At 66.8% G+C, this 115,343-nt stretch carries 93 protein-coding genes, 3 tRNA genes and 5 pseudogenes (2 of these 101 cut by a window edge); 57 read left to right on the top strand and 44 right to left on the bottom strand.

Going from position 1 to position 115,343, the window contains the following annotated elements; genetic code table 11:
* From PGN12_14200 to PGN12_14165, 8 genes are all read left to right on the top strand, one after another.
* Positions 1-222, top strand: the 3' portion of a protein-coding gene (locus tag PGN12_14200; GenBank protein MEH3105038.1) for a ribbon-helix-helix protein, CopG family. It extends 15 nt beyond the left edge of the window; 222 of the gene's 237 nt are visible here — the last part of the coding sequence; its start codon lies beyond the left edge, outside the window; the stop codon is at positions 220-222.
* Positions 213-563 carry a type II toxin-antitoxin system PemK/MazF family toxin gene (locus PGN12_14195; GenBank protein ID MEH3105037.1) on the top strand — a complete coding sequence of 117 codons (351 nt, stop codon included), beginning with the start codon at positions 213-215 and terminating at the stop codon, positions 561-563. The genes PGN12_14200 and PGN12_14195 overlap by 10 nt, the downstream gene beginning before the upstream one ends.
* 22 nt (positions 564-585) lie before the next feature.
* Positions 586-1,494 carry a class I fructose-bisphosphate aldolase gene (locus tag PGN12_14190; protein ID MEH3105036.1) on the top strand — a complete coding sequence of 303 codons (909 nt, stop codon included), beginning with the start codon at positions 586-588 and terminating at the stop codon, positions 1,492-1,494.
* Positions 1,495-1,580: 86 nt separating this feature from the next.
* Positions 1,581-2,261, top strand: a complete 681-nt coding sequence (gene thiE / locus PGN12_14185) for a thiamine phosphate synthase (protein ID MEH3105035.1) — start codon at positions 1,581-1,583, stop codon at positions 2,259-2,261.
* 154 nt (positions 2,262-2,415) lie between these two features.
* Positions 2,416-3,417 carry a L,D-transpeptidase family protein gene (locus PGN12_14180; protein ID MEH3105034.1) on the top strand — a complete coding sequence of 334 codons (1,002 nt, stop codon included), beginning with the start codon at positions 2,416-2,418 and terminating at the stop codon, positions 3,415-3,417.
* A 1-nt stretch (position 3,418) separates the two neighbouring features.
* Positions 3,419-4,006, top strand: coding sequence for a M23 family metallopeptidase (locus PGN12_14175; GenBank protein MEH3105033.1), 588 nt, complete (start codon positions 3,419-3,421; stop codon positions 4,004-4,006).
* Between the two features lie 66 nt (positions 4,007-4,072).
* A complete protein-coding gene (gene efp, locus PGN12_14170) occupies positions 4,073-4,636 on the top strand; it encodes an elongation factor P (GenBank protein ID MEH3105032.1) in 564 nt (187 codons plus the stop codon).
* 141 nt (positions 4,637-4,777) lie between these two features.
* A complete protein-coding gene (locus PGN12_14165) occupies positions 4,778-5,590 on the top strand; it encodes an inositol monophosphatase family protein (GenBank protein MEH3105031.1) in 813 nt (270 codons plus the stop codon).
* 160 nt (positions 5,591-5,750) lie between these two features.
* On the opposite strand, the gene PGN12_14160 is transcribed toward PGN12_14165, so the two are convergent.
* From PGN12_14160 to PGN12_14145, 4 genes are all read right to left on the bottom strand, one after another.
* Entirely contained in the window at positions 5,751-7,097 is a 1,347-nt protein-coding gene (locus tag PGN12_14160) for a HAMP domain-containing sensor histidine kinase (GenBank protein MEH3105030.1), read from the bottom strand.
* A gap of 8 nt (positions 7,098-7,105) precedes the next feature.
* The gene (locus PGN12_14155; protein MEH3105029.1) at positions 7,106-7,828 is read right to left on the bottom strand and encodes a response regulator; all 723 of its coding nucleotides are present in this window, start codon (positions 7,826-7,828) and stop codon (positions 7,106-7,108) included.
* A 41-nt stretch (positions 7,829-7,869) separates the two neighbouring features.
* Positions 7,870-8,370, bottom strand: coding sequence for a ca2+ sensor protein (locus PGN12_14150; protein MEH3105028.1), 501 nt, complete (start codon positions 8,368-8,370; stop codon positions 7,870-7,872).
* 118 nt (positions 8,371-8,488) lie between these two features.
* Positions 8,489-9,127, bottom strand: a complete 639-nt coding sequence (locus tag PGN12_14145; GenBank protein ID MEH3105027.1) for a glutathione S-transferase N-terminal domain-containing protein — start codon at positions 9,125-9,127, stop codon at positions 8,489-8,491.
* A 190-nt stretch (positions 9,128-9,317) separates the two neighbouring features.
* On the opposite strand from PGN12_14145, the gene PGN12_14140 reads away from it, so the two are divergent.
* Positions 9,318-10,145 carry a helix-turn-helix domain-containing protein gene (locus PGN12_14140; GenBank protein ID MEH3105026.1) on the top strand — a complete coding sequence of 276 codons (828 nt, stop codon included), beginning with the start codon at positions 9,318-9,320 and terminating at the stop codon, positions 10,143-10,145.
* Between the two features lie 93 nt (positions 10,146-10,238).
* Here the strand turns inward: PGN12_14140 and PGN12_14135 are convergent, their stop codons facing one another.
* On the bottom strand, positions 10,239-11,474 hold the full coding sequence (locus PGN12_14135) for a TetR family transcriptional regulator (GenBank protein ID MEH3105025.1): 1,236 nt from the start codon (positions 11,472-11,474) through the stop codon (positions 10,239-10,241).
* A 135-nt stretch (positions 11,475-11,609) separates the two neighbouring features.
* On the opposite strand from PGN12_14135, the gene PGN12_14130 reads away from it, so the two are divergent.
* From PGN12_14130 to PGN12_14115, 4 genes are all read left to right on the top strand, one after another.
* Positions 11,610-12,845 carry an acyl-CoA dehydrogenase family protein gene (locus PGN12_14130; protein MEH3105024.1) on the top strand — a complete coding sequence of 412 codons (1,236 nt, stop codon included), beginning with the start codon at positions 11,610-11,612 and terminating at the stop codon, positions 12,843-12,845.
* Positions 12,842-13,861, top strand: a complete 1,020-nt coding sequence (locus tag PGN12_14125) for a phosphotransferase family protein (GenBank protein MEH3105023.1) — start codon at positions 12,842-12,844, stop codon at positions 13,859-13,861. The genes PGN12_14130 and PGN12_14125 overlap by 4 nt, the downstream gene beginning before the upstream one ends.
* Positions 13,858-14,658, top strand: a complete 801-nt coding sequence (locus PGN12_14120) for an SDR family NAD(P)-dependent oxidoreductase (GenBank protein ID MEH3105022.1) — start codon at positions 13,858-13,860, stop codon at positions 14,656-14,658. Before PGN12_14125 ends, PGN12_14120 begins: the two co-directional genes overlap by 4 nt.
* Before the next feature lie 150 nt (positions 14,659-14,808).
* On the top strand, positions 14,809-15,876 hold the full coding sequence (locus tag PGN12_14115; protein MEH3105021.1) for a catalase family protein: 1,068 nt from the start codon (positions 14,809-14,811) through the stop codon (positions 15,874-15,876).
* A gap of 6 nt (positions 15,877-15,882) precedes the next feature.
* Here the strand turns inward: PGN12_14115 and PGN12_14110 are convergent, their stop codons facing one another.
* From PGN12_14110 to PGN12_14095, 4 genes are all read right to left on the bottom strand, one after another.
* Complete coding sequence (locus tag PGN12_14110) at positions 15,883-16,770, bottom strand: acyl-CoA thioesterase II (GenBank protein MEH3105020.1); 888 nt, start codon at positions 16,768-16,770, stop codon at positions 15,883-15,885.
* Entirely contained in the window at positions 16,767-17,894 is a 1,128-nt protein-coding gene (locus PGN12_14105) for an acyl-CoA/acyl-ACP dehydrogenase (protein ID MEH3105019.1), read from the bottom strand. Before PGN12_14105 ends, PGN12_14110 begins: the two co-directional genes overlap by 4 nt.
* 182 nt (positions 17,895-18,076) lie before the next feature.
* On the bottom strand, positions 18,077-19,255 hold the full coding sequence (locus tag PGN12_14100; protein MEH3105018.1) for an acyl-CoA dehydrogenase family protein: 1,179 nt from the start codon (positions 19,253-19,255) through the stop codon (positions 18,077-18,079).
* The gene (locus PGN12_14095; GenBank protein ID MEH3105017.1) at positions 19,252-21,288 is read right to left on the bottom strand and encodes a 3-hydroxyacyl-CoA dehydrogenase NAD-binding domain-containing protein; all 2,037 of its coding nucleotides are present in this window, start codon (positions 21,286-21,288) and stop codon (positions 19,252-19,254) included. The genes PGN12_14100 and PGN12_14095 overlap by 4 nt, the downstream gene beginning before the upstream one ends.
* A gap of 219 nt (positions 21,289-21,507) precedes the next feature.
* Between PGN12_14095 and PGN12_14090 the strand changes: the two genes are divergently transcribed.
* The 4 genes from PGN12_14090 to PGN12_14075 all read left to right on the top strand — a co-directional run bounded on the left by PGN12_14090 (position 21,508) and on the right by PGN12_14075 (position 23,784).
* Positions 21,508-22,242, top strand: coding sequence for a Crp/Fnr family transcriptional regulator (locus PGN12_14090; protein MEH3105016.1), 735 nt, complete (start codon positions 21,508-21,510; stop codon positions 22,240-22,242).
* Positions 22,243-22,294: 52 nt separating this feature from the next.
* The gene (locus tag PGN12_14085) at positions 22,295-23,485 is read left to right on the top strand and encodes an AI-2E family transporter (protein ID MEH3105015.1); all 1,191 of its coding nucleotides are present in this window, start codon (positions 22,295-22,297) and stop codon (positions 23,483-23,485) included.
* A gap of 46 nt (positions 23,486-23,531) precedes the next feature.
* Positions 23,532-23,608 (top strand) — tRNA-Asp (locus tag PGN12_14080).
* Positions 23,609-23,707: 99 nt separating this feature from the next.
* Positions 23,708-23,784: transfer RNA gene (locus tag PGN12_14075), tRNA-Asp, on the top strand.
* 19 nt (positions 23,785-23,803) lie between these two features.
* Here the strand turns inward: PGN12_14075 and PGN12_14070 are convergent.
* From PGN12_14070 to PGN12_14055, 4 genes are all read right to left on the bottom strand, one after another.
* Complete coding sequence (locus PGN12_14070; protein ID MEH3105014.1) at positions 23,804-24,010, bottom strand: DUF2842 domain-containing protein; 207 nt, start codon at positions 24,008-24,010, stop codon at positions 23,804-23,806.
* Complete coding sequence (locus PGN12_14065) at positions 24,007-24,549, bottom strand: 5-formyltetrahydrofolate cyclo-ligase (GenBank protein ID MEH3105013.1); 543 nt, start codon at positions 24,547-24,549, stop codon at positions 24,007-24,009. Before PGN12_14065 ends, PGN12_14070 begins: the two co-directional genes overlap by 4 nt.
* Positions 24,550-24,747: 198 nt before the next feature.
* Positions 24,748-25,053, bottom strand: coding sequence for a cell division protein ZapA (locus tag PGN12_14060; GenBank protein MEH3105012.1), 306 nt, complete (start codon positions 25,051-25,053; stop codon positions 24,748-24,750).
* Positions 25,053-25,241 (bottom strand): hypothetical protein, encoded by a 189-nt coding sequence (locus PGN12_14055; GenBank protein MEH3105011.1) that lies wholly within the window; start codon positions 25,239-25,241, stop codon positions 25,053-25,055. Before PGN12_14055 ends, PGN12_14060 begins: the two co-directional genes overlap by 1 nt.
* Positions 25,242-25,381: 140 nt before the next feature.
* On the opposite strand from PGN12_14055, the gene gap reads away from it, so the two are divergent.
* The 3 genes from gap to PGN12_14040 are packed head-to-tail and all read left to right on the top strand — an operon-like array spanning position 25,382 to position 28,045.
* Positions 25,382-26,383, top strand: a complete 1,002-nt coding sequence (gap, locus tag PGN12_14050) for a type I glyceraldehyde-3-phosphate dehydrogenase (GenBank protein ID MEH3105010.1) — start codon at positions 25,382-25,384, stop codon at positions 26,381-26,383.
* A gap of 16 nt (positions 26,384-26,399) precedes the next feature.
* The gene (locus tag PGN12_14045; protein MEH3105009.1) at positions 26,400-26,858 is read left to right on the top strand and encodes an MOSC domain-containing protein; all 459 of its coding nucleotides are present in this window, start codon (positions 26,400-26,402) and stop codon (positions 26,856-26,858) included.
* Positions 26,855-28,045, top strand: a complete 1,191-nt coding sequence (locus PGN12_14040) for a phosphoglycerate kinase (protein MEH3105008.1) — start codon at positions 26,855-26,857, stop codon at positions 28,043-28,045. Before PGN12_14045 ends, PGN12_14040 begins: the two co-directional genes overlap by 4 nt.
* Positions 28,046-28,116: 71 nt before the next feature.
* On the opposite strand, the gene PGN12_14035 is transcribed toward PGN12_14040, so the two are convergent.
* Complete coding sequence (locus tag PGN12_14035) at positions 28,117-28,779, bottom strand: alpha/beta hydrolase (protein MEH3105007.1); 663 nt, start codon at positions 28,777-28,779, stop codon at positions 28,117-28,119.
* A gap of 204 nt (positions 28,780-28,983) precedes the next feature.
* Here PGN12_14035 and PGN12_14030 point away from each other — a divergent pair, with 204 nt between their 5' ends.
* The 5 genes and pseudogenes from PGN12_14030 to PGN12_14010 all read left to right on the top strand — a co-directional run bounded on the left by PGN12_14030 (position 28,984) and on the right by PGN12_14010 (position 32,000).
* Positions 28,984-29,727, top strand: coding sequence for a TlyA family RNA methyltransferase (locus PGN12_14030; GenBank protein MEH3105006.1), 744 nt, complete (start codon positions 28,984-28,986; stop codon positions 29,725-29,727).
* Between the two features lie 64 nt (positions 29,728-29,791).
* A pseudogene (locus tag PGN12_14025) lies at positions 29,792-30,347 on the top strand (tryptophan-rich sensory protein).
* A gap of 28 nt (positions 30,348-30,375) precedes the next feature.
* Positions 30,376-30,636: an accessory factor UbiK family protein gene (locus PGN12_14020; GenBank protein ID MEH3105005.1), complete on the top strand. Its 261-nt coding sequence runs from the start codon at positions 30,376-30,378 to the stop codon at positions 30,634-30,636.
* A gap of 64 nt (positions 30,637-30,700) precedes the next feature.
* A complete protein-coding gene (locus PGN12_14015) occupies positions 30,701-31,207 on the top strand; it encodes a YbjN domain-containing protein (GenBank protein MEH3105004.1) in 507 nt (168 codons plus the stop codon).
* Between the two features lie 7 nt (positions 31,208-31,214).
* The gene (locus tag PGN12_14010) at positions 31,215-32,000 is read left to right on the top strand and encodes an NAD(P)-binding domain-containing protein (protein ID MEH3105003.1); all 786 of its coding nucleotides are present in this window, start codon (positions 31,215-31,217) and stop codon (positions 31,998-32,000) included.
* A gap of 143 nt (positions 32,001-32,143) precedes the next feature.
* On the opposite strand, the gene PGN12_14005 is transcribed toward PGN12_14010, so the two are convergent.
* Positions 32,144-32,632 carry a helix-turn-helix domain-containing protein gene (locus PGN12_14005; GenBank protein MEH3105002.1) on the bottom strand — a complete coding sequence of 163 codons (489 nt, stop codon included), beginning with the start codon at positions 32,630-32,632 and terminating at the stop codon, positions 32,144-32,146.
* A gap of 87 nt (positions 32,633-32,719) precedes the next feature.
* Between PGN12_14005 and PGN12_14000 the strand changes: the two genes are divergently transcribed.
* Both PGN12_14000 and PGN12_13995 read left to right on the top strand, forming a co-directional pair.
* The gene (locus PGN12_14000; GenBank protein ID MEH3105001.1) at positions 32,720-33,799 is read left to right on the top strand and encodes a branched-chain amino acid aminotransferase; all 1,080 of its coding nucleotides are present in this window, start codon (positions 32,720-32,722) and stop codon (positions 33,797-33,799) included.
* Between the two features lie 36 nt (positions 33,800-33,835).
* Positions 33,836-33,910 (top strand) — tRNA-Gln (locus PGN12_13995).
* A 168-nt stretch (positions 33,911-34,078) separates the two neighbouring features.
* On the opposite strand, the gene PGN12_13990 is transcribed toward PGN12_13995, so the two are convergent.
* A protein-coding gene (locus PGN12_13990) for an IS3 family transposase (GenBank protein ID MEH3105000.1) occupies positions 34,079-35,274 on the bottom strand; the annotation gives its coding sequence in 2 pieces (ribosomal slippage) (positions 34,079-34,941 and positions 34,941-35,274; 1,197 coding nt in all).
* 120 nt (positions 35,275-35,394) lie between these two features.
* Entirely contained in the window at positions 35,395-35,892 is a 498-nt protein-coding gene (locus PGN12_13985; GenBank protein ID MEH3104999.1) for a hypothetical protein, read from the bottom strand.
* Between the two features lie 101 nt (positions 35,893-35,993).
* Between PGN12_13985 and PGN12_13980 the strand changes: the two are divergent.
* Positions 35,994-36,152: pseudogene (locus PGN12_13980) on the top strand (PepSY domain-containing protein).
* A gap of 34 nt (positions 36,153-36,186) precedes the next feature.
* Here PGN12_13980 and PGN12_13975 read toward each other — a convergent pair.
* The gene (locus PGN12_13975; GenBank protein MEH3104998.1) at positions 36,187-37,071 is read right to left on the bottom strand and encodes an AraC family transcriptional regulator; all 885 of its coding nucleotides are present in this window, start codon (positions 37,069-37,071) and stop codon (positions 36,187-36,189) included.
* A 62-nt stretch (positions 37,072-37,133) separates the two neighbouring features.
* Here PGN12_13975 and PGN12_13970 point away from each other — a divergent pair, with 62 nt between their 5' ends.
* Both PGN12_13970 and PGN12_13965 read left to right on the top strand, forming a co-directional pair.
* Positions 37,134-39,314: a TonB-dependent receptor gene (locus PGN12_13970; protein MEH3104997.1), complete on the top strand. Its 2,181-nt coding sequence runs from the start codon at positions 37,134-37,136 to the stop codon at positions 39,312-39,314.
* Positions 39,311-40,153 (top strand): class I SAM-dependent methyltransferase, encoded by an 843-nt coding sequence (locus PGN12_13965; protein ID MEH3104996.1) that lies wholly within the window; start codon positions 39,311-39,313, stop codon positions 40,151-40,153. Before PGN12_13970 ends, PGN12_13965 begins: the two co-directional genes overlap by 4 nt.
* Before the next feature lie 92 nt (positions 40,154-40,245).
* Here the strand turns inward: PGN12_13965 and PGN12_13960 are convergent, their stop codons facing one another.
* From PGN12_13960 to PGN12_13950, 3 genes are read right to left on the bottom strand one after another with little or no spacing between them, the layout of a single operon-like run.
* Positions 40,246-41,295, bottom strand: a complete 1,050-nt coding sequence (locus tag PGN12_13960) for a prolyl oligopeptidase family serine peptidase (protein ID MEH3104995.1) — start codon at positions 41,293-41,295, stop codon at positions 40,246-40,248.
* 13 nt (positions 41,296-41,308) lie between these two features.
* Positions 41,309-41,881, bottom strand: coding sequence for a DUF1826 domain-containing protein (locus PGN12_13955; GenBank protein ID MEH3104994.1), 573 nt, complete (start codon positions 41,879-41,881; stop codon positions 41,309-41,311).
* Entirely contained in the window at positions 41,878-43,113 is a 1,236-nt protein-coding gene (locus tag PGN12_13950) for a GTP-binding protein (protein MEH3104993.1), read from the bottom strand. The genes PGN12_13955 and PGN12_13950 overlap by 4 nt, the downstream gene beginning before the upstream one ends.
* Before the next feature lie 150 nt (positions 43,114-43,263).
* On the opposite strand from PGN12_13950, the gene PGN12_13945 reads away from it, so the two are divergent.
* Positions 43,264-45,507: a TonB-dependent receptor gene (locus PGN12_13945; protein MEH3104992.1), complete on the top strand. Its 2,244-nt coding sequence runs from the start codon at positions 43,264-43,266 to the stop codon at positions 45,505-45,507.
* Between the two features lie 207 nt (positions 45,508-45,714).
* Here the strand turns inward: PGN12_13945 and PGN12_13940 are convergent, their stop codons facing one another.
* Positions 45,715-46,914 (bottom strand): glycoside hydrolase family 27 protein, encoded by a 1,200-nt coding sequence (locus tag PGN12_13940; GenBank protein ID MEH3104991.1) that lies wholly within the window; start codon positions 46,912-46,914, stop codon positions 45,715-45,717.
* 352 nt (positions 46,915-47,266) lie between these two features.
* Between PGN12_13940 and PGN12_13935 the strand changes: the two genes are divergently transcribed.
* Entirely contained in the window at positions 47,267-50,053 is a 2,787-nt protein-coding gene (locus PGN12_13935) for a TonB-dependent receptor (GenBank protein ID MEH3104990.1), read from the top strand.
* A 162-nt stretch (positions 50,054-50,215) separates the two neighbouring features.
* Here the strand turns inward: PGN12_13935 and PGN12_13930 are convergent, their stop codons facing one another.
* Positions 50,216-53,107: a TonB-dependent receptor gene (locus tag PGN12_13930; GenBank protein MEH3104989.1), complete on the bottom strand. Its 2,892-nt coding sequence runs from the start codon at positions 53,105-53,107 to the stop codon at positions 50,216-50,218.
* Between the two features lie 352 nt (positions 53,108-53,459).
* Here PGN12_13930 and PGN12_13925 point away from each other — a divergent pair, with 352 nt between their 5' ends.
* The 4 genes from PGN12_13925 to PGN12_13910 all read left to right on the top strand — a co-directional run bounded on the left by PGN12_13925 (position 53,460) and on the right by PGN12_13910 (position 61,352).
* Positions 53,460-56,087, top strand: a complete 2,628-nt coding sequence (locus PGN12_13925; GenBank protein MEH3104988.1) for a family 78 glycoside hydrolase catalytic domain — start codon at positions 53,460-53,462, stop codon at positions 56,085-56,087.
* Between the two features lie 403 nt (positions 56,088-56,490).
* The gene (locus PGN12_13920; protein MEH3104987.1) at positions 56,491-57,429 is read left to right on the top strand and encodes a ferritin-like domain-containing protein; all 939 of its coding nucleotides are present in this window, start codon (positions 56,491-56,493) and stop codon (positions 57,427-57,429) included.
* A gap of 98 nt (positions 57,430-57,527) precedes the next feature.
* Entirely contained in the window at positions 57,528-58,478 is a 951-nt protein-coding gene (locus PGN12_13915) for a ferritin-like domain-containing protein (protein MEH3104986.1), read from the top strand.
* 87 nt (positions 58,479-58,565) lie between these two features.
* Positions 58,566-61,352 carry a TonB-dependent receptor gene (locus tag PGN12_13910; GenBank protein MEH3104985.1) on the top strand — a complete coding sequence of 929 codons (2,787 nt, stop codon included), beginning with the start codon at positions 58,566-58,568 and terminating at the stop codon, positions 61,350-61,352.
* 89 nt (positions 61,353-61,441) lie between these two features.
* Here the strand turns inward: PGN12_13910 and PGN12_13905 are convergent.
* Both PGN12_13905 and PGN12_13900 read right to left on the bottom strand, forming a co-directional pair.
* Positions 61,442-62,257 (bottom strand): annotated as a pseudogene (locus PGN12_13905) (rhamnose/proton symporter RhaT).
* 14 nt (positions 62,258-62,271) lie between these two features.
* Positions 62,272-62,781, bottom strand: a complete 510-nt coding sequence (locus PGN12_13900; protein ID MEH3104984.1) for an amidohydrolase family protein — start codon at positions 62,779-62,781, stop codon at positions 62,272-62,274.
* 201 nt (positions 62,782-62,982) lie between these two features.
* Between PGN12_13900 and PGN12_13895 the strand changes: the two genes are divergently transcribed.
* A complete protein-coding gene (locus PGN12_13895) occupies positions 62,983-63,255 on the top strand; it encodes a hypothetical protein (GenBank protein ID MEH3104983.1) in 273 nt (90 codons plus the stop codon).
* A 215-nt stretch (positions 63,256-63,470) separates the two neighbouring features.
* Here PGN12_13895 and PGN12_13890 read toward each other — a convergent pair whose 3' ends face one another.
* The 8 genes from PGN12_13890 to PGN12_13855 all read right to left on the bottom strand — a co-directional run bounded on the left by PGN12_13890 (position 63,471) and on the right by PGN12_13855 (position 79,352).
* The gene (locus PGN12_13890) at positions 63,471-64,670 is read right to left on the bottom strand and encodes an NAD(P)/FAD-dependent oxidoreductase (GenBank protein ID MEH3104982.1); all 1,200 of its coding nucleotides are present in this window, start codon (positions 64,668-64,670) and stop codon (positions 63,471-63,473) included.
* 9 nt (positions 64,671-64,679) lie between these two features.
* Positions 64,680-66,290, bottom strand: a complete 1,611-nt coding sequence (locus PGN12_13885; protein ID MEH3104981.1) for an ABC-F family ATP-binding cassette domain-containing protein — start codon at positions 66,288-66,290, stop codon at positions 64,680-64,682.
* 120 nt (positions 66,291-66,410) lie between these two features.
* Complete coding sequence (locus PGN12_13880) at positions 66,411-66,740, bottom strand: hypothetical protein (GenBank protein ID MEH3104980.1); 330 nt, start codon at positions 66,738-66,740, stop codon at positions 66,411-66,413.
* A gap of 289 nt (positions 66,741-67,029) precedes the next feature.
* Complete coding sequence (locus PGN12_13875; protein ID MEH3104979.1) at positions 67,030-70,302, bottom strand: family 43 glycosylhydrolase; 3,273 nt, start codon at positions 70,300-70,302, stop codon at positions 67,030-67,032.
* A 231-nt stretch (positions 70,303-70,533) separates the two neighbouring features.
* Positions 70,534-73,272, bottom strand: a complete 2,739-nt coding sequence (locus tag PGN12_13870; GenBank protein ID MEH3104978.1) for a TonB-dependent receptor — start codon at positions 73,270-73,272, stop codon at positions 70,534-70,536.
* Positions 73,273-73,321: 49 nt separating this feature from the next.
* A complete protein-coding gene (locus PGN12_13865; GenBank protein ID MEH3104977.1) occupies positions 73,322-75,874 on the bottom strand; it encodes a cellulosome protein in 2,553 nt (850 codons plus the stop codon).
* Between the two features lie 32 nt (positions 75,875-75,906).
* Positions 75,907-77,295, bottom strand: coding sequence for an MFS transporter (locus PGN12_13860; protein ID MEH3104976.1), 1,389 nt, complete (start codon positions 77,293-77,295; stop codon positions 75,907-75,909).
* The gene (locus PGN12_13855) at positions 77,292-79,352 is read right to left on the bottom strand and encodes a glycoside hydrolase family 31 protein (GenBank protein MEH3104975.1); all 2,061 of its coding nucleotides are present in this window, start codon (positions 79,350-79,352) and stop codon (positions 77,292-77,294) included. Before PGN12_13855 ends, PGN12_13860 begins: the two co-directional genes overlap by 4 nt.
* Before the next feature lie 69 nt (positions 79,353-79,421).
* On the opposite strand from PGN12_13855, the gene PGN12_13850 reads away from it, so the two are divergent.
* The 5 genes from PGN12_13850 to PGN12_13830 all read left to right on the top strand — a co-directional run bounded on the left by PGN12_13850 (position 79,422) and on the right by PGN12_13830 (position 86,900).
* On the top strand, positions 79,422-80,504 hold the full coding sequence (locus tag PGN12_13850) for a LacI family DNA-binding transcriptional regulator (protein ID MEH3104974.1): 1,083 nt from the start codon (positions 79,422-79,424) through the stop codon (positions 80,502-80,504).
* Between the two features lie 709 nt (positions 80,505-81,213).
* The gene (locus PGN12_13845) at positions 81,214-81,789 is read left to right on the top strand and encodes a sigma-70 family RNA polymerase sigma factor (GenBank protein MEH3104973.1); all 576 of its coding nucleotides are present in this window, start codon (positions 81,214-81,216) and stop codon (positions 81,787-81,789) included.
* Entirely contained in the window at positions 81,789-82,727 is a 939-nt protein-coding gene (locus PGN12_13840; protein MEH3104972.1) for a FecR domain-containing protein, read from the top strand. Before PGN12_13845 ends, PGN12_13840 begins: the two co-directional genes overlap by 1 nt.
* Before the next feature lie 79 nt (positions 82,728-82,806).
* Positions 82,807-85,788: a TonB-dependent receptor gene (locus PGN12_13835; GenBank protein MEH3104971.1), complete on the top strand. Its 2,982-nt coding sequence runs from the start codon at positions 82,807-82,809 to the stop codon at positions 85,786-85,788.
* Positions 85,788-86,900, top strand: a complete 1,113-nt coding sequence (locus PGN12_13830) for an arabinogalactan endo-1,4-beta-galactosidase (protein MEH3104970.1) — start codon at positions 85,788-85,790, stop codon at positions 86,898-86,900. The genes PGN12_13835 and PGN12_13830 overlap by 1 nt, the downstream gene beginning before the upstream one ends.
* Before the next feature lie 259 nt (positions 86,901-87,159).
* Here PGN12_13830 and PGN12_13825 read toward each other — a convergent pair whose 3' ends face one another.
* Entirely contained in the window at positions 87,160-88,056 is an 897-nt protein-coding gene (locus PGN12_13825; protein ID MEH3104969.1) for an AraC family transcriptional regulator, read from the bottom strand.
* A gap of 149 nt (positions 88,057-88,205) precedes the next feature.
* On the opposite strand from PGN12_13825, the gene PGN12_13820 reads away from it, so the two are divergent.
* Entirely contained in the window at positions 88,206-88,931 is a 726-nt protein-coding gene (locus PGN12_13820; protein ID MEH3104968.1) for an SDR family oxidoreductase, read from the top strand.
* A gap of 47 nt (positions 88,932-88,978) precedes the next feature.
* On the opposite strand, the gene PGN12_13815 is transcribed toward PGN12_13820, so the two are convergent.
* Positions 88,979-89,713, bottom strand: coding sequence for an SDR family oxidoreductase (locus PGN12_13815; GenBank protein MEH3104967.1), 735 nt, complete (start codon positions 89,711-89,713; stop codon positions 88,979-88,981).
* A gap of 131 nt (positions 89,714-89,844) precedes the next feature.
* Between PGN12_13815 and PGN12_13810 the strand changes: the two genes are divergently transcribed.
* The gene (locus PGN12_13810) at positions 89,845-90,156 is read left to right on the top strand and encodes a metalloregulator ArsR/SmtB family transcription factor (protein MEH3104966.1); all 312 of its coding nucleotides are present in this window, start codon (positions 89,845-89,847) and stop codon (positions 90,154-90,156) included.
* Here the strand turns inward: PGN12_13810 and PGN12_13805 are convergent, their stop codons facing one another.
* Positions 90,157-91,020 (bottom strand): aldo/keto reductase family oxidoreductase, encoded by an 864-nt coding sequence (locus PGN12_13805; protein MEH3104965.1) that lies wholly within the window; start codon positions 91,018-91,020, stop codon positions 90,157-90,159.
* Positions 91,021-91,111: 91 nt separating this feature from the next.
* On the opposite strand from PGN12_13805, the gene PGN12_13800 reads away from it, so the two are divergent.
* Positions 91,112-92,008 (top strand): LysR family transcriptional regulator, encoded by an 897-nt coding sequence (locus PGN12_13800; GenBank protein MEH3104964.1) that lies wholly within the window; start codon positions 91,112-91,114, stop codon positions 92,006-92,008.
* On the opposite strand, the gene PGN12_13795 is transcribed toward PGN12_13800, so the two are convergent.
* The gene (locus tag PGN12_13795) at positions 92,005-92,835 is read right to left on the bottom strand and encodes an aldo/keto reductase (GenBank protein MEH3104963.1); all 831 of its coding nucleotides are present in this window, start codon (positions 92,833-92,835) and stop codon (positions 92,005-92,007) included. The two genes, PGN12_13800 and PGN12_13795, sit on opposite strands and share 4 nt — an antisense overlap.
* 72 nt (positions 92,836-92,907) lie before the next feature.
* Between PGN12_13795 and PGN12_13790 the strand changes: the two genes are divergently transcribed.
* Genes PGN12_13790 through PGN12_13780 form a run of 3 tightly spaced genes read left to right on the top strand, consistent with a single transcriptional unit; the run spans position 92,908 to position 94,078 of the window.
* Positions 92,908-93,399, top strand: coding sequence for a nucleoside deaminase (locus PGN12_13790; GenBank protein MEH3104962.1), 492 nt, complete (start codon positions 92,908-92,910; stop codon positions 93,397-93,399).
* Positions 93,396-93,896, top strand: coding sequence for a cupin (locus PGN12_13785; GenBank protein ID MEH3104961.1), 501 nt, complete (start codon positions 93,396-93,398; stop codon positions 93,894-93,896). The genes PGN12_13790 and PGN12_13785 overlap by 4 nt, the downstream gene beginning before the upstream one ends.
* A complete protein-coding gene (locus PGN12_13780) occupies positions 93,893-94,078 on the top strand; it encodes a helix-hairpin-helix domain-containing protein (GenBank protein ID MEH3104960.1) in 186 nt (61 codons plus the stop codon). Before PGN12_13785 ends, PGN12_13780 begins: the two co-directional genes overlap by 4 nt.
* Before the next feature lie 1,038 nt (positions 94,079-95,116).
* Here the strand turns inward: PGN12_13780 and PGN12_13775 are convergent.
* Entirely contained in the window at positions 95,117-95,842 is a 726-nt protein-coding gene (locus PGN12_13775) for a FadR/GntR family transcriptional regulator (protein ID MEH3104959.1), read from the bottom strand.
* A gap of 179 nt (positions 95,843-96,021) precedes the next feature.
* Between PGN12_13775 and PGN12_13770 the strand changes: the two genes are divergently transcribed.
* The 7 genes from PGN12_13770 to PGN12_13740 all read left to right on the top strand — a co-directional run bounded on the left by PGN12_13770 (position 96,022) and on the right by PGN12_13740 (position 106,232).
* Positions 96,022-98,790: a TonB-dependent receptor gene (locus PGN12_13770; GenBank protein MEH3104958.1), complete on the top strand. Its 2,769-nt coding sequence runs from the start codon at positions 96,022-96,024 to the stop codon at positions 98,788-98,790.
* 25 nt (positions 98,791-98,815) lie between these two features.
* Positions 98,816-100,510 carry a beta-xylosidase gene (locus tag PGN12_13765; protein ID MEH3104957.1) on the top strand — a complete coding sequence of 565 codons (1,695 nt, stop codon included), beginning with the start codon at positions 98,816-98,818 and terminating at the stop codon, positions 100,508-100,510.
* Positions 100,500-101,768, top strand: coding sequence for an MFS transporter (locus PGN12_13760; protein MEH3104956.1), 1,269 nt, complete (start codon positions 100,500-100,502; stop codon positions 101,766-101,768). The genes PGN12_13765 and PGN12_13760 overlap by 11 nt, the downstream gene beginning before the upstream one ends.
* Positions 101,765-102,943: an L-rhamnonate dehydratase gene (locus PGN12_13755; GenBank protein MEH3104955.1), complete on the top strand. Its 1,179-nt coding sequence runs from the start codon at positions 101,765-101,767 to the stop codon at positions 102,941-102,943. Before PGN12_13760 ends, PGN12_13755 begins: the two co-directional genes overlap by 4 nt.
* Positions 102,940-103,809, top strand: a complete 870-nt coding sequence (locus tag PGN12_13750) for an NAD(P)-dependent oxidoreductase (protein ID MEH3104954.1) — start codon at positions 102,940-102,942, stop codon at positions 103,807-103,809. The genes PGN12_13755 and PGN12_13750 overlap by 4 nt, the downstream gene beginning before the upstream one ends.
* Positions 103,810-103,899: 90 nt before the next feature.
* Positions 103,900-105,207 (top strand): MFS transporter, encoded by a 1,308-nt coding sequence (locus PGN12_13745; GenBank protein ID MEH3104953.1) that lies wholly within the window; start codon positions 103,900-103,902, stop codon positions 105,205-105,207.
* A 104-nt stretch (positions 105,208-105,311) separates the two neighbouring features.
* Positions 105,312-106,232 carry a Gfo/Idh/MocA family oxidoreductase gene (locus PGN12_13740; protein ID MEH3104952.1) on the top strand — a complete coding sequence of 307 codons (921 nt, stop codon included), beginning with the start codon at positions 105,312-105,314 and terminating at the stop codon, positions 106,230-106,232.
* Between the two features lie 424 nt (positions 106,233-106,656).
* Here the strand turns inward: PGN12_13740 and PGN12_13735 are convergent, their stop codons facing one another.
* The 4 genes and pseudogenes from PGN12_13735 to PGN12_13720 form a co-directional block, all read right to left on the bottom strand.
* Positions 106,657-107,880, bottom strand: a complete 1,224-nt coding sequence (locus PGN12_13735) for a DUF418 domain-containing protein (GenBank protein MEH3104951.1) — start codon at positions 107,878-107,880, stop codon at positions 106,657-106,659.
* 214 nt (positions 107,881-108,094) lie between these two features.
* Entirely contained in the window at positions 108,095-108,658 is a 564-nt protein-coding gene (locus PGN12_13730; protein ID MEH3104950.1) for an AraC family transcriptional regulator, read from the bottom strand.
* 171 nt (positions 108,659-108,829) lie between these two features.
* Positions 108,830-109,117, bottom strand: coding sequence for a helix-turn-helix domain-containing protein (locus tag PGN12_13725; GenBank protein ID MEH3104949.1), 288 nt, complete (start codon positions 109,115-109,117; stop codon positions 108,830-108,832).
* A 162-nt stretch (positions 109,118-109,279) separates the two neighbouring features.
* Positions 109,280-109,825 (bottom strand): annotated as a pseudogene (locus tag PGN12_13720) (cytochrome ubiquinol oxidase subunit I).
* A 160-nt stretch (positions 109,826-109,985) separates the two neighbouring features.
* Between PGN12_13720 and PGN12_13715 the strand changes: the two are divergent.
* Together PGN12_13715 and PGN12_13710 are read left to right on the top strand one after the other, a co-directional pair.
* Positions 109,986-111,570, top strand: a pseudogene (locus tag PGN12_13715) (ATP-binding cassette domain-containing protein).
* The gene (locus PGN12_13710) at positions 111,567-113,165 is read left to right on the top strand and encodes an ATP-binding cassette domain-containing protein (GenBank protein ID MEH3104948.1); all 1,599 of its coding nucleotides are present in this window, start codon (positions 111,567-111,569) and stop codon (positions 113,163-113,165) included. Before PGN12_13715 ends, PGN12_13710 begins: the two are co-directional and overlap by 4 nt.
* 459 nt (positions 113,166-113,624) lie before the next feature.
* On the opposite strand, the gene cobA is transcribed toward PGN12_13710, so the two are convergent.
* Both cobA and PGN12_13700 read right to left on the bottom strand, forming a co-directional pair.
* Positions 113,625-114,419 (bottom strand): uroporphyrinogen-III C-methyltransferase, encoded by a 795-nt coding sequence (gene cobA / locus PGN12_13705; GenBank protein MEH3104947.1) that lies wholly within the window; start codon positions 114,417-114,419, stop codon positions 113,625-113,627.
* Positions 114,403-115,343: the 3' portion of a molybdopterin-dependent oxidoreductase gene (locus PGN12_13700; protein MEH3104946.1), read on the bottom strand. It continues 1,657 nt past the right edge of the window; 941 of the gene's 2,598 nt are visible here — the last part of the coding sequence; its start codon lies off the right edge, out of view; its stop codon occupies positions 114,403-114,405. The genes cobA and PGN12_13700 overlap by 17 nt, the downstream gene beginning before the upstream one ends.

Raw genomic sequence — 115,343 nt, 5'->3', positions numbered from 1 at the left:
CTCGATACGGAACTCGAAGAACGGCTCGCCAATGTCGCGCGCACGCAGGGGCGTAGCAAGAGCGATATCGCGCGCGAGGCGGTGCGGCGCTACGTGGAACTGCACGACGAGGCGTTCCGCCGCGAGGCGCGCCGCCAGTCGCAGCGCGCCTCGCGCCGCGACACGCAGGAGGATTACGCCTTCTGGGAGCAGGCCGAGCGTGAGGACGCGGCATGGCGGTGAGTGATGCGCCTGAAATCCGCCACGGCGCGATCGTACTCGTCGATGCACCCGAGGGCGCGAGCGGCGGCCCGCGCGCGTGCGTCGTGGTGCAGGCCGATCTGTTCAACGACAGCCACGCCACCGTCACGCTCTGCCCACTCACCACCGTCGTCGGCGGCGAGGTGCTGTTCCGCGTCACGATCTCGCCACAGGAACATACCGGCCTCACCGTCGAGTGCGAGGTGCAGGTCGATCGCATCACCAGCATCCGCCGTCACCGCATCGTCAAGGTGATCGGCCATGCCTCCGCCACCCGCATGGAGCAGGTCGATCAGGCGCTGCGCCGCTGGCTCGCTTTGTAAGTCAACAGGACAGGAAGAAACCATGACGCCGATCGTGAAGTCGATTCTGGACAAGTACGAAGCCACCAGCCCGGCGGTGAAGGCCAATCTGGCGCGCATCCTGATGCAGGGGAAGCTGGGCGGCACCGGCAAGCTCATCATCCTGCCCGTCGATCAGGGCTTCGAGCATGGCCCGGCGCGCAGCTTCGCGGTCAACCCGCCCGCCTATGACCCGCATTACCATTACCAGCTCGCGATCGACGCCGGGCTATCGGCCTATGCCGCGCCGCTCGGCGCGCTCGAGGCGGGGGCGGATACGTTCGCGGGGCAGATCCCGACGATCCTCAAGGTCAACAGCTCGAACAGCTGGGCGACGCAGATCGCGCAGGCGCAAACCGGCAGCGTCGAGGACGCGCTGCGGCTCGGCTGCGCGGCGATCGGCTTCACCATCTATCCGGGTGCCGACGACATCTTCGCGGCGATGGAGCAGATCCGCGCGCTGCGCGAGGAAGCCGCCGCGGCAGGCCTCGCGACCGTGATCTGGAGCTATCCGCGCGGCGGCAAGCTCAGCAAGGACGGCGAACTGGCGCTCGACGTCGGCGCGTACGCCGCGCACATGGCGGCGCTGCTCGGCGCACACATCATCAAGGTGAAGCTGCCCAGCGCACACATCGAACAGCCCGAGGCGCAGAAGAGCTACGAGGGCACCGACTGGTCGAACCAGGCCGATCGCGTCCGCCACGTCGTCCAGTCGAGCTTCGCGGGCCGCCGGATCGTCGTCTTCTCGGGCGGCGCGGCCAAGGGCACCGACGCGGTCTATCAGGATGCGCGCGACATCCTCGCGGGTGGCGGCAACGGCTCGATCATCGGCCGCAACACCTTCCAGCGCGAGCGCGGCGAGGCGCTGGCGATGCTCGACAAGCTGGTGTCGATCTACAAGGGCGAGGAATAAGGCGACCGAAGCTCCCTCTCCCCTCCGGGGAGAGGGCTCCCGGCTTACCGCTTCCACCACCCCCTCAAACCCGCTACGCGCCCCGCATGACTGAAGACCCGCTCGGCCCGCTCGATCCTGATTTCGGCGCCAACTTCAAGCGCGACGATCGCCGTCCGCCTTGCCAGCTCTACCTGATCTCGCCGCTCGACGTGACCGGCGCCTTCCCAGATCGCCTCAAGAACGCGCTCGACGCCCGCCCGGTCGCGGCGTTCCAGTTCCGCGTCAAGGACGTCGACCAGCATAGCGCCGCGCGCCTCGCCGAGCCGCTCCAGCGGATCTGCGCCGACCGCGAGGTGGCGTTCATCGTCAACGATTCGGTCAGCCTCGCCAAGCGGCTCGGCGCAGACGGCGTGCATCTCGGGCAGGAGGACGGCGACCCGCGTGAGGTGCGCGAGGCGCTCGGCCCGGCGGTGCAGATCGGCGTTACCTGTCACGACAGCCGCCATCTCGCGATGGAGGCTGGCGAGGCGGGCGCGGACTATGTCGCGTTCGGCAGCTTCTATCCGACCACCACCAAGGCCGTAGAGCATCACCCCGAGCCAGTGATCCTGTCGTGGTGGCACGCACTGTTCGAGCTTCCATCGGTCGCGATCGGCGGCATCACGCCCGACAACGCCGCGCCGCTGATCGCCGCCGGTGCCGATTTCATCGCCGCCAGCAATGCGATATGGGGCGGCGACGAGGCGGCGGCGATCCGCGCCTTCGACACGGTGCTGAAGAGATAAACGGCTCTTCGTCATTGCGAGCGTAGCGACGCAATCCAGGGCGTCCTGATCCGGCGCTGGATTGCGTCGTTCCGCTCGCAATGACGTGTTGATGGCGCAGGGACCCCAACACAAACGCCAGCGTTGTTACGGCATCGAAATACGAGAGGTGCCCGTGAAGCGTATCGCCCCCGTCGTCGTCAGCGTCCTTGCCGTGACGCTCACCGCCGCCGCCCCGGCGCAGCAGGGTTCGACCCCGCCGCTCGACCCGGCGGTGCTGCGGATGCAGGTCGTGCTCGACAAGCTCGGCTTCGGCCCCGGCGTGATCGACGGGCGCGGCGGGCAGTCGCTGACCAATGCGCTCAAAGGCTTTCAGGAAAGCCGCGGGCTGCGCGTGACCGGCAAGCCCGATGCCGCGACGCTCGACGCGCTGCGCCGCTTCGGCAATGTCCAGCCGACGATGCAGGTGACGCTCGACGTCGCCGCGATGCGCGGCCCCTATGTGCCGCAGATGCCGGACGATTATGCCGAGAAGGCCAAGCTGCCGGCCATGGCGTACAGCCGCCCGCTCGAAAAGCTCGCCGAGCGTTTCCATACCACGCCCAAGGTGCTGGCCGAGCTGAACCCCGGCGTCACCAAGATCGGCGTCGGCTCGAAGATCACCGTGCCCAACACCTTCCCGACCTCGCGCGCCTATCCGGCCGATGCGACGCCGCAATGGCGCGCGACGCTCGCCTCGCTCAACGTCGAAGCGGCGGTGCCCAAGGCCGCGAAGATCGTCGTCGACAAGTCGGACGGCATCCTGCGCGTGCTCGACGTTAACGGGCATCTGATCGCGCAATATACCGCGACGATCGGCTCGTCGCGCGATCCGTTGCCGCTCGGCAACTGGAAGGTGCTGCACGTCTCGCCCAATCCCGACTGGAAGATGAACCCCAAGATCCTCAAGGGCGTGCCCGACAGCAAGCAGGCGCAGATCATCCCGCCCGGCCCGAACAACCCGGTCGGCGTCGTGTGGATCGACCTGAGCAAGGAGCATTACGGCATCCACGGCACCAGCGAGCCCGAGCAGATCGGCCGCGCGCAGTCGAACGGCTGCGTGCGCCTGACCAATTGGGACGCGGCGCGCGTGGCGTTGATGGTGAAGGGGGGAACCCCGGTGCTGTTCCAGGCCTGACATGACCAAGCTCGGCTGGTCGATCCTCGCGCTCATCCTGCTGCTCGGCGCGGGCTTCGCGTCGATGGTGTCGATCGGTTCGCGCGCGCCGGTCGCCGCGCCGACCCCGGCGCCGGTCGCGGCCATACCCCCCGCGGCGAGCGGCGGGCAGCTGCTGGTGCCGGTGGCCGGCGTGGCGCGCGACGCGCTGGTGGACACCTTCGGGCAGCCGCGCGACGGCGGCGCGCGCCACCACGAGGCGATCGACATCATGGCGCCCCGCGGGACGCCGGTGCTCGCCGCCGCCGACGGCCGCGTCGACAAATTGTTCGACAGCGCGGCGGGCGGTCGCACGATCTACATTCGCTCCACCGATGGCGCGACCATGTATTATTACGCGCATCTCGACGGCTATCGCGACGGGCTGACCGAGGGACAGGTGATCCGCCGCGGCGAGCCGATCGCGACGGTCGGGGCGACCGGCAATGCCGATGCCGCGGCGCCGCACCTGCATTTCTCGGTGTTGCGCACCGCGCCGGCACAGGGCTGGTCGGAGGGGGAAGCGGTGGATCCCTTTCCGCTTCTTGCCGAACCGCGCGCCAACCGCTAAGCCGCCGCGATCGGCGCCCGCGGATCACCGCCGGCGCCGCGGCTCTTTTTACACAGGCGAAGCCCCATGAAGATCAGCGGCGTGGACATCCGTCCCGGCAACATCATCGAGTACGAAGGCGGCATCTGGCGCGCGGTCAAGATCCAGCACACGCAGCCCGGCAAGGGCGGCGCGTACATGCAGGTCGAGCTGAAGAACCTGCGCGACGGCCGCAAGAACAACGTCCGCTTCCGCTCCGCCGAGACGGTCGAGCGCGTCCGCCTCGACACCAAGGATTTCCAATTCCTGTTCGCCGAGGGCGACGGGCTGGTCTTCATGGACAAGGAAACCTACGAGCAGGTGACGCTGCCGCGCGACCTGCTCGGCGACGCCGCCGCCTTCCTGCAGGACGGCATGGACGTCGTCATGGAACTCTATGACGAAGAGCCGATCAGCGTGCAGCTGCCCGACACGATCGAGGCGACGATCGTCGAGGCCGACGCGGTGGTGAAGGGGCAGACCGCCTCGTCGAGCTACAAGCCGGCGATCCTCGACAACGGCGTCCGCGTGATGGTTCCGCCGCACATCGCCAGCGGCGTGCGGATCGTCGTCGACGTGTACGAGCAGACCTACGTTCGCCGCGCGGACTGACCTTTTCCCCCCTCCCTTTCAAGGGAGGGGCCGGGGGTGGGTGGCGTGCTCGCGATACGGCAGCCGCACCCAAGGCGGAAACCGTACCACCCGGACATGACCCACCCCGACCCTCCCTTGAAAGGGAGGGGGAGAATGCAAATGCCATCCCATTCCGGCCTGTTCACCGTCATCGAACGCGCGGCGCGCAAGGCGGCGCCGCGGCTGCGTCGCGACTTCAACGAGGTCCAGCACCTGCAGGTCAGCCGCAAGGGGCCGGCCGATTTCGTCAGCCAGGCCGACCAGCGCTGCGAGCGGACGCTGTACGACGAACTGTCGAAGGCGCGCCCCGATTGGGGTTTCGTCATGGAAGAAGGCGGGACGATCGAGGGCGATCCGAACAAGCCGCGCTTCATCATCGACCCGCTCGACGGCACGTCGAACTTCCTCCACGGCATCCCGCATTTCTGCATCTCGATCGCGGTCGAGGAGCCGATGCCGAATGGCAAGCGCGAGATCACGACCGCGCTCGTCTATCAGCCGCTGACCGACGAGAGCTTCTGGGCCGAAAAGGGCCGCGGCGCGTGGCTACAGGACCAGCGGCTGCGCGTGTCGTCGCGGCGCGAGCCGTCCGAGGCGCTGATCGCGACCGGTATCCCGTTCATGGGGCATGGCGACTTCGTGCAATGGACGCGCATCTTCGGCGCGGTTGCACCGCAGGTCGCGGGCATCCGCCGGCTCGGCGCGGCGGCGCTCGACCTCGCCTGGGTCGCGGCCGGGCGGTTCGACGGCTATTGGGAAAGCGACCTGAAGCTGTGGGACGTCGCGGCGGGGATGCTGCTGGTCAAGGAAGCCGGCGGCTACGTCACCGACTTCCGCGGCGGCGACCGCGCGATCGAGCGCAACGAGTTTCTCGCGGCGAACGACGCGCTGCATAACAAGCTGCACAAGATGGTCGCGCAGGCGCTGCGGTAATCTCTGCTCCCGGACGGGAATAGACACATCTCGAACGAGAGGGGACCATCTCCCGTTCGTGCTGAGCTTGTCGAAGCACGTGCCACGGAGCACGCCCTTCGACAAGCTCAGGGCGAACGGGTGAGGGGCATCTGCCTTCGTCGTGATGACGTCACGAGCATTACCCCCGCGGCAATGTGATCGTCGCCACCAGCCCGCCGCCCTCCCGCGCGGCCAGCACGATCCGTCCCCCGGCTTCCTCGACGATCGCCCGCGCCAGCGCGAGCCCAAGCCCGATCCCGCCGGTATGCCGGTTGCGCGAGCTTTCCAGCCGGAAGAACGGATCGAACACCTGATCCAGCCGCTCGGGCGGGATGCCCGGTCCGCGATCCGCGACCATGATCGACGCCATGCGCGCGTCCGACGCCAGCGACACGTCCGCTGCCCCCGCATATTTCACCGCATTCTCGATCAGGTTGCGCACCGCGCGCCGGATCAGCGATGGCCGCAATCGCATCCGCAGCCGCTCCGCCTCCTCGAACGTCACCGCCTCGCCCAGATCGCGGAAGTCCTCGACCACCGCATCGACCAGCGCCGCCAGATCGACTTCGGTTTCCGGCTCGCTCGGCCGCCCCAGCCGCGCCAGCGACAGGATATCGTCGAGCGTGCGGTTCATCTCCGCGATCGTATCGGCCATCCGCGCACGATCCTGATCGTCCTCGACCGACTCGATCCGCACCCGCAGCGCGGCGAGCGGCGTGCGCAGGTCGTGACCGATCGCGCCGAGCATCCGGTCCTTTTCGTCGAGCATCGCCGTGACGCGCAGCCGCAGCGCGTTGAACGCGGCGATCACCGCACACACGTCCGGCGGGCCGCTCTCTTCCAACGGCTCGGGCTTCGCGGCGGGGGAGTAACCGCGCGCCGCCGCCGCCAGTTCGCGCAGCGGACGCGAGATGCGCCGCGCCACCCATAATACCGGCACCAGCACCACGACGTACAGGATCAACGTCTGTCCGAGCAGCCGCCAGAACAAGCGCAGGTCGTCGCGCGGCAGCCCGCCGGCCAGCGCCATCCAGCGTCCGTCGGTGCGCTTCACCGCGATCACGATCGAATCGCGCGGCCCGTCGTCGCGCGCCGCCCGCGCCGCCATCCGGCGCTCGAAGCGGCTGAGCGGGATACGATATTGCCATGGCTTGGCGATCGCGACATCGACCGCCGCGACGCGCACGCCCATGTCGGCAAGCTGGCTCGTCAACTCACGCGCCACCGCGGGTTGCGCGATCATCGCGCGCGTGATCGGGTCGTCCGGCACCAGCCGGACGCGGCCGCGATCGGCGACCACCGGCCGCCCGGCGGCTTCCTGATCCAGCGCGTCGGCGATGCGATAGGCGGCGGGGCGCGTGATCTGCGCCATCCGCACCGCGCCGCGTTCACGCAGCAGCAGCGCGAGGTTGATCGCCTGCGCCATGAACAGCGCCAGCGCGACCAGCAACGCCATCTGCCCCGCCAGGCTGCGCGGCCAGGGCATCCGCCATGTCACAGCCGCGTCACGTCCGTCGACAGCGCATAGCCGCCGCCCCATACCGTCTTGATGATCTCGGGGTTCTTCGGGTCGGGCTCGATCTTGCGGCGCAGCCGGCTGACCTGGTTGTCGATCGCGCGGTCGAACGCGGCGGCTTCGCGTCCCTGCGTCAGGTCGAGCAGCTGATCGCGCGTCAAAACCTGTCGCGGACGCTGCACCAGCGCCAGAAGAAGGTTGTATTCTCCGGTCGACAGCGGCACCGACACGCCCTCGCGATCGATCAGCGCGCGCTCGCCGGTCTTGAGCACCCAACCCGCGAAGGCGTAGGAGCCGCTCTCCGGCGCATGATGCCGCACCCCGCCGCCACCGGCGGTCCGCCGCAGCACGGTCTTGATCCGCGCCGCCAATTCCCGTGGAGAGAAGGGCTTAACGACATAATCGTCCGCCCCCATCTCCAGCCCGACGATCCGGTCGGTTTCCTCGCTCTTGGCGGTCAGCAGGATCACCGGCGTCTCGCCGGTGGCGCGGACGTGCCGGCATAGCGACAGCCCGTCCTCGCCCGGCATCATGATGTCGAGCACGATCAGGTCGATCGCATAAGCCGCCAGCCGGGTGCGCGCCGCCTCCGCATCGCCTGCCTGGGTGACGCGAAAGCCCTGCTTGGTCAAATAGCTGGCCAATGGCTCGCGGATCGACCGCTCGTCATCGACCAGCAGGAGGTGCGGCATCTCGCCCATGGTCACGGCACCTGACACAATCGTCGTCATGCGAAAAGGGGTCAGCCGATCGGCGCGGCGGCGTCGGCCGGCGGCCGCTGCCCGTCGTGCGGGCGATCATGGCCCAGCCGCCGCGATCGCATCAGCAACATCATCGCCTCGCGCTCATTGGCGTCGATCCGCCCGTCATGGTTGGTGTCGACCCGGTCGAAGCGCTTGAGCGCGCGGGCGCGGAACTCGGCCTGGGTCTGGTCGGCGTCGCGCCGTCCCCCGCGCGCATCGTCACCGCCGCCACGCGGCATCGGTCCGCGCCGCTGCTCGCGCCACGCACGCCGCTCGTCGCGGGTCAGCTTGCCATCGTGGTTGGTGTCCATCGCCGCGAAGCGTCGGTCGGCATCGGCGGTGGCCTCGTCGCGGGTCACCACGCCGTTGCCATCGCCATCGCCTTCGGAGGTCTGCATCGGTGCCGGAGGCGGGGGCGGGGTTTGCGCCTGCACGCTGGCGGCACCCAGCCCGCCCAGCATCGCGGCGCCCAGGATGGCGGCGGTCGTCCAAGTCTTCATCGCAATACCCCTTCGTCCCCATGGGGCATGATCGCCCCGGCCGCTGCCTTGTGCAGCCGGGGCGTCGCGCGAACATGTCGACGGTGGGGCGAAACTGTCGCGACTTGTATCAAGCCGGTTACCTGGGCGCCGCGACGGCCTTGCCGCGTTCATAGGCGCGCACCACCGCCGGCCGCGCCGCGATCGTGGCGTGCCAGCGCGCGAGATTGGGGAAGTTCGCCATATCCTGCCCCTGCGCCGCGGGCAGGATCCATGGATAGCACGCCATGTCAGCGATCGTATATTCGTCGCCGGTCACGAAGTTGCGGCCCTCCAGCCGGCGATCGAGCACGCCGTACAGCCGCGTCGTCTCCTTGACGTAGCGGTCGATCGCATACGGCACCTTCTCGGGCGCGAAGCGCGTGAAATGGTGGTTCTGCCCCAGCATCGGGCCAAGCCCGCCCATCTGCCACATCAGCCATTGCAGCACGTCGACATGCGCGCGCGGATCGCGCCCGCCGAACGATCCGGTCTTGTGCGCCAGATACAGCAGGATCGCGCCGCTCTCGAACACGCTGATCGGGGCGCCGCCATCGCGCGGAGCATGGTCGACGATCGCCGGCATCCTGTTGTTCGGCGCGATCTTCAGGAACTCGGGCCTGAACTGCTCGCCCGCGCCGATATTGACGGGATGGATCGTGTGCTCGAGCCCCGCCTCCTCAAGGAAGATCAATACCTTGTGCCCGTTCGGCGTCGGCCAGTAATGAAGGTCGATCATCGCATACAGCTCCCATGCGTCGCGTGCGTCGATGCATAGCACATCGCGTCGCGGTTCCGTTCCGCTGCTGACATCCACTTTGGCGATGCTTGGAAGCGAGACGTGCTTGCAGCCGGGCAACAAAAGATTATGAGGTCAAACTAACAGGTTGCTGGGGGGCGACGTGACGGGGAAAGAGAATAGGGCGGCGATGGTGGATGTACGCTATGTCCCGCCCGGGGACCGGTTGAAGCGCTACGTCACCGGCTATCACCGCTTCGCGGCCCCCGTCTGCCCCGATCGCGCGATGCACGATGCCTTCTTCCCCAGCGTCGCGACGATCCGCGTCTCGCTGCGCAACAGCCCGTCGTGGTCGCTCAAGATCGCCAGCCGCCTCGTCGATCCGATGCCCGCGATCGCGCTGACCGGACCGACCAGTTATGCCGGCTATCTCACCTGCTATGGTGGTGAATTGGTCGGCGTCGGGCTGCAGCCGCTCGGCTGGGCGCAGATTTTCGGCGGCGACGTCTCGCGCTACGCCAATCGCGTCATCGCGCTCGGCGACATCGATCCGGGCGCGAACATGCTCCGCGAGGCACTGGAAAGCGATCAGCCGTTCGAGGCGGCGTTCGAGGCGTGGCTGGAGGCGCGGCTCGATCGCCGCCCGCCCGCCGACCCGCGCATCGAGATCCTGTGTGAGCTGCTGCGCGATCCCGCCACGACGCGGATCGAGACCGTCGCGGAGGCGCTCGACATGTCGCCGCGCGCGCTGGCGGCGATGACGCGTTTCAACTTCGGCTTCACTCCCAAGTTGCTGCTCCGCCGCACGCGTTTCCTGCGCGCGGTCACGATCGTGCTGACCCAGCCCGAGGCTGGGCCGGCGGCGTTGGAGGCGGCCGGCTATTGGGACCGGTCGCACTTCCTGCGCGACAGTCATCTGTTCCTCGGCTGCTCGGTCCGCGAATTCACCCGCCGCCGCGGCCCGCACAATCAGGTCGCGATCATGGCGCGCATCCAGGCATTCGGCACGCCGGTGTAGCAAGTAGCTCCGTCATTGCGAGCGTAGCGAAGCAATCCAGGGCGTCGCGCGGAACACTGGATTGCTTCGCTACACTCGCAATGACGACTTGGCTCACCCCGCCAGCGCGCGGTCGTCAAACATCCCGAACATCAACGTCGAGGCATAGCAGCGGATCGCGCGCTCGCGCTCCATGCTCCACGCCCATTTTCGCATGTCGAACGCGGCGTTGAGCATCCCCATCAGCGCCTGCGACGCGATCAGGCTGTCGACCGGGCGCACCGTGCCCTCGGCGATCCCGTCCATCATCGTTCCCGCGAAGCGTCGCGCGATCCGCGTCGAACGGTCGATCATCTGCTGCCGCTCGCCCGCCGGCAGCCCGCTCAGCGCGGTGGTGCGCAACAGCGACTCGCGTTCCGAAAACTGCACCGCCACCAGCGTCGCAACCGTGTCGCACAGCCGCTCCCAATGCGTCCCGCCGCGTTCGTCGGCGAGCCGTTGCGTCGCCGCGATCGTACCGAAGCTGCGGCGATAGCAGGCGACGACCAGGTCGTCCTTGGCGTCGAGATGGTGGTAGAAGCTGCCCTTGGTGACGTTCAGCTCCGATGCGATCCGTTGCACCGATGCGCCACGATAGCCCAGTTCGTTGATAAGCCGCGTCGCCGCGAGCAGGAACGCCTCGCGCCCCGGCACCGGATCGTCGTGCGGTAACACCACCGCCACCGGGTCCCATCGCGCACCCTCCACCGCCAGCCCGTCGCGCAGCAAGGCGATCAGCCGGGCCGCGGCGCGCGGATATTGATCGACCTCGTAGCGCGGGAGCCACAGCGGCAGCCAGAAGATGTTTTCGAGCAGGACATGCGCGCGTGCGCCGGCCAGATCGGTCGCCGCGCGCGACAGCCCGTCGCCCCACAAGGCCCGCGTCCGCCGGAACACCTCGCGCCAGCGGTTCATCAGCGTCGCGCGCATCGGCTCGTCCATCGCGCGCAGGTCGGAGAGCACCGCCAGCGCGCGCTCCTCGCCGCGCTCAATTCGCATCAGCCGCTCGACGTTCAGCGTCACCATCCGCGCGACCCGCGCCTGCGGCGTCGCCTCGCGTGCGGCAACGTCGAGCATCGCCATCAGGCTGTCGAGCGTCTGCTCGAAGGCGGCGGCGGCCAGATCCTCCTTGCGCTTGAAATAATAGGTCACGCTGGTCGTGTTCAGCCCGACGCGGCGCGCGACATCGGCGAAGGTCATGCCCTTCGCGCTCTGCTCGTTGATCGCATCGGCGGCGGCGGCGAGGATCGCCTGACGCTTCTCGCGAAAGCGCCGCGTGCTGCCGGTGTCTTCGGTACGGATGTCCCCCATGACGTAGCGTTAGCATGGCTCATTTCGAAGATGCAGTCCTTTTTCGCTCAGAGCGTGGATCGCGTGATCGGCGGCTTTACCGAACATCCGGTATGGCCTACACCTCGCCGCCGACAGCCATGGAGAGGAAGCGCGGTGGATTTCACCCTCAGCGAGCGCGAGACGCATTTCCGCGATCGGGTACGCGAATTCATCGCCCGCGAGATCGCGCCGCGCCGCGCCGAGCACGACCGCCAGCATCACGACGGCGACCCGTGGAAGGTGCTCCCCGTGATCGAAGAGGTGAAGGCGCTGGCGAAGGCTGCCGGGCTGTGGAACTTCTTCATGCCGCCGCATTCCGGCCAGACCCATGTCGACGATACGTTCGTGTTCGAGGGCACGCAGCTGTCGAACCTCGAATATGCTTTGTGCGCCGAGGAAATGGGTCGCATTGACTGGGCGAGCGAATGCTTCAACTGTTCGGCGCCCGACACCGGCAACATGGAGGTGCTCCATCGCTACGGCACGCTGGCGCAGAAGGAAGAATGGCTGCGTCCGCTGATGCACGGTGAGATCCGCTCGGTCTTCCTGATGACCGAACCCGCGGTCGCCTCCTCCGATGCGACGAACATCGAAACGCGCATTGATCGCGACGGCGACCACTATGTCATCAACGGCCGCAAATGGTGGTCGTCGGGGATCGGCGACCCACGCTGCCGGATCGGTATCCTGATGGGCAAGACCGACACTAGCGCGGCGCGGCACCAGCAGCAAAGCATGGTGCTGGTTCCGCTCGATACGCCGGGCGTGCGGATCGAGCGGATGCTGTCGGTCTATGGCTATGACCATGCCCCACACGGGCATGGAGAGGTCAGCTTCACCGACGTGCGCGTGCCGGTCGACAACATCCTGCTCGGCGAGGGCAGGGGGTTCGAGATCGCGCAGGGGCGGCTCGGGCCAGGGCGCATCCACCATTGCATGCGCACGATCGGCGTCGCCGAAAGCGCGATCGAGGCGATGGCGCGCCGGCTCGTCACCCGCACCGCCTTCGGCAAGCGCATCGCCGATCACAGCGTCTGGGAGGAACGGATCGCGCGCGCGCGGATCGACATCGAGATGACGCGACTGTTGTGCCTCAAGGCCGCCGACATGATGGACAAGGCCGGCAACAAGGCCGCGCAGCAGGAGATCGCGATGATCAAGGTGCAGGCGCCCAACATGGCGCTGCGCATTCTTGACGATGCGGTGCAGGCGCATGGCGGCGCGGGCGTGTCGGGCGACTTCGACCTCGCGCACGCCTGGGCGTCGATGCGGACGTTGCGCTTCGCCGACGGCCCCGACGAGGTCCATGCGCGTGCGATCGCCCGGCACGAGTTCGGCAAATACGCATGAGCGACCTCGATACCGCGCGGCTCGGCGACTGGCTGGCGGCGCATGTCCCCGGTTCCGGCGCGATCATCGGGCAGCAGCGGCTCGAGGGCGGGCAGTCCAACCCCACCTATCGCGTCGATACCGAGGCCGGCAGCTACGTCCTGCGCCGCAAGCCGGTCGGCGCGCTGCTGCCGTCGGCGCATCAGGTCGACCGCGAACATCGCGTGATCGCCGCGCTCCACCCGACCGGCTTTCCGGTGCCGCGTCCCTACGGCCTGTGCATGGACGATGCGGTGATCGGCTCGGCCTTCTACGTGATGGCGATGGTCGAGGGGCGGACGATCTGGGACGGCACGATGCCCGATCTCGACCCCGATCAGCGTCGCGCGCATTACGAGGCGATGATCGACACGCTCGCCGATCTCCACAACACCGATCACGTCGCGATCGGCCTTGAGGATTATGGCCGCCCCGGCAATTATTTCGAGCGGCAGGTCGCGCGCTGGACCAAGCAATATCGCGGCGCCGAAACCGAGCCGATGCCGGCGATGGAGCGGCTGATCGACTTCCTGCCGCGCACCGTCCCCGCGCAGGAGCGGACCAGCATCGTCCACGGCGATTACCGCGTCGACAATCTCCGCTTCGCGCCCGGCACCGCGCCGCGCGTCGCGGCGGTGCTCGACTGGGAATTGTCGACGCTCGGCGACCCGGTCGCCGATCTCACCTATTTCCTGATGAGCTGGGTCACCGAACCCGAAGGCCGCTCGGGCGTGCTCGGGCGGACCGGCGCGGCGACCGGCATCCCGGAAATGACCGGGATGCTGGAGCGCTATTGCGCACGCACCCGGCGCAACGCGCCGATCGCGCTCGACTGGTATTTCGCGTTCAACCTCTTCCGCCTCGCCGGCATTGTGCAGGGCATCAAGAAGCGGATCGTCACCGGCACCGCCGCCAACCCGCGCGCGCATGAAACAGCGGCGCGGATGGGCGGGCTGGTCGATGCGGCATGGCAGTTCGCGCAAAGGGCGGGCGCATGAGGCGTTTCGCGGGCAAGTCGATCGTCGTCACCGGCGCGGGCTCGGGGATCGGTCGCGCGGCGGCGTCGCTGTTCGCCGCCGAGGGCGGGCAGGTGGTCGTCGCCGACGTCACCGATCAGGCCGAGGAAACCGCGCAGGCGATCACCGCCGCGGGTGGCGTGGCGAAGCCGATCCGCATGGATGCCGGCGACGAAAGCGATGTCGCGCGCACCGTCGCGTTCGCGGCCGATCGCTTCGGCGGACTCGACGTGATGTTCGCCAATGCCGGCATTGCGGGCGGCATGGCGAACATCTTCGACACCGATGTCGCGCTGTTCGCCGAGGTGTTGCGCGTCAATCTGATCGGCCCATGGCTCGCGGTGAAGCACGCCGCGCCGCTGATCGCCGCGCGCGGTGGCGGGGCGATCGTGCTGACCGCCAGCGTCGCCGGGCTGCGCTCGGGCGCGGGCTCACCGGCCTATTCGGCGTCCAAGGCCGGGGTCATCAACCTCGCCATGACTGCCGCGCAGCAATTGTCCGGCTCGGGCGTCCGCGTGAACGCACTATGCCCCGGGCTCACTGAAACCGGCATGACCCAACCGACCTTCGACTACGCCCGCGACGCCGGCAAGATGGACCGCCTCGGCCGCCTCAATCCGCTGCGCCGGGGCGCGCAGCCCGAGGAACTGGCGCGCGTGGCGCTGTTCCTCGCCAGCGACGATGCGAGCTACGTCAACGGACAGGCGCTCGCAGCGGATGGCGGCCTGTCGTCGAGCCACCCGGTGACGCGACAGGAATACGGCAAGACTGCGGTATAATACTCCGTTCGTGCTGAGCTTGTCGAAGCACGTGCCCGGAACACGCCCTTCGACAAGCTCAGGGCGAACGGGAGAGTATGCTTACTTCATACCGCCGGGAACGCCCACCGCTAACCTGTGTTGACCCTCCACCCACAGGAGAGTCGCCCGATGCCCGCCCCCGTCCGCTACACCCCCGACATCGAGCAGCTTCAGCCCGACGAGACGGCGACGATCGCCCAGCTCAACGAGCAGTTCGACATCGTCCTCGACACCACCGCCGAGGATTACGGCCACGCCGTCCGCGCCGTCCATGCCAAGGCACATGCGATCCTCGAAGGCACGCTGACCATCGATGCCGACCTCCCACCCGAGCTGGCGCAGGGCCTGTTCGCAACCCCCGGCGAGCACAAGGTGCTGATGCGCTTCTCGACCAACCCCGGCGACATCCTCGACGACGCGATCTCGCTCCCGCGCGGCCTCGCGATCAAGATCTTCGACGTCGACGGCGAACGCCTGCCCGGTGCGGAAGGGCGCGCGCAGGACTTCATCATGGTCAACGCCACCGCCTTCCAGGCGAAGACCGCCGAGAAATTCCTCGGCAATCTCAAGCTGCTGGCGCGAACCACCGACAAGGCGGAGGGCGGCAAGAAGGCGCTGTCCGCGGTGCTGCGCGGCGTCAGCAGCGCGCTGGGCGCGGTCGGGATCGAAAGCGCGACGATCAACACGCTGGGCGGCGCGCCCAACGTCGATCCGATCGGCGAGACCTATTACAGCGCCACGCCGTTCCGCTACGGCGACCATATCGCCAAGTTCAGCCTCGCACCAATCGCCCCCGGCCTGACCGAGCGCACCGGCGCGATCATCGACACCGCCGGCGACCGCGACGCGATCCGCCACACCGTCCGCGCCGAGCTACGCGCGATCCCCGGCGAATGGGAGTTCCGCGTCCAGCTCGCCCGCGACCTCGCGCGCCAGCCGGTCGAGGACGCCACCGTCGAATGGGACGAAGTCGAAGCCCCCTTCATCCGCGTCGCCACGATCCGCACCGCCGCGCAGGACAGTTGGGACGACACCCGCGTCGAACAGGTCAACGAAAAGACGCGGTTCAGCGTCTGGACCGGCCTCGCCGCACACCAGCCGCTCGGCAACATCAACCGCGCGCGCCGCGACACCTATCGCCACTCCGCCGACTACCGCCAGCGCGTCAACCGCTGCCCGATCCACGAACCGAGCTGAGGCGGATCAGCGCCGCTCACGCATCCGCGCCAGCCCCTCTTGCGCGACGCTCGCCACCAGCCGCCCATCGGCCGCGAAGATCCGCCCGCGGTTCATTCCGCGGCCGTGCCCTGCCCAAGGACTGTCCATCGTATAGAGCAGCCAGTCGTCGGTGCGCGCGGGCTCGTGCAGCCACAGCGCGTGGTCGAGGCTGGCGGTCTGCATTCCCGGCGTGATCCACGTCACGCCATGCGGCAACATGCATGTCCCCAGCAGCATCATGTCGCTGGCATAAGCGAGCACCGCGCGGTGCATCGCCGGATCGTCGCCGACCGGTGCGACCGCACGGAACCAGTAATGATGCACCGGCGGGGCAGGCGTCGGCTCGGTCCAGTGCCGCGGCGTGACCGGGCGATATTCGATCGCGCGCGGCCGCAGCAATTGCTCGCGTAGCTGCGGCGGAATCCTGTCCGCGACCGCCGCGCGCAGCGTCTGCTCATTCTCCAGCGCCTCCGGCGGCGGCACGTCAGGCATCGCATCCTGATGCGCCAGCCCGTCCTCGGGCCGCTGGAACGAGGCGGCCATGTTGAGGATCGGCGTGCCGCGCTGCATCGCGATCACCCGCCGCGTCGCGAAGCTGCGCCCTTCGAAATCGCGCACCACGCGGTAGATGATCGGATGCTCCTCCGACCCCGCGCGCATGAAATAGGCGTGGAGCGAATGCGCGACCTTGTCGGTCTCGCCCACCGAGCGCTGCGCCGCCTGCAACGCCTGCGCGATCACCTGCCCGCCGAACACGCGCCCGACGCCGCCGGTCGAGCGGCGTCCGCGATACAGATCGGTGTCGATCTCCTCGACGTCGAGCAGATCGACCAGATCGGCGACCAATTCGGCAGGGGAGGGCACGTCGCTCAATAGCCGCGCCCGCGCGCCACGCGATCCGCATGGAAGTTCGTATCGCCGAACATCTCCGCGAGCACCCGTGCGCGCTTCATGAAGAAGCCGATGTCATATTCGTCGGTCATCCCGATTCCGCCGTGCATCTGAATGCCTTCCTGCACCGACAGCGTCGTGGCAAGCCCCGTCATCGCCTTGGCGACCGACACCGCCTGATCCGCTGCGGCATCGCCCGCGTCGAGCAATTGCTGCGCCTTGAGCACTGCCGCGCGCGCGACTTCCATCTCGGCATAGAGATGCGCGGCGCGATGCTGGAGCGCCTGGAAGCTGCCGATCAGCGTGCCGAACTGCTTGCGTTGCTTCAGATAGGCGACCGTCATGTCCATCGCGCCGCCGCCGACCCCGAGCAACTCCGCCGACGCCCCGGTCCGGCCCGCGCGCAACAACCGGTCGAGCGGTCCCCGTCCGGCATCCACCTCGCCGATCACCGCATCCGCGTCGACCGCCACCCCCTCGAACGTCAGCCGTGCCGCGACGCTGCTGTCGGCAAGCCGCTCGGGGGTCGCGGTCAGCCCGGCGGCATCGGCGGGCACCGCGAACAGCGTCACGCCCTCGGCCTCGTCGTCGCTTCCGCCAGTGCGTGCCGCGACGATCAACAGATCGGCGACATGGCCGTGCGTCACGAACTGCTTGGCACCGCTCAGCCGGAAGCCGTTGCCGGCCCGCTCGGCGCGCAACGCGACCCGGTCACGATGCTTGGCCCCCTCGTCGATCGCCAGGGCCGCGACCGTCTCGCCCGACAGGATGCCGGGGAACCAGCGTTCCGCCTGCGCGGTGTTGTGAAGCGCCGCCACCGCCGCGACCGCGGTGGTCAGGAACGGCGACGGCGACAGGTTGCGCCCGATCTCCTCCAGCACCACTCCGGCCTCGACATGCCCGAGCCCGAGCCCGCCGGCGTCTTCGCGGATCAGGATGCCGGTGAACCCCATCTCGGCGAATTGCTTCCACAGCGCACGATCGAACCCGGTCTTGTCGTCGCTGTCGCGCAGTCGCCGCAGATGCGCGACCGGCGCGTTCTCGCTGACGAAATCGCGCGCAGTGTCGCGCAGCATCGTCTGTTCGTCATTCAGGAAAAGCGGCATCGCATCCTCCGATAATGGGCCCGACCGCCCGGCCTCCACCGTCGCCCCTGCGCAGGCAGGGGCCCATGTCTGTTTCGCGTGCCGAGACGCCTGACACATAACCCGCGCTCAACAACGGCCATCGCCACTCATCCACTCGACCGTCATAGGCCGCTGCCTCCGCAGGGGCGACGGCCCGCACGTCAGCCCGGCAACTCCAGTATCCGTTTCGCCACGATGTTGAGCTGGATCTCGCTCGTCCCGCCCTCGATCGAGTTCGCCTTGGTCCGCAGCCACGCCCGCGCCGCGCGTCCGCCGCCCGAGCGCTCGCTCTCCCATTCCACCGCGTCCGACCCGCCCGCCGCCATCGCCAGCTCGTGCCGCGCCTTGTTCAGCTCGGTGCCGTAATATTTCATCATGCTCGGCTGTGCGGGATGTGCGTGCCCGGCCTTCAGCTCGTCGATGAACCGCTCGCTCTGCGCCGCGAACGCCAGCGCACGCACCTCGTACAGCGCGATCTTTGCGCGCAGCAGCGGATCGGCGAGCCGCCCCTCCGCATCCACCCCGACCGTCGCCAGCGCCCCCTCGACCAACGCATCGCCGCCGCCCGACAGCCCCATGCCCGAGATCATCTCGCGCTCGTGCCCGAGCAGATATTTGGCGACGTCCCATCCCTTGTTCAGTTCGCCGACCAGATTGGCCTTGGGCACCTTCACATCATCGAAGAACGTCTCGCAGAACGGTGAATAGCCGCTGATGAGCAGGATCGGCTTTGTCGAGACGCCGGGCGACGCCATGTCGAACAGCACGAAGCTGATTCCGCCCTGCTTGGTCGTCTTGTCGGTGCGCACCAGACAGAAGATCCAGTCGGCCTGATCGGCGTAGCTGGTCCATACCTTCTGCCCGTTGACGACGAAATGGTCGCCGGCATCCTCGGCGCTGGTCGCGAGGCTGGCGAGGTCCGATCCGGCATTGGGCTCCGAATAGCCTTGGCACCAGCGGATCTCGCCGCGCGCGATCTTCGGCAGATGCTCCAGCTTCTGCGCCTCGGTCCCGTATTTCAGCAGCGCCGGCCCGAGCATCGAGATGCCGAAGCTGTTGAGCGGATTGCGCGCCTTGATCCGCGCCATCTCCTCGCGCAGCACCTTGGTCTCCGCCGCGCTCAGCCCACCGCCGCCATAGTCCGTCGGCCAGTCGGGAACGGTCCAGCCGCGCGCCGCCATCCGGTCGAGCCAAATCTTCTGCGGTGCGGTCAGCCGCGACTGGTCGCGACCGCCCCACACCACGTCCTTTTCGGAGACGATCGGTGCGCGCATCTCGGGCGGGCAGTTCTCTTCAAGCCACGCCCGCGTCTCGCTGCGGAAAGTGTCGAGATCGCTCACTTGAACGCCTCCCCGGACTTCAGGCCCTTGGCGACCGGGAAGCCGTAGCGTTCCAGCCCGGCGACTACCTTGTCGGCGCCCTCGCTCTGCGCCCAGAACATCGGCCCGCCGCGATAGACCGGCCAGCCATAACCATAGACCCACACGACATCGATATCCGATGCGCGCTGCGCCATGCCTTCCTCAAGGATCAGCGCGCCTTCGTTGACCATCGTGTAGAGCGTGCGCGCGACGATCTCCTCGTCGCTGATGTCGCGCGGGGTTGCGCCCTCCTTGGCGCGGAATTCGTCGATGATCTCGGCCACGCGCGGCGACGGGGTCGGGTTTCGCTTCTCGTCGTAATCGTAGAAGCCCGCGCCCTTCTTCTGCCCCCAGCGCCCCTCGGCGGCGAGCGCGTCACGAATGTTCTCGATCCGCGTCGGATCGCGGTGCCAGCCGATATCGACCCCGGCGAGATCGGCCATCTGGAACGGCCCCATCGGCATCCCGAACGCGACGTGCACGCGGTCGATCTGCTCGGGCGTCGCGCCTTCCATCAACAGCTTGTTGGCCTCAACCTGCCGCGGCATCAGCATCCGGTTGCCGATGAACCCGTCGCACACGCCCGCAACCACCGCGACCTTGCGGATTGTCTTGGCGAGCGCCATCACCGTCGCCAGCACGTCGGGCGCGGTCTGCTTGCCGCGCACCACCTCCAGCAATTTCATGACGTTGGCCGGCGAGAAGAAGTGCATCCCCAGCACGTCGCCGGGGCGCTTCGTGACCGCGGCGATCGCGTCGATGTTGAGATAGCTGGTGTTGCTCGCGAGGATCGCGCCGGGCTTGGCGATCGCGTCGAGCTTCGTGAAGATGTCCTTCTTGACGCCCATATCCTCATAGACCGCCTCGATGATCAGGTCGCAGTCGCCGAGATCGTCGAGTGACAGGGTAGGGGAGAGCAGCGCCATCGCCTTGCCCGGCGCGTCGGCGGGCAGCCGGCCCTTCGCGGCGCTCGCCTCGTAATTGCGCCGCATCACCCCGGTGCCGCGATCAAGCGCGTCCTGCTGCATCTCGACGATCGTCACCGGCACGCCCGCCGACAGGAAGTTCATCGCGATCCCGCCGCCCATCGTCCCCGCGCCGATCACGCCGACGCGCTTGATGGGGCGCACCGCAATGGCGGGGTCGATGTCGTCGATCTTCGCCGCCTTGCGCTCGGCGAAGAACAGGTGTCGCTGCGCCGCCGATTGCGTGCCGGTCATCAATGCCATGAACTGCTCGCGCTCCACCGCCAGCCCGTCCTCGAACGGCTGTTCGGTTGCGGCCACGACGCAGGTGATGCACGCCTCCGGCGCATCGAAGCCGCGCAACTTGCGGCCATGCGTCTTGCGGAACGCCTCGACCGCCGCCGGATCGGGCGCGACGATGCAGTCGCGGACGCGCGGGATCGGCCGCGTGCCCGCGACCTCGCGCGCGAAGGCGATCGCGTCGGCGGCCAGCGTGTCCTCGCCGACCACCTTGTCGACCAGCCCCATCTCCGCCGCCGCCTTCGCGGACACCGGATTGCCGAGCACGATCATCTCCAACGCGGCCTTGACCCCGACCAGCCGCGGCAGCCGCTGCGTCCCGCCCGCGCCGGGCAGCAGCCCCAGCTTCACCTCGGGGGTGCCCAGTTTCGCCGAGGGGACGGCGACGCGATAATGGCAGCCGAGCGCCACCTCGCACCCGCCGCCCAGCGCGGTGCCGTGGATCGCCGCGATCACCGGCTTGGGGCTGGCCTCGATCATGTCGACCAATGTCGGCAGCGGAATGCCCTGCAGCGGCTTGCCGAACTCGCTGATGTCGGCGCCGGCGAAGAAGGTGCGACCGTCGCAACGCAGCACGATCGCGGCGATGCTCGAATCCGCGACACCCGCCTTCACCGCGGCCTCCAGTCCGTCGCGCACTGCCGCACCAAGCGCGTTCACGGGCGGCGAGTCGCTGGTAATTTGGAGGATGTCACCGTCCCGCTCGATACGGATCGGTCCCGATTGCTCGATATTGTGCGAAGACATGGGGGCTGACTCTCCTCGGTTCGGCATACCGCTTTTTCTAACTGTGCTCCATCTATCGCGTCGATGGAGGAAAGCGCAATCGGCGTTGTGCGGACCGTCGCGCCGGTCCCGGCTGATTTTGCCCGCTAATTTCCCATCGGGGGCCGCCGGGCTTGTCCCTGTGCCGCTTCCCCGCCTAATCCTGCATCCTGAATAAGATGGACGGGGGACTGCTCTTCGATGCGCGTGACGAAGGATTTTCTACGCGGGCGCGGCCGCAGTGGATTGACGCAGGCCGAAAAAGACGTGCTGGAAGGCGCCGTCGAGCGGGTCGAGAGCTTGCCCGCGCGCAGCATCGTCACCCGCCGTGGCGACCCGGTGACCTATTCTACCCTGCTGCTTGACGGCGTGATGTGCCGCTACATGGATGCGCGTGACGGTTTCCGGCAATTGGTGGCGTTGCAATTGGCCGGGGATTTCGTCGACTTGCACGGCTATCCGCTGCGCCGGCTCGATCACGACGTCGGCACGCTGACCGAGGCGCGGATTGCGCTCATCCCCCATGCGCGCATCGACCGGATCCTGGTCGACCACCCCCATCTGACCCGCCTGCTGTGGCGCTCGACGCTTCTGGATGCGGCGCTCCACCGTGAATGGATCTTCCGCATCGGGCGGCTCGATGCGGCCGGGCGACTCGCGCACTTCCTGCTCGAAACATACCATAGATTGGAAGCGGTCGGCGCAGCGGATGGTGGCGCGTTCGAATTTGCGCTGACGCAACAAGATCTAGGCGAAGCCCTCGGCCTGACCAGCGTACACGTAAATCGAATGTTGCGACGCCTGCGCGAAGCGGGGCTGGCGGAATTCGCGCGTGGCGTGGTCCGGATCACCGATCATGACCGGCTTGCACGCCTCGGCGAGTTCGATCCCGATTACCTCTATCTCGAAGCCGGTGTCTGGGATCAGGATCGCTAACCGTGCGTGAAGACGCTTGGCCGCGGCCGGTAAATAGCCATAGGTGAAGTATATGCCCGATCAGCCCGCGCCCGCCGATCCGTTCATCCCGGCACCGACCGCGGCCGGGATCGACCCGCCGATGCGGCGTGACCGGTTGCTCGCCGGGCTGACGCTCACCGCCGGGATCGGGCTTGTGCTCGGACTGCCGTTCGCGCTGCAGGCGGGGGCGGAGTTCTTCATGCCGACGGCGATCGCGCTGGTCGTGTCGCTGGCATTGATCCCTTTGCTTGAATGGCTTGAGCGGCGGCGGCTGCCGTCGCCGATTGCGGCGCTGTTCTGCGTGATCCTGTTCCTCGTGATCGCCAACGTCGCGCTCGCCGCGATCGTCGTGCCTGCGACCGAGTTCTTCCGACTGTTGCCCAGCCGCATCCACCGCATCCAGGCGAACCTCGCGCCGATCCTCGATTTGTATTCAAGTCTCGAACGCTACGCCAACCGCACGCTGCGCCAGATCGCGACCACGCCGGTCAAGCCGTCGCCGACCGCGGCGGTGTCGCCGCCAAGTTCGATCGTCGAGCTAGCGGCCACATCCGCGCCCGCGGTAATTGTCCAGACCTTCTATGCTATTCTCGTTGCCTTCTTTTTCCTGTCCGGCTGGACGCGGATGCGCGAGAAGATGATCACCGGGCGCGCCAGCTTCGGTGGTGCGATGACGACCGCGCGGGTGTTGCAGGAGATGGTCGATGCGGTGTCGTCGTATCTCGGGACGATCACCATCATCAACATCGCGCTGGGGGCGGTGGTCGCCGGAGCGCTCCATCTGCTCGGGATGCCGTTTCCGCTGATGTGGGGCGGCATCGTGACGCTGCTCAACTACGTGCCCTATTTCGGTCCGGTGGTCGCGGCGCTGCTGCTCGCGATCGGCGGACTGATGACCTTCTCCGACGTCTGGACCGCCTTGTCGGCGCCCGCGATCATGTACGGCGCGCATCTGATCGAGGCGAACGTCGTGACGCCGCTGATCGTCGGCCACCGCCTGACGATCAATCCGGTGATGATCCTCATTTCGATCAGCTTCTGGGGCTGGGTATGGGGCACGGTCGGCGCGTTGCTGGCGGTGCCGATCCTCATCATCGTCCAGACGATCCTGTCCGCCGCCGGCCGCCCCGACATCGCCGGTTTCCTGTTCGAGGACGGCACGCTGATGCGCGGTCAGGAGGAGCAGGTCGCGGTAGTCGAAAAAGTCGCCGATAGTCGTTGACAGGGTAAGGCGTGCCGCCTAGTTGGCGCGCCTCACGCTTCTACAAGCGGGTGTAGCTCAGTTGGTTAGAGCGCCGGCCTGTCACGCCGGAGGTCGCGGGTTCGAGCCCCGTCACTCGCGCCACCCTCTCTCGGGGTCGGTTTGTGGTCGTCGTGAGGATGACGCGAAACATGCGATCTTGCGGGCGCGATGCCCTGTCGATCCGTGGCGAGCGTAGGGAATGCGGGTGTAGCTCAGTTGGTTAGAGCGCCGGCCTGTCACGCCGGAGGTCGCGGGTTCGAGCCCCGTCACTCGCGCCACTCATCAGTGGCCTCGACCTCAGCGCCAGCGTCCAGTCTCCATCCAGCGGAGCAGCGGCTTGAGCGGCGCGATCCAGATGATGCCGGTCACGACATAGAAGAGCAGCTGCACCGCGCCGTGCCAGCGGCCGATCGTCGCCGATAGCGAGGCGATGCCGACGCACCACACCAGGATCAGCAACAGGATGATGAGCATCCCGGTCGGCTTGCGCCACGAAGGTGTCATGCGGTGATCCACTCCAATTCGGTTGCGACGGCGTGCAACGGCACGTCCCACGGGTCGGCGGTCAGGCCGTCGATCATCTGCACGCTCCACGCCACGCCGATGCGGAGCGCGTCGGGGAAGGCGCTGAACGCACGGTCATAATGGCCCGCGCCCTGACCGAGCCGGTTGAGCGCACGATCGAACGCCACCAGCGGTGTCAGCACCACGTCCGGCGCGACCGGCGCGCCGTCGTGCGCCGGCTGGCGCAGTCCGAACGGGCCGTTTTGCAGGGGGCTGCCGTGCGCCCAGCGCAGGAACGAGAGCGGCGTCGCGCGGTCGATGACATGCGGCAAGGCGAGCGTGCATCCAGCTGCCAGCGCAGCCCGCTCCAGCTGCACGGGATCGGCCTCGCCGCCGATCGGAACATAGCTGGCGACGATCATCTCCGGCGCGAGCAGCGCCACGAACCGCGCATCGACACGGATCGGTGGGTGCGGCGCCGCGACGAAGGCGGCGCGGGCGGCGCGGGCGGCGGCGCGCAGAATCGTCTTGTCGCTCATCGGCTTACGATCGGGCTGATACGGGGGCGGGTGGCGGGACCGCCGTGGTCGTTTGCCGGATTATCCACTGACGCCCAGTACGTCAGGTGGGGATCATGTGCGTCGGGCCAGGGCCCGGGCAGGGACAACCCCCATGGATGATGAATAGCCTCAGGGATTTCTCTAGGCTCGTACCGGGCAGAACCCGCCGTCACCAACCTAGGCGCTCGGCAGCGTTTGCTCAAGGGCCGCGGCGATCGATTCGAGCCGCTCGGACAATCGATCGAGCGCCACGCCCTCCGGCGTTTCGGGTGGCGGCGCGTTGCGCGCGTCGATCAGCGCGTCGGCGACCATCAGCGCGGCGAGCAGCATCTGGCGATTGGCGCCGCCCGCGCCGGCGGCGCGGCGGGCCGTGTCCCAGCGTTCGTCGATCAGGGCGGCGGCTTCCTGCAACCGCGCTTCGCCACCGTCGCGACACGCAAGGTCGTAGTTGGTGTCGCCGATCCGGAGCGTAACGATCGCCATCAGCCCTGCGCCTCCGGCTCGGCCACATTGGCGATGATCGTGTCGAGCGCCGCCACGGCCTGCGCCATTGTCGCCTTCAGCGTGGCGTGTCGCCGTTCCAGCAACGCGTCGGCGGCGCGCCGCGCAGCAATCGCGTTTTCGACGCGGGTGATGGCGGCGTCCAGCCGGGCGATCGCGGGGTTATCCATGGGTCAACGCGATAGGATCGCGCGCGCGGCCCGACAAGTAGCTTGCGCGGCGGACGGTCGCTGCAGCGGGGCGGTTGACGGGTGCGCATCCACCTGCGCAAAAGCCGCCGCATCTGGACGGAATTGGCGGAGGACTGACGATGACGAAGGTTGCGATCAACGGCTTCGGGCGCATCGGCCGGCTTGTGGCGCGCGCGTTGCTGGAGCGCGGCAGCGAGCTGGAGCTGGTGGCGATCAACGACCTGGCCGACACCAAGTCCAACGCATGGCTGTTCAGCCGCGACAGCGTCCACGGCAAGTACGCCGGCACCGTCGAGGCCGACGGGCAGGACATGGTGATCGACGGCAAGCGCATCCGCGTCACCGCGGAGCGTGATCCCGCCAATCTGCCGCACAAGGAACTGGGCGTCGACATCGTGCTGGAATGCACGGGCTTCTTCACCGATCGCGCCAGCGCGCAGAAGCATATCGACGCGGGTGCGAAGAAGGTGCTGATCTCCGCGCCGGCCAAGGGCGTCGACATCACCGTCGTCTACGGCGTGAACCACGACAAGCTGGAGGCGGGACATACCATTGTTTCGAACGCGTCCTGCACCACCAACTGCCTCGCGCCGGTCGCCAAGGTGCTGAACGATGCCCTCGGCATCGAACGCGGCCTGATGACCACGATCCATGCTTATACCAACGATCAGAAGATCTTGGACCAGATCCACCCGGACCTGCGTCGTGCGCGCGCCGCGGCGATGAGCATGATCCCGACCACCACCGGCGCCGCGCGTGCGGTCGGCGAGGTGCTGCCCGAGCTGAAGGGCAAGCTGGACGGTTCGGCGGTGCGCGTACCGGTGCCGGACGGCAGCCTGGTCGACCTGACGTTCATGCCGGGGCGCGAGACGACCAAGGATGAGGTCAACGCGCTGCTCAAGGCGGCGGCGGACGGCCCGATGAAGGGCGTACTGCACTTTTCCGACGAGCCGTTGGTGTCGATCGACATCGTCCACACGCCGTATTCGTCGACCGTCGATAGCCTCGAAACTGCAGTGCTCGACGGCAAGCTGGTGCGCGTCGTCAGCTGGTACGACAATGAGTGGGGCTTCTCGAACCGCATGGTCGACACCGCCTCGGCGATGGCGAAGCTCGGCTGACGGCGGGAGGCGCGCGATGACGGGGGTGTTGCTCGGGATTGCGCGCCACGCCCGTTCGCGCGCGCCGATGGAGGTGGTCGATCATGTCGAGGTCACCGTGGAAGGCGGCCTCCATGGTGACTTCCGCGGCGCGATGCGCGGCAAGCCGTACAAGCGGCAGGTGACGCTGATCGAGCGCGGCGACTGGGCGGCGGCGATGGCCGAGGTCGGGCATACGATCGGCTGGGAAGAGCGGCGTGCCAACCTGCTGGTCGACGGCTTCGACCTGCCGCAGACCGCCGGGGTGCGCGTGCGGATCGGTGCGGAGGTCGTGCTCGAGATCACGCGCGAATGCGATCCGTGCGAGCGGATGGAAGCGCTGGCCGAGGGACTTCGCGCCGCGATGACGCCCGACTGGCGCGGCGGCGCGTGCGCGATGGTGATAAGCGGCGGCCGGATCGCGGTCGGCGACGAGATCAGGATGGAGGAAGCATGACCAAGTCGTTCCGGACGCTCGACGATATCGGCGATGTCACCGGCAAGCGCGTGCTGGTGCGCGAGGATCTGAACGTCCCGCTTCACGACGGGCAGGTCAGCGACGACACCCGGCTGCGCGCCACGGTGGCGACGGTCGCGGAGCTGGCCGACAAGGGTGCGATCGTGCTGGTGCTGGCGCATTTCGGACGGCCCAAGGGCGTGCCCTCGCCCGAGCTGTCGCTGGCGCAGATCGTAAAGCCCTATGAGGCGGTGCTCGGCCGTCCTGTGCGATACATTGACTGGGAAGGCGCAGCCGATGCGATCGCGGCGCTCCAGCCGGGTGACATCGGCGTGCTGGAGAATACGCGTTTCTTCGGTGGAGAAGAGAAGAACGATTCGGCGGTGATCGAGCGGTTTGCGGCGCTTGGCGACCTGTACGTCAACGACGCCTTCTCCGCGGCGCATCGCGCGCATGCCTCGACCGAGGGGCTGGCGCACAAGCTGCCCGCCTTTGCAGGCCGTGCGATGGAAGCGGAGCTGGATGCGCTCGAAAAGGCGCTCGGCAAGCCCGAGCATCCGGTCGCCGCGGTGGTTGGCGGCGCGAAGGTGTCGACCAAGCTGGCGGTGCTCAAGCATCTGGTCACGCGCGTCGATCACCTCATCATCGGCGGTGGCATGGCCAACACCTTCCTCGCGGCGCGCGGTGTGGATGTCGGCAAGAGCCTGTGCGAGCACGAGCTGACCGGCACCGCCGACGAAATCTTCGACGCCGCCGAGGCAGCGGGCTGCACGATCCATTTGCCGTATGACGTTGTCGTCGCGAAGGAATTCAAAGCAAACCCACCGACGCGCACCGTCAATGTTCACGAAGTTGCCGCAGACGAGATGATCCTTGACATCGGTCCGGCGGCGACCGAGTCGCTGGGCGACGTGCTCAAGAACTGCCGGACGCTCGTGTGGAACGGCCCGCTCGGCGCCTTCGAGACGCCGCCGTTCGATACGGCGACGGTGGCGCTGGCCCGCACCGCGGCAGCGCTGACCAAGGAAGGCGGGCTGGTGTCGGTTGCGGGCGGCGGCGACACGGTCGCCGCGCTTAATCAGGCGGGTGTAGGCGATTCCTTCACCTTCGTCTCGACGGCGGGTGGCGCGTTCCTCGAATGGATGGAAGGCCGTGAGCTGCCGGGCGTAGCGGCGCTCGCGCGGTAAAGCCGTTTACCGTCGCCCCGGATCAGGTTCGGGGCGACGGCATTCGACACATCGTTTCGGCAAGACGTAGCTCAGGCGTGGAGGCGGCGATCGTCGTCCGTACGCCGCGAAAGGATCGCGCGTGCATCGCCCGGCGAGCGAACCTCGCCATGAGGGCCACCCGCCGCCGCAATCACCCGGTCGAGCAGTTCCAGCCCCTCCGGCCAATGTCCCAGACCGCTGGCGGCGTTGATATGACCATAGGCGCCATAATCGATGAAATGGCTGCCCCAATCGACCGCCATGCTGTGTGCGCGCTCGATCGAAACCCATGGGTCGTCGGTCGAGGCGACCAGGATCGACGGGAACGGCAGCGCGAGCTTCGGCGCGGGAGCGAACGGCGCCAATTCACTCGCGACGCCAGCACGATCGACGTCGGCCGGGGCGATCAGCAGTGCGCCGGCGACGGGCCAGCCATAAGGCTGCGGGCTCATCGAGGCCCACCAGGCGATCGCGACGCAGCCCAGGCTATGTCCGACGAGGATCACCGGCGCGCGGGCCGACGCGACCGCCTGATCGATCTTGGTCACCCAGCTGTTGCGATGCGGACGATCCCACATGCCCAGTTCGATACGGGCGGTATCCGGGCGACTGCGCTCCCACAACGTCTGCCAATGCGCAGGGCCCGATCCGCCAAGCCCGGGAACGGTCAGCACGGTCGGCTGAACCGACAAATCGTAGTTGGCATGTCCCATGACGTACCTCCTGTTGCGTGCAATCGGGGCGAGGCCGCGGCTCAGTCTAGGGGTCGGGCGCGCCGCGGCCTCGATTGCACAGGTAATCCCTATTAGATCGATGGGCAATCGTGCAGCGCAGCAAATCGCACGGGATGAGCGGTGGGGGCGACGAGGCGTTGTCGCCGCTTGCGGTGGCGCGTCGTGCGCGCGATAGCGGCGGCCATGTCAGCGCCAACCAAACAGCGGGTCGACCAGTTGCTGGTGGATCGCGGGCTCGCCGAGTCGCGCACCCGCGCGCAGGCTTTGGTGATGGCGGGGCTCGTCTTCGCGGGTGAGCGCAAGATCGAGAAGCCGGGGCAGCCGGTCGCCGTCGATACCCTGCTGGATGTTCGCGGGCGCGACCATCCGTGGGTGTCGCGTGGTGGGATCAAGTTGGCGCACGGGCTCGATCACTTCGGCTGGGACGTCGCCGACGCCGTGGCGATCGACGTCGGTTCGTCGACCGGCGGCTTTACCGACGTGCTGCTCACGCGCGGCGCGGCGCGCGTCTACGCCGTCGACAGCGGCACCAACCAGCTCGCATGGAAGCTGCGCCAGGACGAACGGGTGATCGTCCACGAACAGACCAGCGCGCGCGTCCTCACTGCCGCGCATATTCCCGAGCCCGTCGATCTGGTCGTCTGCGACGCCAGCTTCATCGGCCTGGCCAAGGTGCTGGAGGTGCCGCTCGGCTTCGTCCGCGAGGCCGCGCGCGCGCTGGTGCTGGTCAAACCGCAATTCGAAGCCGGGCGGGGCGAGGTCGGGAAGGGCGGGGTGGTCCGCGATCCCGCGATCCACGCGCGGGTTTGCGGCGAGGTTGCCGCGTGGTTCGCCGACCGCGGCTGGCGGGTCGAGGGCGTGGCCGAAAGCCCGATCACCGGGCCGGAGGGCAATGTCGAGTTCCTCCTGGCGGCGCATCGCGGTTGAACCTGTCGCTTTCTGAAGCGCTTTGCGCAGTGTCGGTGCGACCACACGGAACGAGGGAGTGAGCATGGGCGAGTTGGCGTCGAAAGGGCAGCTGCGGGCATCGTTTTTTCCGCTATGCGGCGGTCACCGTCCCGGCGGTGCTGTTGCTTGGCTTCCTTTCCGGACGCACCGTGCCGTCCGGCGACCAGAATGGCTGGTATGCCGTGCTCGCCAAGCCCGAGATCACGCCGCCCGGCTGGGCATTTCCGGTCGTCTGGTCGGTGCTCTACGTCCTGCTCGGACTTGCTCTCGCGCTGGTCCTCAGCGCGCGCGGTGCGCGTCTGCGCGGGCTGGGCATCGCCCTGTTCATCGCGCAACTGGCGGGCAATCTCGCATGGACGCCGCTGTTCTTCGGCGCGCATCGTGTCGCGGCGGCGTTCCTGCTGATCGTCGCCATCTTCGGCCTTTCGGTGCTGACGACGATCGTCTTCGCGCAGATCCGCCGCGTCGCTGCATGGTTGATGGTGCCGTATCTGGCGTGGCTGTGCGTCGCCGGTGCGCTCAACTGGCAAATCGATCGGCTCAATCCGGATGCGGAACGGGTTGTGCAAGCGCCTGCGGCATCCCAAGTGATCCGCTGACCCTTTTGCTCACGCAGGACGATTCGCCATGCAATCCGAGAACCCCCTGTTCGGCGACGTCGCCAAGCTGTTCAACGGCGCCGCCGGTACGATCGCGGGCATGGGCCGCGAGGCCGAGGCCAACGCCCGTGCCCGCGCCCGCGAATGGATCGGCGGGCTCGACTTCATCACGCGCGAGGAGTTCGAGGCGGTGAAGGCGATGGCGGTCGCCGCGCGGGACGAGAACGACGCGCTGCGTGCACGGATCGAGAAGCTCGAGGCTGCGCTGGCAGCCCGGCCGACCGCCTGATCCTTCCTTTGCCCAGATCGCTGCCGGGGATGACGCACGACGACGGTCGTGCGATAAGATCGTGATGCTTGACGAAGCCGACCAATTTGCCGAGCCAGAGGCACCGCTCGACACGCTCGAATCCTATTTCGTCGCGCACGGCTGGCCGTGCGAGCGGAACGAGGACGAGATCACCGCCACCATAAAGGGCAGCTGGACCGAATATGAGCTTCGCGCATTGTGGCGCGAGGACGATGGCGTGGTGCAGATGCTCGCCTTTCCGGACGTCAAGGTCGCGGAGGGGCGGCGCGGCAAGATCTATGAGACGCTCGGGCTCATCAACGAACAATTGTGGCTCGGTCATTTCGAGATGTGGTCGTCGAGCGGGATCCTGCTCTATCGCTGCGCGACCGCGATCGAGACGCGCGAGGGCGAGGCGACGATGTCGCTGGCGACCGCCGAACTATTGATCGATTCGGCGATCGACGAGTGCGAGCGCTTCTATCCGGTGTTCCAGTTCGTGCTGTGGGGCGGCAAGTCGCCCGCCGAGGCGATCGCCGCGGCGATGGTCGAGACGCAGGGCGAGGCCTGAAGCGCCGATGCGACTGTGGATGATCGGATGCGGCAACATGGCGTCGGCGATGTTGCGGCGCTGGCTGGAGAGCGGCGTCGTGGCGGCCGCCGATGTCGATGTCGTCAACCGGCAGGATCGCGTGCTGCCCGGCAACGTACGACAGGCGCGGCACCTGCCCGATGGTCCGCCGCCCGACATCGTCATCTTGGGGATCAAGCCGCAGCAGCTTGACGAGGTCGCTGCGGTTCATCGGGAGCGGGTGCGGGAAGTTCCGCTGTTGGTGTCGATGCTTGCCGGCCCCGATCCCGCGCGGCTATCCGCCGCCTTTCCCGGCCCGGTCACGATCCAGACGATGCCGAACCTTCCGGTCGAACTCGGGCGCGGGGTCGTCGCGATCCATGCGCCCGCCGCGCCAGCCGATGCGCGGGCGACGGTCGGTCGGCTGATGAAGCCGCTGGGCCTGGTCGAGTGGTTCGACGATCCCGCGCGCTTTGCCGCCGCTGGCGCGCTGTCAGGTTGTGGGCCGGCGTTCCTGTTCCGCTTCGTCGATGCGCTGGCCGCCGGCGGGATCGCGATCGGCCTCGACCCGGCACAGGCTGCGGCGGTGGCGCTGGCGACCGTCGAGGGGGCGGCGGCGATGGCGGCCGCGAGCGACCGCTCACCCGGTGCGCTGGCGGATGCGGTGGCCAGCCCCGGCGGGATGACCCGCGCCGGCCTGAACGTGCTTGATGAGGCCGGAGGGCTCGTGCCGTTACTGGAGCGGACGCTTTCAGCTTCGGCGATGCGCGGGGCGGAAATGGCGAAGGTTTAGGCGCTTCTCGTCACCCCGCTGCGATCCGGGCTTGTTCGGCGGCTCGCCCGGCTGAAACCCGTTCGTCCTGAGCTTGTCGAAGGGCGTGTTCCGGGCACGTACTTCGACAGGCTCAGCACGAACGGTGCTGGTCGATCTGCCCGCTACCCGCGCAACGCCTCGACCCGCGCGATCTCGTCATCGGGGATCAGGCCCTCCAGCACCGCCCAGAAGCCCGTTACCGCGCCCTGTCCGGCGCGCGAATAGGCCGCAGACAGTTTCTCGCGCAGCGCTTCGTACAGGCTGCTTTCCAGCGCGACGCCGTCGGGGGTCAGTCGCAGCAGGCGCTGGCGGCGGTCGCGGTCGCCTGCGCGTGTTTCGACCAGTCCGCGCTCCATCAACTCGTTGAGAACGCGTCCCAAAGACTGTTTGGTGATCGCTAGCAGCGCAAGCAGATCGCTGACCGGCATATCGGGCTTGCGCGCGATGAAGTAGAGTGCGCGGTGGTGCGCGCGACCAAGCCCCTGTCGCGCAAGGCCGCGATCGATCGATCGGGTGATGTGCGCGTTGCCGAAATACAGCAGCTCCAGCCCGCGACGAATCTCGGTTTCGCGCAGGAAAAGCGGCGAGGCGGAATGCGTTGAGGCAGCCATGTTGACCCGCTTTGCCATCCGCCCTAGGCCGCTGCAACCCCGGCACGTCGACCAAATGGTTGCGCGCCCGTGATCTTTGGAGGTCCTGTGAACTTCGCGTTCGAACCGCATCCGTCGCCCGTTTCCGCCAATGAGCGCGCCGCGCGGCTGGTCGATCCCGGTTTCGGGCGCGTGTTCACGGACCATATGGCGGTGCTCCATTATTCCGAAGGACGGGGCTGGCACGACGGGCGGATTTCGCAGCGGATGCCGCTGACCATGGATCCGGCGTCGTCGGTGCTCCATTATGCGCAGGAAATTTTCGAGGGGCTGAAGGCCTATCGACTTGAGGATGGCGGACTTGCGCTGTTCCGTCCCGATGCCAACGCCCGCCGCTTCAATGCCTCGGCGCAGCGGATGGCGATGCCCGCGCTGCCGGAGGAACTGTTCCTCGAGTCGGTCGAGCGGCTCGTCCTGACCGAGCGCGAGTGGATGCCGAGCGTCGAGGGCGGTTCTCTGTACCTGCGTCCGTTCATGATCGCGTCGGAGGCGTTCCTCGGCGTCAAGCCCTCGGCCGAATATCTTTACATGGTGCTGGCCTCGTCGGTCGGCGCCTATTGGAAGGGGGGCGCGCGCGCAGTGTCGCTGTGGGTGAGCCACGACTATACGCGCGCGGCGCCGGGCGGCACCGGGGCCGCCAAATGCGGGGGCAATTACGCCACCAGCCTGATCGCGCAGCAGGAAGCGATCCGCCGCGGCTATGATCAGGTCGTGTTCCTCGATGCTGCCGAGCGGCGCTGGATCGAGGAACTGGGCGGCATGAACATCTTCTTCGTCTTCGAGGACGGTTCGCTGCGTACTCCGCCGCTGACCGGCACGATCCTGCCCGGCATCACGCGGGACTCGATCCTCCGGATCGCGCGCGATCAGGGGCTTGCGGTACAGGAAGCGCCGTACGCGATCGAGGACTGGCGCGCCGATGCGGCAAGCGGCCGGCTGGTCGAGAGTTTCGCGTGCGGCACGGCGGCAGTGGTGACACCGATCGGCCGGGTCGCGGGACCGGACTATGACTTCACGATCGGCAGCGGCGGCACCGGCCAGCTTACCGCGCATTTTCTCGAGCGGCTCAGCGCGATCCAGCGCGGCCGCGCCGAAGATTCGCACGGCTGGTTGCATCGTATCGGTTGAGCTTTCCCGCGCGCCCCGCTAAGGCGCGCGGCTCGTTGGGGCGTCGCCAAGCGGTAAGGCACCGGTTTTTGGTACCGGCATTCGCAGGTTCGAATCCTGCCGCCCCAGCCAATTCGCACCTAAGGACTTGATCTCGCTGGCTTCTCGCTCGTGAGACGGAACGATTGTGCCATCGACTGTGCCAATCGTCTGTCCGGAAGGTCGGATGCTCCGTGGCCTCGGTCCAGCATGTCTATCGCCGCGGCGCTGATCTTCCCTCGGTTTGACGGACACGCTGGGTTAGCCGGTCATGCGCTGCTCGGCTTGCTCGGGGGTTAGATATCCGAGGGCCGAATGCATCCGATGCCGATTGTAGTAGCCTTCGATGTATCCGAACAGCGCCTGTCGGGCTTCCGACTGGGTCGCCCATCGGCATTGATGGACCAGCTCGACCTTCAGGGTGTGGAAGAAACTTTCCATCGGGGCATTATCGTAGCAATTGCCGGTGCGGCTCATCGAGGGCACGGCGCGGTTCGCCGACAGGGAATCGACATAGGCCCCGGCTGCGTATTGCGACGCTCGATCCGAGTGGCAGATGAGGCCGGGCGCCGGACGCTGCCGCTGAGCGGCCATCATCATCGCCGCGAGCGGCAGTTCGGTTCGCATGTGATCGCGCATCGACCAACCAACGATCTTGCGTGTCGCCAGGTCGAGTACCGCGGCCAGATACAGCCAGCCCTCGCCGGTCGCGATGTAGGTGATGTCGGCAAGCCAGATCTGGTCCGGTGCGGTTGCCACGAAGCACTGCGCCAGCAGGTTCGGCGCGATCGGCAGATAGTGGCGGCTGTCGGTCGTGCAGGGCCGGAACCGGCGGCCTGCCAGCGCGCGGATCCGATGGCGGCGCATCAGCCGTTCAACGCGGCCACGGCTGCACTGATAGCCCTCCGCCCGCAGGGCGGCATGTATCCTCGGCGAGCCGTCTCGTCCATGATGGCGCGCCTGAAGGCGGCGGACATCTTGCAGCAGGGCCAGGTTTGCTGTCGTCCGAGCGCTCGGTGCGCGACTACGCCAGTCGTAAAAGCCGCTGCGCGACACGCCGAGCATGCGGCACATGACGTTCACCGGCCAGGTGGACGCATGCTGCTCGATAAAGGCGAACTTCCCGCGGCATCTCCGCAAAGCCTGTCCTGAGCGAAGTCGAAGGGATGCCGACGGCTTTTTTTAAGATGTCGCGCACGGTCCAGCTCGCGCCGCAACCGCGCAATCTCGGACGCCTGATCCGCTGGCGACGCCATGGTCGATACTGGCGGCTTCGCCGCCGGGCTTGCCGGCGGGGCGCTGCTCTCCTGCTGCTTTCGCTGCCAGCGACGCAGCATCGTCGGCATGATCCCCAGCTCCGCCGCCACCTCGGTCTGCAAGCGACCGCTCGTCTCCCACAGCGCCACCGCCTCGCGCTTGAACTCGTCCGTGAACCGACGTTTTGTCGTACTCGCCATCATGCACCTCCTGGCCCGGAGAGCCTATCATCGGTGTCGGTCAAAACGGGGGAAGATCAAACCTGGGCTCTTCATCCATACTGGCCGTACCGGCGGGATGAGCCGCGACATCTGTGCGGATCATGCCGCAGTGGAGATACTCTGGGGCCGGTGGCCGCTGGCGCTGGTTATCGGCGCGTCGTCTACGACCGGCGGGAGGGCGAAGTGAGGGGCAGGGCGATCCTGCTCGTCGTCCTCATGGGTGCAGCTCCCGGCACCGCGCTCGCGCGGCCGCAGGGGCGAGCGGCAGTTGTGGAAGAGCGTGTGATCGCGCGCTGCATTCATCAGGCCGCCGTCGGCAAGCCTTGGCTGGAGAGGACCTTGGCGGCGCTCCGGACGCAGGAAGGCGGCTGGATCGGAGCTTACGTGCGCAACCAAAACGGTAGCCGGGACCTCAGTCTCATGCAGATCAACAGTTGGTAGGTGCCGAGATTTGCCAAATTGTTTGGCCGACCGCAAAGAGATGTTGAACAATAACTCCAGCAGGATGCCTGCTTCAGTGTCGAGGCCGCTCGATACATCCTGCTTAAGGATCTCGACCGCTACGGTGGCATATGGAACGCTATCGGACGTTTTCATCGTCCCCGGTTGTGGCGGCAGCAGCAGTATACGGTCGCCGTTTCAAGGCGTCTTCGTAATGATCGTCTCGGCATGCCCGGCTCCGCCTTGCCGCCGATGCGGTCACCCAATGGGCCAATCTGTTGCACCGGGACGAAGTCTTCGGACTGGTCTATCGCATCTTCGCTTCGATCTTCGGCGTGACGGTCGTGATCCTCAGCGTCACGGGTGTTGCGATCTGGATGAAGAAGTGTTCCGCGCGTCTGCGGGTCAAGCGGTGACGCGCGCCCGATATTCGAGGCCGGCAACCAGCGGTCATGCATCTGCCTGCCACCGCGACGGCGCCATCCCGTGCAAGCGGCGGAAGGCGGCGGCGAACTTGCTGGCATTGGCATAGCCGACCCGGCTCGCCACCCACGTCACCGTCAGGCCGCCGGCGAGCAACCGCGCGGCTTCCTCCATGCGGCATCGGGTCAGCCAGGCGAACGGCGCCAGGCCGGTGCGCGCACGCATCGCGCGGGTGAAGCCACTCGGGTCCATACCCGCCGCTGCCGCCAGTTCGGCAACCGATAGATCGTCACCAAGCCGCCCCCGGACCTGATCGACCAGCCGGTCATATCGAGCTTGCGACAATGGGCGGACCGCCCGGCGGTTCGACGGCGTACTGTGCAACTCGTTCAGCCTGTTCAGCACCAGCGCGATGCCATGCTCGAAAAAGGCGGTCGTGGTGCCGTGCACATCGGCCTCGTGATGCAGGGCGGTCAGCACCGAGACGATTAGCGCGTCGTCGTGGAATCGGCTTGCCAGATCATGGACTCGATCCCTGTCGATCGCGTCGGTCACGATCGCCAACCCGATCATCTCGGTCGCGCCACAGGCGGCAAAGCCGGTGCAATCCGGCGGCGTGATCGTCAGGGTGCCGCGACGCCACAGCCCCTCCAGCCGCGTCGTGCCCGCGCTTTGCACAAGCCGGGTTCCCGCGCCCAGGCAAAGCCCGACCCGCAGATGCGGGCCGTTTTCGATGGGCCCTTCGAACGCGGGATAACGGGCATGAAGGAGCAGACCGGTCTGATTCGATAACCGATGCGCCGCGCCGCCGGAGCCGACATGACCTGCGATCGCGAGCTGTTCTGTGAGGGCCGCCGGAATAATTCGCGGATCGGAGCGATTGGTCGCGGATCGGAGCGGCGTAGCAGGCATGAGACCTTATACCATGCGAACAATTCGCAACAAGCGCGCTGCTCAGCGCAAAATGGGGGATCATGCGCTTTCTGTCTCTTTACGTCGTCTCGTCAGTCGCCATCGCCTGCTCGCTGCCGTTTTCAGCCCAGGCGCAGGACGCGACAGCCGCGCCGGAGTCGCCAACGGACATCGTCGTCACCGGCACCCGCCGCGACACGAAGCTGCAGGATGCGGACGTGTCCGTCACGGTCCTCGACCGCAAGGCACTGGACGAGGCGCGCATCCGCGACGTCCGCCAACTCGATGCGGCGGTGCCCAATGTCCAGTTCAACGAAAGCGGCCAGCTGGGCAGCACCTTCATTTCGATCCGCGGGATCGAGTCCAATCCGTTCATCGTCAACCGCGCGGCAGTCTATATCGACGGCATTCCGTTCCGTGAGCTGTCCAATGCCGTCCTCAATCAGGTGGAATCGGTCGAGGTGCTGCGCGGGCCGCAGGCGACGCTCTACGGCGCGAACAGCGAGTCGGGCCTGATCGTCATCAACACGCGCGCGCCGACCGATCATGTGGTGGCGGAGGCGCGCGGCACCGGCACCGGCTATCGCGGCGGGATCAACGGCGCGGTGGACGGCTTTCTCGGCGGTCCGCTCGGCGAGGGGCTGGCGGGATCGGTGGCGTGGAAAGCGGCGCAGGGCGACAGCTTCCTGCCCAACCGCCAGCCCGGCCAACCCGGCGGGTCGCTGCGGGAGCTGTTCCTGCAGGGCCGCCTGCGCTGGCATCCGGTCGACGCGCTGACCGTCAACGGCACCGCCTATATCCTCGACAAGCACGCGCCCGGCATTTTCGACCAGCAATATGTCCCGCTCGATATCGAGCTCTACAATCGCAGCTATGCCGATCGCTTCAACGGCGGGCGGCGGATCGGGCGTTTCGATTATCTGGAGGATGCCCCGAAGCTGACGACCCAGCGCGAGATCGTGTCCGGCCTGTCCGCCAGCTATGATCCGGGTTACGGCACGATCGATCTGGCGCTGTCCTATCGCCACTTCCAGAGCGACGCGAAGGGGCTGGACTTCGACTTCACCGCACTGCCGACCGTCGCCGGTCAGGATGCCAAGAAGCGCGATTTCTACAATGCCGAGCTGCGCTTCGCCTCGCCCGCGAGCGAACCGTTCAACTATATCGTCGGCGTCACCCATTATCGCGAGGACGACGACCGCTTCCAGACGACTTTTCTCGGCGTCGGGACGCTTGCCAGCTACCAGCCCGCGCCGCATCAATTCGCCCATTCGCGCGACTGGGGCGTGTTCGGCTCGGCCAATTGGTCGCCGCTGTTCCTGCCGGCCCTGACATTGAGCGCCGGTATCCGCTACGATCATGCCCATCGCACGGCGAAGCAGAATGCCGGGCAGCTCGATCTGGGCGGTGGCAGCCTGTTCATATATCGGGACGCCGAACTGGGCGGTGATTTCCACGCCGTGCTGCCGCGCTTCTCCATCCGCTACAAGGCGTCGCCGCAGCTCACCTTCTACGCCAATGCCGCCAAGGGCTATATCCCCGGCGGTTTCAACCTGACCGCGGCGCAGGCCAATCTGTCCGACGACATATTGCGCTTCGCGTCGGAGACGATGTGGAGCCGCGAGGGCGGGTTCAAATGGCGCTCGGCGGACGGCAGGCTGCGGCTGGCGGGGGCGGGCTTCTATATCCGTTCGAACAACTGGCAGGAAATCCAGGTCGCCGCCGACGCCAATGGCCGGATCATCTCGTCGGACTATATTGGCGCGAACGCCTCGATCGACAGCAAGGGGTTCGAGCTGGAAGCCTCGGCCGATCCGGTGCGCGGGCTGACGCTGACCGCCAATCTCGGCTATTCGGACGCGCGCTACCGCGACCTTCAGGTCAATGCGACCACCAATGTGCGCGGCCGTCGCGTCAAGCTGGTGCCCGCCTATGATGGCTATCTCGCCGCGCGCTATCAATTGCCCGGTGGCCTGTTCGCGCGCGGCGAAGTGTCGTTGACCGGCAAGGAGGCGCTCGAAAGCCTCGGGCAGGCGGTGCAGGGCGCGACGCAGACGGTCGGATTGCAGGCGGGCTATGAAGGACCGCGCTGGTCGGCGCGGGCCTTTGTCGAAAACCTGACCGACGTCCGCCGCGCCTCGGGTCTCGCCTTCCGCAACCTGGCGTTCGGCAATGACGGCAATTGGTATGCGCCGGTCGGCCGCGGGCGACAGGCGGGCGTCGAATTGGGATGGAAGCTGTGACCGCGATCGCTGGGCAACTCTCGCCACAACTTTCCGGCGTGCCGGAAACCCTGTTGATCACGCTCGCCGCGCGGCTGGTGGCGGCGCGGGACAATCCCGACCTCGGCTTCGTCGATCCGGCGGCGCAGGTGGTGGGCGAGGCGCTCGCCTTCGACCCCGCCCGCTTCGCCGGGGACCGGGCCAGTATGCGCGGATCGATCGTCCGTTCGCTGTGGTTCGATGGCGTCGCGCGGCAATTCGTGACGGAGTATCCGCATGGCCTCGTCGTCTCGGTCGGGTCTGGCCTCGACACCCGCGCCAACCGGATCGTGCCGCCGCCGGGCATTACGTGGATCGACATCGACTTCGCCGAAGTCGTCGCCTTGCGTGAGGCGCTGGTGCCTTCGTTGCCCAACGTCCGACACCTCGCCGGTGACGGCATCGAGGTCGCGGAATGGACGAAGCGCGTGGACTGGGAACAAGGCAGGCCGCTTCTGGTGCTGGCCGAGGGCGTCTCCATGTATCTCGATCCGGGCCGGGGAGAGGCGTGGGTCCGCGATCTGGTGGAGGAAGCCCGACACCGAGCATCGCCGCTGACCTTTGCGCTCGACCTCGCCTCGCCGCTGATGGCGCGGCACGGACGGCGCAACCCCAGCGTGGGCAAGACGACGGCCGCCTTCTTGTGGGGCGTACCAAGCCCCGCCGACCTGTCGCGGCTTGCGCCAAGATTGACGCTGGCTGCGATCTATGACGTCGCGAGCCGATCCGGGGCCATGTCGTATATCATCAGCAATCTGTACAGGTTGGTCACCGGGCGGCCCGTATATAGCTGCGCGTTGTTCACATCCGCCGCGCCGTAGCGCCGAGAAATGATGCGGTGACCAAAGACGAGGGAAGCCGTCCACCCGTCCTCGTGGGGTCGGCTTCCCCGGCGGTCGGAACCGCTCCCGAACTACGGTCCGTCCGCCACCGGCACAGCGGCATTCATGGGCGGCGTCACGCGGTCGCGGACGTAGCGGTCGAACAAGCGGTCCATCTCCGCGCGGACGTCGACCATGTCCGCGATCAGGTCATGGCCGCCGCCTTCATAGATCTTGAGTCGATAGGATCGCTTCAGCCGCTGTAGCGCGGCCGCCATGCGCAAGGCGTCGGTCGGCTCGACGCGCGGATCGTCGCCGCCGTGGAGGATCAGGATCGCGGTGCCGGGCGAAAGCCGCTCGGGCCAATTGATCGGCGACCGCCGCGCCAACACGCCATCCTTGTCGCCGGCATAGCCGGGGATCACGTCGGGATAGACGTGGCGGTCGAACTCGGCGCGGCGGGCGGCGTGGACGAGATCGGTGGGACCGCCCTCGATCACCGCGGCGGCGATGCGGCGGCTCTTCGCCAGCGCGCCATAGGTGGTGAACCCGCCGCGGCTGAAGCCCCACATGCCGACGCGGGTAACGTCGGCGGTCGGCAGGGTCGCGGCGACGTCGATCAGCGCCAGCGCATCGTCGATGTCGCCGCCGCCCATGTCGGGTTTGCCTTCGCTGCCACCTTCGCCGCGAAAGGCCGAGGCAAGGACGACATAGCCGCGCTCGGCCAGCCGGCTCATCTCCAGTATGTCCGGGACGACGATCCGTCCCCATTCACCGACGCCGCCATGATTGAAGATCAGGACGGGGTGATGGCCGGGCGTGCGGGGTTCGAGCAGCAAGCCGCGAATCGCCAGCCCGCCGCTGCGATAGACGATGCGGCTGATCCCGATCGTCCTGCCCTGCGTCCATCGATTGAAATCGCCTTCGGGGTAGAGCGTGTCATAGCGCCGGGCCGCTTCCGCTCCGTCCGGCGTGCCGCCGACGAACGCCAGCCATTCCGCCCGCGTCGCGAAGGGGGTGCGCCAGGCTTCGCGCGAGACGACCGTTCCGTCGGCAAGGGCGGTAGGCGAGGGCGCGGCAATGGCGGGGCTAGCGACCGCCACGAGTATGATCGCCAGACAGCGGGTGAGCATCTTCAGCATGGTTCCCGCCCCCTTAGGCCGGATCGATAGCGAGAAGCAGGCGGCGCTCGCCGCTGGCGATGATCGGGGGCGAGCGGTGCAGCACCGCCGGCGGGTCGAGCAGCAGTCGGCCCTTGAACACCGCGACCGCGCCGGTCGGCACTTGGCCAATCGTGTCGGGATCGGCGACGCGCTGCCACTGGGTTCCGGGACCGACATAGGTGCACAGCATCCGTAGCGTGACGTAATCGGCGTGGAAGCGGCGGCAGGCGTCGGTTTCCACCACCTCCAGCTTCAGCGACAGGCGATCGGCATCGGTCAGTTCGGCATGGTGGTGGGCCAGCAGGACGATGTCGGCGGCGATCGCATCGACAACGGCCTCCGGGTATCCGGCGGCGCGCAGAAGATCATCCAGCGCGGCATTGGTGGCGATCTCGGCAACAACATCGTCGACCGCGTCGAGGTCGAGTAGCGTAAGTGCCGCGTGCAGCGCGGGAAGCGCGGGACGCTCCCATATCGCCAATGCGGTGTCTTCATGCCCGATGCCCTCCAGCACTTCCACCTGCGCGCCGACCGCCACGTCGCGCGCCATGGTGTCGAGGTTCATTCGGCGGCTTCCAGCTGCCGCTCACCCCATGCCGGGAACGGATCACGCAAGCCCGTCCATAGCATGGGCGTGAAGGCGCTGGCTGGGACGAGGCAGGCATCGAGCCGCGCGCGGATGCGCGCCTCATCCATGCCGATGCCGATGAATACCAGCTCCTGTCGCCGGTCGCCCCAGATCGCGTCCCAGTGCTTCGCCACGAAGTCTTCGAAGCGGCCGTCATCGGGCCATTGGTTCTTCGGGATGCTCGCCCACCAGCGGCCCATACGCGCGGTTTCGGTCTGGCTGCCCGCCACCGCCAGTTCGCCGACCCAGTCGGGCCGCGTCGCCAGCCAGAAATGCCCCTTGGCGCGGACGACATGGTCGAGGCCGCCATCCGTAAGAAAGGCATGGAACTTCGCCGGATCGAACGGTCGCTTTGCGCGATAGACGAAGCTCTCGATCCCGTATTCCTCGGTTTCGGGCTGATGATGGGCGTAGCCGTAGAGTTCCTTCGCCCACAAGGGATGGCGCGACGCCTTCTCCTCATCGAACAGCCCGGTGGCGAGGATGAGGTCGAGATCGACGCGGCCGTGATCGGCAGTAACGATCATCGCATCGGCGTTTAGGCTGGCGACCAGCTTCTTCACGATCACCAGCTGTTCCGCCGATACCGACGACGCCTTGTTGACGACGACCACATCGGCGAACTCGATCTGTTCGACCAGCAGGCCGACGAGGCTGCGCGTATCGTCCTCGCCCAGGGTTTCGCCGCGATCGGCCAGAAAGTCCTGACTGGAATAGTCGGCGAGCAGGTTGAGTGCGTCGACCACCGTCACCATCGTGTCGAGCCGGGCGACATCGCCCAGCGACACGCCCGCTTCGTCGCGGAAGGAGAAGGTGGTGGCGACGGGCAGCGGCTCGGAGATGCCCGTGCTCTCGATCACCAAATAGTCGAATCGCCCCGCCTCGGCGAGCGCACGGACCTCCGCCAGCAGGTCGTCGCGCAGCGTGCAGCAGATGCAGCCGTTGGTCATCTCGACCAGCGCCTCCTCCGACCGCGACAGCGCCGCCTCTCCGCCCCGGACGAGATCGGCGTCGATGTTCACCTCGGACATGTCGTTGACGATCACCGCGACGCGACGCCCCTCACGATTGGCGAGGATGTGGTTCAACAACGTCGTCTTCCCCGCCCCGAGGAAGCCGGACAGCACCGTCACCGGCAGGCGCGTATCGTGGATGAACTCGGGCACCATCACTTTCTCCATCTCTACATTGCAATGATATACTGTAACATCACGTTCGTCCAGTTGGTCGTTTTGGGTCAGGCGTGAAAGTCAGACACTTGAGTGATACAATATACCATCCCATAAGCCCGCCGAGTTTCAAGGGGGAATGAACGACCGATGGTCTCTGAATTGATCCTGCTGGCAGCTGCCGCAGGGACGAGCGCCGCATATCCGTTGGCCGAGAAGGTGCCGTCGACGATCGTCGTCGAAGGACAGCGTGCCGATATCGGCGACGTCAAGGGTGTGCCCGGCGCTGTCGGTGAGGCGATCGAAGGCGCGGAACTCGACCGCCGCAAGGCGGCGACGCCGGGCGAGACGCTGGCGCGTGTGCCGGGGGTCCACAACGATTATTTCGGTCCCGCGGTCGGTCGCCCGACGATACGTGGCCAGACCGGCGGGCGGGTCGCGACCCTGCTGGACGGCCTGCCGACCCGCGATGCGGCGGGCCTGGGCGCCGAACATGCCGCCGCGATCGAGCCGTTCCTCGCCGAGCGGATCGAGGTGCGAAAGGGCAGCGCCGCCGTCCCCTATGGCGGCGCGGCGATCGGCGGCGCGGTGAACCTCGTCGACGGCCGCATCCCCACGCTGCGGCATGACGGCGCACCGACCGGGCGGGCCGAGGTGCGCACTGGCGATAATGTCGGCGTGACGACGATGACGCGGCTCGACGGCGGGCATGGCGCGTTCGCGTGGCACCTCGACGGGCTGTATCGGTATCAGGGCGATCAAGCGATCCCCGGTCGCGCCAAGGCCGATACGTGCCGCAGCTGGAAGGCGCTCGTTTCTGCCGCGCCGCTGCAGGCGCTCTGCCAAGTCCGGCTGGCCAAACCGACCTATGTCTTGGATCCGACGCTCAAACGCTATGTCGACGCGACACCGGTATCGGGACAGGTCATCACCGCGCTCGACCCAATGGGCGATGCCGACGGACGGCTGCCCAATAGCGCGATCCGGACCGGCGCGGTGACGGCGGGCGGCAGCCTGATCGTCGATGGCGGTTTTCTGGGCCTGTCGATCGGCCGATACGACAACAGCTATGGCGTGCCCGGCTTTACGCTGATCACCGCGTCACGCACCGGCGGGAGCCCGATCGGCGTCAGCGTCGGCCAGACGCGCTTCGACCTGAAAGGCGCGCTCTACGACCCCCTGCCCGGTATCGCGACGGTGACGCTGCGTGCGGCGCATGTCCGTTCGCGCGACCGCGAACGCCTGCCCGATCGCGACTGGAGCCGCTTCGACGGCACCGGCGAGGAGGCGCGCATCGAGATCGCGCACCGACCGCTCGGCCCGCTCAGTGGCTCGATCGGCGGGCAGATCGCCGATCACGGCCTGCGTACCGCCGAGACGACCTCCTATCTGCCGAGCGTCGTCACCGCCGAACGCTCCGCCTTCCTGACCGAGCGGCTGACGCTGTCGCCGCTGATCCTGAATGGCGGCATCCGTTATGATCGGGTGCGCTACGACCTGGACGAAGCCAGCGTGCGGGCGGGGCGGGGGAAGGGCGCGGTCTACGCCCGCGATACCGACTTCCACCTGCTGAGCGGCGATGTCGGCGCACGCTTGTCACTGTTCAAGGTCCTCTACCTGAACGCACGCTGGTCCCATGCCGAACGGGCGCCGGGCGTCAACGAGCTTTACGCCAACGGCAATCACTTCTCGATCCTGACCGAGGAGCAGGGCGACGCGCGGTTGCGCAAGGAGCGGGCCGAGACGATCGAGGTCGGGGGTGGCATCGACGCGCGCTGGCTGACCGCCGCGGTGTCCGCCTATAGCACGACATTCTCGGACTATATCTATCTCGGCAACACCGGCGTGTCGCGGACCCTGCCGGTCCGCGAATGGCGACAGGGCGACACCCGCTTCCGTGGCATCGAGGGCGAGGCGACGATCCGCGCGACGACGGGCATCGGCCAATTAGCGCTGCATGGCTTTGGCGATTATGTGCAGGTCCGCCCGGTCTTTACCTTGCCCGACGGCTATAGCCCGTTTGCCAGCGGCGCGACGGCGGCGTTCGACCGACAATATTTCCGGCAGCGGCTCGACGGCGATTTTCTCCCGCGCACGCCAATGTCGCGTTATGGTGGCGATCTGGGCTGGGACAGCGGTACGCTCCGCTCGTCGGTCGGGGCCGTCCACTACCTCCGACAGGCGGATGTCGCCAAGAGCGAACCGGTATCCGACGGCTTCACGCTGGTCGACGCCCATGCCGCTTACCGCTTCGGAATGCAGGCCCGCTATGAGCTGTTCGTCGACGCGACCAACCTGCGCAATACGGAGGCGCGGCTGCACAATTCCTTCCTGCGACTGCGCGCGCCGCTGCCCGGCCGTGCGCTGGCCCTTGGGGTGCGAGCGATATTCTGATGGCGGGCTTCTCGGTCGCGCCTCGCGCGCTACCGAGGCCTGTCGAAATCGATTCCGGTCGTCACCGTGGCGGTTCTGCACAGCGCGGCGTTCGACAATCAGGCCTGCCGCAAGCGGTTTGCAGTCTCGCTTCTGATTGGTCGGGTGTCACTACCAGCATCAACCCGTATCTGGCATGGCAGATGGCGCAGAGTGCCCGTGGCTCCTTCAATGCGTTTTCTGCGGGCATAGCCTCAAGCGACGCCATCGTTCGTACTGCGTTGTACCGTCGCGCTTTCCTGGATAACCGTACACCGCCAAGCGGGCGGGCGCATCCTCGGGGCGCGCGGACCAGATCCGCGTGCCGTCCGCGATGAAATGCGGCTGGTTGCCGGTCGACGCCTGATTGACCGCCAGCACCGCGCGGTTGGTGAGCAACGCCAGCGTCGGGGCGTCGAGGTGGCGCAGGTCGCCGCCCATGATGAGCGGCGAGCGCGCGATCGACCACAGGGTCATCAACGTCCGCTGTTCGTCAGGCGTGAACTTCGTGTCGCGTTGGCCGAGCGCGAGCCGGCCGAGCGGCAGCATGTCGGCATCGGGCCACGCGCCGGGGCGGCGCCACGGGTTCCAGTTCTCGAGCCGCGTGAACTGCGCCTCCAGCATCCCCCAATCATCCCAGAAATCGTCGGAGATGCGCCACATCTGCGCATATTCGCGGACATGCCCGCCGCGGACCACCGGCGTCTCGCCGGGCGACAGGCTGAGCGTGATCGCGCGTCGGCTGTTGACGATCGCCTTGTGCGCGGCCTCGATCTCCGGCGCGTGTGCGTCATAGGGGCGGCTCATGTCGTCCATCTTGACGAAGTCGACGCCCCAATCGGCATAAAGGCGGAAGATACTGTCGTAATAGGCCTGCGCGCCCGGCTTCGTCATGTCGACGCCGTACATGTCGGGGTTCCACGAACAGATGCTGTTCTTGTCCGCGACATCGGCGGCGCGATAACGGGTGCCGAGGATCGGCAGGTTCTTCTCGACCGCCAGCCGCGGGATGCCGCGCATGACGTGGATGCCGAACTTCATGCCCATCGCATGAACGTCGGCGGCGAGCTTCGTGAAGCCCGATCCGTCCGCGCTGGACGGGAAGCGGTTCGGCGCCGGAATAACCCGGCCATAACCGTCCATCGCCGGCGTCGGCTTGGCATTGTAGGTGTAGCTCGACGCCTCGGGCTCGTACCACTGGATGTCGACGGTGAAGACGTCATAGCCGAACGGCAGCAACTTCGCGCGCATGATCGCGGCGGTTTCGCGCGCCTGCGCCTCGGTGATCGTCGTCGCGAAACTGTTCCAGCTGTTCCAGCCCATCGGAGGGCGCGGCGCCAGCAGCGTCGGCGTACCCGCGGCATGCGCGCCCGGCACGTTCGCCAGCATGGTGCCCCCGACCAAGATCGTTCCGGCAAGTGTCTAACGGCGGCTGATTTCCAGCTTATCCATTATTACGCTCCCCCTGGAAGTTGTCAGCTGCCGGACTGCAGATCATTGATTTATCCGACTACGTAAATGCGGAGTGATCGCCCAAAACAACTCAATACCGGGAAAAATAATCACTTTGCTATAATAAAGCAGTTGCTATAGGATATTAACCTATAAAAGTCCGACACATAAAATGACTATGTCGCCAAATAATGATGGGCAGCAACAGGAGGGGAAATATGAAGGCGGCATTGCATAATATAGTATAGCGGCATTGCTTGTCTGCGACGGGGTTCCTGCTCACGCACATTTGAACGCAAATGCTGTCGCTGAGACGGGAATACCGCTGGCAGACACGCCGCAACAGCCGCAAGCGCCATCGGAGGTCAGCAACCCCGACGACATCGTCGTCACCGGTATTCGCAGCAGTCTCCGCTCCTCCGTCGCGACCAAGCGCAACGCCGAAAACATCGTCGATTCCATCTCCGCCGAAGACACCGGCAAGTTCCCGGACAATAACGTAGCCGAATCGCTCCAGCGGATCACCGGCGTCGCGATCGACCGGTCGGGTGGTGAAGGACAGTTCATCACGGTTCGCGGTCTCGGCCCGGAGTTCAACACCGAGCTCGTCAACGGCCGCATCATGGCGACCGACAATGACGGACGCGAATTCTCGTTCGACGTCCTGTCGTCGAACATGATCCAGCGCACCGACGTCTATAAATCGTCGCTGCCGCAATTGCAGGAAGGCGGCATCGGCGCGACCGTCAACGTCGTCACCGCGCGACCGCTCGACGGCAAGTCGGGCCTGCACGTCGCGGCGGCGGCCGGCGGCATCTATGACGGACTTGCCAAGAAGCTGAGCCCGGACGTGTCGGGCGTCATCAGCTGGACGAACGAGGACAAGACGTTCGGCGCGTTGCTGTCGGCGTCCTATACTGACCGCAAGAGCCAGCGCGACTTCGTCGATCTCAACGGCTGGATCTACGGCCCGGAAGGGGTGATCAACGGTACGGCCAGTTCGACAGGGCTGGGTGCGTCGTCGCTCATCACGCGCGACGGCATCCACACCCCGCGCAACCTGAACTTCAACCGCGAAGCCAACGACCGCGAACGCATCAACCTGTCGGGCTCGATCCAGTCGCAGATCAACGACAACCTGCTGCTGACCGTCGACGGGCTCTATTCGCGATTCAACGTCACCAGCACGAACCGCTTCTTCGGCATCTTCTACACGCCGCGCTTCATCGGCGTGACCACCGATGCCAACGGCACCGTCACCGGCTTCAACCGCCCCGGTTCGCAGTTCCTCGCGGCGAATCCGGCGCTGACCGATCCGTCGTTGAAGGACGATCGCGTGACGCTGTCGCAGAACGACAACATCGTCACCGGGCAACAGCGCAAGACCGAGAGCTTCCAGATCGGGACCAACCTGGCCTGGGACGTCAGCGACCGGATTCAGCTGAAGTTCGACGCCTCCGCGACGCAGGCCACCCGCAACCAGCCGCGCTACTTCCTGGTCGTCGGCTCACTTGCGCAGACCTCGCCGCGGTTCGACCTCACGCCCGAGAATGATCTGCCGACCGCATCGAACCTCGGCCCGATCACCGACGCCAGCCTGATGCGGGCGCACTACGGCCTGAACGAATTCGTTCGCGTCAAGGACAAGGGCGTCGAACTCCACGCCGACGGCACGTACAAGATCGACAATGGAATCGTTAAATCGCTGATGTTCGGCGCCGCCTACAATCAGCGCCGCAAGACCCGCACATTGGCCGACAATTCGGACTCGGTCTGTACCTATTGCGGCTATGACGTGCCGATCCCGGCCAATCTGGTCACTCCCTACACGCTCGACGGATTCCTGTCCAAAGCGTCGGGCAGTGAGAACATCCCCAGGTCGTTCTTCACCTTCGACCCTGCGGCGGTGTTTGCCTACATCTCCCAACCCTCCGTGCTCGCGACGCCGCGGCAGGGACGTACCGCAGCGGAGCAGGCCGCCGAAGCGGCGCGCGTACAAGCGCTCGCGGGAGGGCCGTACGGCCTACGTAACCGCCCGGCACAGACGCTGGACGTGCAGGAGAAAGTCGTCGCCGGCTACGTCAATGCCAACTTCGGCGGCGACAATTGGTCGGGCAACGTCGGCGCGCGCTTCATCGACACGCGCGTCACCTCGCGCGGGTTCGGCCAGCAGGTGGTCAGCATCTTCGTCAATCCCGGTGACGACAATCTGAAATTCACCTTCGGTGCGCCGCAGGCGATCAAGGTGGACAATCATTATTCCGACCTCCTGCCGTCCGCGTACCTGAAATATGACCTGACGTCGCGGATGTTCCTGCGTGCCGCGGTGTCGAAGACCGTCACACGGCCGACGTTGACCTCGCTGGGCGTCGACAACAGCTATTCGGGGCGGATCACGGCGGCCACATCGGGCGGCGGCAACCCGCTGCTCAAGCCGTTCTGTTCGACTAACTACGATCTGTCCTACGAATATTATCTGAACGACATCAGCTATGTCAGCATGTCCGGCTTCTACAAGCAGGTCTCCGACTTCCTGGAGAGCCAGACCCTGCCTGTGGCGTTCGCGGGCTACACCTTCCAGGACACCCGTACTCGCAACGGCCAGAGCGGCTCGATCGCGGGTGTTGATATCGGCGGCCAATATGCGTTTGACAAATTGCCCGGCGCCCTCTCGGGCTTCGGCAATGCCGGCAATTACACCTATGTGACCAGCAGCGTGTCGCGCAGCTCCGGCACCAGCGACACGCAGTGTGGCTATAATGATCTGTTGCCGCATTCGGCCAACGGCAGCGTGTTCTACCAAAAGTTCGGCCTTCAGGCGCGCGTCTCGTACAGTTGGCGGTCGTCGTCCCTGCGCCAATGCTTCGGCGCGGCATCGCGGTCGGAAAACCGCGCCGCTTATGGCCAGCTGGACGCCAGCCTGGCCTATGACATCACACCTGAAGTTCAGGTCTATGCGCAGGGTGTGAACCTCACCAGCGCCTATGTTCACGATTATTCGGTGCTCGAGGAACGCTTCCTGCTGCTCCAGAACACCGGTGCCCGTTACCTGTTCGGTGTCCGGGCGCGCTTCTGACGCCTTCCCCTCCTGCCTCCCCGGCATCCACCGGGGAGGTTCTTTTGGCCGCAACTCGGCCGTCCGGGACACGCCTTCTCCTCATCGAACAACCTGTGGCGAGGACGAGGCCAAGATCGATCCCCCCGTGATTGTTGCCCCGACCGGCGACGATTGATCCGTTCAGAAGGCAACGCGGACGCCGACCTGATACGTCCGCCCGTCGAAGTCGGCGCGGCGGGGCATCAGCGGCGAATTCTGATATTCGATCCGCTCGGCATTGGTCAGGTTGAAGGCGTCCGCAGTCAGCGAGATGGTTTCCGAAATGTTGAGCGAGGCCGAAGCGTCCAGCTGCCCACGCTCCTTCACCTGCCGCGCCGCGCCGGCGAAGGTGCCGCCTGCGGGCAGATCATATTTGCTGCGGTAATTGTATGTCACGCGAACGCCGAACAGCTTGGTCTCGTAATAGCCGATCAGGTTCGCCGTATGTCGCGAGACGCCGGGCAGGATCGCATCGGTGCCGTTGCTCGCCCGGCCGCTGACGTCGGTGAACGAATAGTTGAACGCGCCGCCCAGCCCCGACAGCACGCCGGGCAGGAAGTCGAGGTTCTGCTGGATCGAGAATTCGATGCCGCGCACGGTGATCGGGCTGGCGGCGTTGGCGTTGCCCGAGACGATCACCTGCACCGGCTGCCCGTTGAACACCCGCGTCGTCGACTGACAGGTGTCGCCGACCAGTTGCAGCGGGCCGAGGCCGAACGACCCGCCGTTCGCCGGACACAGCTGCGACCGATCGGTGATCGGGCCGATCAGCCCGGAGATCCGCTTCTGGAACGCCGCGACCGAGATGTTGCCGCCCGGCCGGTTATAGAATTCCAGCGACACGTCGACCGAGTCCGCGGTGAACGGCTCGATCTCGGTATTGCCCAACGACACGTTATAGAGCGCGCCGCTGCCCGAGATCACCGTGGCGGGCGACACCTGCCGCGGTTGCGGGCGAACGAACGAGCGGTAATAGGCGCCGCGCAGGACCAGCTTGTCGGTCAGGTCCGCTGCGATCAACGCCGACGGCAGCCACTCGCCATAGTCCTGCGTTTGCCGGACCGTCGAGGGAACGCCCGCCAGATACTGGGTCGATATCGTTTCGCTGCGCGTGTGTTCATAGCGCAGGCCGACGTTGCCGCGCACCCGGATGCCGCCCAGCTGCGTCTCCAGCTTAGCCATGCCATAGGCCGAGATCACATCGTTGTTCAGCGCGAAATTGAGCTGCCCGACGCCGCCATCGGAGGTGTTGTTGATATAGCCGTTGGCGGTCAGCGTCTGGCCAGGGCCGACCGTTACCGGCTTGAGCGCCGCATTGGCGGCGGCGATGTCGATCACCTGCCAGTTGCGGTTGAACCCGTCGACCTTGCCGCCGAAGAAATTGTCATTGAACGGCGCCGGTACGATCAGCGCGGAACTGATGTTCTGGCTCTGCACGCCATAGACGGTCGAGCGATATTGCTGCGAACTGAATTCCGTCCGCTCGGCGCGCACGCCGGCCTGGAAGCTCTTGATGATGTCGCTGGAAAAATAGCGTTCGATGTCCGACTGGCCGGCATAAAGGCGGTTCGTCGCGATCCCTTCGCTACCCGCCACGATGAACACGTCGCCCTGCGGGTTGCGCAGCTCGTTCGCGCTGATCGTCGTCCACGGCCCCGGCGTGAAGGTCAGCGCCGGACTGGGCGAGACGGTCGCGAGGAAGTCGCTGATGTTGGCGCCGCCCGAGGCGATCGATCCGCTGGTTCCATTGCCGGCGTCGCTGGGCAGCTTGCGATAGTCGAACTGCGTCTGGACCACCGAGTTGCGCGCATTGGAGAAGGAGAAGGTGGTCAGCAGCCGCCAGTCGTCATCCTTATAGCCGACGTCGCCATAAAGCCCGAGCGCGCGGACCATCGACGGCTCCGACCGGCTCGATCCGAACACGCGGGCGTTCCGATAATCGTATTTGTTGATGTAGGTGTTGCCATCGGCCAGCTTGAACGTGTCGCCGGTCGGATTGACCACCGTCTGGCCGGCGCGCATGTCATATTCGCTCAGCAAAGTCGTTGCGTCGCGATAATTGCGCTGCGTGTAGATGCCGTTCAGGCCGAAGGTTAGCCTGTCGGTCGCCGCCCATTCCGCGCCCGACGCGATTGTGTAGCGATCACCCTTGTTGGTCTTGGTGAACTGACGCACGTCGGAAGGAAAGAGTACGTTGCCGGTGCCGTAACGCGTCGCATAATCGGGCGTCGTCGTCTTCGATAGCGGCGTATATTGGTTGAAGCTGATCGAATCGCGGCGAAAATTCTGCTGCGACCACGCACCCGTCACATAGAAGCCGAGCGTGTCGTCCAGAAAATGTTTCGACCAGGACGCGCTGCCCGCCGGGTTGAACGTCTTCGTCGTCTCTTCATATACGCCCATGAGCTTGGCGGAGAGGGCGCCGTCCTTGCGCGCCAGCGCGCGCTGCGTCTGGAGGTCGACATTGCCGCTGATCCCGCCCGGCTGGTCGGCGGCCGACGGCGACTTGATGATGACGAACGCGCTGAACACGTCGGATTCGAACGCGCCGAGCGGGCTCGAGCCGTCCAGCACCGGATCGGCGAACGCATTGCCGTTGAACGTCGTGCGCGCATAGGTGCCGGGCAGGCCACGCAGGTTGATCGTCGCATCACGGCTGTCCGCCTCGCGGTTGATCTGGACGCCGGGGATGCGCTGCAACGCTTCGCCGACGTTCAGATCCGGGAACCGACCGATGCCGTCGGCCGAAATGCCGTCGGTCACGCCGACCGCTTCGCGCTTCGTGGCCAGCGCATTGGCATAGCTCTGGCGGATGCCGGTGACGATGATGTCGCCGGCCGCGTTGGCGTCCGCCTGCGAAGTGGCGTTCGCGTCCACGCCTTGCGGATCGGTGTCACGCACCGGGGCAGGGGTGCGATCGGACTGCGATGTCACGGAATCGGAGCGATCGATCGACTGGGTCTGCGCGCCCGCCGGCGCGGCGACTGCCATCAGCGAAACTGCCGCAAGCCACGTACCACGACGCTTCATCATCGATTCCCCTCCATGTCACCCCGCTGCCCGATCCCGCCCCGGGGGTTGCAGCTGTGTAATTTCATTTATTGAAACAAGATATCCACATATGAGATTCTCTGCAATAGGGAACGGAGAAGGGCGGAATGTCCGGATGAAAGAGGTGGTTGGCGGTGGATGGGTCACGATCGAACACTCCGGCGGTCCGGCCCTGGCCGCTCACCCGCGACGAATCGCACGCGTCGGGACAGGCAAGTGTGTTCCATATCGTGACGAGTTGTGCGATAGAGTGAAAAGATAGCGGGGGACGGGCGATGTCGATGACGGGCAGCAGGCGATCGGCCACCAGCGCGCCGACGGTTATCGAACCGGCATGCTAAGCCGGCGCGAACTGATCGCCGCGGCTGGCGGCGCTGCCGCTCTTCCGCTCGCCGGCGCCGCCCGCGCCGGCTCCGGCGGCGAAGCCCCGGAAGGGCTGCTGGTCGATCTGCGGGAGGAGCCGGCGGGCATCCTTCCGGAAGCGGCCCGGCTTAGCTGGACTGCGCCCGCCGGCACCCGCGGCGTCCAGACCGGCTGGCAGGTTCAGGCCGCCACGTCTCGCCGCCGCCTGCTCAACGACCAACCCGACCGGGATACCGGCCGGATTGCGGAGCGTGCGACCACAAGCGTCATCATGCCCTTTCCGATCGTGGCGCGAGGACATCATACCTTCTGGCGCGTGCGAAGCTGGGACGAGGCAGGTCGTGCCTCGCAATGGAGCGCGCCGCAGCGCCTGATCGGTGCCGCCCCTGAAACCTGGGCGGCGCGACCGGTCTGGACGCCCACGCCCGGCGACTGGCTGCTGGCCCGCCTCGCCTTCGACGTGCCCGGCGACGTCGAGGCGGCGTGGCTCCACGTCACTGCCGCCTCGCCCGAACCGGCGCGCCAATATGTCTTTCGCCTGACGCTCAACGGCACGTTCGTCGGCGTCGGCCCGGTGCGCTCCTACGATCCCGTCGCGGAACTGCGGTACGCCACCTTCGACCTGACCGATCGGCTTCGCCCCGGTGCCAACGTCCTCGGCGCGCTGTGCTACGCGACGGAGGGGCACGCGTTTCTCGCGCAACTCACCATCGTGCGCACCAGTGGCGAACGGATCGTCATCGGCACCGGACCGGATACGGGCTGGCGCGTCGCGACGGGTGATCGCTGGCGACCCGCTTCCGGCAGCACGGGTGGCGGCTATTATGCCGCGCCGCAGGAATTCATCAACGCCCGCGCGGAGCCGGTCGGATGGGATCGCCTCGGCTTCGATGCCCGCGGTTGGGCCGCCCCCGCGTCCGCGACGCTGGGCCTTGCCCTGCAACCCGAGCGTGTCGATCCGGTCGTCGAGACTTCTGTCAAACCGCTGGCGAGGCGCCTCGCGCCGGGTCGCTGGCTCTTCGACATGCAGCGCGAGATCGTCGGCGGCGTCCGCCTGTCGATCGTCGGAACCGCCGGCCAGACCGTCGAGCTCCGCCTTGGCGAGGAACGTGGCGAGGACGGAGGTGCCCGTTACAAGCTGCGCGCGTCGCAGCAATATCGCGAGGTCTGGACGCTCCGCGATGGCCCGCAGTCCCTGCAACATTGGGGCTATCGTGCCTTTCGGTGGGTCGAGGTGCTGACCGACCCCGCGCTCGACCTGACCGACGCGGTCACGGGATGTCGCCTGGCGTTGCCGTGGCGCGACGACGATGCCGCCTTCACCAGCTCCGACGCCGATCTCGACCGTGTCTGGGCGATGTGTCGCTATTCGATCGAGGCGCTTCGGCTCGATCTGTATCAGGACACGCCCACGCGCGAGCGCGGCCCGTATGAGGGCGATGCGATCGTCAATCAGCTGTCAGAATTCGCGACGCAGCGTAGCTATGGCTTGGCGCGCTATGCGACCGGCTATCTCGCGCGACGCCCGACATGGCCGACCGAATACCGGATGCAGACGCCGGTGCTCGCGTGGCGCGACTATATGGCGACCGGCGATCCGGCCGTACTGTCCGAGAATTATGCGGCGATGGTCGCCCGCTTTCTGCCCGACCGCATCAATGCGGAGGGACTGGTCGAGAAGGACCCGGGTGCATCGAGCCAGGCCGAGGGCGATCTGGTCGACTGGCCCGTCGCCAATCGTGACGGCTATGTCTTCACGCGCGTCAACACGGTGGTCAATTGCTGGCAATATGCTGCGCTCGTCGCGCTGGCGAATATTGCGGATGTGGTGGGGCGGACGGGGGATCGCACCCGCTTTGCCGGGCAGGCCGGTCGGTTGCGCGAGGCGATCAATGCGCGGCTTCTGGCTCCGGACGGCAGCTATGCGGACGGGATCGGGGCCGATCATCGTTCACAACATGCCACCGCCTTTGCGGTCGCGCTTGGCGTGGTGCCCGACAGCCACCGGCTCGCCGCCGGCCGGGTGCTGGCCGCGCAAGGAATGCGGATGAGCGTCTATGGGGCGCAATTCTTGCTGGAGGCGCTGTTCCAGGCCGGGCAGCCGCGCGCTGCCCTGGCATTGATGACCAGTCGCACACGCTTCTCGTGGTTGCATATGATCGACGACCTCGGGGCGACGATCGCGATGGAGGCCTGGGATCCGGCGATCAAGCCGAACACCACGTTCAGCCACGCATGGGGCAGCGCGCCCGCCAATATCGTCGCGCGGTTCATCGCCGGGGTGGAAATGACCGCTCCCGGTGCAGCCGCGCTGCGTATCCGTCCGGAACCCGCCGGACTCTCCCGCTTTACCGCGCATATTCCGACGATCCGCGGGCCGGTGCTGGTCGAATATGCCGGCGACAAGGTGTCCATACGGGCGCCAGCCAACGTCGATGCCACGGTCGAACTGTCGACGGGCCTGCTTGCCGGTGCCGATCCCGCCCGCCTGTCCATCGTCGGCGCGAGCGGGCGGGAGATCATGAGGGATGGCGGCGTAGCGGCGCGACTCGGCGGCGAACGCGTGCTGACGGCCGTGCTTCGATCTCCGGCGCGCTGAGCAGCCGTGCCGAATGGGGAAGCCGGCCACACGCCGGGCAACGCGGAAAGGTTCGTCCGACATGATGCCGGTTTCAAGACATTTGGAGTCGGTTCCGCGACACCCGGTGCGTTCGAGCAATTTCCTCAGTTTGTGCCAAGCACGGCCCCTGTTTTCAGACGAATGGTGCATGGCAGGTGCTTGCGGAAAGATGATGCGCCCGGCTTCCGACGCACTTTGCTGGCCTTCCGCAACACGGCCACGAGATCGTTCGCATCAGCTTTAGAGTCTTTCGAGTGCAGAATTCTGACGCTAAAATAACGTCTTAGACGACACTTGGGGCAAAATTAAATATATTATACAACAAACTTGTCATATAAATTAGTTTGCGTTACCGTTCTCTCCGTAAACAGGGAGAGGGGGCATGATGGACACGATCACATCCGATCGTCGCGGTGCATTACGCGCGGCGCTGAGTATTGGTGTGGCTTCGTCGCTAATTGCGATGACTGCGCAGGGTGCGCAGGCCCAATCGTCAGGCGATATCGACGCGCTGAACTTTGTGCTCAACGTCGAGTATCTGAATGCGCAATTTCTAACTTATGTGACGACTGGACAGGGACTGGCGACCTCCTCGCTGGCGGGCGCCACGGATCCAGGTACCGTCAAGCCCGGGCGGAAGGTCACCTTCTCGGATACGATGCTATCCTCGATCGTCACGGAGATGGCGGCCGACAATCGCGCGCATTTCAATCCCATCAAGACCGTGATCGGCGCACTGGCGATCTCGCAACCGGCGCTCGATCTGTCGGCGGATGCGACCGGCGCGTTTTCGGTCGCCATGCAGCGGGCGGGCCTGGTCGGTAGTGGCGCCGCCTTCGATCCCTATGCTTCGGAAGAGAATTTCCTCTATGCAGCGTTCCTGCTGAAGGGGATCAGCGTCTCTGCCTATCGCGGCCTGCTGGCCACGGCATCAAACCGGGTGGTGGCGGCGCTGCTGGCCGGCATCCTCGCTACCGAGAGCTATCATCACGCCACCATCCGCTCGTTCCTGTACAGCCGTGGTGCCAAGGTGGCGCGGCTGCGCGACAATGCGGCGGCGATCGCGGCGATGTGCCAGAAGCTGGCGGGTGGCGGATTGTTCACGGGCGTCGCGCCGACGTCGCGGAAATACGAGGCTGCCAACGGCCCGGTGACGATCACGGTCGCCAATATCACGCCGACGGACGGCGATGGTGACGTTCCGGGACGTACGCCGCAGCAGTTGCTGCGCATTCTCTATCAGTCCTCCGGGCAGGCGACGAGCGGGGGCTTTTTCCCGGCCGGCGTAAACGGCTCCATCCGCAGCAGCACCGCCGCCTGAGCGGCGCTTTCAAGGAACCAGGAACCATGAACAATCGTGTATCCGGTGACACCGGAGGCTCCCCCGCGTCCGTCCTCGGTCGGCGTCGGGTGCTCGGCATGGCTGCCGCGATCGGCGGCATGGCGACGCTCGTCGGTTGCGGCAGCGAAGATTCGCCGCTCGCGGGAACCCCGACGCCCACGCCCAGCGGATCGCCGACGCCCACGCCGACGCCCACCCCCACGCCGACCCTCACCAGCGTAAGCGACAATGACCTGCTCAACCTGTCGCTGCAGATCGCGTATCTTCAGGCGCAATTCTACTCGATCGCCGTCCTGGGCGTGCCGCTGCCGGCCGCGCTGACGTCGGGCACGGGAACGGCGGGCACCGCGACGGGCGCGCGGCAGGCCACGATCGCGGACAGCGTTCTGGGCGAAATGCTGGCCGAGATCGCGCTGGGCAAGATCGCCCAGGTCACCCGCTTGCGCGCGGCGCTGGGCGGTGCGGCGACGGCGGCGCCGGCCATCGACCTGGCGACGACGGATACCGGCGTCTTCACCGTCTTTGCCCGCAATGCGGGAGTGGTCAAGGCGCCGGCGCTGTTCGACGTCTACGCCGACCAGAACCTGCTGTTGCAGGGCGCCTTCATCCTCGAGGATGTCGCGGTCAACGCGCTGAAGGGCCATTTGCAGATGGTGCAGGCCGGTGCGACCACCGGTCTGATCGGCGGATTGCTGTCGGCCGCCGCGCATCACGCGGCGGTGGTGCGCAGCCAGATCTATCTGCGCGACGGCGCTACCGGCACGACGCTTCGGCTCGCGAGCTTGCGGCTCAGCGACTGGCGCGACCAGTTTGCGCCGTCGGACGACGATCAGGGCGTGACGGCCGGATCGGTCAAGACGCCCGGCACGGTCGCGAACATCGTGCCGACCGACAGCGAAGGCGTCGTCTTCGCGCGGCTGCCGCAGCTGACGCTCAACACCGTCTACGCGCGCCGGACGAGGGGCGAGGGCGGCGGCTTTTTTCCCGCCGGCGTCAACGGCGCGATCCGCAGCAGCATCGATACCTGACCGCACAGCGCCGCGAAGGCGCGCAACGGGCTGGATCAACAGGGGGGCAGCGCGGCTGCCGGACAAGACGATAGGGGAGTTTTGACGATGCGGAGCAATCTGATCGTGCGGGTGTCGGCGCTCGCGCTCATCGTGGCAGGGGCGGCGGCGGATGCCGCGGCGCAGAGCGTGTCGCCATCATCGGGGCATACCGAGAAGAAGCGTGTCAAGGACAAGAAGGCCAAAAGCGCGCCGCAGAGCCAGGTCGACGACGATCCCAACACCATCCAGGTCGTCGGCGTCCGCAACAGCCTGAGCGCCGCGCGGCACGAGAAGCGCAATGCGGCTCAGATCGTCGACGTCGTCAAGGCCGAGGACGTCGGCAAGCTGCCCAACAACACGGTGGCCGATGTCGTGTCGCTCATCCCGGGCATCCAGGTCACGCGCGACGAGGGCGGCATCGCGCCGCCGAGCGGGAACGGCATCCAGCTGCGCGGTCTGGGCGACATCCAGACATCGGTGAACGGCGTTCCCATCACCAATTCACTCGACCGCACCGGCGCCTTCCAGCAATTGCCCGCCGATCTGGTCAAGAGCGTCGAGGTATACAAGACGCGCACCGCCGATCAGCCGGAGGGCAGCGGCGCCGGAACAATCAACGTGACCCTGCGCCGTCCGACCGATTTCCGGCTCGGCTTCTCCGGGACGGTGATCGGACAGGCCCGCTACGTTCAGCAGGCCGGCAAGGTCAATCAAAACTATACCGGCATCCTCAACTACAATGCCGATACGTCGATCGGTAAGGTCGGCGTGCTGCTCAACGTCACCTACAATGCCAATCCGTTCCTCGAATCACGGGCGTTGAACGATAGCGCCACGACCCTGTCGCCGCGGCAGGTCGTCGGATCGCAGCTTACGCCGTTCCCCCTGATCGGGCCGTATCAGGCAGCGTTCACCTATGTCACCGGGCATCGTGACACGATCGCCTATTCGGGGGCCGTGCAATGGAAGCCGGAGGATAACGTCAGCCTCGTCCTCGAGGGCAGCTACACGCATGTCGACTGGCAACGCAACACGGCGCAGCTCTACGTGCCCGTCCTGTCGAGCGCCAACAACACCGCGCCAGCCCTGAGCAACATCAAGTTGGTCCCGGGAACGAACCGCCTGGCGTCGGTGACCGTGTCGCCGGTCACCCAGTTCGGTCCGATTACGTCACCCTACAATAACCCGAACGACAGCCTCGTCGGCCAGTTGAGCGGTGTGTGGGATACGCCACGGTTCACGCTGAAAACCGCGATTTCCGTTTCGCAGTCCATCAACACGCTGCAAGACCGGAACATCCGCAATCGCTTCGTCAACCGGCCGGAATTCGACATCGAATTTGCGAGCGATAAATTCCGCTATCCCATGATGAACGCGAACTTTCGCAACGTCGATCTGCTCGATCCGAAGCAATATCGCTTTGCGCAGTTCGACGAATCGATCCGGACCAACAACAACGTCACGGCCGCCGGCCAGAGCGACCTGACGCTGAGAACCTTCTGGGACAGTCTCGACTGGCTTCAGGTCGGCATGCGTTGGGAGCAGAAGCGGTACAAGCGCCGGGTGCGCGCGCGCAGTTTCGGGAATCTGTTGATCCCGGCAAGCGATATGCCCGAAGGTTTTCAGAATCTAATCCCGATCGCGGAGGGTTTTCGTGGTACGGGCGTGCAGAACAACGCGCGCTGGCTGAGTTATGATTTCGACACCGTCACTGCCGCCATGCCGGCGCTCTATGATTTCCTGTGGAAGAAGTCCGCCGATTTCCAGACGCCGCTTCCGCCTCTGAGCCAGAGCGATTTCTTCGACGGGAAGGAATATACCTTTTCGAGCTACGGCCAACTTCATTATGCCATCAAGGTCCTGTTCCCGATCGACGGCGTAATGGGCGTGCGAATTTCCAATACCGATGTGCAGATGCGATCTTTCCAACGGCGTCGGCAACCCGGCGTGGTCAACGGTGCCAATGCGACCGTCCTGAACATCGCGCCGATCGTAGGGCACGGCAATTATCTCTCCGTCCTGCCCAGCCTCAACGCGATCGTGCACTTTGCCGATCCGGTGCAGCTGCGCTTGGGATATACTCAGGATTTCCGACGGCCCTCGTTGTTCTCCATGTCGTCGAGCATCGACGTTTATGACGCGAACGAATATGCGAGCGCAGGCAACCCTGATCTCAAGCCCGAGCGCTCGACGAAATATGACGCATCGCTCGAATTCTATTTCGGCAAGACGGGTTTGATTACCATCGCCCCCTTCTACTGGAAGCTGAAGGGAGCGATCACGAACTTCTACATTCAGGAGCAGCTTTACGCCGATGCGGGCCTTTACGACGTGTTGCGGCCCTACAACGCCGGCAAGGGTTATCGACGCGGGTTCGAGGTGCAGGGGCAGACATTCTTCTCCTTCCTGCCGGGGATCATGAAGAGCTTCGGTGTACAGGCAAACTACACCTACACCGATTCGAAGCTCGAATGGGACAAGGTCCCCGGTGCGGAAAACGATCCGCCGTCCAGCACGCCGCTCACCAATACCGCCAAGAACGTCTTCAATCTGGTCGGATTGTTCGAGCGGGATGGATTGAACGCACGACTGTCGTACAACTGGCGCGGGAAGATATTGACCGGGATCCAATACCCGCTCTACCTGTCGCAATATATGCTGCCGGTCGACTGGATGGATGCGGCCGTCAATTACGAGTTCAAGAATGGTCCATTCAAGGGATTGATCCTGAGCGGCCAGGTCTCGAATATCATGGCAAGCACCCGGAGGACGTTCTACGGCTTCCCCGATCAGCCCCGCGAAGTCATCTATCAGTCGCGGACCTACGGTGGCAGCGTGCGGTACAAGTTCTGATCGATCCAATTCCTGATCTGACGATCGGCCCCATCGCCTTGTGTGGTGGGGCCTTAGGATGGATCGACGGGGCGAGGGCAGCAGGACATCAGCGCGGCGAGCAGGTAGTTGCGGGCCAGCGCCGGGCGCTCCCTCGTCGCGGCGGCGCGCCCGAGCCATTGCCCGCCCGAGCGGTTGCGCAGGATCAACGCCGCGCACCACAAGGCGTTGGTGACGAGGCCGCCGAGCATGACGAGGCACAGCACCGGCAACCCCGTCCACAATGGCCGCGTTCCGGCCGCTGCGGACAAGGCCCTGACCGGCTCGCCCGCCGCCAGCCCGAACGCGAAGCACGAGGACATGACCCCCGAGAAGATCGCGATGCCGATCCCCTTGCGGAAAGCGAACTCCGCGACGGCCGCTTCCTTCGCGACATCGTCCAGCGCCGCATTCTTTCGCGCACCCGCCGCGGCCACCACGACGATCCCGGCGAGCGTCGCCGCCAGCCCGAGCAGGATGATCCGCCCGCTGGCCGTGCCGAGCAACCTGCCGGCGAAATCGCCCGCGACGATCGGCGGGATCAGCGTGCCGAACACCGTGCACAGCCCCAATACCACCGCTATCCCGAGCGACAGGCCCAGATAGCGCATCGTCAGTCTGTAGGTCAGCCCGCCGAAGCCCCATAGCGCACCGAACAGCATGTACAGGCCCGCGGTCGACGCCGGCACCCGTGCGAGCACCCCGAAAAGATCGTGCGTCATCACCAGCGCGAACAGCCATGGCGCGAACAGCCAGGAAAACAGCCCGCCGGTCAGCCACAGCACTTCCCAGTTCCACCCCCGCACCCCGCGATACGGGACGTAGAAGCTGGCCGAGGACAGTCCGCCCAGCCAGTGGTAGAAGACTCCGATCAGGGGATTCGACATGAGGTCCTCCGCGTTCAGGTGGCGGCGTCGAGCCGGGTGCCAAGCTCCAGACGGTAGATGCGGTCGGCGTTTCGCCCCCACATCGCGCGTCGCTCGTCGAGAGAGACGGGCGCCGTAGCCTCGGCCAGCACGCCCAGGCAGCGATCGAACGGCGCGAACAACGTGTCGGTTGGCGTGCCGCTCGCGATCAGGCAGCGCGCCGGGCCGAACAGGTCGATCGTCTCCGCCAGCAAGGGGCGGACGAGCGCCTCGGTCCAGTCGCGTGCGACGAAGCCGAGCCCGGAGAGCTTGATCGCGGTATTGGGCAGGGCGGCCAGCGCGCGAAGGCCGGTGCGCCACTCGCCCAGCCCGTCCGGATCGGCGAGCACCGGCATCCCGAGGTGGTTGACGATCGCCGGCACCTCGGCGTGCCGGGCGATCAGCGTCGCCATCGCCGGCATCTGAAGGGGGTAGCATTGCAGATCGAACGAAAGGCCATGGCGCGCCAGCAGTGCGAAGCCGGCCTGCCACGGATTGCTTTCCATATATTGAGTAACTGTCTTACAAAATGGAATTAATAGCATCAATCGACCGATTCGCGGGCCGGCCAAGGTCGCTCGACAGCGGCCACCGACCATGCGCGTCAACCTGCACGGTGCGTTCCACATGGTGCAGGCCGCGGCCAACCAGATGGTGCGTCAGGGCGGCGGCGGCCTGAATGGCACCCGGCGCTGATCGGCATCGCGTTGTTTCGGCCGCGCGATGGCCGCTGCCACATCCAGAGCGGCTGCCGCCTGTGGCTGTCGAAGGCGGGCAGCCGCGGGCTGATCCTGCCGCAGGCCCATGTGCGTGGGTATTTCCGCCTCGCGCCGCGCGAGATCGTGCACATCGACAGCAAGCTCGCCGACGATCTGAGCGACGGCATCGAACGCGCCAGCGCCTGGCTGAACCGACAGGTCACGCGGCCGGACATCCAATATGACGCCGCGCAGTGCACGCTGGGGGCGCAGGCCGCCTGACCGATCCGGTCGAGGTCTATCACCCAATACGGACGAGCCAGCGAATTCGGACGGCCGCGGATATATTTTCGCCGTCTGTGTCCGCATACGCCGTCTTGCCCGTATAGGGTATGAGAAAGTCCTATATCCCCTCGAACCAGCGGTCGTCGTGAGCGATGGCCAACGATTGGTCGGAGACCACACACTGCATCTGTCCATTCCGATGCACGGGCTCGCTAACCGAACAGCGGCTTCAGAGGATTACCGATAAGGCCGCTGACCATGGCCGCCTGGATGCGGGTGGCTGGCCAGAGCTTCGACAACGGCCCGACGATGCGGTCGCGCACGAACGGGATCGCCCGGCTGTCGGACTGGTAGACGGGGGTGAACAGCGCGGTCAGCGCCTGGTACAAATGGACATGCCGCCGCCGCATCGCGATCGCCGAACCGAGCGCCGCTGCGACATCCGGCGATCGCCGCAATGCCAGCGCCAGGGCATAGGCATCAAGCAGCGCCATGTTCGCCCCTTGGCCCAATTGGGGGCTGGCCGAATGCCAGGCGTCACCGATGTGGATCATGCCCGCCTCCGCAGGCGTCGATAACGTACGATGTGCATAATGGGCGAAGGTGAGTTGATCGGCTGATCGGATCTGGTCGAGCAGTCCTCGCGTTGCTGGCCATAGTGCGGATACCTCGGCCTTCCAGACGTCGAGCCCGGCAGCCCTCCATTCTGCCAGCCGATCCGCGCGCAATGACCAGAACAGCGCGGCCTGTTGGCGGGGGGCGCCGGGAAACCGCCCGATGGGCAGGACGCCGACCATCACGCTCGCGCGCCGATAGCGTTGTTCTAGTGCGCCGGGATCGAAACCGGCATCGGCGGGCCAATCCAACGTGCCCCAGAGCGCACCATAGGCCAGTTTGCGACCGCAGGGCGGCGCCAGCGGCGTCCGCGTGCCGAGCGCATCGACGATCAGGTCGAATGGCCCGACGCGGCGACCGCCCTCCAGCAGCAGGAAGCGGCGGTCGTCTGCTGCCGTCTCGCTCCCCGTCACCGCGCAGCCGGTTTCGATCGCGATCCGCTCGGCAGCGACGGCATCATGCAGCACGGCGAACAAGGTTGCGCGGTGGACGCCGATGCCAAACCCTGCGCCTTTGCCAAGCGCGGCATAGCGGACGTCGAGAACGACCCGGCCGCTGCTTCCCGCCTCGCCGTGGAGGCGATCGATGCGCGCACCGTGGTCGAGCAGCGCGTCGGCCAACCCAAGTTCACGCAGGACGGCAAAGCCTGTCGGCTGGATCATCAGCCCCGATCCCACCGGGCGGGGCGCATCGAACCGCTCGAACAGCGTGACATGGTGGCCGTCGCGATGCAGCAGCAACGCCGTGGCGAGACCCGCCGGGCCACAGCCCGCTATGGCGATGTGAAGACGCTGCATGGCACCAGCCTAACCGGGCTCGGGCGTGGCGGCATCCTCTTTGATGCTGGTGACGGCCACGGACCGCTCGATGCCGATCGCGTTCAGGAAGCGAGCGTCGTGGCTGACCACCAGCAGCGCTCCGTCGAACCGTTGAAGCGCGCGTTCCAGAACCTCGATCGACTCGATATCGAGATGGTTGGTCGGCTCGTCGAGGATCAGCAGCCAGGGCGGCTGCGGTCCGGAGAGCGCGGCGGCCAATCCCGCCCGCAGCCGTTCTCCACCCGACAGCGTACCGACGAGCCGCTGGGCATCACGGTTGCGAAAGGCGAAGCGCGCGCAGGCGGCATGGACCGCCTCTTCGTCCAGCGTGGGTTGGAGGCGGCGCAGGTTGCCGACGATGGTGTCGGCGGCGTCGAGCAGGCCGACATGCTGGTCGAGCATGGCGATCCGATCGGCGCGTCGGCGGATCGTGCCGCTGGCAGGCGCGAGGTCGCCCTTGGCGAGGCGGAGCAGGGTCGATTTGCCGGCACCGTTGCGGCCGGTCAGCGCGACACGCTCGGGCCCGCAGATCGTCAGCGACCAGGGGCCGAAATGTCGGTCGCCATATGCGACGGTCGCTTGCTCGATCGCGAGCACCTCCGCCTGCGACGGCAGACCGGTAGCCGGTAGATCGATCGTCAGCGGCGTCAGCACCTCGACCCGCGCTTGGGCAGCGTCGCGGGCTTGCACGGCCTCCTCGATCTGTCGTTCGGCGAGGCGGCGGGCCTGTCCGCCGCTGTTCTCCGCGCGCTCGGCGCGGGCACCGAGCAGGATCTTCGGCTCCGATCCCTTGGCGGCGAAGCTGCGCCCGGCCTTGTCGCGCCGGTCCTTGGCCTCGCGGGCGGATTGGGCGGCCAGGCGCGTGGTGCGAAGGGCGGCATCGGTGCGGGTCTGTTCGGCCTCCGCACGCAACCGTTCGGCATCGCGTGCCGCCGCAAAGACCGACCAGCCGCCGCCGACGATGCGATTACCGATCGGGCTCAATTCGACGATGCGGTCCATGGTTTCGAGCAGCGCGCGATCATGGCTGGCGACCAACAGGCCGCCGCGCCAACCCGCGATCCAGCGTTCGATGGCGGCTCGGCCTTCGGCGTCGAGATTGTTGGTCGGTTCGTCGAGCAGCAACAGGTCGGGCTTGGCGATCGCCAGCCGGGCCATGCCGACCCGCGTCCGCTCGCCGCCGGACAGGCTTCCCATCGGGCGCTTCAGGGCGATGCCGTCGAGGCCGACATCGGCGAGCGCGGCATCGATCGCGGCGGGTAGCGTCCAGTCGGCGACTTCGAAGTCCGCAGCGGTGCCGTCCCCGGCTTCGATCCTTGCCAGGATCGACAGCGGGCCGTGGACACCGAGCGCCTGGGCGACGCTATCCCCGTCATGCCAAAGCTGCGCAAGCCGGTCGACCGTGCCCGCGCGGTGGACCGTGCCGGACAGAGGAAGCGCTTCGCCCGCAATGATGTGCAGCAGCGTCGACTTGCCCGATCCGTTGCGTCCGGCCAAGCCGATGCGCTCGGCACCGACCGAAAAGGTCAGATCATGGAAGAGCGGTCGGCCGTCAGGCGTGGCGGCGGAAAGGTTGGAGAGAGTGAGGAAGTTCGACATGAACACCGTGACGGACGGAAAGGACAGGCTGGATGGCGCTGATCTTCCGGTCGTTCATGGTCGTGGCTCCTTCGGTCTCGCCACTGGTATAGCCGATGGCGGCCCCCACGTCACCCGCCGTCAGAGACAGCCGAGGCCCGCCAGCGCCACCCGCACCGCTTCGTCGAGGGGCGTACGGGGTTCCTGTCCGAGTTCCGCCACCAGCCGATCGTTCGCCAGACGCACCGGCTGCTCCCAGAGATAGCGCATTTCCATCCACTCGCGTGGCGCCGTGGCGAACAGCGCGGCCACGCGAAGCGGCCACCAGGGCAGGGGGCGGATCGGCACGGCCGGATCGCCGAGCACGCGGGCGATCGCCTCGACCATGTGGCGGCCGTCCGGGTCCCGATGGCCGTCCATATGGAAGCGCGCGAAGGCGGGCAGGGCGGGCCGGTCGAGCAAGCGCGCCATCGCCTCGGCGACGTCGGGGGGTACGCCCCTTGATGACCGACGCCGCGCGTGCCGGGATTACGGATCACGCGGGGGCGGGCGCCGGGCGCGATCACTCCCTGGCCGAACCAGTTGTTTGCGGCGCCCGGGCCAAAATAGTCCCCAGCGCGGACGATCAGGACCTTGGCATCGCCAGCGTCGGCCGCGGCTTGCAAGCGCCGTTCCAGCTCGACCCGGATGGATGCCTGCTTCCGGAGACACGATCGGAGGCGCTGAATGTCGCCTTGTGGGGTAAAATCGCCCGATCCTGTTACAACATCGTGACCGTCATTGTGACGCGACGGTTCGCGGGGGCGACCTCCTCGTCACCGGTCATGTCGAGCAGCGGGCGACCGTCCGCGGCCCAATGCACGCGGCGAACCCGTGCATCGCGTCCGTCGCCGCCGACGCCATTGCCCCAAGCATGGTAGACGTAGAGCGGATTGCCGTCCTCATCGGTGGTGAAGGCGCCATGCCCCGGCCCCTGTTCGTAGCGGCGATAGTCGGTGACCCCGGCCGGCATCGCCACGCTCTTCTGGAGCGGCGCCGACCATTTACGCCACGCATCGATCCGGGTGAGATCGGCGTCCAACGGCGCGGAGATGCCGTTGACGACATAGGTCGGGCTGACCCCCGAACTGGAATAGACCAGCGTCAGCCGCCCGTCGTGGCTGAGCGCGAACGCGCCCTCGGCAAGGTTCTCCTCCACCGAGGTTTGCGGCGCGATGATCGGGGTCGGCGTGCCGGCCAGCCGCGTCGGATGCGCAGGTTCGACCGGCGCGATCCACGTCAGCGGATCGCCGAGCGTGCCGGACGCCGGCAGATAACGCTGCGACCAAGTATAATAAGCACGTTCGCCGACCGTGAAGAACGACATATCGAGGCTGATGTTCGCCGGCATCTCGGCGCGGCCGAGCGGTGCGCCGTCGGCCTTCAGGATCGCGGCCGGGCGGGACCAGTCGGCGGGATTGGCGGGATCGCCGCCGTCGCGCAACTGGATGAGGTGCGAGGCGACCCGGGACCATGCGCCTCCCTCGTTCGACTGATCGTCCTTCGGGTTGAAGCACGGCGCGAACAGGATCGACAGCTTGCCGCCGATCTCGTGGATTTCGGGTGCCCAATAGCAGCCGGCGATCACGCGGCCCTCGGTGGTTCGATCGCGGCGGGTGCGGCGGTTGAGCAGGTCGACCTCGCGCGCGCGACCGCCATTGGCGTCGGCAAGATCCTCGAGCCGATCGGCGACGCGCAGTGGCAGGTGCACGGAGCCGACATTGTCATTGTCGGTGTCGTCGGTCGCGGTGAGCAGATAGCGCACCCGCCCGTCCTTCTCCCAGCGATAGATGTCGGGATCGGCGCGGTTGTAGGCGAAGATCGCCGGATAGCGCCGCTGGCGGATCGTGCCATGGACCAGATAGCGGCCGGGCCGCGTGAGCTTCGCCAAGTCGGCGGCATCCCAGTCGACCGCACGCGTCGCGGTGGAGCCGTCCGAATAGCCGAGCGTCACCCGCGCGTTACGAATATCGGCGCTGCGGCCCACGGCGATCGTCCGCTTCGCGACCGTCGCACTGGTGTTGACGACCCGGCCGAAGCGACGGGTGAGGGTGGCCGCGGTGTCGGCGCTGATCGCCAGCGTAGCGGGGATGGCGACCGCGCCAATCCGCGCGTTGCCGACGTTGTCGCCTGAGACGATCCGCCGGCGTCGGCCGCTGTTGTCCGGTTGCCACGTCGCGGTTTGCCACTCGGTCCGCGCCAGATCGGCGACCGTCGTCCAGCGCTGCCGCGCCTCCCGGTCGGTCCATGACACGAGATAGCGGCGCGCGGCGCTGTCCCACACCGCGTGCGGCTGCGCGATCCCATCGGCGCTGCGCAGGTCGAGCGTCCCAATTTCCTCGAACTCCGCCGGCCGCGCGGGATCGCTGCGGAAGATGACGGTCGCTGTCGCTGCGGGATCGGGCGTGCCCGCCATATCGACCCGCGTCGCGATCACGCCGAGCGCGCCGTCGGCGAAATAGAAGAGCGACGGATCGGCGACGCCGCGCAACGTCACCCGATCGACCCCGATGTAATCGCCCTTCGCGAACACCACGCCGTCATCCTCGTTGAGCGGCGTCATCCGGCTGTCCGGGCCGCTGAGCGCGAGATGCACGCTGCGCGCGACAGTTGGCTGGTTGGCGTCATGCGCGTCGGTCGGCGTGCGCGCATAGGCTTCGAGCCGCCGCGCACCGCTGCCGAGCACGCGGACCGTGAAGCGCTTGGTGAGCGTCGTCCCGTCCGCGCGGGTCAGCCTGCCGTGGAGCCGGACGAGGCGCGCCGCCGCGCCGCGGTTGGTGAGCACCCCGTCGCGCACCACCCGCCCGTCGGCACGCCACGTCGCGACGAAGCCGTCCGGCACCGGCAGCCGCGTCCCCGATGCCAGCACCGGCGGGACCACCCAGCGCGCCGCGGTGTCGGCGGAATCCGGCGTGGCGCGGCGCCAATGCGCTTCGAGCCGGTCGCGCTCGGCGGCGGTGATCGACAGCACGGTGCCGTGGCGCGGCGACGGCGGCAGGCGGAAGTCGCGTGGATAGGTCCAGGCGATCGTGCCGTCGAGCGCATTGGTGGCGAGCGGGATATAGCCGGCGCCACCATAGTCATCGACCCACAGGAAGTATTTGAACCCGCTCGTGTCGCCCGGATTGGCGACGAAGGCGGTCGGCCCCTCCACCTCGGGCGTGCCGGCGCGGCGGCCGATGCAGCGATCGAGGATCTTCCATTGTCCCGATGCGCCGTCCGTGCGCAGCGCCGGCGAGACCTGCGCCAGGATGTCGCTCGAGGCACACCCCTGCGCGTCGCTGATCTTGGTGAAGCGGTAATAAAGGTCGCGGTCCTTCATGACGGTGGCGTCGATCATCCCCTTCGCACGCACCGCGCCCGGCACGTCTGCGGCCTTGAACCACGGTTTCGGGGTGGTGAAGGTGCGGAAGTCGCGGGTGATCGCGCTCAGGATCTGCGGCCCCTCGCCATCCTCGACCATGTGCGCGGCGTCCTTGTAGAGCGTGGAGGTCCAGTACACGACATAGGCGCCGATCGTCGGGTCGTAGCTCGCCTCGGGTGCCCAGGTCATGCCGGCGGCGGGCAGGTTGACGCGGACGTGGCGCTGCTTGCCCCAGTGGATCAGGTCGGTCGATTCCCAGATTTCGAGATAGCGGCTGCCGTGGCGCGTCGCGTCGCCCCAGCCGCTGCGCGCCGCCGACAGATCGGTGGCGAGCAGGAAGAAGCGGTCACCTTCCGCCGAGCGCATGATGAACGGATCGCGCAGCCCGCGCGTGCCCTCGCTTGATTGCAGCACCGGTTGCGCGTCGTTGAGCGTCTTCCACTGCAGGGCATTGTTGCCGTCGGAGATCGCGAAGCGCAGTTTCTCGCCGTCGATCGTGTTTTCGGTGAAGTAGACGAAGAGATAGGCCGCACCGATGGGGGCGGGCGCGACGGGCTCGGCCGGCGGCGTCGCACCGGTCAGTGCGATCGGCGCGGCGAGCAGCAGCAGCGGGCGGGCAAACCCTGACATGCAATCCAACCATCATCTCCCGATCGGCGGCGGTCGATCCGCCGGGTCGCGATCGTCTCTAGGGTGTTGATTCATCGAAGTCGAAGCCCTGTATCGACCGATCTTCACAGCTCGCCAGCCACACCTCGTCCTCCCGGGCTTGATCCGGGATCCCGCTTCTTCTTCCCACGCGACAAGAGGAAGCGGGGCCCCGGATCGAGTCCGGGGCGACGGATAATGGCTGGCTGATCGCTAGAATCGGAAGCGCACCCCCGCCGACAACAGGCTCGCCTCCCAGCGCACGTCGCGCGGATAGCGCGGGTCCTTGACGTAGCTGTGGTACGGCGTGCGCAGCAGGTTCGTGGCGTCGACGGTCAGCGTGATGTTGTCGTTGACGTTGTAGCTCGCCGACAGGTCGAGCCGCCCGACCGCGTCCGAATAGACGGTGGTGAACACGCCCGGCGCGCCGAAGCCGTCGACGTTGGCGCTGCGGTAATTATAGGCGAGCCGCACGCTCGCCGGCCCCAGCTCATACAGCCCGATCACGTTGAAGCTGTACTTCGAGACGCCGGGCAGCGTGTTGCGCCCGCCCGCGAAATTGGCGGCGGCGGGGACGACCTGCTCGCCGTCGATATAGGTGAAGTTCGCCTGCGCGCCGAGCCCGCGCAGCGCGCCGGGCAGAAAGTCGAAGAAGGTCGTCGCCGCTGCCTCGATCCCCTTGATCGTCCCCGAGCTGGAATTCGACGGGCGGTAGACGAGGATGTTGCCGAACGGCTGGACGTTGACGACCTGCGGCAGCGAATTGATGAACCCCTCGATCTCGCGATAAAAACCGGCGACCGACACCGATCCGGTGCGCGAGAAATAATATTCCAGCGACGCGTCGTAATTGTTCGAGCGGATCGGCTGCAGCTCGGGATTGCCGCCATTGCCGGTGTAGGAGATGTTGCCGCCGATCGTCCCCTGCGTGATCGTCAGCGTCGGGTTGATCTGGTTGAAGCCGGGGCGGGTCAGCGCCTCGGTGCGCGACAGCCGCAGCTTGAGCCGGTCGGTGAAATGCAGCTGCGCGCTGATGTTCGGCAGCACGTCGACATATTGCGTCGAGGAGTCGATCGGGACGAGCTGCGTCTGGCCGGTGCCGGGGATCGGCAGCGAGTTGGTGCCGTCGAGGCGGTTGCGCGTGACGACGACGCGCGTGCCGATCACGCCGTCGATCGGGAAGCCGATGTCGAACGCATAGTCGAGCTGCGCATAGCCCGAGAACACCTGCTCGCGGGCGCGGAACGACGCGAGCGGATCGTAGCGCGGTTCGTCCGACACCCATGCCGCCTGCGTTCCGGCATCGGCGTTGAGCCGCGCCAGACCGTCGCGGACATAGCCGCGCACGTCGTCGAGCTTGTCGTTGAACAGATAGGCGTCGGGCGCGTACCAGCTGCGGAACTGCTGGACGTCGTCGCCGCGGAAACCGGCTTCGATGATCCCGCCCTGCGACACGGTCGGCACCTTGCTGATGACGTCGCGCAGCCCCGAGAGCCCGGCGTAGCGCCCGCCGAACTGCGAGCGCGCGTTGCGGTCGGCGTAGCGGACGCCGAGCCGGAACTTGGGGAACAAGGCCGAGCCGGTGTCGATCAGCGCATTACCCTGCCATTGCCACTGGCTGCCCTCCGAGCGGCGGCGCTCGTCATAGACGCCGCGCACGTAGAAGCTGTCGGGATTGGCGAAGTCGACCCCGCTCGGCACGAAGTTGACGCTGCGCTGGTCGTTGAGCCGCACCGCCAGCGATAGCGGCGACACGGTCTGCGTCTCGAAACGCCCGAAGGTGTTGCTCACCACCGAGCGCGTGTACGCGAGATCGGTGGTGAAGACCGCATTGGCGACCTCCCATTTTGCGCCCAGCGCGCCCTGATAGGTGTCGGTGCTGCTGTCGCCGAACTCCTTGGTCGGGCCGTTGACGATGCCGAGATCGATGTCGAACGATTCCAGCGTCGTACCGTCCGGGGTCAGCACCGCGTTGCGGATCGTCGGCGGGGTGCCGCCGGTGGTGCTGGACTGGATCGGCACGCCGAAGAAGTCGTTGGCGTTCTTGTTGCGATACGCCTGCCACAGCCCGTCGGCGTAGATCATCAGATTGTCGGTCGGCTGCCATTGCAGCGAGCCGTTGACCGACGGCCGCTGGCGCGTACCGCGCCCGTAGAACAGCCCGATGTCCTGCGGGAAGGTGAAGTCGCGCCCCACCGACGCGGGCAGGATCGCCTGCGCGGCGGGAACATTGTCCTGAAAGCCCTGGTAACGGACCGAATTGAGGTAGCGCGTCTGCGTGAACGAGACGTTGAGCAGCGCGCCGATCTCGCCGATCCCGGTCTGCCAGCGGTCGCTGACCAGCAGGCTGCCGATCGGGTCGAGCTTGCGGCTCTGGTCGTTATAGACCCCGCGTAGCGCGCCGGCGAGCTCGAAGCCCTTGAAGTCGAACGGCCGCCGCAAGCCGACGTCGAGCAGTCCGGCGATCCCGCCCTCCAGATTCTGCGCGGTCACCGCCTTGAACACGTCGACGCGCGCCACCGCCTGCGCCGGAAAGTCCTGGATCGCAACCGAGCGACCGTCGGCGGTGAAGATCTCGCGGCCGTTGACGGTCGTCTGGACGTTGGGCAACCCGCGGATCAGCACGCCGTTCGCCTCGTCGAGATAGCGCGTCACCTGCACGCCGGTGATCCGCGCGATCGCCTCCGACGCGTTGTTGTCGGGGAATTTGCCGATGTCCTCGGCGACCAGCGCATCGACGATCGCGTCCGAATTCTGCTTGATGTTCTGCGCGCTGCTCAGGCTCTGGCGGATGCCGGTGACGACGATCTCGTCGGAGGCGGCGGGCGCGTCGCCGGACGGCGGCGTGGTGCCCGGCTCGGGTGCGGTCTGCGCGGCGGCGGTGGTCGCGGCGACGGTGATCGCCAGTGCGGCGCTCGAGGCGAGCAGGCGCGCGTTCGTCAGCATGAACATCGTAATCCTCCCATTTTTGTCGTTTCTGCTTGTCGTCCGGCGGCGCGGATCACGGCATCGGCGTTACCGTGATCCGGTCGATGTTGGGGGCGAAGCGTGAGCGCAGCAGCACGTCGGGCCACACCTGCGAGGCATAGCTCTTCCCGTCCCAGTTCGGCTGTTCCTCGCCGGCGATGCGCACTGTGTTGCGCCCGGCGCGTAGCGTGACCGGCACGGTCATCTCCCACCAATTGTTGCGGTGGAAGCTGTTGGGGAAGGTCGCGAGCACCGGCACCGCGCCGTTGACCGCAATCCGCGCGACCCGCGCCAGCGGATCGGGATTGTAGTGCGTCGCCTTCGACTGTTCGTCGTTCGAGAAGCGCAGCGTCAGCGCGTAGGTGCCCGCCCGCGCGACGCGCACGTCGGGGAAGGTCAGCGTGTTGCCATTGCCCGGCGCGCCGCCGATGTCGAACACCGCCCGGCCGCCGCTCGCCCGCGACGCCGCCGCGACCCGCGCATGGCCCGCGACCTGCGCCGCCTCGGCTTCGTAATGCTGCGCACCGACCGACGGGGTCGGCGTCACCGTCAGCCCGCTATCGCCCGCGACCTCAACCTTGTTGATGCCGCCGAGCAGAAAAGCGCGGTCGCCGCGCACCGTGCGCCCGTTGACGCGCAGGACGCGTCCGCCCGCCGTCGCCAGCCGCGCCGGCCCGTCGGTGGCGGCATAGACCCAATAGGTCGCCGCCGCGCCGTCGCGCTTCGCATCGCGCGCGTCATAGACCTGCGCGGCAAGGCCCACCGCCTCGGTCAGCGTGATCCGGTCGACCAAAGCATTGCCCTGCGTCCGCGCGCGCCCGTCGCGGCTGCGCGTCGCCAGCGTCACCACATGCCGCCCCGCGCCCAGCGTCAGCTCGATATCGGCATGATCGAGCACCGCCGGCTTGTAGCCGAGCGGCAGATACAGTTCGCCGACTTCCTTGCCGTCGACGCGCAGGAAGACGTTGGTCGCGCCCTGCGCCTCAGCCAGCGGATCCTTGTTGAAGGTGCTGGCGAGCACGCGCAGCGCATAGCGACCCGCGCGTGGCACTTGCACCGCAAAGTCGAGCGCCGCATCGTTGCCGCCCGCGAACCCCTCGACCGAATAGCCCCCGGAGGTGTGGAAGCGCGACACATCCTTGGGCGATCCCTCCGGCCCGCGCACCTTCAAGCCGCTGCCGCGCCGCGTCGCTGTCTCCGCCTCATAATCCTGCCGCCACGGTGCAGGCGGGGCGGGCAGGGCAGTCCCGGCCGGGGTGACGACCAACTCGTACGCCGATTCCTCACGCAGCGCCGGCAAGTCGCCGCGCCCGAACGACAAAGCGATCGCACCGTTCGTCACTCGCACGCGCTGGTCGGCGACAATGACCGGCGGGGTGGCGTCGCCCAATTGCCCGGTCCACGCGATCTCGCGCACGCGCACCTGCGCCGCCGCGCCGAACAGCGCGGGCACGTTCGTCAGCGTCACCGTCGCTGCACCGCTCTTGCCGCCGAGCAGCACGCGCGCCTGTCGCCGCGCCGGGTCGAGCGTCGCGACGCCCTGCAACGTATAGCTCTGGTCGCGGTGCGGCGGCGTCACCGCCAGCGTGTGCCCGCTCATCGTCGCATAGGCGTTGAGCAGCCACCATTGCCCGTTGCCGCGGTTCGCCTGCACCGCGCTGTCGCTCAGATTGCCGTCGATGTTCCAGTAAGCGATGTCGGCATCGACCTTGGCGTCCTCGATCGCCGCGACCCACTGGATCATCTGCCCCGGCACCGAGGTGTGATAGTTATAGGCATATTCGTTGATGTTGACTGGCAGGTGCCGCCCCTGCCACTTCGTCCCCGCGAACAGCCGGTCCTCCCACGCACGATACTTTCGCACGCTGGTCCGCACCGTCGCCGGATCGCTCAGCTCGTGCCACGTCACAACGTCGGGCATCGTGTCAGCGGCGATCGCGTGGCGCAGGAATCCCTCTACCTGATCGAACAGGATGCTGGTGTTCGGCCCGGCGATCCGCGTCCCCGGCGCCGCCTGCCGCAGCGCGCGCACCGCTCGGTCCCAGGCGTCGAGGAACACCGCCGGCTGCTTGAGCCAGCTGACCCCGGTGCAGCTCTTGGCATCGGCGCTGAACATGTTGCCGTCGGGCTCGTTGAACGGCACGAACACGATCCGGTCGCGATAGCGCGGCAGCAGCGCGCGGACCTGCGCGGCCTGCCGCTTCAGCACCTCGATATAGTTGGTCACCGACTGGGCACAGTCGCCGCTCTTCCACTTGTACGGAAACTCGCGGAAGATGTCGGTCATGTAGATATAGGTGTCGCCGCCCGACGCATCGGTCAGCAGCGTCGACACCTCCAGCGCGTCCGCGCCGGGATGCTGCGGCCCGTCCTGCGCCTTGGTCGATACCGTGCGCAGCTTGATGCCTTCGAGCAGATTGGGGTGCGGCAGCCGCGCATCGTACAGGCCGTAGAGCGTCCCCGACGCCCCGCCGTGGAACGCGCCGGTGTCGCTGCCCATGTCGACGGTCAGCCGTTCGGGGGCATCCTGCGCCAGCGCGGGGCCGGCGGTGGTGGCGAGCAGAGCGGCAAAAGCGAGGGCACGCATCGGGCGAAACTCCGGGAGGGGCGGCGCGGCGGTCATGCCGCGCGCGCCGCGTTCATGCGCGCGATCGTCGCGCGGTTGAGGATCAGCCGGCTGATCGTAAAGGCGAGCAGCAGGTGCATCGCCGCCGGCACCAGCGTCGACAGCGCGCGGATGCCGGTCAGCGACAAGGGCGTCTGGTTGTTCGCGCCGGCCTTGTAGGAGACGAGCACCAGCACCGCGCTGATCAGCGCCCCCGCGACCGCCCACGCCAGCTTCACGAAGAACTGGTTGAACGCGAAGCTCATCCCCGACGAGCGCATCCCCAGCTTCCACTCGCCATATTGGTCGGCGAGCTGGATCAGCGTGAAGTGCAGCGGCAAGGTGCAGCCCAGCACGATGCAGCACAGCCCGACCAGCACCAGCCACAAGGTCGGATAATCGCCCGGCACGAAGAAGGCGGCGACATGCCCGGCGACGAGGATCAGATTGACCCAGATATAGATCGTTCGCACGTCATAGCGGCGTGTGAAGAAGGTGACGACGATCGAGCCGATGAACCCGCCGATCGTCGCGATGCCGAAGAAGAACGCCTGATAGGTCGTTCCGCCGTTCAGCACATAGGTGATGAAGTACAGCGCCGCGCCGCCCTTGGTGTTGAAGATCGCGATCAGCAGCAATGTCATCGCGAAGGTGATGCGTAACTGGTCGTTCTTCAGCGTATTGGCGATCGCGACGCGCAGCGGCGGTTCCTCCACGGCCGCGAAGGTGACGCGCTCGCGCACGAACAGGAAGCAGATCAGGAACATCGCCACCGCGGCGAGGCTCAGGATCGCCACGCCGTCGCGATAGCCGCGCGCGACATCGCCCGCGCCCAGCGCGCGCACCATGATCGGCAGCCCGACCGAGACGGTGAACGAGGCGATCGCCACCATCGCGAACCGCACCGACTGGCAGGCGACGCCTTCCTCGGCGCTGTCGGTCATCCGCGTCACCAGCGCGCAATAGGGCACGTTGTTGAGCGAATAGGAGAAGGCGAGCAGGAAATAGGTGATCGCGGCATAGGCGACCTTGCCGTCCTGCCCAAGATCGGGCGACTGGAAGGTCAGGAAGCAGCTCAGCCCGACCGGGATCGCGGTCCATAACAGATACGGGCGGAACTGCCCCCAGCGCGTCTTCGTGCGGTCGGCCATGATCCCGATCAGCGGGTCGGAGATCGCGTCGAAGATGCGCAGCGACAGGAACAGGATGCCGACCACGCCCGGCGCGATCCCGAACACGTCGGTGTAATAGAAGGTCAGGAAATTGGCGATCAGCCCGGTGATGATCGTCCCGCCGGCGTCGCCGAAGCCGTAGGCGACCTTCTCGCCGAACGGCACGCGCGCGGCCGGGGCCGGGGCGGGGTGGACCGGCGCGGCGTCGCCCTGTTGCGCGATCGTCGTCATGCCCCAGCGTCCTTCGGCCTGTCCCCGAACGCGTCCGCGACGCGCGCGCCGGCGCGGACGAACACCGGCAGCCGGTCGCGCGGCGCGGCGCAGCGGAGCGTCGCGTCGCCCGCCACTTCCGCCCCGGTCCAGGCGTCGACCCACGCGCCCGCCGGCAGCCACACGTCGCGCGCGTCGACGCCCGCCGCGGTGACCGGCGCGACCAGCAGGTCGGGACCGAACATATATTGGTCGTCAACTTCCCAGCTGCGCGGCTGCTCGGGATAATCGTAGAACATCGGCCGCATCGGCGGGTCGCCCGCTTCGTGCGCGGCGCGCATCAGCCCGGCGACATAGGGCCGCAGCCGCTCGCGCAAGCCGGCGTAGCGGCGCAGGATCGCGAACACGTCGTCGCCGAAGCTCCACAATTCGTTGCCCGCGCCGGTGTCGCATTGCGCCACCCCGTCGCGGAACGGCTCGGCGGGTGGGGTGATCGGGTCGCGATGCCCGTGCATCCGCAGCACCGGGGTGAACACCGCCCATTGGAACCAGCGGATCATCAGCTCGTGGAACGCCGGATCGGCGACATCGCCGCCGTGGAAGCCGCCGATATCGGTCGTCCACCACGGGATGCCGGCCATTGCCATGTTGAGCCCGGCGCTCAGCTGGTTGCGCATCGCGGTGAACGAGCTGTGGATGTCGCCCGACCAGATCAGCGCGCCATAACGCTGGCTCCCCGCCCAGGCGCAGCGCACCAGGCTGACGGTCTCGCCCGCGCCCTCGGCGGCCAGCCCGTCGTGGAGCGCTTGCGCATAATGCAGCGGATAGGCGTTGCCGACCGCCAGCACCTCGCCGGCATGATAGCGATAATTGTCGAAGTCATAGGCGCCATATTCTGGCTCGGCCTCGTCGAGCCAGAACAACGTCACGCCCTTGTCGCGATAGTTGCGCTTCAGCGTCTGCCACAGGAAGTCGCGCGCGCCGGGATGCGTGACGTCGAGGAAGCGCGTGTTGCCGAGGAACTCCTGCTGCACGTCGACGCCGCGGTTGGCGCGCACCAGATAGCCGCGCTCGGCGAGCGTCGGGTAGTTTTCCGAACGCGGATCGACGGTCGGCCACACCGACACCATCAGCGCGGTGCCCATCGCCGCCAGCTCGGCGCACATCGCGGCGGGGTCAGGCCATTCGCGCGCATCGAACCGCCAGTCGCCTTGTACCGGCCAGTGGAAGAAGTCGGCGACGATCACCGCCAGCGGGATCCCTCGGTCGCGATAGGCGCGCGCCACTGCCAGCAGCTCGTCCTGCGTGCGGTAGCGTAGCTTGCTCTGCCACAATCCCAGCGCATAATCGGGCATCATCGGCGCGGTGCCGGTGACCTGCGCATAGTTGCGCACGATCTGCGCGGGCGTGTCGGCGGCGGTGATCCAGTAATCGATCTCGTGCGCGGCATGCGCGGTCCAGATCGCGCCATTGGCCGCGAAACACGCCTCGCCGACCGCCGGGCTGTTCCACAACATCCCGTAGCCGTGGCTCGAGACGACGAAGGGCACGCTCGCCTGCGAATTGCGCTGCGCCAGTTCGAGCACGCAGCCGGCGAGGTCGAGGTTGGGTTGCTGGTACTGGCCCATGCCGTACAGCCGCTCGCCGGGTTTCGCCTCGAACCGCACCGTGATTCGCGCCGCCCCGCCCGGCAGCGGATGGAATTCACGCCCGGCCAGACCCAGCGCGCTGATCGTCTCGACCGTCTCGCTGCCGATTGTCCAGAATCTGGTGACCGTATCGCGCTGCCGCCATTTTTCCTCGAGCAGAACGCGTCCCGCATGATCCAGAAGGCGCACGCGGCCTTGTAAATCCAGCTCCGCCGTGATCCCGCCGCTGCGAATTCGTGCTACCGAACCGTCCCGTTCGATCGAGGCGGCAACCGGCTCGATGTCGAGCAACGCACCCGGCGCGGCGGGGCGGGGGGCATAGGTCGAGGCGCGTAGCCGCAATCCGCTCGGCCCATGCGCCTCGATCCGCACCCAGTCGCCATCATAGGCCCAGACGATCGCGCGCTCCTCAAGCGTCAGCGTATCCACGCTTTTCTTTCTCTCCCCGCTCGGCAATTCCGAGCCGTAAACGTTTCCGGTCTTGTGCTTGTCGGGTCGGTGTCTGTCAAGGCTCTTGCGTCGCCGGCGCGCGGCGGCGATCAGGCGCGGATGGACATTCGGGCGCTTGCCGGCCATCTGGGCTTGTCGATCGGGACGGTGTCGCGCGCGCTGAATGATCGGAAGGATGTCAGTCCCTTAACCCGGCAGCGTGTGCTGGAGGCGGCGTCGGCATTGGGCTACACGCCCAATCAATTCGGCCGGACGCTGCGAATTGGGCGAACGGCCACGATCGGTTTTATGCTGACGCTGGAACACGATAGCGCGGTCCACGGCGATCCGTTCTTCATGGCGCTCCTCGAAGGCGTGCAGGCCGGGCTGGTCGACCACGGCCTCGATTTGGTGATCCTGCTCGCGCGCAAGGGCGAGGACGGCGAAACCTTCCTGCGCCGCCATATCGCCCGCGGCACGGTGGATGGCTGGTTGCTGTCGGGCACGCAATATGAGGATGCCCGCATCAAGTTACTGTCGGAACGTCGTATTCCCTTCGTTGCGCTCGGACGTACCGCGTCGATTGATGATTATTCGTGGATTGACCTCGACTTCGAAGGTGTCGTCGCAGAGGCGATGGCACTGCTGCTCGCCAACGGTCACCGCCGGATCGGGCTGGTCACGCCCCCCGCGACGATCAACAACAGCCACATCGTCGTCGCCGAATATCGTGCGGCGCTCGGCCGGGCCGGACTTGCGGCGGATGAAGCGCTGATCCACCGCGGCGACACAGACGAGCATGACGGCGAGGCTGCGACACGCGAGCTGATGGCGCTGGAGCAACCACCGTCGGCGTTGTTGCTGATGGGCGAAACAGCGCCGGTGGGCGCGTATCGAGCACTCCGCGACGCGGGTCAGGAGCCTGGACGAGATATTGCGGTGATTGGTCTGCGCAACAACCCCATGTGCCAAGCCTTGTCACCCGAGCTTACGTGCTTCACGCTTGATTTAAACGCCTTGGGTCTAGCTCTTGCAGGTAAACTAGTGTCGATAGTAGAGAATGAGGACGGCCACACCGAAACAAATTCATCTCGTTGGCCCCTGCACATTCTACTACGGGACAGTCATAAAGGAGGTGTCCCAAAGATATAGTTTGCGTATTATCTGGACGTGCATATTGAGTGGCTGACATCTGATCCGATTTGAGATCTAGGGTTGCTTATAAAATATTGCTAATTGAATTTTTTGTTCGCGCGAAAGGCTTCAGTGCTCCACTTCGCCGGCATCTGGGGTCTATTGCTCGTTTTCATGGAGATCGCATCTTAGAAATGTAATCGCATGGAGGGTGTAAGCGGAGCAAGGGTTTGTAAGGTGCATTTCTTGGTGCAGATCAATCTTATGATGAACGGGGCCGATGATCGCGCAATTACAGGTGAGTATATAGAAGCTTTGATCGGCAAAGCAAAGTTCTAATCTTTCTGATTGAAGAAATGCGCGGGTTCAACGCCCTCAGAGATGTGGCGACGGGGCGCAACTTCCCTGGCATGGGTTTTAAGACAGCGTCATTAAGTCTCAGCCACCCGCTCGCGTGGAATGTCCATAATTGGGTCATTGCAGCGGCGAGCAGCTGATCAGCCGGTGTTGCAACCCTTCAATAGCGACACCTGCATTTCTCGGGCGGGTTGAGGCTCCGTTCCTGGATCAGGAGCTCTCACAGTCTGCTGAACGGCCAGAAATAACCTCGCCAACGAGCTTGAACCACAGCGCTTTTTTGCAGGAAGGATGTGAGGCTTCCGGGTCTCTTGATCTCTGACGTACAAAAAATGGCTCACGAGCGGCTCTTGGATATATGCGCATCGATGTGAAGACCAAGAGAGGGCATCGTGCTGCGCTGGCCACCTGGGTGGCGCGCGAGGTTCTGCCGCATGAACATCGCGTTCGCCAATGGCTGAACCGCGCGCGCATCTCTGGCGAGGATGCCGACGAGATCATTCAGGAGGCTTATTGCAGGCTCGCGATGCTCGAGGATGTTGACCACATCGACAATGGCCACGCCTATTTTTTCTCGATCGTTCGCAATCTGCTGGTGCGCCGGCTGAAGCGGCAGCGGATCGTACCGCTGGAGACGATCGCCGAGGTGGATGCGTGGCAGGACGACCGCCCTTCGCCGGAGCAGACCGCCGCAGGGCGGATGGCCTATGCCAAAGCGCTCGACCTGATTGCCTGCTTACCCGAACGCTGCCGCCGGATCGTGCAGCTCCGCAAGATCGAGGGATGGTCGCAGCGCCGGATCGCCGAGCATCTCGGCACCACCGAGAAGGCGGTCGAGAAGCAGATCTGGCTCGGCGTGCGCGCATTGCGCGACGCGTGGAGCCGTGCGGAACAGGAAGCGGACGATCGCATGACCGTCGCCGAACGACGCGGAGGACGTCGCTGATGAACAGGCAGGACGCGGCGGCCATCGCCGACGAGGCCGCCGCCTGGGTGGCGCAAATGGATGCCGAAGGGTGGAGCGAAACCGACGAGATCGGTCTGGAGCGCTGGCTGGCGGGTGATCCGCGGCGACGAGGCGCGCTGCTGCGGGCGCAGGCGACCTGGATCGCACTCGACCCGCCGCGTTCCGCGATCGTCCGGCCGGCGTCGATGAAGCGGCGGACGATGATGAAGGCGGCAGGCGGCGCGCTGGCGGCATCGCTGGCGGGTGGCGTGTTCCTGCTGACGCGCGGCACCATTTACCGCACGCAATTGGGCGAGATCCGGCGCGTGCCGCTGGCCGACGGATCGACGGCGACGATCAACACCGGCTCCGAGGTGCAGGTAACGCTTGCCGACCGCCGTCGCATGGTGACGATCGCGCAGGGCGAGGCGTGGTTCCGCGTGGCCAAAGACCCGACGCGCCCGTTCGTCGTCGAGGCCGGCCCGATTGTGGTGCAGGCGGTCGGCACCGCCTTTTCGGTCCGGCGACGGGCGCACGGTGCCGATGTGCTGGTGACCGAGGGCGTGGTCGAGGTATGGACGGCGCAGGCGGACGGTTATCGCACCAGCCTGTCGGCGGGGCAAAGCGCCTTCATCGGCGACAATGCCGCGGTTCAGTTGCACAAGGATGCGCCTTCCGCGGTGGATCGCACGCTGGCGTGGCGGACCGGTGCGATCGACCTCAACGGGCAGACACTGGCCACCGCGGTCGGCGAGTTCAACCGCTACAACCGCCGCAAGCTGGTGCTCGCCGATCCCCGGCTGGCGGGCGAGCAGATCGACGGGCTGTTCCATACAGACGATCCCGAAGGGTTCGCGCGCGCGATCCACGCCAGCTTCAACGTGGAGGTCGATCTGGCCGGCGACGATGTGATCCGCATCGGGCGCGCGCAAAAATAAATCGCGCGGTGCGGAGGGAAATCGATTGCCGACGTCTCTTCGAGGGCAGGGCAACAGCCCGCGATAAAAGGGGAAGAGGATGACGAGGGGGTTAAATCGCCACGTGCTGCTCGCGACAGGCGCGGCGGTGCTGGCCATAAGCCAGCCGGCGGTGGCGCAGGCCAAGCAGTTCGACATTCCGGCGCAGGCCGCCGAAACCGCGATCACCGCATTGGCGCGACAGGCCGGGATCCAGATCGTCGTCGCGCGGTCGTTCAGTCGCGGCAAGCGCACCAACGCGGTGCGCGGCGCGATGACCGCCGACGCGGCGCTCAACCGGCTGCTCGACGGCACCGGGCTGCACGCGCAGCAGAGCGGCCCGCAGACCTATGTCGTGCTCGGCACGTCACCCTATCAGCCGGTCGCGTTGACGCAGGTAGCGACCGCGGCCGCCGGCACGCCCGCCGAGGACGGCGCGCCACAGGACACCGCCGACGACGTGGTCGTCACCGGCATCCGCCAGTCGCTGCGCACCTCGATCAACCAGAAGCGCGCCGCCGACCGGGTGCAGGAGGTGCTGGCCGCCGAAGACATCGGCAAGCTGCCCGAGGCGAGCATTGCGGAATCGCTGGCGCGGCTGCCGGGGCTCGCCACCAATCGCGATCGGGGCAACGGAACGCAAATCTCGATCCGCGGGCTGGGGCCGAACCTCGTCAACACGCTGCTCAACGGGCGCGAGATCGTCTCGGCCGAGGCGAGCCGCAACGTCCGCTACGAGCAGTATCCGGCCGAACTCATCAACGGTGCGTCGGTGTTCAAGTCGCCGACCGCGTCGCAGGTGGAGGGCGCGATCGCCGGGCAGGTCGATCTGCGCACGCTGAAGCCGCTCGACTACAAGGAAACGCGCGTCGTGCTGAACGCGCGGGCGATCTACAGCGATCTGGCCGAGGACGTGCAGGACACCAGCCCGTGGGGCTATATCGCCAGCGCGTCGCTGGTGACGCAATTCTTCGACGACACGCTGGGGCTGGCGATCGGCTATTCGGGGCGGCGCCAGTCGGTGGCGACGGTGCGCACGAACATCTTTCGCTACACCAACAGCTTTGCCGACCTGACCGGCAACGGCCAGTCGAACGACAACATCCCTTACGGCTTCGAAGGGCTGGCGCGCGGCGGCGACGACATCCGTCACGGCGCGCTGGCGGCACTGCAATGGCGGCCGAGCGACCGGTTCGAGGTGAACGGCGACTTCTTCTACAGCCACGTTAAGTTCGACGAGACGCAGCGCGGCTTCCGCGTCGAGAACCTGCCGTTCGGCAACACGCTGACGGGCGGCACCGGCGTCACGATCGACAATGACGGCACGCCGCGCGACTATGTGACCGGGATCACCACGACCAACGCCAACACCAGCTTCGGACAGGTCGTGCGCGGGGTGAACGAGACGTTCTTCTTCAAGGACGATCTGTATGCCGGCGGGATCAACGCGGCGTGGCGACCGGACGGCTGGGCGATCGTCGGTGACATCGGTTATTCGACCACGCACCGCGATCAGCAGTTCCTGACGCTGCGCACCGAGCCGTTCGGGGTGGTGCCGACCACCAGCTTCCTGTCCGCGCGCAATACGGTGCCGCAGATGAGCGTCGGCGCCGATCTCTCCGATCCGTCGGTCTTCCGCATCGCCGATTTCCAGATCCCGTCGAACGGTGGTGGTGCGCCGCTCATCAATGACGAATTGTGGACCGGCAGCCTGGATGCGACGCGCGAGATCGGGCAGGGGCCGCTCGCCGCCTTGCGGTTCGGCATGCGCTATACTGACCGGTCGAAGGATTATACGCAGCGCACGCAGTTTGGCTTCATCGATCCGGCGGCGCGCACCGCAACCCCGGCGGCGCTGTTGAACACGCCCTATACGTTCGCCGGTGCGTTCGCGGGGCTGCCGGCGGTGCAGTCGATCGACATCACCAAGGCGGTCGAGCAATTGTTCGGCCCGATTGCGCCCACCACCTCCGACGACGATCGCCGTTCGAGCTGGAAGGTCGGCGAGACGACCTATGCCGGCTATGCGCAGCTCGATCTGGGCGGCAATCTGTTCGGAATGCCGTTCACTGGCAATTTGGGGCTGCGTGTCATTCGCACCGAGACGCTGTCGAAGAGCGTCGACTTGACGCAGACCCAGCAGCCCGATGGATCGGTGACGACGGTCGTTACGCCGATCGCAGTGAAGAACGACTTCACCGACTGGCTGCCCAACCTGAACCTGACGTTCAAGCCGACCGACAAGCTCCAGTTGCGTCTGGGCGCCAGCCAGGCGATCTCACGTCCGCCACTCGACGATCTGAGCGCGGGGGTCGGCCTGTTCACGTTCGGCGCGCCATCGGCGTTCGGGGGCAATCCGCTGCTCGAGCCGTTCCGCGCCAAGCAGCTAGACGCGACCGTCGAATGGTATTTCGATCGCGACAGCGCCCTGACGATCTCGGGTTTCTACAAGGATCTGAGCACCTTCATCGTCCAGCAGGTCACGCCGATCACCGTGCCCAATCCGGCGGGCGGGCCCGATCTGGAGGGGACGTTCCGCCAACCGATCAACGGATCAGGCGGGACGATCAAGGGCGTCGAGGTGCTGTTCCAGAAGGCGCTGACCTTCCTGCCGGCGCCGTTCGACGGGCTGGGCGTGTACCTGAACTACAGCTACACCGACAGCAACATCCGCGTGCGCGAGGACGACAATGCGATTGGCGCGATCCAGCTGCCGGGCCTGTCCAAGCACGTCGGCAACGCGACGCTCTACTACAGCAAGTCCGGGTTCGAGGCGCGTGTCGCGTTCCGGTATCGCTCCAGCTACGCCACCGAGCTGGGCGATACCGACCGCATCCTGTTCACTGCGCCGGAGTCGGTGCTGGATTTTCAGACCAGCTACGAATTCGCCAAGGGCTCGCGGCTGGATGGGGTCAAGCTGCTGTTCCAGGCCAATAACCTGACCGACGAGCCGTTCGAGACCTATTATGGCGATCGGCGCTTGCAGGGTCGTTACGAACGTTTCGGGCGGCGCTTCCTCTTCGGCGTGGGATATCAGTTCTGATGCGTGTGTCCGTTCTCGCGGCGGCATTCGCCGTCCTCGCTGCGTCGCCGGTTCAGGCGGGGGATCGCGCACCACCGCCGAAGAGCGGGCTCTATCTGGGCGCCGATCTGTCGTATGTGAACGAGATGGAGGATTGCGGCGCGGTGTACCGTAGCGGCGGCCAGCCGGTCGATCCCTTCGCGCTGCTGGCCGACAAGGGCGGCAATATCGTCCGGGTGCGGATCTGGAACGATGCGCGCTGGACGCAGTACTCGAACCTTGCCGACGTCACCAAGACGATCCGCCGCGCGAAGGCGGCGGGGATGCAGGTGTTGCTCGACTTCCATTATTCGGACGATTGGGCCGATGGCGACAAACAACGCGCTCCGGCGGCATGGGCGGGGAAGGACACTGAAGCGCAGGCGGCTGCGCTTTACGCCTATACGCGCGACGTGCTCGCGAGGCTGGATGCGCAGGGACTGATGCCGGAGATGGTGCAGGTCGGCAACGAAACCAACCCCGAACTGATGGGCGGGGTGAAGGAGCGGCCCATCGACTGGACGCGCAATGCGCGATTGTTCGACGCCGGGCTGCGCGCGGTCCGCGACGCGGGCAAAGCCGCGACGATCGCCCCCCGGATCATGCTCCACATCGCCCAGCCCGAGAATGTCGAGCCGTGGTTCGATGCCGCCACCAAAGCCGGCGTTCGCGACTTCGACGTGATCGGCGTCAGCTATTACAAGAAATGGTCGACGCAATCGATGAAGCAGCTGGGCGACACGATCACCCGCGTGCGTCGGCGGTATGGCAAGGACGTGATCGTGGTCGAGACGGCCTATCCGTTCACCAACGAGAATGCCGATGCGTCGCCGAATCTGCTCGGCCTCGATACGTTGGTCGCGGGGTATCCGGCGACGCCGGACGGGCAGCGCCGCTATTTGATCGACCTGACCCAGACGGTGGTGGACGGCGGCGGCGTGGGGGTCGTCTATTGGGAGCCGAACTGGGTCTCAACGCGCTGCGGCACCCGCTGGGGCAAGGGGTCGAACTGGGAGAATGCGGCGTGGTTCGATTACCGTCGAACGGAAGCGCTTCCGGCGTTCGACTTCTTGAGCCATCGATACACGCATTAGAGGTGGGATTTTATCGCACCTGAACGCGAGCCAGGGCAGCGGCGCATCGTCGACATTGTTCGCCCGCCAGTAGAGCATGGTGTCTGCGCGACATTCAGCGGCGCTCTCGGCGAACTGAATGATTGGCAGGTTTCAAGCAGCGAAGATTCGGTGGTCGATGTCCGGTTCTGGGTCATTTTGCTTGTGCGGCGACAAACGCCAGCGGAGCGCCTCATTCGGCGCAACCACCGCGATGAATCATCGCGAGCGTCGGTCAAAATCAGAGGGCGATCCCTGCCGAAGGGGCGGCGTGCAGCCGTTCGATGTCCTGACGCGGCGGCGCGCCAAACAGGCGGCGATATTCGCGGCTGAACTGCGACGGGCTTTCATAGCCGACCGCGAACCCCGCTGTGCCCGCCGTCGCGCCGCCGATCAGCATCAGCCGGCGCGCTTCCTGCAGGCGCAACTGCTTTTGATATTCGAGCGGGGTCATGCGCGTGATCGCCTTGAAATGCGCATGGAGCGAGGAGGGGCTCATGCCGGCCTCGGCGGCGACCTCGTCGATGCGGATCGGCGCGTCGAACCGGCGACGGATCACGGCGATGGCGCGGCTGATCTGGTTGAGGTGACTACCTGCTGTCACGAGGTGGCGAAGCATCGGTCCGTGCGGCCCCGTGAGCAGCCGGTAGAGGATTTCCCGTTCGATCAGGGGCGCCAGGGCGCGGATCGCGTCCGGCCGGTCGAGCAGTCCGACCAGCCGGCATGCGGCGTCGATCAGGTCGGGGTCGCTGGGATAGACGCCCAAGACCGGCAGGTTGGTGTGCGGCACAGCGCCACCCTCCGCCACCATCAGGTCGGACAGCATCGCGGGATCGAGGTCGATCTTGCAGCAGAGATACGGGCGGTCGGGGCTGGCATCGATCACATGGCCGACCAATGGGAGGTCGACAGAAACCAGGAGATAATGCGCGGCGTCGTAGACGACGCTATGGTCGCCTATCGAGACGCGCTTCGATCCCTGGGCGATCAGGCAAAGCGATGCCTCGTACACAGCCGGCGTTGGGGTGCTCGGTTGATCGGCCCGGATCAGTGACACATGCGGCATCGCGGTCGTGCAAATGCCTGATCCGGTGACATGACGATCAATGACGGCAGCAAGTTCGGTGATCCGGTCCATGCCGATCGTCATCCGCCAGACCATCGACATGCGCAAGCGGGCGTGGCGGGTTCTGGAGGATCGTGCAAAGCGTTAGGACGATCGCTCTACCGCTGCCCGACGCTGTGGCATCATCTTGCGGGTCGTCACTTCAAGGCAAGGATAGCATCATGACAGCCAGCATCGACAAGGTCGTCCTCATCACCGGGGCTTCGAGCGGGATCGGCGAGGCGACGGCGCGCGAACTGACGGCAACCGGCGCGCGCCTCTTCATCGGCGCGCGGCGCGGGGAACGGTTGCAGGCACTGGCGGAGGAACTGGGCGAGACCGTCGCGTGGCGCACGCTCGACGTGACGGACGGCACCGACTTCGACGCCTTCGTGGAGGCCGCCGAAGCGCAATTCGGGCGCGTCGACGTGCTGGTCAATAATGCCGGGATAATGCCGCTGTCGCCGCTCGCCGCGCTGAAGCGGGACGAGTGGAAACGGATGGTCGACGTCAATATCCACGGCGTCCTCAACGGCATCGCCGCAGTGTTGCCCCGGTTCGTGGCGCAGAAGGGCGGCCATATCGTCAACGTCGCCTCGGTCGCCGCCCACATGGTGATGCCCACCGCGGCGGTCTATTGCGGCACCAAGCATGCGGTGCGCGCCATCACCGAGGGGTTGCGGCAGGAGCATGACGAGATCCGGTCGACCCTCATCTCGCCGGGCGTGGTCGCCACGGAACTGGGGCACGACATCACCGATCCCGACGTCGCAACGGCGCTGACGGGGTGGCGAAAGAAGTCGCTGACCCCGGATGCGATCGCGCGGGCGGTCCGCTATGCGCTGGAGCAGCCCGAGGGTGTCGACATCAACGAGGTGATCGTCCGCCCCACCGCGGCGGACATGTAAAGGCGTTGGCGTGCCGGCTCTTGCGGCCGGCACGCCCGTGCTATCCCTTAGGCCGTCGCACCGCCATCGATGTTGAGCGTCGTGCCGGTGATATAGCTCGCATCCGGCCCAGCGAGAAAGGCGACCGCGCCCGCGATCTCCTCGACCTTGCCGTAGCGGCCGAGCGGAATAGCCCCGACTACCTGTCCGGCAAATTCACTGTCGGCGGGGTTCATGTCGGTGTCGATCGGCCCCGGCTGGACGGTGTTTACCAGGATGTTGCGCGAGGCGAGGTCCTTGGCCCAGCCGCGCGCCAGTGCCGCCACCGCCGCCTTGGTCGCGCTGTAGACCGTGGTCGCGGGGAAGGCCATTTCGCCCGAGATGCTGCCGATCAGGATGATCCGCCCGCCGTCGCGAAGATGCGGCAGGGCGGCGCGGGTGCCGACGTGGAGGCCCTTCACATTGACGCCGAACTGGCGGTCGTAGGTTTCGTCGGTATCCTCGGCGATGGTCGAGAATTCCGCGACACCGGCATTGTGGACGAGGATGTCGATCCCGCCCAGGGCGGCGGCGGCCTGCTCGACGCCCGCGCGCTGCGAGGCCGGATCGGCGGCATCGGCCTGGAAGGCGAAAGCGGTGCCGCCCGCGCTCTCGATCGCCGCCACGGTAGCGTCGGCAGCCGCCTTATTGCCGGCATAGGTGATCGCCACAGTCGCGCCATCGGCCGCCAGCCGCTTGGCGATGGCCGAGCCGATGCCGCGCGATCCGCCGGTGACGAGCGCTGTCTTGCCCTGAACTGACATATGCATTCTCCAAAAATCAGGCCCGCGATCACGGCATCGTGCGCTGTCGGCAGGCGGGAAGATGGGAGTACGGTTCAACAGTTCAATATTCCCGAACTATTAAATTTACTGTGAAGCCTTATATCTGTCGCATGCCCCGCTTCACCCATCCCCGGTTGGAGGACGTTCCGCTCGATCTGGCGCTGCACGCGCTGGCCGATCCCAATCGGCTGGCCATGGTGGCGCGGCTCGCCGCGACCGAGCGGCTGAGTTGCACCGATGCCGCGCCGTGCGAGACGATCCCGAAGAGCACGGTGTCCAACCACCTGAAGCTGCTGCGCGCGGCCGGACTGATCGAGACGACACAGGCCGGGCGGGAAATGATCAACACGCTGCGCCGCGCCGAATTCGACAAGCGGTTCCCCGGCCTGCTCGATGCGGTGCTCGCCAACCGACCGGCCTGATTATCCGCCGATCGCGTTGAGTTCGGCCACCGCATCCTCCGGCAGCGTCAGCGATGCCGCAGCGAGGTTCTCGTGGAGATGCGCCACCGACGAGGTGCCCGGGATCAGCAGGATGTTGGGCGAGCGCTGGAGCAGCCAAGCGAGCGCCACCTGCATCGGCGTGGCCTTGAGCCGCGCGGCTACGTCGGAGAGCGCCGCCGACTGGAGCGGGCTGAACCCGCCAAGCGGGAAGAAGGGCACATAGGCAATGCCCTCCGCCGCCAGCGCGTCGATGAAGGCATCGTCGTCGCGGTGGGCGAGGTTGTACTGGTTCTGGACGCAGGCGATCTCGGCGACGCCGCGCGCCTCCTCGAACTGCGTCGGCGTCACGTTGCTCAGCCCAATATGGCGCACCAGCCCCTGGCGCTGGAGATCCGCCAAGGCCTTGAGCGGTCCGGCGAGCGATCCTTCGGCGGGCCCGTGGACATCGAACATCAGGCGCAGATTGACGACGTCGAGCGTCTCCAGCCCGAGGTTCGTCAGATTGTCCTCGACCGCGCGGGCCAGCTCGTCCGCCGCGAACGCGGGCAGCCAAGATGCATCGTCGCCGCGCCGCGCACCGATCTTGGTCACGATCAGCAGGTCGTCGGGGTAGGGGGGCAGCGCCTCGCGGATCAGCCGGTTGGTGACGTGCGGGCCGTAAAAGTCGCTGGTGTCGATGTGGTTGACCCCAGCCTCGACAGCGGCGCGAAGCACGGCGAGCGCCGCATCATGGTCGCGGGGCGGGCCGAACACGCCGGGTCCGGCGAGCTGCATCGCGCCATAGCCGAGCCGCTTCACGTTGCGCCCGGCGAAGGAATAGGTGCCTGCCTGGTCGATCGTCATTGTTGTTCTCCTGTGCTGGCCCGCAGATATGGCTTGCGGATCATCGCGATAAGCCGGAGTGATCCGCACGGGCTGTACGGAAAACCGAACGATGAAGGCGGACCTTGCCGATCTCAACGCATTCGTGGCGGTCGCGCAGGCGCGCGGGTTTCGCGACGCGGCGCGCACGGTCGGATCGAGCGCCTCGACGCTGAGCGAAGCGGTGCGGCGGCTGGAGGCGCGGCTGGGCGTCCGGCTGCTCCATCGCACCACCCGCAGCGTCGTGCCGACCGAGGCGGGGACGCGGCTGATCGAGCGGCTGGCCCCCGCGCTTGGCGAGGTGGAGGCGGCGCTCGACGTCGTCAACCTGTTCCGCGACCGGCCGGCGGGCACCCTCAAGCTCAACGTGCCGGTAAGCGCGGCGCGGCTGGTGTTGCCAGCGATCCTGCCCGGTTTCCTCGCCACCTATCCCGACATCCAGGTCGAAATCGTCGCCGAGAACGGCTTCGTCGATATGGTGGCATCGGGCTGTGATGCGGGCATCCGCTATGACGAGCGGCTGGAACAGGACATGATCGCGGTGCCGATCGGCCCGCGCGTCCAGCGCTTCGCAACGGCGGCGTCGCCGGCCTATCTCGACGCGCGTGGGCGGCCCGACCATCCGCGCGACCTACTCGATCACGCCTGTCTACGCGGCCGCTTCACCAGTGGCGCGCTCACCAGCCCATGGGAGTTCGAGCGTTTGGGCGAGATCGTGCGGATCGAGCCACAGGGGCCGCTGATCGCCAGCGTGTCCGGCGCGGCGGACCTGCTGGTCGACATCGCCGTCGCGGGCGGCGGGATCATCCACCTGTTTGAAGACTGGTTGCGGCCGGTGCTCGCCAGCGGCGCGCTGGAACCGGTGCTGCCCGACTGGTGGCAGTCCTTCTCCGGCCCGTTCCTCTATTATTCCGGCCGCCGTCTGGTGCCCCCGCCGCTGCGCGCGTTCGTCGATTACATTCGCGCCTAAAGCATCGCGAGCGGTTCGGGGCCGCGTGGCGGCGGAAACAGGTCGTCGAGGCGTCGTAGCTCGGCTTCGGACAGTGTGAGGTCCAACGCCGCCCAATTGTCTCGAACATGGGCGATAGACCCGGCCTTGGGGATGGGGAGGATGCCATCTCGCGCCAGCAACCAGGCGAGAGCGAGTTGCGCGGGCGTGGCGTCGCGCTCGGCAGCCATCTGGGTAAGGCCGCGATGGGCGATCAGGCGGCCTTGCTCGACGGGGCTGTAGGCCATGACCGGCACCCGGTGACGCGCAAGCCACGGTAACAGGTCGTATTCAGGGCCACGCCGGGTAAGGTTGTAGAGGATCTGGTCGGTCTGACAGCCTTCGCCGCCGCTCGCGACGAGTTCCTCCATGTCGTCGAGGTCGAGATTGCTGACGCCCCAACGCAGGATCTTGCCCGCCGCGACCAGCCGCTCCATCGCCTCGACCATCTCGGCGAGCGGAACATTGCCGCGCCAATGCAGCAGGTACAGGTCGAGCCGGTCGGTGCCGAGCCGTTCGAGGCTCGCCTCGCACGCCCGCGGCAGCCGGTCGCGCGAGGCATTCTGGGGATAGGCCTTGCTGACGAGGAACACCTCGTCGCGGACGCCCGCGATCGCCTCGCCGACGAGCCGCTCGGATTCGCCATCGGCATACATCTCGGCGGTGTCGATCAGGGTCAGTCCGAGCGACAGCCCCTCACGCAACGCGGCGATCTCGTCCGATCGGCGGGCAGGGTCTTCCGCCATCATCCAGGTGCCCTGGCCGAGTGCGGGGACGGTCGTACCGTCGGGGAAGCGGATCGTCTTCATGCGGCGGTCAACGCCCGACGCCGCGGATCGGCACAAGTCCCTCCCGGTGGCGTTGAGCCGCCGGAGGTATGGATGACCGAAGACGATGAACGCTGGATGCGCCGCGCGATCGAGATAGCGCGATCGAAGGGATCGGACCCATCGACGTCGCCGCTCGGATCGGTGATCGTGCTCGACGGCAAGGAGATCGCGGCCGAACGCAACCAGACCGAAGATTTGCCCGACGCCACTGCCCATGCCGAGATGATGGCGATCCGCCGCGCGTGCGAAGGGATCGGCGAACTGGAGCTGCGGGGGGCGACGCTCTACTCGACGCTCCAGCCGTGCGGCATGTGCACCATGGCCTCGATCTGGTCCAAGGTCGGCCGGGTCGTCTACGGTGCAAAGCGCGAGGATGTGCACCCGATGTATTTCGAGGCACGGCATGTCGACACGCTGGCGTTCATCACCGACGCTTATCGCGACGACATCGTGATCGAGGGCGGCTGCCTGCGCGCGGAATGCGCCAGCCTCTATTATCCGCCCGACGCCGATCTGCCGCGCGAAGAGCAGGCGAACCTGTGACGGAACCCGAGACGTTGACGCTCGGCCCGAACGGCTGGATGCCTAACAACCCGGCATTGCCGGTGCTGATGTATCGCGGCGTCGTCCCCGAGGGCGACCCTGACGCGATCGAGGGCACACTCCGTGGGAATGGCTGGCGCCCGGATTGGCGCGATGGCGTCTATCCGTATCATCATTATCATTCGTCGACGCATGAGGCGCTCGCGTGTGTCGACGGCTCGGCCGACGTGATGCTGGGCGGGGAAGATGGGCACATGGTGCCCATCGCCGCGGGCGATCTGCTCGTGCTGCCGGCAGGGACCGGGCGTTGCCGGCTCACCGCCAGCACCGACTTCCTGCTGGTCGGCGCCTATCCCGACGGGCAGGTGTGGGATGTCTGCCGCGAAGCCGCCGATGCGGCGACACTGGCGCGCATCGCCGCCGTACCGGTTCCCGCCGCCGATCCGATCGGGGGCCAAGGCGGCCTTCTTCCTCATCTGTGGAGCGACAAGTCATGATCGACATCAACACGGCATCGGCGGACGAGATCGACGCCGTGCCGCAGCTCAAGGGACATGGGTTCGAGATCGTCCGATACCGCGAGGAGCGCGGCCGTTTCGAAGCCGTCCGGCAACTCGAAGAAGTGCCGGGCCTCGCCGGTAAGATCGACGGACTGAAGGGGGCCGTGCGCGCCGGCTGATCGCAAATCGTTGGCGTGATCCAAATGCGAAGTGCATCATCTCTGCACGCGGAAAGGGCAGCCCAAACACGCGTTGCAAATTGTGCCAATGCACTGTGGCAACGTGCCGTGCAGTCGGCACCTGCGCGCTGGCTGAGTCAAGTACTTAGATAGTAGATTGACTGAGATGGAGATTCTGACGGCCCAGCCAACTTCTCGCTAAGTAATTGACCTCGCTGAGATTAGTCCTACGTCGGTGACGACTCAGTGTGCAGGTGACTGTGCCATGTGGCTGTGCTGGGGCGTCGTCTTTGGCTTCGCTTCAGCATGTCTTCCGCCGCGGACACACTTTTTGGTGGCGCCGGGTTCACCGTTCATCGGATAATGGCACCCTAGGACCGAAATCCGATCAGCCTGTCGAGGGGGGCTGGTTTTCCTGATTCACTGGGGCGTGGATCAGGAGGAGTGAGGCATGGCGCTATTCCGGTTTTCGGATGAAGCAAAGGCAGCGATCGAGCCGCATCTGTCGAGAAGAACCAACCCGGCGCGCGGCGGACGGACGAGCAAAAATCCAAGCGCTCACCGATGTTATCGGCCGCTCTCATGTCCCGATGCTGACGGCTGGCAACGTCAGCGACGGGAATGCGGCATCTGCGCTCCTCGAAAGGGCCGGTCGCATGCGCTACCTCCTTGCTGACAAAGGCTATGACGCTACCGGCTGCGCAGTTCGCTCCGCGAAGTTAGGACCGTTTTCGTCATCCGGTGGAGACGAAAACGCAAACGCACAATCCGCTACGACAAGGATAGATACCGCGCCCGCCACCTCATCGAGAAGTCGTTCGGCCATCTAAAAACTTCCGTCGGGTCGCCACTAACAAGCGACCTTTTTTAGGCTAGCGAAGAAAAGGTCTGATTAACTATCTGTAATCTGCAGTCGTTCGGTTTATGGAGTGATTTGGAGGGTAAACTCGTCCTAGGCGTTTGGCCATGTCAGGCTCTATTTAAAGCCGCCGTCTTGGCATTGGCATTCAAACAGAAGTGGCTCAGAGGTACCGCTGCTTAGCATTGCTTCGTTTGAAGTGGCGTGTTCGCGTCAGTAAGAGCATTGTCGATCAACGTTTCCATTGCGCGCCTGGCGGCATCCCCGTCACCTGCGATCAGCGCACTAAATACTGCGTGATGGTCGGGCATTGGATCGCGCATCTGCTGCCGCTGGTCGCGCGAGAAGCGCGTGGTCCATTCGACCGCCGCGGCGATCGAGTTGGATAGCGTCAACAGCGGTTCATTTCGGGTCGCGTCGAGCACCGCAAGATGGAACGCCTGGTCGGCGGCGCGTCCTTCGGCGGTCAGCAGGCCGTGCCGCTCCATCTCCTGCAACGCATGGCCCATTCGGGCGAGCTGACGCTCGTCGCGCCGCTGCGCGGCCAGCGCGGCGGCGGAGGGCTCGACGATCCGGCGCAGCTCGAAGATGCCGTCAATGAAGTCGCGGGTCGCGCCGCCCTCGAACATCCAGCCGAGCACCTCAATGTCGAGCATGCTCCATTTCGCGCGCTCGTTGACGCGCGTCGCGCTCTTGAGCCGCTGTTGGACCAGCCCCTTGGCGGCGAGCACCTTCAGCGCCTCGCGATAGGCGCCGCGCGACACGTTGTTCTCGGCGCTGAACCGCTCCTCGCTGACCAAGGCGGTGCCCGGCGCGAGCCGCCCGGTGACGATCGCCACCCCGAGATCGTGCGCGATTCCGCCGCGAATGTCGTCGGGACGGACGGAGGAGGGAGCCGCGATCATCGTTCTACCATGCTCGACCTCCCCCTCGACGGTCAAGCATTCCAGCAGACGATGTGGTAAGACGAGACAGGCACACATTCGCTCGTAAATTTCTATATTAGATACACTCTTGCCAATCTGGTAGGACCAGAATAAGCCAGACTCATAAGCGGTGAAACCGCAATCAAAGGGAGAGGATCATGGCGGCAATGCGATTTCGGCACGCGACCTGCGCGTCCGCGCTCGGGCTGGTACTGACGGCGCTGTCGCCGGCCGGCGCGCAACAGGCGACCGATCCGCTCGCCGGCGTCTCGCCGACCGAGATGCCGCAGCCCGGGCAGACCGGCGGCCGTCCGGATCAGGCAGGTGCCGATCAGGGCGCGGACGCCGGAGCGGCGGAGGACATCGTCATCACCGGCGTGCGCGCGAGCCTGTCGTCGGCGCAGTCGATCAAGCGCAACGCCAAGCAGATCGTCGACTCGGTGGTCGCCGAGGATATCGGCAAGCTGCCCGACAACAATGTCGTCGAGGCGCTCCAGCGCGTGCCCGGCGTACAGGTCTCGCCTCGCGCGCGCGGCGAATCCGCGACGGTGCTGATCCGCGGGCTGCCGGACGTCGTGACGGTGGTCAACGGCCGCAACATCTTCTCGACGACCGGGCGCTCGCTCTCGCTCGCCGACGTGCCCGCCGATCTCGTCGCCGGGGTCGACGTCTACAAGTCGCGCGCCGCCGATCAGATCGAGGGCGGGATCGCCGGGCTCATCAACGTCCGCACGCGCCGCCCGTTCGACTTCAAGGGCGCGGAGGTCGCGGTCGCCGCGCGGCAGGTGTACAGCGAGCAGCCCGACACGATCGATCCCTATGCGAGCCTGTTGCTCAGCAACCGCTGGTCGACCGGGATCGGCGAACTCGGCGCGCTGGTCAGCGTGTCGTTCCACCAGACGCGGTATCGCGACGAGACGATCTACGGCGGCGGATTCTTCGGCTACAATCTCGACAATACGCGCGCGCCATACACGCCGGGCTTCCCGCTCGATCCGCGCGGCACCAGCGCGTCGGAGCCGCGCGTGTTCCGCACCGACGTGATCGGCGCGATCGACCGAATCGGCAAGCGCGAACGTCCCGCGGTCAACGGCTCGCTGCAATGGCGCCCCGATCCGCGGCTGACGATCACCGCCGACGGACTGTTCTACGGCTTCCGCGACCGCGGCAACAGCAACCAGAATTTCACCTCGCTGGAAGGACGGCTGGCCGCGCCGCTGACCTTCAAGGGCGATACCAAGCTGGTAGACCGGATCAGCACGTTGGGCAGCCGGGTCGCGGTGTTCGGGGCGGTGAACGACAATGTCGCGGACCGCTACCAGGGCGCGCTGTCCGCCGAATGGCTCGCCGATGGCTGGCGCGTCTATACCGAGGGATCATACACGCGCTCGGTAGCGACCGATCGGGTCGCCTCGGTCGACGTCGATTTCATCGCGCGGCAGACCAACGGCTTCTTCAATTTCGAGGGCAGCGGGACGCCACGCTTCGAGCTGCCGTTCGACGATATCGCCGATCCGTCGCGCTACTTCCTGTCGCGGCTCAACACGCAGCGCACCGAGGGCAAGGGGGAGGAACTGACCTTCCGCAGCGACATCGCCTATACCGAGCCGCTCGGCGTGTTCACCGAGCTGGCAGCGGGCGCGCGCATCAACCGGCGCAACGCGGGCTCGCAGGCCTTCAACCAGATCCTGAACTGCTCCGCGACCGGCGCCTTGCGCTGCTACACCGCGCGCGCGATCGACGTGCCCGGGTTGATGACGACGACGCCCGGCGACTTCTACGAAGGCGTGCGACCGTTCGTCCGGCAATGGGCGTCGCCGTCGACGCAAGGCGTGCTCGACAATGTCGGGCTGTTGCGCCAGCGGTTCGGCGCCGCACCGGGCGATCCGGGCTTCCAGCAGACACTGGGCTTCGACATCGTCGAAAAGAGCTATGCCGGCTATGTCCAGGCCAGCTTCGAGATCGGCCGGCTCGACGGCCAGATGGGTGTGCGCGTCGTGAAGAACGACATTACCTCCAACGCGTCGCGGGCGGTGCGCGGGGTCGTGACGCCGATCACGATCAGCAGCGACGGCGTCGACGTGCTGCCCAGCATCACCGCGCGCTACAAGCTGCGCGACAATCTGTTCCTGCGCGCCTCGGCGAGCAGCACGATCACGCGCCCGAGCTTCGCGCAGCTCAATCCCGCGCTGACGCTCACCCCGCCGGTGCCCGGCCAGCAGCCGTTCGGGCGCGGCAGTAGCGGCAATGCCGATCTGAAGCCGGTCCGCTCGACCAATTTCGATCTCGCCGCCGAATGGTATATCGACCGGTCCAGCTCGATCACCGCGACCGTGTTCCGCCGGTCGGTGACCGGCTTCATCCAGTCGGTGACCAGCAACGTGCAGATCGACTATCTCGGCGCGGACAACGGCACCTATCAGGTGGTCAGCCCGCAGAATTCCGGGTCGGGCAAGCTGACCGGGATCGAGGGCGGCTTCACCTATTTCCCACGCTTCCTCGACGGCTTCGGGGTCAGCGCCAACGGCACCTATATCGACGGCGTCAACCGCGCCTTCTCGCCGCTGCCCGGCCGGACCGGCTTCCTCGAGATCCCGTTCGAGAACGTCTCGAAATTCTCGGCGACTGCGACGTTGATCTACGAGAAAAACGGCCTGTCGACGCGCGCCTCCTACGTCTGGCGCGACTCGTACAATGCCGGGCTGCACTTCACCGGGGTCAATCCGAACGGGATCACCAACGGCGCGATCAACAACCTCGACGTCTCGATCGCCTATGATCTCAACCCGAAGTTCACGGTGGTGTTCGACGCCACCAACATCCTGCGTGACCTGTACCAGACGTCGTTCACCGATCCCGCGCTCTATCCGCGTGATACCGTGCTCTATTCCCGTATGTTCGCGGTCGGCATCCGTGCGCGCCTGTAATTCACACGACAAGAGAGGATCCCCGATGCGCCCCTATCGCCATCTGCTCGCCCCGTTGCTGTTGGCAGGCACGTTGCTCGCCGCGCCGGCCGATGCGCAGGCCCCTGCTGCCGCGCGCCCAGTGCGGATCACGGTCGACACCACGCAGACCGCCGGCAAGCTGCCGCCGATCTGGCGCTTCTTCGGCGCCGACGAGCCCAATTACGCGACGATGAAGGACGGCAAAAAGCTGATCGCCGAACTCGGCAAGCTGAAGCGCGGCGACATCTATTTCCGCGCGCACAACCTGCTCAACACCGGCGACGGCACCGCCGCGTTCAAATGGGGCAGCACCGACATCTACAACGAGACTCCGGACGGCAAGCCGATCTACAACTGGACCAACGTCGACCGGATCATCGACACCTATCGTGCCGCGGGGATCCACCCGTATCTGCAGATCGGCTTCATGCCCGAGGCGCTGTCGTCCGCGCCTGCCGGCACGCCCTATCGCCACGACTGGCGGCCGGGATTCGACTATAAACGCATCATGTCCGGCTGGGCCTATCCGCCCAAGGATTACGACAAGTGGCGTGAGCTGATCTTCCAGTGGACCAAGCACAATGTCGAGCGCTACGGCCGCGCCGAGGTCGAGCGCTGGTATTTCGAGATCTGGAACGAGGCCAACGGCTGGTACTGGAAAGCCAGCCACGACGAATTCTACAAGATGCACGATTATGCGGTCGACGGCATCCGCCGCGCGCTGCCGACCGCGCGGGTCGGCGGCCCCGACGCCGCCGGGGCGGGCGGGGCGTTCATGGACGGCTTCCTCAAGCACGTCACCGCCGGGCGGAACTATGCGACCGGGCAGATCGGCACCCCGACCGACTTCCTCGCCTTCCATGCCAAGGGCCGCCCGACCTTCGTCGACGGCCATGTCCGGATGGGGATCGCGCAACAGCTGAAGGAGGCCAACGACGGCTTCACCAAGACGCTGTCGAACCCGGCGCTGGCGGGCAAGCCGGTGGTGATCGGCGAAAGCGATCCGGAGGGCTGCGCGGCCTGCCCGGGGCCGGCGAACGCCTATCGCAACGGCACGATGTATTCGAGCTACACCGCCGCAAGCTTCGCGCGGATGTGGGAGCTGGCGGCGCGGCGCAAGGTCAACCTCGACGGCGCGCTGACCTGGGCGTTCGAGTTCGAGGACCAGCCGTGGTTCGCCGGCTATCGCCAGCTGTCGTCGAACGGCGTCGACCTGCCGGTGCTCAACGTCTTCCGGATGTTCGCGCAGCTCGGCGCCGACCGGCTGGCGGCGACCAGCGACGCGCAGCTGCCGCTCGACACCGTGATGCGCGACGGCGTGCGCGGCGCGGCTGACGTCGGCACGATCGCGACGCGCACCGCCGACGGCAAGGTCGCGGTGCTGGTCTGGCATTATCATGACGACGACGTGCCGGGCGCGCGCGCGGCGGTGACGCTGGCGCTGCGCGGTATGAAGGGCGGAGCAAGGGCGCGCGCGACGGTGTGGCGGGTCGACGGCGACCATGCCAACGCCTTCGCCGCGTGGAAGAAGATGGGGTCGCCGATCGCGCCCGACGATGCGCAATATGTGCAGCTCGAACAGGCGTCGGTGATGCAGCCGCAGCCGCTGGCGCTGACCGGCGCGGCGGGCGGCACCACCACCGCCACGCTGGACGTGCCGCGGCAGGGGGTGGCGCTGGTCGTGATCGATGGCCAGTAGCCCGTCGGCGGCGCGCGGCGGCTGGGGGATCGCCTTCGTCGTCGCGGTCGCGATCGCGATCAGCTATCTCGACCGCCAGACGCTGCCCTGGGCGATCGCCAGCATCCAGCGCGACATTCCGATCGGCAACCAGACCAAGGCGCTGCTCGATTCGGCGTTTCTGGCCACCTACGGGCTTATGTATCTGGGCGGCGGCTGGCTGCTCGACCGCGTCGGGACGCGGCGCGGCTTCGTCGCGATCATGGCGTTCTGGTCGCTGGCCTGCGCCAGCCACGGGCTTGCCGGCGGGGTCGCGGCGCTGATCGTCAGCCGGCTGTTGCTGGGGATGGGGGAGGGCGGGGGCTTCCCGGCCGCGACGCGCGCCGTGGCGGAGCGCTTCGCGCCCGAGCAGCGCGCGACCGCTCTGGGCATCATCAACGCCGGCACCTCGGTCGGTGCGGTGCTCGCGCCGCCGCTGATCGCGCTGCTGCTCACGCATGCCGATTGGCTGGGGCTGGCGAGCTGGCGCTGGGTGTTCTTCGTCACCGGCGCGTTCGGGCTGGCGTGGGCGCTGTGGTGGGCGGTGATCTACCGCGATCCGCCGGCGGCACGGGCGATGGCGGTCGGCCCGTCCGCCGGGCCGGGCGTGCGCGCCCTGCTGGCGCGGCGCGCGGTGCTGGGGGTGGTCGGCGCCAAGTTCCTGAGCGACGGCGCGTGGTATTTCTACCTGTTCTGGCTGCCCAAATATCTCTTCGAGGCGCACGCCTTCGACCTCAAACAGGCCGCGACGATCGGCTGGATTCCCTATGCGGCGGCCGGCGTCGGCAGCGTCGCGGCCGGCGGCCTTTCCAGCTGGCTGCTGGCGCGCGGCACGTCGGTGAACGCCGCGCGCAAGATCGCGCTCGGCGCCTGCGCGGCCTGTATGCCGTGGGTGATGTTCGTGCCGCACGCGCCGTCGATCGGCTGGGTGATCGCATTGTTCAGCCTCGCCTTCTTCGGACAGCAGGGCTGGTCGACGCTGGTGATGACGCTGCCCACCGACCTGATCCCGCGCGCGGCGCTCGGCCGGCTCGCCGGGCTGGTCGGGATGGGCGGCGCGCTCGGGGGGATCGTCATGGGGCAGGCAGCCGGCTGGGCGCTCGACCACGGACTCGGCTACGCTCCGGTGCTCGCCACCGCCGCCTCGCTCCACCTGCTCGCCTTTGCGCTCATCTGCCTCGCGGTGCCCCGCATCGCGCGGCTCGATTTCAATTCCGGTTCCAGGGGAGTCCTGTCGTGAAGATCACCGAAGTCCGTACCCGCGTCGTGCAATGGAAGGGGCAGACACAGGCGCTGCCGCCGCATTTCTGCACCAACCCGATGGATGCCGTCGCGCCGCTGCTGTCGCGCGAGACGATGGGCAGCTTCACCTTCCACGGCTGGCTGATCGTCGAGGTGTTCACCGAAAAGGGGCTGGTCGGGATCGGCAATGCGGCGCTCGCCCCGCTCGCCGCCAAGGCGCTGATCGACGGCGCGCTGGCGCCGCTGATCCTCGGCCACGATCCGTGGGACACCGAATTCCTGTGGCAGCACATGTACCGCAAGACGATGGCGTTCGGGCGCAAGGGCGTGGTGATGGCGGCGATCTCCGCGATCGACATCGCCTTGTGGGACCTGATGGGCAAGGATGCGCGCCAGCCGTGCTTCCGGTTGATGGGCGGGCGCACCCGGCCGCGCATCCCGGTCTATGCCAGCCGGCTCTATTCGGTCCCGCTCGACGAGCTGGCCGCGGAGGCGACGCGCTACAAGGCGCAGGGGTTCAAGGCGATGAAGCTGCGCTTCGGCTGGGGCCCCGACGATGGCGCGGCCGGCATGGCGCGCAACGTCGCGCTGGTGCGCACCGTGCGTGAGGCGATCGGGGACGAGATCGACGTGATGGCCGATGCCTATATGGGCTGGAGCCTCGACTACGCGAAGCGGATGATGCGGCTGATCGAGCCGTTCAACCTGCGCTGGCTGGAAGAGGCGATCATCCCCGACGACATCCACGGCTATCACGAGCTGCGCCGCTTCGGCACGACGCCGATCGCGGCGGGCGAGCACGAGTTCACCAGCTACGGCTTCCGCCAGCTGATCGAGGCGCGGGCGCTCGACTATATCCAGTTCGACACCAACCGCGTCGGCGGGCTGACTGCGGCGCGCAAGATCCAGGCGCTGGCCGAGGCGCATTCGATCCCGGTCGTCCCGCACGCCGGGCAGATGCACAATTACCATGTCGTGATGGCCAGCCTCAATTCGCCGATCGCGGAATATTTTCCCAAGGTCGACGTCGAGGTTGGCAACGAGCTGTTCTGGTACGTCTTCAAGGGCGAACCGGTCGCCGAGGACGGCTATGTCTCGCTCAGCGACGACGTGCCGGGTCTCGGGCTGGAGATCGACGAGGCGGCGCTGGCCAATTTCGAGGTGACGGCATGACGAACGGAAAGATCGCGTTTCTGGGGCTGGGAACGATGGGCGCGGGCATGGCGCGCCGGCTGGTGGCGGCGGGGTTCGACGTGGCGGTGTGGAACCGCTCGACGGCGAAGGCGGCGCCGCTCGCCGCGGCCGGCGCGCGCGTCGCCGACACGCCCGCTGCGGCGGCTGCGGACGCCGCGATCGTGATCGCGATGCTCGCCGACGATCCGGCCTCGCGCAGTGCGTGGCTCGGCGCGGACGGCGCGCTGGCCGCGATGACGCCCGGCGCGGTGGCGGTGGAGTCGAGCACGCTGACCGTCGACTGGGTCCGCACGCTCGGTGCCGAGGCCGCCGCAGCCGGCGTCCGGCTGCTCGACGCGCCGGTCAGCGGCAGCCGGCAGCAGGCCGAGGAGGGCAGCCTGCGCTTCCTGGTCGGCGGCGACGCCGATGCGCTGGCGCAGGCGCGCGCCGCGCTGGAGGCGATGGGCAGCGAGATCGTCCATCTCGGCGCGTCCGGCAGCGGGGCGGTGTTCAAGCTGATCAACAACTTCCTGTGCGGCGTCCAGGTCGCCAGCCTTGCCGAGGCGGTGGTGATGGTCGAGCGCAGCGGGCTGGACGCCGCGCGGATCGTGCCGCTACTGGTAGCGGGCGCGCCGGGCAGCCCGATCGCCAAGCTGGTCGCGCCGCGGATGCTCGAGCGTGACTATGATCCGCGTTTCTTCCTGCCGCTGATGGCGAAGGACCTCGGCTATGCCGAGGCCGCGTTCGCCGCGCAGGGGCTCGACCTGCCGAGCGCCGTGGTGGCGCGGGCGCGGTTCGAGGCCGCGGCCGGTGACCATGCCGACGACGACATGGCGGCGGTAGTCGAGGGCGTGCGCCGCGGATGATCCGCGCCGCGCTGCGACGGGGCGGGTGGCTGGCGGCGCTGTCGCTCGGGGTCGAGCAGCTGGCGCCCGGATTGCTGGAGGAGCTGACCGGTGGCTGAGCCATTGGCGGGCGCGCACGCCGCCAGCGGCGAGGCACGGATCGTCCGCACCGTGACGATGCGGCTGCTGCCGCTGCTGATCCTGCTCTACACCGTCGCCTATGTCGACCGGTCGGTGGTGGGCTTCGCCAAGCTCCAGCTCGCCGCCGACATCGGGCTCGGCGACACCGCCTATGGTTTCGGTGCGGGGCTGTTCTTCATTGGTTATTTCCTGTTCGAGCTGCCCAGCAACATCCTGCTGACCCGCGTCGGCGCGCGGCGCTGGTTCGCGCGGATCCTCGTCAGTTGGGGGGTGGTGACCGTGCTGATGGCGACGATCCGCACGCCGCTGGCCTTCTACGTCCTGCGCTTCCTGCTGGGCGCGGCCGAGGCAGGACTGTACCCGGGGATCGTCTTCTATCTGACGCGCTGGTATCCGCAGCGCCACCTCGGACGCATCCTCGGGCTGTTCCTGATGGCGCAGCCGTTCGCACTGATCATGACCGGGCCGCTGTCGGCATGGCTGCTCGGGCTCGACGGCGCTTTGGGGCTGCGCGGCTGGCAGTGGCTGTTCGTGGTGAGCGGCGTCCCCGCGGTGCTGCTGGCCCTGCCGACGCTGGTGCTGTTGCCCGACGACCTCGCCGCGGCGCGCTGGCTGTCGAATGGGGATCGCCGCTGGCTGGCGGCGGCGCTGGCGGAGGAGACGCCCCCGCCGCACGCGGCAGCAGCGGGGGAGTGGCGCGGCGTGTTCCGCGACGGACGTGTGCTGCGGCTGGCGCTGGCGTTACTGCCGTTCCCGCTCGCGGTGTACGGCGTGACCCTGTGGCTGCCGACCCTGCTGGCCGCAGGCGGGCGCGCGTTGCCGGTCGCTGGACTGTTGTTCGCGGTTCCGTACGTCTTCGGCGCGATCGCGCTCTGGGTCGTGCCGCGCCGGTCGGACCGCGCGGGGCAACGGCACGGCTATGTGATCGGCAACGCGCTGCTCGCCGCGCTCGGGCTGGCCGGGTCGGCGGCGTTGCCGGGCACGCTGTTCCCGCTCGCCGCTTTGTGTCTCGCGGTCTTCGGGCTGTATGCGAGCCAGAGCGTGTTCTGGACGCTGCCGTCGGCGATGCTGACCGGCACCGCCGCCGCCGCGGGGATCGCGATCATCAATTCGGTCGGGAACCTCGGCGGCTACCTCGGGCCGTTCCTGATGGGGGTCATCAAGGAGCAGACCGGACGCACGACCGACGGGCTCTACGTGCTCGCCGGTTCGCTGCTGCTGACGATCTGGATCATGGCCGGCGAGCGCCGGCGGGCGGGCGGTGACCGCGCGCCATAGCGGCGCGCGCGCCGCGTGCCTCGACAATCGCATCCCGGCGGCGCAAGGCCGGCGCGACTGCTGGCCGGCACGGACACCGACGCGGCCGAACCGAGGAATGACCCGTGCGCGTGCTTCTGATCGGGCTGGGCGACATCGCCCGCAAGGCGTATCTCCCCGTCCTGGCGCAGCACGCCGATCTCGATATCCATCTCGCGACCCGCAACCATGCCGTGCGCGAGGCGGTGGGCCGCGCGTTTCGGATCGCGCATCGCCACGCCAGCGCGGAGGCGGCGCTGGCCGCCGGGTCGTTCGACGCCGCCTTCGTCCATGCGGCGACGCCCGCGCATGGCGCACTGGTCCGGTCGCTCCTCGAGCGGGGCATCCCCACCTTCGTCGACAAGCCGCTGGCGGATCGTCTCGCCGAGGTCGAGGCGCTCGTCGCGCTGGCAAGCGCGCGCGCTACCCCGCTCGTGGTCGGCTTCAACCGGCGGTTCGCGCCCGATTACGTCGCGCTGCATGGCAGCGGCGCCGATCTCTTTGTCATGGGGAAGCATCGCGACGCGCAGCCGGACCTGCCGCGGCGGGTGGTGTTCGATGACTTCATCCATGTGATCGACACGTTGCTGTGGCTCGCGCCCGCGCCGGTCCTTCGCCGCACCATCGAAACCCATGTCGTCGCCGGCCTGCTCCACACGATCACGCTCACGCTGGCGGGTGACGGCTTTACCGCGATCGGCACGATGCACCGGAATAGCGGCCTCGACGAGGAACGCCTCGACGTGATCGGGGGCGGGGCACGCCGGAGCGTGTTCGACCTTGCCGAACAGGCCGAGGCGCGGGGAAAACAGTCGCACCGTCGCCGCGGCGACTGGACCCCGGTCGGGCGGCAACGCGGCTTCGAGGCGATGTGCGACGATTTCCTGCTCGCCGCGCGCGAGCGCCGGCCGGTCGATGCCGCCGCCCTTCTGGCGACCCACGAACTGTGCGAGGCCGTCGTCGCGCAAGCCGGGAACGGGCGGATTGCGCTGCCCGTCAGCGATTGAAGACGGGCATAGCGTGAGCTACCCGAGGGTTCACTCAAGACGTTCTGCCGCGACATTCTCCATGAATGCCGGCACGGTAGCTCCGAAGGTCGTTTGCGCTCAACCATCGTCTTCGAATGCGCGAGCCGCGCGGGGTGCCCGAGCGGCCAGAACCATCCTCGACACATGCCTGAAAGTAATCGGTCAGTCCTTCTGGCACGGATCGACCTGCAAGGCTCGCTTGCCTCGTCCCGTCATCCGGGACGTGATCCGGGATAGCCTCCGGAGCGACGAACGAGCGCTTCGCCGCCCGCCTCTAGACTAGTCAGCCGTGTCCTAGGTCGTCTCCTCGTAGACCGTTGCAGCCCAACCCAGGTGTTGGTACGTTCTTGGTGGCTTCGCGCGGTGGCGCTTTGCCTCCCGGTTAGAGGACAAGCCGACGCTGCTATCGGGCTGACGGAACCCACCGTTGTCTGTGCATCGGTTGCGCCTGCCCGTACGTCAGCGAGCGCCAGATCCATTCGGCTGGACCGAACCGAAACCTCGACAGCCAAATGGCCGAAAGGACGCAAAGCGCAGCATAGATGGTGATCGACAGCATGTTGAGAGCGAAGCCGTTCATCCGACCGAGCATTCCCAAGCCCCAGCCATAAGTGACGAACGAGCCGATCGCATTCGATGCGAGGTAACAGGTCAGCGCCATGCGGCCGGCCGGCGACAACGCGCGATGGACGCGCTGCCCCTTGCCCGACAGCAGGAGCGCAAAGAGCGCCACATAGCCGAATGCCATGATGGCGAGGCCGGCGTACGCGGTCGTAACCGCCGCATAGGCAGCGCCGTGCGCGGGTATGCCGAGCCGTCGGCTGCCATGTACGATGCTGAAAACGAGGCCAAGCGGCAGGCAGATCCATGCGACCCACCGCAACGTGGGTGCCCATTGCTTCGTATCGATGAGCACGCGCCTGCGCGCCACCCACAGCCCCGTCAGGAACAGCCCCAACACGCCTAGGTCATAGACGATCGCGTAGGACGTCTCGAACCGATAATGCTCAACGTAGTAACGCAGGTTGGCGACGACATAGGCAGCGAAGCTGTGGCCCTCGTACGCCGGGCGCAGTGCCCGGAAGAGCGTGTCGGGATCACCGCCGCCGAGGCTCGGCATCGGCGCACCCGTAGCGAGTTCCACCACCCCGACACCCAGCGACGGCACGACAATCAGCGCAAGGCCGAGACCGAGCAGCGCACGGTCGCTTACCCGTTGAAACAGTAGCAGGATCATGCCCATGAGCGCGTAGAGGATCAGGATGTCGCCGAAGTAGAGGAAGGTGAGGTTGAAGAGGCCGAACGCGAGCAGCACCGTCATCCGCCGCAGGTAGAAGCTGGTGAACCGGTGCCCGCGCATGGTCATCCGCTCCATCATCAACCCGAAGCCAATGCCGAACAATAGCGCGAAGGCGGCGCGCGCCTTGCCTTGCACCAGAATCAGATCGAACAACATGAACGCTTTGTCGAGCGCGCCCGCCTTTGGGAAGATCTCGCCTGCCACGAACGCCGCCGACATGCCGGCGACGTTGAAGGTGATCACGCCGTAAAGCGCAATGGCGCGAAGTGTATCAAGTAAGTGGAAGCGTTCCTCAACGGGCGCGATCCGGCGATCCAAGTTCGTCATGATCTTCCCCTCCGCCCGACGACGACATCATGGAACGTTCCCGTGACTGCTACAAGCCGCAGGTGGCGGATCGTCATCAGATTACATGGACGGATGGCGGGAACAGGATCGCGGCACGTATCAGCCGAGCGTCTGGATGTTGGGCGTCTCACCCGTTGCTGCGACAAGCACAGCGGAGTGCCTCATTCGGCGCAACCGACGCGATGAACAATTGCTACCGATGGCCTTTATCAAGGGCGATCCCCGCCGAAGAAGTAGCGTGCAACCGCTCGATGTCCTGACGCGGCGGCGCGTCGAACCGGCGGCGATTTTCGCGGCTGAACTGCGACGGGCTTTCATAGCCGGCCGCGAAACCCGCCGTGCCGGCCGTCATGCCGCCGGCCAGCATCAGCCGGCGCGCCTCCTGCAGACGCAACCGCTTTTGATACTCGAGCGGCGTCATTCGCGTGATCGCCTTGAAGTGCGCATGGAGCGAGGAGGGGCTCATGCCTGCCTCGGCGGCGACTTTGTCGATGCGGATCGGCGCATCGAACTGGCGGCGCATCGCGGCGATGGCGCGGCTGATCTGGTTGAGGTGACTGCCCGCCGTCGCGACGTGCCGAAGCATCGGTCCGTGCGGCCCGGTGAGCAGCCGGTAGAGGATCTCCCGCTCGATCAGCGGCGCCAGGACACGGATCGGGTCCGGCCGGTCGAGCGATCCGACCAGGCGGCGCGCGGCTTCGATCAAATCGCTATCGCTGGGATAGATACCCAGTACCAGCAGGTCGGTGGGCTCCACCCTCCGGGACAATCAGATCCGACAGTATCGCGGAATAGAGGTCGATCTTGCAGCCCGCATGTCGGCGCGCTGCCGATTTCGAGCAACTGGCCATCGTCGCGCCGGCGGGGTAGCGGCTGACCCGGATGCGCATGGCCTGCCGTGCGAGGTGCTGGCGGAAAGTCTAACGGCTTAGGCGGCTTCGGCGCGCGCAGCGAGCGCCGCACGGTCGCTGATCGTGATCGCGCGGCCGCCGGGCAGGCCGATCATCCCGCTTTGTTTCATCCGGGTCAATTGGCGGCTGACCGTCTCGATCGTCATGCCCAGCACATCGGCGATCTGGCCACGCGTCAGCGGCAGGTCGAAGGTGATCGGCCCATTCCGGCCGGCCCGACATCCGCTGGTCCCGGCGCGTGCCGCCATATCGAGCAGGAAGCCCGCCAGCTTCTCGCCCGCGGATTTGCGCGCCAGCACCAACATCCGGCTCCGCGCTTCGTTCAGCGACTCGAAGGTCCGCTGGAGCAACAGGCGTTCCATGTGGCGGTGATCCTCAAGAACGCGCTCGAAGGCAGGGCGGGGGAAGACGCACAGCTCCGCCGCGGTCAGCGCGGTCACCGTGAAGTCGACGTCTCCGGCATAGGGTTGGGCGACGGGATTGAACAGCACCGCGCCGAAATCGCCGACCTCCATGCGCATCGTGTCGGGATTGAAACTGGCACCGACCGGATTTTGCATCCACCCATTGGCGATCAGGATCCACAGCGCCGACAAATTGGTGCCCAGCGCGACCATGAAGGTGACGATCAGATGGCCGAGCTTCGACAGGCGGACCCAGCCGAAGAACATCAGTCCGACGAACGTCGCTTCCAGGAAGAAGGCCATCAATCCCTCGATCGCCAGCGGTGCGCCGAAGATGTCGCCGACGTAATGGGAGAAGTAGGACCAGTTGGTGCCGAACTGGAACTTCATGGTCAGGCCCGTTGCAACGCCCAACACGAAATTTATGCCGAAGACCTTGCCCCAGAAGCGCGTGGTCACGCGCCATTCCGGACGATTCGTCATGACATAGACCGATTCCATGATGACCAGCATCATCGACAGGCCGAGCGTCAGCGGCACGAACAGGAAGTGATACAAGGCGGTAGCCGCGAATTGCAGCCGCGACAGATCTACGACGCCCGGGTCCATGAAACGTCTCCGTAAAAGGAGCCGCTCCCCGGCCCCTTGCCAATCGACTGGCTAGGCTTGGCACGCCATGCGGACGTTGACCGCGGTCAAAGACAGTCGGTGCGGTCGGGGCGACCGTCGGGGCATGACGACGATCGCTCATGCCCCACCGACGGCCGGGATGCGCAGCCGCTGGTTGCGGGAGGCCGCCGGGCGGTGCGATGGCGCGGCGGGGCTGTTGCTCCTCGATACGCTGGCGGCGGTCGGCTTTGCGCTGGGTGTCGCGGGCGGCGTGACAGCGGTGACAGAGCAGGGAGCCGTGGTGCCCTGGGCAGCGCTGATGCTCGCCACGGGAGCGTTGCGCGGGGTGTTCGCGACCCTGGCCCTGCGGCGGGGGGCCGTGAGTGCGGGGTTGGTCAAAGGGGCGCAGCGGCGTCGCGCGATCGTTGCCACGCTGCGTCGAAAGCCCGGTGGGCCGATCGACAGCGGCCTGCTCGCCAGCCAGGCGGTCGATGCGGTCGAGGCACTGGACGGTTACGTTGCGCGATTCCTCCCCGCGCGCCGGGCTGCCGCCGCAGGGCCGATGCTGGCCCTTGCCGCAACGGCCTGTGCCAGCTGGGTGGCGGCGCTCATCCTTGCGGCCACCCTGCTGCCGTTCGTGGCCGCGATGATACTGGCGGGTGGCGCAGCGACGGACGAGGCGCGGCGGCAGTTTCTTGCGCTACATCGTCTGTCGGCGCGTTTCGCCGACCGGGTGCGCAGCTTGCCGGTCGTGCTCGCCTTTCGCGCCGAGACACGCGAAACCGAGGCGATCGGTAGCGCGGCGCAGGAACTGGCCGACAGAACCATGCGCGTCCTGCGGGTGGCCTTCCTGTCCTCCGCCGCGCTCGAGTTCTTCGCCGCCCTGTCGGTCGCGCTGGTCGCAGTCTATTGCGGCTTCGCGTTGCTCGGCCTGCTGCCCTTTGCCGCGCCCGAGAGGCTGACCCTCGCCCAAGCCTTTTTCGTGCTGGCGCTTGCGCCCGACTTCTACGCGCCGATGCGCCGCCTATCATGACAAGCAGGCGGCGGAGACGGCGGCCGACACCCTGATGCCGCTGGCCGAACCGGTGCGGACGCCATCGGTTCGGCTGACTGCCCCCTTGGTCCTGCACGATGTGGCCATCCATTATCCGGCGAGCGACGCGCCTGCCGTCTCGCACCTTTCGCTGCGGGTTGAAACGGGCGAGACGGTGGCGCTGCTTGGCAACTCGGGCAGCGGCAAGACCAGCGTCCTGCACCTGCTGCTCGGGCTCGCGCCGCTGTCGGCAGGCACGATGGACGCGGGCGGTGTCTCGCTGAGCTCGCTGGCAGGGCAGGCGGGTTGGGTGGGCCAGCATCCGATGCTGATCGCGGGCACGATCCGCGACAATCTGACGCTCGTCCAACCCGGGGCAGATGAGTTGGCGATCCAGCGCGTAGTCGCGGCGGCGGGTTTGGGGCCGATGCTCGCGGGGCGATCGGGGGGCCTCGACGCCCCGCTCGATGCGCGGGGCAGCGGGCGGTCGGGTGGCGAGCGGTGTCGGATCGCGCTGGCGCGTGCCCTGCTCGTCCCCGCACCCTTCCTCCTGCTCGACGAACCGACCGCGCATCTGGATGCCGCCGCCGAAGCCGCGCTCATCGCAACCATCGCGCGCGCCGCGCAAGGGCGCACGACGCTGATCGCCACCCATAGTCCCGCGCTGGCCGCCATCGCGACGCGCGTCGTTCCCCAGGGTGATATGGCATGACACTCCACCGGTTGATCGCCATCGAACGTTGGCGGGAACGCCGCCGCTTACGGCAGGCGGGGCTTTGCGCCGCCCTGGTCGCGATCGCCTCGGTGCTGTTGCTCGCCCTGTCGGGTTGGTTCCTGACGGCCGCCGCATTGGCGGGAAGCGCAGGCGTCGGGGCAGCGCAGGCGTTCAACTATATGCTGCCCTCCGCCGCGATCCGGTTCCTGGCGATCATGCGGACTGGGGGGCGCTATGGCGAGCGACTGGCGAGCCATGGCGCGGCCTTCGGCGCGCTCGCCCGGCTGCGGCCTGCGCTCTATCGCGCGCTCACCGTCGCGCCTCCCGGGGTAGCATTGGCGCTCGGCCGCGGTGAGGCGACGGCACGGCTGATCGGAGATGTCGATGCGGTGGAATGGCGCTTCGTCCGCCTCTCGGCACCGTGGGGCGCCGTGGCGGCGCTGGCGTCGGGCGCGACGCTGACGCTGCTTGGCGGATGGCTGGCCATGGTTGCGACGCTGGCCTGTGTAGGCGGCGCGCTCGGTCTTGCGCGAGGTTGGGCGCACCGCTTGGAAGAGCCCGGACGGGCCGTGCAGCAGGCGATGGGGACGTTGCGCGAGGAAGTGGCGACGATCGGCACGGCGGCGGCGGAACTCCGATGTTTCGCGCTCGAGGATTGGGCAATCGCCCGGATCGCGGCGGCGAGCGACCGGCTGGCCGAGGCGCAGGTGCGGCAGGCCAAGGTGGTGGCGCGGTTCGAGGCGCTCCATGCGATCAGCGTCGCAGTGGCGGCAGTAGCGGCGCTGATCCTCTCAGCGAGCGCTGGCGCGCCGATCGCGGCGCTGGCGGCCCTCGCGGCGGCGATGACGGCCGATGCAATGGCGCCGATCTCGCGCGCGATGACCGAGCGTGGCCGGCTGCGTGAGGCGGAGGCGCGGTTGGAAACCCTGTTCGACTCGGCGAAAGGCCGCCCGGCCGCGGCTGGGGCATGCGATGCGACCCTTATGATCGACGGTGCCTCTTTCGCCACGGATAGTCGGATCGCTCTGACGGGGCCTTCGGGCTGCGGCAAGACAAGGATGGTCGAGGGATTGCTGGGCCTCCGTGCGCTGTCACCCGGCCGGATCATGATAGGAGGGAGCGATGCCGCCCTCGTCGCGCCCGCCACCTTACGCGCCACCTTTGCCTGGGCTCTGCAGGACGCGGCGCTGATGGGTGGCACGGTGCGTGACAATCTACGGCTGGCCGATGAGCATGTGAGCGAGGACCGCTTGTGGCGGGCGTTGCGGGACGCCGCGCTCGACGATGTGGTACGCGCCTTGCCCCAAGGGCTCGACACCTGGCTGGGCGAGGATGGGGCGCGATTGTCGGGGGGCGAGCGGCGGCGGCTCTCCCTGGCACGCGCCTATCTGTCTGATGCGCTCTGGCTGCTGCTCGACGAACCCGGCGAGGGGCTGGATGCGGCGGTCGTAGCGGAAGTTGCACGGCGAATGGATGCACGGCTGAAGCGCACCGGGCAGGGGATGATCCTGGTCAGCCACCGGCCGGTGCTCTCGGCCCTGTGCGATCGCCACTGGGCGGCCGATGCCGAAACTCGTCGCTTCGCGGGCTAACCCGCGAGCCCGGGCAAGACGACCCGTTCAAGCAGGCGCGTGCTCCATTCTTCGATTAGGATCAGGATCTATCGACAATCGATGGCTTGAATTAGCGATTTGCCTATCGCAAGATTGCTCGGGGGTATCGAAGATGCCGTAAGATTATCACAACAACAGCCACCACCAGTTACGGCAGTACCTCGGCGGCTGCGTCGCCGCATGCGATTTTGCCCGTAGGCTAAAGATTCTCAAAGGGCTCGCACCTGCGAGGTCATGTGCAAGGCTTGGCAAAACGATCCGGACCGATTCACGTCGAACCCACACGATCAGGTGCCGGGATCGAACACCTAGAACAGAAAAACTCTCGGCAGGACGGTCAAGCAGCACATGGCGGTATAGGCATAGAAGCGTTTCCAGCCACAAGCTGGTCGATGCACGAGCCTTGTATATGTTCTTATCATCGCCGGACCTTTTATCCTAAGCCGTTTCGTACGGGCTGGCTGCGATTGACGCTGCCCCGATATCGGTCGAGCCGCCGGATCGTACCGCTTCGCCGATCAGCAGCAGCGTCGGATCGTCGTCGCTGATCGTCTGGACCAGGAAGGCCAGCGCCGACAGCCGGCCGCGAATGCAGCGCTCGTGGGGCAATGAGGCGTTGACGACGATCAGCACAGGGGTCGACGGGTCACGCCCCGCTTCCATCAGCCGCGTCGCGACCTCGCCCGCGGCGGCCCGGCCCATGTAGACGGCAAGCGTGCCGCCCGCGCGCGCCAGCGCCGGCCAGTTCAGGTCGATCGGCTCGCCGTTGCGGGCATGGGCGGTGACGAAGGTCAGCGACCGTGCGAGGCCGCGCAGCGTCAGCGACACGCCGCTCGACGCAGCGGCGGCACTGGCGGCGGTGATGCCGGGGCAGATGTGCACGGGAATGCCATGCGCCGACAGGTGCGCGGCTTCCTCGGCGGAACGGCCGAAGATCGACGGGTCGCCGCCCTTCAGCCGTACCACGCGCCGCCCCGCTTGCGCGGCGGCGAGGATCAGGTCGTTGATCGTCTCCTGCGCCTTGGAATGGCGGCCCGATCTCTTGCCGACCGACAGGCATTCCGTATCGGGAGAGGCGAGTGCGAGCACGCGGGCGCCGACCAGTGCGTCGTAGAAGATGACGTCGGCGGCGCGGATCAGCCGCTCGGCCTTGCGGGTCAGCAGATCGGGATCGCCGGGGCCGGCGCCGACAAGCCACACCGTGCCGGGAGCGATTTCAATGGACGGCGGCATCGGCGATCTCCTGATGGTCGGTGACGAGGCGCGCGAGCGCCGGGCGGCACGAGCCGCAATTGGTGCCGGCGCCCAACGCCTTGCCGATCGCGGCGACATCGGTGAGGCGCTGTTCGACGATGGCGGCGACGATGGTCTTCATGCCGATATCGAAGCAGGCGCAGACGATCGGGCCACGATCGACAACCGCGCCGGGCGCGCGGCCGGCGAGCACGGTCGGTCCGGTGGCTTCGCCCAGCTGCTGGATCAACCAATCGCGCGGTGGCAGCGATCCGTCGCGTGCAAGGAACAGGCAGGCGGCGAGGCGCCCCTGTTCCAGCACCGCGGCGCGCCAGGTGCCGCGCGCCCGGTCATTGGCCTCGACCCGCTGGCCGGCTGGCAGCAACGCCTGCAACGCGGCGGGGTCGCCGTTGCCGGCCAGCTCGATCATCCATCCGGCCGGCACCGCAACGCGCGTCGCCCAGACGACATCGGGCAGCGGCGGCGGCGCGCTGGTGCGCAGGATGGCGAAGGCGCGCCACTCGGTCGTGACGGCGGTGATGGCCGCGCGGGTCGCCTTGAAGCCGGGTTGCCCCGAATGCGGGTCGACGAGCGGGCGGGATAAAAAGCCGGTGCGACCGCCCGTCGCGACTTGATCGGTCCAGTGGATCGGGACGAACAGCTCACCCACGCGCTGCCCCTCGCTCAGCGCGACACGGTAGAGGCTGCTGCCTTGCGGGGTCGCGACGCGGGCCAGCCCGCCGTCGCCGAGGCCGAGCGCGGCGGCGTCGGTCGGGTGGACCTCGACCAGCGGCTCCTCGCGGTGGCGCGCCAGTTTGGGGCTCAACCCGGTGCGGGTCATCGTATGCCACTGGTCGCGATAGCGGCCGGTGTTGAGCGTCATCGGCCATTGCTTCAGCGGGGCCGCGATCGGGGCCGGCTGCG

The sequence above is a fragment of the Sphingomonas phyllosphaerae genome (assembly GCA_036946405.1).
In the GTDB taxonomy this organism is placed as follows: domain Bacteria; phylum Pseudomonadota; class Alphaproteobacteria; order Sphingomonadales; family Sphingomonadaceae; genus Sphingomonas; species Sphingomonas phyllosphaerae_D.
Note: the sequence above shows the minus strand (reverse complement) of the source record. Positions and strands in the feature narration are given on the sequence as shown.

Coding starts and splice junctions, on each gene's coding strand:
- PGN12_13770 (MEH3104958.1), top strand. CDS start 96,022: ATGGCGGCAATGCGATTTCGGCACGCGACCTGCGCGTCCGCGCTCGGG.
- PGN12_13810 (MEH3104966.1), top strand. CDS start 89,845: ATGCCCCGCTTCACCCATCCCCGGTTGGAGGACGTTCCGCTCGATCTG.
- PGN12_13820 (MEH3104968.1), top strand. CDS start 88,206: ATGACAGCCAGCATCGACAAGGTCGTCCTCATCACCGGGGCTTCGAGC.
- PGN12_14140 (MEH3105026.1), top strand. CDS start 9,318: ATGGTGGATGTACGCTATGTCCCGCCCGGGGACCGGTTGAAGCGCTAC.
- PGN12_13875 (MEH3104979.1), bottom strand. CDS start 70,302: ATGTCAGGGTTTGCCCGCCCGCTGCTGCTGCTCGCCGCGCCGATCGCA.
- PGN12_13860 (MEH3104976.1), bottom strand. CDS start 77,295: ATGACGACGATCGCGCAACAGGGCGACGCCGCGCCGGTCCACCCCGCC.
- PGN12_13870 (MEH3104978.1), bottom strand. CDS start 73,272: ATGTTCATGCTGACGAACGCGCGCCTGCTCGCCTCGAGCGCCGCACTG.
- PGN12_14165 (MEH3105031.1), top strand. CDS start 4,778: ATGCCATCCCATTCCGGCCTGTTCACCGTCATCGAACGCGCGGCGCGC.
- PGN12_14070 (MEH3105014.1), bottom strand. CDS start 24,010: ATGACACCTTCGTGGCGCAAGCCGACCGGGATGCTCATCATCCTGTTG.
- PGN12_13880 (MEH3104980.1), bottom strand. CDS start 66,740: ATGGCGCGCTTGCTCGACCGGCCCGCCCTGCCCGCCTTCGCGCGCTTC.
- PGN12_13830 (MEH3104970.1), top strand. CDS start 85,788: ATGCGTGTGTCCGTTCTCGCGGCGGCATTCGCCGTCCTCGCTGCGTCG.
- PGN12_14145 (MEH3105027.1), bottom strand. CDS start 9,127: ATGATCGACCTTCATTACTGGCCGACGCCGAACGGGCACAAGGTATTG.
- PGN12_13955 (MEH3104994.1), bottom strand. CDS start 41,881: ATGAACCTCGACACCATGGCGCGCGACGTGGCGGTCGGCGCGCAGGTG.
- PGN12_13790 (MEH3104962.1), top strand. CDS start 92,908: ATGACCGAAGACGATGAACGCTGGATGCGCCGCGCGATCGAGATAGCG.
- PGN12_13985 (MEH3104999.1), bottom strand. CDS start 35,892: ATGAAAACGTCCGATAGCGTTCCATATGCCACCGTAGCGGTCGAGATC.
- PGN12_14010 (MEH3105003.1), top strand. CDS start 31,215: ATGCGACTGTGGATGATCGGATGCGGCAACATGGCGTCGGCGATGTTG.
- PGN12_14030 (MEH3105006.1), top strand. CDS start 28,984: ATGTCAGCGCCAACCAAACAGCGGGTCGACCAGTTGCTGGTGGATCGC.
- PGN12_13970 (MEH3104997.1), top strand. CDS start 37,134: ATGCGCTTTCTGTCTCTTTACGTCGTCTCGTCAGTCGCCATCGCCTGC.
- PGN12_13975 (MEH3104998.1), bottom strand. CDS start 37,071: ATGCCTGCTACGCCGCTCCGATCCGCGACCAATCGCTCCGATCCGCGA.
- efp (MEH3105032.1), top strand. CDS start 4,073: ATGAAGATCAGCGGCGTGGACATCCGTCCCGGCAACATCATCGAGTAC.
- PGN12_13800 (MEH3104964.1), top strand. CDS start 91,112: ATGAAGGCGGACCTTGCCGATCTCAACGCATTCGTGGCGGTCGCGCAG.
- PGN12_14120 (MEH3105022.1), top strand. CDS start 13,858: ATGAGGCGTTTCGCGGGCAAGTCGATCGTCGTCACCGGCGCGGGCTCG.
- PGN12_13735 (MEH3104951.1), bottom strand. CDS start 107,880: ATGACGAACTTGGATCGCCGGATCGCGCCCGTTGAGGAACGCTTCCAC.
- gap (MEH3105010.1), top strand. CDS start 25,382: ATGACGAAGGTTGCGATCAACGGCTTCGGGCGCATCGGCCGGCTTGTG.
- PGN12_14020 (MEH3105005.1), top strand. CDS start 30,376: ATGCAATCCGAGAACCCCCTGTTCGGCGACGTCGCCAAGCTGTTCAAC.
- PGN12_14045 (MEH3105009.1), top strand. CDS start 26,400: ATGACGGGGGTGTTGCTCGGGATTGCGCGCCACGCCCGTTCGCGCGCG.
- PGN12_14005 (MEH3105002.1), bottom strand. CDS start 32,632: ATGGCTGCCTCAACGCATTCCGCCTCGCCGCTTTTCCTGCGCGAAACC.
- PGN12_13815 (MEH3104967.1), bottom strand. CDS start 89,713: ATGTCAGTTCAGGGCAAGACAGCGCTCGTCACCGGCGGATCGCGCGGC.
- PGN12_13930 (MEH3104989.1), bottom strand. CDS start 53,107: ATGATGAAGCGTCGTGGTACGTGGCTTGCGGCAGTTTCGCTGATGGCA.
- PGN12_14115 (MEH3105021.1), top strand. CDS start 14,809: ATGCCCGCCCCCGTCCGCTACACCCCCGACATCGAGCAGCTTCAGCCC.
- PGN12_14175 (MEH3105033.1), top strand. CDS start 3,419: ATGACCAAGCTCGGCTGGTCGATCCTCGCGCTCATCCTGCTGCTCGGC.
- PGN12_14065 (MEH3105013.1), bottom strand. CDS start 24,549: ATGAGCGACAAGACGATTCTGCGCGCCGCCGCCCGCGCCGCCCGCGCC.
- PGN12_13725 (MEH3104949.1), bottom strand. CDS start 109,117: ATGTTGGTGCTGGCGCGCAAATCCGCGGGCGAGAAGCTGGCGGGCTTC.
- PGN12_13750 (MEH3104954.1), top strand. CDS start 102,940: ATGACGAACGGAAAGATCGCGTTTCTGGGGCTGGGAACGATGGGCGCG.
- PGN12_13960 (MEH3104995.1), bottom strand. CDS start 41,295: ATGCTGAAGATGCTCACCCGCTGTCTGGCGATCATACTCGTGGCGGTC.
- PGN12_13710 (MEH3104948.1), top strand. CDS start 111,567: ATGACACTCCACCGGTTGATCGCCATCGAACGTTGGCGGGAACGCCGC.
- PGN12_13765 (MEH3104957.1), top strand. CDS start 98,816: ATGCGCCCCTATCGCCATCTGCTCGCCCCGTTGCTGTTGGCAGGCACG.
- PGN12_13835 (MEH3104971.1), top strand. CDS start 82,807: ATGACGAGGGGGTTAAATCGCCACGTGCTGCTCGCGACAGGCGCGGCG.
- PGN12_13950 (MEH3104993.1), bottom strand. CDS start 43,113: ATGGTGCCCGAGTTCATCCACGATACGCGCCTGCCGGTGACGGTGCTG.
- PGN12_13760 (MEH3104956.1), top strand. CDS start 100,500: ATGGCCAGTAGCCCGTCGGCGGCGCGCGGCGGCTGGGGGATCGCCTTC.
- PGN12_14085 (MEH3105015.1), top strand. CDS start 22,295: ATGCCCGATCAGCCCGCGCCCGCCGATCCGTTCATCCCGGCACCGACC.
- PGN12_14125 (MEH3105023.1), top strand. CDS start 12,842: ATGAGCGACCTCGATACCGCGCGGCTCGGCGACTGGCTGGCGGCGCAT.
- PGN12_13885 (MEH3104981.1), bottom strand. CDS start 66,290: ATGTCGAACTTCCTCACTCTCTCCAACCTTTCCGCCGCCACGCCTGAC.
- PGN12_13900 (MEH3104984.1), bottom strand. CDS start 62,781: ATGGAAAGCAATCCGTGGCAGGCCGGCTTCGCACTGCTGGCGCGCCAT.
- PGN12_13865 (MEH3104977.1), bottom strand. CDS start 75,874: ATGCGTGCCCTCGCTTTTGCCGCTCTGCTCGCCACCACCGCCGGCCCC.
- PGN12_14195 (MEH3105037.1), top strand. CDS start 213: ATGGCGGTGAGTGATGCGCCTGAAATCCGCCACGGCGCGATCGTACTC.
- PGN12_13825 (MEH3104969.1), bottom strand. CDS start 88,056: ATGGACCGGATCACCGAACTTGCTGCCGTCATTGATCGTCATGTCACC.
- PGN12_13890 (MEH3104982.1), bottom strand. CDS start 64,670: ATGCAGCGTCTTCACATCGCCATAGCGGGCTGTGGCCCGGCGGGTCTC.
- PGN12_13925 (MEH3104988.1), top strand. CDS start 53,460: ATGCTAAGCCGGCGCGAACTGATCGCCGCGGCTGGCGGCGCTGCCGCT.
- PGN12_14160 (MEH3105030.1), bottom strand. CDS start 7,097: ATGCCCTGGCCGCGCAGCCTGGCGGGGCAGATGGCGTTGCTGGTCGCG.
- PGN12_14090 (MEH3105016.1), top strand. CDS start 21,508: ATGCGCGTGACGAAGGATTTTCTACGCGGGCGCGGCCGCAGTGGATTG.
- PGN12_14155 (MEH3105029.1), bottom strand. CDS start 7,828: ATGGGCGAGATGCCGCACCTCCTGCTGGTCGATGACGAGCGGTCGATC.
- PGN12_13915 (MEH3104986.1), top strand. CDS start 57,528: ATGGCTGCCGCGATCGGCGGCATGGCGACGCTCGTCGGTTGCGGCAGC.
- PGN12_14015 (MEH3105004.1), top strand. CDS start 30,701: ATGCTTGACGAAGCCGACCAATTTGCCGAGCCAGAGGCACCGCTCGAC.
- PGN12_14095 (MEH3105017.1), bottom strand. CDS start 21,288: ATGTCTTCGCACAATATCGAGCAATCGGGACCGATCCGTATCGAGCGG.
- PGN12_13780 (MEH3104960.1), top strand. CDS start 93,893: ATGATCGACATCAACACGGCATCGGCGGACGAGATCGACGCCGTGCCG.
- PGN12_13940 (MEH3104991.1), bottom strand. CDS start 46,914: ATGCTGGCGAACGTGCCGGGCGCGCATGCCGCGGGTACGCCGACGCTG.
- PGN12_13910 (MEH3104985.1), top strand. CDS start 58,566: ATGCGGAGCAATCTGATCGTGCGGGTGTCGGCGCTCGCGCTCATCGTG.
- PGN12_14150 (MEH3105028.1), bottom strand. CDS start 8,370: ATGAAGACTTGGACGACCGCCGCCATCCTGGGCGCCGCGATGCTGGGC.
- cobA (MEH3104947.1), bottom strand. CDS start 114,419: ATGCCGCCGTCCATTGAAATCGCTCCCGGCACGGTGTGGCTTGTCGGC.
- PGN12_14105 (MEH3105019.1), bottom strand. CDS start 17,894: ATGCCGCTTTTCCTGAATGACGAACAGACGATGCTGCGCGACACTGCG.
- PGN12_13945 (MEH3104992.1), top strand. CDS start 43,264: ATGGTCTCTGAATTGATCCTGCTGGCAGCTGCCGCAGGGACGAGCGCC.
- PGN12_14060 (MEH3105012.1), bottom strand. CDS start 25,053: ATGGCGATCGTTACGCTCCGGATCGGCGACACCAACTACGACCTTGCG.
- PGN12_13920 (MEH3104987.1), top strand. CDS start 56,491: ATGATGGACACGATCACATCCGATCGTCGCGGTGCATTACGCGCGGCG.
- PGN12_13805 (MEH3104965.1), bottom strand. CDS start 91,020: ATGACGATCGACCAGGCAGGCACCTATTCCTTCGCCGGGCGCAACGTG.
- PGN12_14190 (MEH3105036.1), top strand. CDS start 586: ATGACGCCGATCGTGAAGTCGATTCTGGACAAGTACGAAGCCACCAGC.
- thiE (MEH3105035.1), top strand. CDS start 1,581: ATGACTGAAGACCCGCTCGGCCCGCTCGATCCTGATTTCGGCGCCAAC.
- PGN12_14135 (MEH3105025.1), bottom strand. CDS start 11,474: ATGGGGGACATCCGTACCGAAGACACCGGCAGCACGCGGCGCTTTCGC.
- PGN12_13795 (MEH3104963.1), bottom strand. CDS start 92,835: ATGAAGACGATCCGCTTCCCCGACGGTACGACCGTCCCCGCACTCGGC.
- PGN12_14035 (MEH3105007.1), bottom strand. CDS start 28,779: ATGGGACATGCCAACTACGATTTGTCGGTTCAGCCGACCGTGCTGACC.
- PGN12_14040 (MEH3105008.1), top strand. CDS start 26,855: ATGACCAAGTCGTTCCGGACGCTCGACGATATCGGCGATGTCACCGGC.
- PGN12_13775 (MEH3104959.1), bottom strand. CDS start 95,842: ATGATCGCGGCTCCCTCCTCCGTCCGTCCCGACGACATTCGCGGCGGA.
- PGN12_14055 (MEH3105011.1), bottom strand. CDS start 25,241: ATGGATAACCCCGCGATCGCCCGGCTGGACGCCGCCATCACCCGCGTC.
- PGN12_13840 (MEH3104972.1), top strand. CDS start 81,789: ATGAACAGGCAGGACGCGGCGGCCATCGCCGACGAGGCCGCCGCCTGG.